The sequence below is a fragment of the Pseudoalteromonas sp. PA2MD11 genome, from assembly GCF_017808125.1.
Lineage (GTDB): Bacteria > Pseudomonadota > Gammaproteobacteria > Enterobacterales > Alteromonadaceae > Pseudoalteromonas > Pseudoalteromonas simplex.
Genome location: NZ_JADKNF010000002.1, coordinates 115,343 through 230,685, shown reverse-complemented (window position 1 = coordinate 230,685; position 115,343 = coordinate 115,343). Strand labels below are relative to the sequence as shown.

At 39.1% G+C, this 115,343-nt stretch carries 106 protein-coding genes and 1 pseudogene (2 of these 107 running past the window's edge); 50 read left to right on the top strand and 57 right to left on the bottom strand.

Translation table 11 applies throughout. The features are described from left to right. The 3 genes from ISP07_RS03725 to ISP07_RS03715 form a co-directional block, all read left to right on the top strand. Nucleotides 1-477, top strand: the 3' portion of a protein-coding gene (locus ISP07_RS03725) for a YeiH family protein (RefSeq protein WP_166340101.1). The gene continues 456 nt to the left of window position 1, outside the view; only the last 477 of its 933 coding nucleotides appear in the window; its start codon lies beyond the left edge, outside the window; its stop codon occupies nt 475-477. Next, entirely contained in the window at nt 474-1,637 is a 1,164-nt protein-coding gene (locus ISP07_RS03720; RefSeq protein ID WP_209326842.1) for an endonuclease/exonuclease/phosphatase family protein, read from the top strand. Before ISP07_RS03725 ends, ISP07_RS03720 begins: the two co-directional genes overlap by 4 nt. 105 nt (nt 1,638-1,742) lie before the next feature. Next, nucleotides 1,743-4,235: a prolyl oligopeptidase family serine peptidase gene (locus tag ISP07_RS03715; RefSeq protein WP_209326841.1), complete on the top strand. Its 2,493-nt coding sequence runs from the start codon at nt 1,743-1,745 to the stop codon at nt 4,233-4,235. Nucleotides 4,236-4,299: 64 nt separating this feature from the next. Here ISP07_RS03715 and rrtA read toward each other — a convergent pair whose 3' ends face one another. Beyond that, on the bottom strand, nt 4,300-4,884 hold the full coding sequence (gene rrtA, locus ISP07_RS03710; RefSeq protein ID WP_209326840.1) for a rhombosortase: 585 nt from the start codon (nt 4,882-4,884) through the stop codon (nt 4,300-4,302). Between the two features lie 85 nt (nt 4,885-4,969). Here rrtA and ggt point away from each other — a divergent pair, with 85 nt between their 5' ends. From ggt to ISP07_RS03695, 3 genes are all read left to right on the top strand, one after another. Beyond that, entirely contained in the window at nt 4,970-6,727 is a 1,758-nt protein-coding gene (gene ggt, locus ISP07_RS03705) for a gamma-glutamyltransferase (RefSeq protein WP_209326839.1), read from the top strand. Nucleotides 6,728-6,901: 174 nt separating this feature from the next. Continuing rightward, nucleotides 6,902-8,596, top strand: a complete 1,695-nt coding sequence (locus ISP07_RS03700) for an NAD-dependent malic enzyme (RefSeq protein ID WP_209326969.1) — start codon at nt 6,902-6,904, stop codon at nt 8,594-8,596. Nucleotides 8,597-8,729: 133 nt separating this feature from the next. Then, nucleotides 8,730-9,446, top strand: coding sequence for an SIMPL domain-containing protein (locus ISP07_RS03695; protein ID WP_209326838.1), 717 nt, complete (start codon nt 8,730-8,732; stop codon nt 9,444-9,446). A gap of 6 nt (nt 9,447-9,452) precedes the next feature. Here the strand turns inward: ISP07_RS03695 and ISP07_RS03690 are convergent, their stop codons facing one another. After that, nucleotides 9,453-10,805, bottom strand: coding sequence for a DUF2254 domain-containing protein (locus ISP07_RS03690; RefSeq protein ID WP_209326837.1), 1,353 nt, complete (start codon nt 10,803-10,805; stop codon nt 9,453-9,455). Nucleotides 10,806-10,924: 119 nt separating this feature from the next. Here ISP07_RS03690 and ISP07_RS03685 point away from each other — a divergent pair, with 119 nt between their 5' ends. The 5 genes from ISP07_RS03685 to ISP07_RS03665 all read left to right on the top strand — a co-directional run bounded on the left by ISP07_RS03685 (nt 10,925) and on the right by ISP07_RS03665 (nt 14,022). Next, on the top strand, nt 10,925-11,299 hold the full coding sequence (locus tag ISP07_RS03685; RefSeq protein ID WP_166340113.1) for an MAPEG family protein: 375 nt from the start codon (nt 10,925-10,927) through the stop codon (nt 11,297-11,299). 1 nt (nt 11,300) lies between these two features. Then, nucleotides 11,301-12,206: a substrate-binding periplasmic protein gene (locus ISP07_RS03680; RefSeq protein ID WP_166340115.1), complete on the top strand. Its 906-nt coding sequence runs from the start codon at nt 11,301-11,303 to the stop codon at nt 12,204-12,206. Then, a complete protein-coding gene (locus ISP07_RS03675; RefSeq protein WP_209326836.1) occupies nt 12,203-12,835 on the top strand; it encodes a sulfotransferase in 633 nt (210 codons plus the stop codon). The genes ISP07_RS03680 and ISP07_RS03675 overlap by 4 nt, the downstream gene beginning before the upstream one ends. Before the next feature lie 45 nt (nt 12,836-12,880). After that, a complete protein-coding gene (locus tag ISP07_RS03670) occupies nt 12,881-13,453 on the top strand; it encodes a tRNA-(ms[2]io[6]A)-hydroxylase (protein ID WP_209326835.1) in 573 nt (190 codons plus the stop codon). A gap of 197 nt (nt 13,454-13,650) precedes the next feature. Then, complete coding sequence (locus ISP07_RS03665; RefSeq protein WP_209326834.1) at nt 13,651-14,022, top strand: hypothetical protein; 372 nt, start codon at nt 13,651-13,653, stop codon at nt 14,020-14,022. Here ISP07_RS03665 and ISP07_RS03660 read toward each other — a convergent pair. Beyond that, nucleotides 14,014-14,721 (bottom strand): metallophosphoesterase, encoded by a 708-nt coding sequence (locus ISP07_RS03660; protein WP_209326833.1) that lies wholly within the window; start codon nt 14,719-14,721, stop codon nt 14,014-14,016. The genes ISP07_RS03665 and ISP07_RS03660 overlap by 9 nt on opposite strands. Before the next feature lie 245 nt (nt 14,722-14,966). Here ISP07_RS03660 and ISP07_RS03655 point away from each other — a divergent pair, with 245 nt between their 5' ends. Then, nucleotides 14,967-16,544 (top strand): ATP-binding cassette domain-containing protein, encoded by a 1,578-nt coding sequence (locus tag ISP07_RS03655; RefSeq protein ID WP_209326832.1) that lies wholly within the window; start codon nt 14,967-14,969, stop codon nt 16,542-16,544. Nucleotides 16,545-17,002: 458 nt separating this feature from the next. Here the strand turns inward: ISP07_RS03655 and ISP07_RS03650 are convergent, their stop codons facing one another. Then, nucleotides 17,003-17,779 carry a hypothetical protein gene (locus ISP07_RS03650; protein WP_228290504.1) on the bottom strand — a complete coding sequence of 259 codons (777 nt, stop codon included), beginning with the start codon at nt 17,777-17,779 and terminating at the stop codon, nt 17,003-17,005. Between the two features lie 97 nt (nt 17,780-17,876). After that, nucleotides 17,877-18,692: a hypothetical protein gene (locus ISP07_RS03645; protein WP_209326831.1), complete on the bottom strand. Its 816-nt coding sequence runs from the start codon at nt 18,690-18,692 to the stop codon at nt 17,877-17,879. Between the two features lie 96 nt (nt 18,693-18,788). Here ISP07_RS03645 and ISP07_RS03640 point away from each other — a divergent pair, with 96 nt between their 5' ends. After that, on the top strand, nt 18,789-19,148 hold the full coding sequence (locus ISP07_RS03640) for a hypothetical protein (RefSeq protein WP_209326830.1): 360 nt from the start codon (nt 18,789-18,791) through the stop codon (nt 19,146-19,148). 99 nt (nt 19,149-19,247) lie between these two features. Further along, nucleotides 19,248-20,426: a HEPN domain-containing protein gene (locus ISP07_RS03635; RefSeq protein WP_209326829.1), complete on the top strand. Its 1,179-nt coding sequence runs from the start codon at nt 19,248-19,250 to the stop codon at nt 20,424-20,426. A 10-nt stretch (nt 20,427-20,436) separates the two neighbouring features. Here the strand turns inward: ISP07_RS03635 and ISP07_RS03630 are convergent, their stop codons facing one another. The 4 genes from ISP07_RS03630 to ISP07_RS03615 form a co-directional block, all read right to left on the bottom strand. After that, nucleotides 20,437-20,823, bottom strand: coding sequence for a hypothetical protein (locus tag ISP07_RS03630; RefSeq protein WP_209326828.1), 387 nt, complete (start codon nt 20,821-20,823; stop codon nt 20,437-20,439). Then, nucleotides 20,816-21,061 (bottom strand): hypothetical protein, encoded by a 246-nt coding sequence (locus tag ISP07_RS03625; RefSeq protein WP_209326827.1) that lies wholly within the window; start codon nt 21,059-21,061, stop codon nt 20,816-20,818. Before ISP07_RS03625 ends, ISP07_RS03630 begins: the two co-directional genes overlap by 8 nt. Continuing rightward, nucleotides 21,054-21,938, bottom strand: a complete 885-nt coding sequence (locus ISP07_RS03620) for a hypothetical protein (RefSeq protein WP_209326826.1) — start codon at nt 21,936-21,938, stop codon at nt 21,054-21,056. The genes ISP07_RS03625 and ISP07_RS03620 overlap by 8 nt, the downstream gene beginning before the upstream one ends. A gap of 187 nt (nt 21,939-22,125) precedes the next feature. Then, nucleotides 22,126-22,953, bottom strand: a complete 828-nt coding sequence (locus tag ISP07_RS03615; RefSeq protein WP_209326825.1) for a hypothetical protein — start codon at nt 22,951-22,953, stop codon at nt 22,126-22,128. A 532-nt stretch (nt 22,954-23,485) separates the two neighbouring features. Between ISP07_RS03615 and ISP07_RS03610 the strand changes: the two genes are divergently transcribed. From ISP07_RS03610 to ISP07_RS03585, 6 genes are all read left to right on the top strand, one after another. Beyond that, nucleotides 23,486-24,073: a hypothetical protein gene (locus tag ISP07_RS03610; protein WP_209326824.1), complete on the top strand. Its 588-nt coding sequence runs from the start codon at nt 23,486-23,488 to the stop codon at nt 24,071-24,073. Between the two features lie 711 nt (nt 24,074-24,784). Then, nucleotides 24,785-25,180, top strand: a complete 396-nt coding sequence (locus ISP07_RS03605; RefSeq protein WP_054553848.1) for a response regulator — start codon at nt 24,785-24,787, stop codon at nt 25,178-25,180. Between the two features lie 7 nt (nt 25,181-25,187). Further along, the gene (locus tag ISP07_RS03600) at nt 25,188-26,081 is read left to right on the top strand and encodes an AAA family ATPase (protein WP_209326823.1); all 894 of its coding nucleotides are present in this window, start codon (nt 25,188-25,190) and stop codon (nt 26,079-26,081) included. Between the two features lie 3 nt (nt 26,082-26,084). After that, on the top strand, nt 26,085-27,044 hold the full coding sequence (locus ISP07_RS03595; RefSeq protein ID WP_209326822.1) for a DUF58 domain-containing protein: 960 nt from the start codon (nt 26,085-26,087) through the stop codon (nt 27,042-27,044). A 2-nt stretch (nt 27,045-27,046) separates the two neighbouring features. Further along, nucleotides 27,047-28,987: a transglutaminaseTgpA domain-containing protein gene (locus tag ISP07_RS03590; protein ID WP_209326821.1), complete on the top strand. Its 1,941-nt coding sequence runs from the start codon at nt 27,047-27,049 to the stop codon at nt 28,985-28,987. An 8-nt stretch (nt 28,988-28,995) separates the two neighbouring features. Continuing rightward, a complete protein-coding gene (locus ISP07_RS03585; RefSeq protein WP_209326820.1) occupies nt 28,996-30,318 on the top strand; it encodes a Na+/H+ antiporter family protein in 1,323 nt (440 codons plus the stop codon). A gap of 41 nt (nt 30,319-30,359) precedes the next feature. On the opposite strand, the gene ISP07_RS03580 is transcribed toward ISP07_RS03585, so the two are convergent. After that, nucleotides 30,360-32,333 (bottom strand): response regulator, encoded by a 1,974-nt coding sequence (locus ISP07_RS03580; RefSeq protein ID WP_209326819.1) that lies wholly within the window; start codon nt 32,331-32,333, stop codon nt 30,360-30,362. 166 nt (nt 32,334-32,499) lie between these two features. On the opposite strand from ISP07_RS03580, the gene ISP07_RS03575 reads away from it, so the two are divergent. Then, nucleotides 32,500-33,405, top strand: coding sequence for a gluconeogenesis factor YvcK family protein (locus ISP07_RS03575; protein WP_209326818.1), 906 nt, complete (start codon nt 32,500-32,502; stop codon nt 33,403-33,405). On the opposite strand, the gene ISP07_RS03570 is transcribed toward ISP07_RS03575, so the two are convergent. Continuing rightward, on the bottom strand, nt 33,370-33,702 hold the full coding sequence (locus ISP07_RS03570) for an Hpt domain-containing protein (RefSeq protein ID WP_209326817.1): 333 nt from the start codon (nt 33,700-33,702) through the stop codon (nt 33,370-33,372). The two genes, ISP07_RS03575 and ISP07_RS03570, sit on opposite strands and share 36 nt — an antisense overlap. Nucleotides 33,703-33,722: 20 nt before the next feature. On the opposite strand from ISP07_RS03570, the gene ISP07_RS03565 reads away from it, so the two are divergent. Further along, nucleotides 33,723-34,757, top strand: a complete 1,035-nt coding sequence (locus ISP07_RS03565; protein WP_209326816.1) for a glycosyltransferase family 4 protein — start codon at nt 33,723-33,725, stop codon at nt 34,755-34,757. On the opposite strand, the gene ISP07_RS03560 is transcribed toward ISP07_RS03565, so the two are convergent. The 14 genes from ISP07_RS03560 to ISP07_RS03495 form a co-directional block, all read right to left on the bottom strand. Then, nucleotides 34,726-36,174, bottom strand: coding sequence for a sigma-54-dependent transcriptional regulator (locus ISP07_RS03560; protein ID WP_209326815.1), 1,449 nt, complete (start codon nt 36,172-36,174; stop codon nt 34,726-34,728). The genes ISP07_RS03565 and ISP07_RS03560 overlap by 32 nt on opposite strands. A gap of 100 nt (nt 36,175-36,274) precedes the next feature. After that, entirely contained in the window at nt 36,275-37,732 is a 1,458-nt protein-coding gene (locus ISP07_RS03555) for a SpoIIE family protein phosphatase (RefSeq protein WP_209326814.1), read from the bottom strand. Nucleotides 37,733-37,739: 7 nt separating this feature from the next. Next, a complete protein-coding gene (locus ISP07_RS03550; RefSeq protein ID WP_199529625.1) occupies nt 37,740-38,444 on the bottom strand; it encodes an AAA family ATPase in 705 nt (234 codons plus the stop codon). Then, on the bottom strand, nt 38,441-40,507 hold the full coding sequence (locus tag ISP07_RS03545) for an SLBB domain-containing protein (protein ID WP_209326813.1): 2,067 nt from the start codon (nt 40,505-40,507) through the stop codon (nt 38,441-38,443). Before ISP07_RS03545 ends, ISP07_RS03550 begins: the two co-directional genes overlap by 4 nt. A gap of 1 nt (nt 40,508) precedes the next feature. Further along, nucleotides 40,509-41,366, bottom strand: coding sequence for an OmpA family protein (locus tag ISP07_RS03540; protein ID WP_209326812.1), 858 nt, complete (start codon nt 41,364-41,366; stop codon nt 40,509-40,511). Nucleotides 41,367-41,374: 8 nt separating this feature from the next. Further along, entirely contained in the window at nt 41,375-41,695 is a 321-nt protein-coding gene (locus tag ISP07_RS03535; RefSeq protein ID WP_209326811.1) for an STAS domain-containing protein, read from the bottom strand. 159 nt (nt 41,696-41,854) lie between these two features. After that, nucleotides 41,855-43,690, bottom strand: a complete 1,836-nt coding sequence (locus ISP07_RS03530) for a sugar transferase (RefSeq protein ID WP_324616095.1) — start codon at nt 43,688-43,690, stop codon at nt 41,855-41,857. A gap of 9 nt (nt 43,691-43,699) precedes the next feature. After that, on the bottom strand, nt 43,700-44,776 hold the full coding sequence (locus tag ISP07_RS03525) for a glycosyltransferase (protein ID WP_138602246.1): 1,077 nt from the start codon (nt 44,774-44,776) through the stop codon (nt 43,700-43,702). Then, the gene (locus tag ISP07_RS03520; RefSeq protein WP_209326810.1) at nt 44,773-46,248 is read right to left on the bottom strand and encodes a GumC family protein; all 1,476 of its coding nucleotides are present in this window, start codon (nt 46,246-46,248) and stop codon (nt 44,773-44,775) included. The genes ISP07_RS03525 and ISP07_RS03520 overlap by 4 nt, the downstream gene beginning before the upstream one ends. A gap of 152 nt (nt 46,249-46,400) precedes the next feature. Beyond that, nucleotides 46,401-47,525, bottom strand: coding sequence for a glycosyltransferase (locus tag ISP07_RS03515; RefSeq protein ID WP_209326809.1), 1,125 nt, complete (start codon nt 47,523-47,525; stop codon nt 46,401-46,403). Next, nucleotides 47,522-48,232, bottom strand: coding sequence for an acyltransferase (locus ISP07_RS03510; RefSeq protein ID WP_209326808.1), 711 nt, complete (start codon nt 48,230-48,232; stop codon nt 47,522-47,524). The genes ISP07_RS03515 and ISP07_RS03510 overlap by 4 nt, the downstream gene beginning before the upstream one ends. Then, nucleotides 48,225-49,589, bottom strand: coding sequence for an O-antigen ligase family protein (locus ISP07_RS03505; protein ID WP_209326807.1), 1,365 nt, complete (start codon nt 49,587-49,589; stop codon nt 48,225-48,227). Before ISP07_RS03505 ends, ISP07_RS03510 begins: the two co-directional genes overlap by 8 nt. Beyond that, the gene (locus ISP07_RS03500) at nt 49,573-50,988 is read right to left on the bottom strand and encodes a lipopolysaccharide biosynthesis protein (protein ID WP_209326806.1); all 1,416 of its coding nucleotides are present in this window, start codon (nt 50,986-50,988) and stop codon (nt 49,573-49,575) included. The genes ISP07_RS03505 and ISP07_RS03500 overlap by 17 nt, the downstream gene beginning before the upstream one ends. A gap of 9 nt (nt 50,989-50,997) precedes the next feature. Next, the gene (locus ISP07_RS03495) at nt 50,998-52,149 is read right to left on the bottom strand and encodes a glycosyltransferase (protein ID WP_209326805.1); all 1,152 of its coding nucleotides are present in this window, start codon (nt 52,147-52,149) and stop codon (nt 50,998-51,000) included. 219 nt (nt 52,150-52,368) lie between these two features. On the opposite strand from ISP07_RS03495, the gene ISP07_RS03490 reads away from it, so the two are divergent. Both ISP07_RS03490 and ISP07_RS03485 read left to right on the top strand, forming a co-directional pair. After that, nucleotides 52,369-53,283: a glycosyltransferase family 2 protein gene (locus ISP07_RS03490; protein WP_138617714.1), complete on the top strand. Its 915-nt coding sequence runs from the start codon at nt 52,369-52,371 to the stop codon at nt 53,281-53,283. Next, nucleotides 53,283-53,687, top strand: coding sequence for a response regulator (locus ISP07_RS03485; RefSeq protein WP_054553824.1), 405 nt, complete (start codon nt 53,283-53,285; stop codon nt 53,685-53,687). Before ISP07_RS03490 ends, ISP07_RS03485 begins: the two co-directional genes overlap by 1 nt. Here the strand turns inward: ISP07_RS03485 and ISP07_RS03480 are convergent. From ISP07_RS03480 to ISP07_RS03465, 4 genes are all read right to left on the bottom strand, one after another. After that, on the bottom strand, nt 53,660-54,571 hold the full coding sequence (locus ISP07_RS03480; protein WP_209326804.1) for an endonuclease/exonuclease/phosphatase family protein: 912 nt from the start codon (nt 54,569-54,571) through the stop codon (nt 53,660-53,662). The genes ISP07_RS03485 and ISP07_RS03480 overlap by 28 nt on opposite strands. A 181-nt stretch (nt 54,572-54,752) precedes the next feature. After that, on the bottom strand, nt 54,753-55,187 hold the full coding sequence (locus ISP07_RS03475) for an acyl-CoA thioesterase (protein ID WP_209326803.1): 435 nt from the start codon (nt 55,185-55,187) through the stop codon (nt 54,753-54,755). A gap of 5 nt (nt 55,188-55,192) precedes the next feature. Next, nucleotides 55,193-56,011, bottom strand: a complete 819-nt coding sequence (locus tag ISP07_RS03470) for a M23 family metallopeptidase (protein WP_209326802.1) — start codon at nt 56,009-56,011, stop codon at nt 55,193-55,195. Then, nucleotides 56,004-56,861 carry a 6-carboxytetrahydropterin synthase gene (locus ISP07_RS03465; protein ID WP_166340153.1) on the bottom strand — a complete coding sequence of 286 codons (858 nt, stop codon included), beginning with the start codon at nt 56,859-56,861 and terminating at the stop codon, nt 56,004-56,006. Before ISP07_RS03465 ends, ISP07_RS03470 begins: the two co-directional genes overlap by 8 nt. Nucleotides 56,862-57,068: 207 nt before the next feature. Between ISP07_RS03465 and fabA the strand changes: the two genes are divergently transcribed. Beyond that, a complete protein-coding gene (fabA, locus tag ISP07_RS03460; protein WP_054553819.1) occupies nt 57,069-57,584 on the top strand; it encodes a bifunctional 3-hydroxydecanoyl-ACP dehydratase/trans-2-decenoyl-ACP isomerase in 516 nt (171 codons plus the stop codon). A 64-nt stretch (nt 57,585-57,648) separates the two neighbouring features. On the opposite strand, the gene rmf is transcribed toward fabA, so the two are convergent. Then, entirely contained in the window at nt 57,649-57,819 is a 171-nt protein-coding gene (gene rmf / locus ISP07_RS03455; RefSeq protein ID WP_036968408.1) for a ribosome modulation factor, read from the bottom strand. Between the two features lie 373 nt (nt 57,820-58,192). Between rmf and ISP07_RS03450 the strand changes: the two genes are divergently transcribed. After that, entirely contained in the window at nt 58,193-58,825 is a 633-nt protein-coding gene (locus ISP07_RS03450; RefSeq protein WP_054553818.1) for a TetR/AcrR family transcriptional regulator, read from the top strand. Between the two features lie 61 nt (nt 58,826-58,886). Next, nucleotides 58,887-59,876, top strand: a complete 990-nt coding sequence (locus ISP07_RS03445) for an MDR family oxidoreductase (RefSeq protein ID WP_209326801.1) — start codon at nt 58,887-58,889, stop codon at nt 59,874-59,876. Nucleotides 59,877-59,923: 47 nt separating this feature from the next. Here ISP07_RS03445 and ISP07_RS03440 read toward each other — a convergent pair whose 3' ends face one another. Continuing rightward, complete coding sequence (locus tag ISP07_RS03440; RefSeq protein WP_054553816.1) at nt 59,924-60,490, bottom strand: hypothetical protein; 567 nt, start codon at nt 60,488-60,490, stop codon at nt 59,924-59,926. A 183-nt stretch (nt 60,491-60,673) separates the two neighbouring features. On the opposite strand from ISP07_RS03440, the gene ISP07_RS03435 reads away from it, so the two are divergent. Beyond that, on the top strand, nt 60,674-61,090 hold the full coding sequence (locus tag ISP07_RS03435) for a VF530 family DNA-binding protein (RefSeq protein WP_063705328.1): 417 nt from the start codon (nt 60,674-60,676) through the stop codon (nt 61,088-61,090). A gap of 246 nt (nt 61,091-61,336) precedes the next feature. Beyond that, entirely contained in the window at nt 61,337-61,867 is a 531-nt protein-coding gene (gene gloA, locus ISP07_RS03430; RefSeq protein ID WP_209326800.1) for a lactoylglutathione lyase, read from the top strand. Nucleotides 61,868-61,976: 109 nt separating this feature from the next. Here gloA and ISP07_RS03425 read toward each other — a convergent pair whose 3' ends face one another. The 11 genes from ISP07_RS03425 to ISP07_RS03375 form a co-directional block, all read right to left on the bottom strand. Further along, nucleotides 61,977-62,354, bottom strand: coding sequence for a hypothetical protein (locus ISP07_RS03425; protein ID WP_209326799.1), 378 nt, complete (start codon nt 62,352-62,354; stop codon nt 61,977-61,979). Between the two features lie 406 nt (nt 62,355-62,760). After that, complete coding sequence (locus ISP07_RS03420) at nt 62,761-63,516, bottom strand: BRO family protein (protein WP_209326798.1); 756 nt, start codon at nt 63,514-63,516, stop codon at nt 62,761-62,763. A 71-nt stretch (nt 63,517-63,587) separates the two neighbouring features. Next, nucleotides 63,588-65,405, bottom strand: a complete 1,818-nt coding sequence (locus ISP07_RS03415) for a protein kinase domain-containing protein (protein WP_209326797.1) — start codon at nt 65,403-65,405, stop codon at nt 63,588-63,590. Nucleotides 65,406-65,460: 55 nt separating this feature from the next. Next, nucleotides 65,461-65,949 carry a hypothetical protein gene (locus ISP07_RS03410; protein WP_209326796.1) on the bottom strand — a complete coding sequence of 163 codons (489 nt, stop codon included), beginning with the start codon at nt 65,947-65,949 and terminating at the stop codon, nt 65,461-65,463. Nucleotides 65,950-66,057: 108 nt separating this feature from the next. Continuing rightward, nucleotides 66,058-66,819, bottom strand: a complete 762-nt coding sequence (locus tag ISP07_RS03405) for an SDR family oxidoreductase (RefSeq protein ID WP_209326795.1) — start codon at nt 66,817-66,819, stop codon at nt 66,058-66,060. Nucleotides 66,820-66,828: 9 nt separating this feature from the next. Next, nucleotides 66,829-67,719, bottom strand: a complete 891-nt coding sequence (gene mmsB, locus ISP07_RS03400; protein WP_209326794.1) for a 3-hydroxyisobutyrate dehydrogenase — start codon at nt 67,717-67,719, stop codon at nt 66,829-66,831. Between the two features lie 17 nt (nt 67,720-67,736). Further along, entirely contained in the window at nt 67,737-68,879 is a 1,143-nt protein-coding gene (locus ISP07_RS03395; protein WP_209326793.1) for an enoyl-CoA hydratase/isomerase family protein, read from the bottom strand. Continuing rightward, on the bottom strand, nt 68,879-69,658 hold the full coding sequence (locus tag ISP07_RS03390; RefSeq protein WP_105180497.1) for an enoyl-CoA hydratase: 780 nt from the start codon (nt 69,656-69,658) through the stop codon (nt 68,879-68,881). Before ISP07_RS03390 ends, ISP07_RS03395 begins: the two co-directional genes overlap by 1 nt. Nucleotides 69,659-69,668: 10 nt before the next feature. Next, nucleotides 69,669-70,826 carry an acyl-CoA dehydrogenase family protein gene (locus ISP07_RS03385; protein WP_209326792.1) on the bottom strand — a complete coding sequence of 386 codons (1,158 nt, stop codon included), beginning with the start codon at nt 70,824-70,826 and terminating at the stop codon, nt 69,669-69,671. 110 nt (nt 70,827-70,936) lie between these two features. Next, nucleotides 70,937-72,427 carry a CoA-acylating methylmalonate-semialdehyde dehydrogenase gene (locus ISP07_RS03380; protein WP_209326791.1) on the bottom strand — a complete coding sequence of 497 codons (1,491 nt, stop codon included), beginning with the start codon at nt 72,425-72,427 and terminating at the stop codon, nt 70,937-70,939. 91 nt (nt 72,428-72,518) lie between these two features. Next, on the bottom strand, nt 72,519-73,700 hold the full coding sequence (locus ISP07_RS03375) for a thiolase family protein (protein ID WP_063705371.1): 1,182 nt from the start codon (nt 73,698-73,700) through the stop codon (nt 72,519-72,521). A 341-nt stretch (nt 73,701-74,041) separates the two neighbouring features. On the opposite strand from ISP07_RS03375, the gene ISP07_RS03370 reads away from it, so the two are divergent. From ISP07_RS03370 to ISP07_RS03330, 9 genes are all read left to right on the top strand, one after another. Further along, a complete protein-coding gene (locus tag ISP07_RS03370; RefSeq protein WP_054553803.1) occupies nt 74,042-74,476 on the top strand; it encodes a MerR family transcriptional regulator in 435 nt (144 codons plus the stop codon). 44 nt (nt 74,477-74,520) lie between these two features. Beyond that, nucleotides 74,521-75,696: an isovaleryl-CoA dehydrogenase gene (locus ISP07_RS03365; RefSeq protein WP_063705375.1), complete on the top strand. Its 1,176-nt coding sequence runs from the start codon at nt 74,521-74,523 to the stop codon at nt 75,694-75,696. 9 nt (nt 75,697-75,705) lie between these two features. Then, nucleotides 75,706-77,313 (top strand): carboxyl transferase domain-containing protein, encoded by a 1,608-nt coding sequence (locus tag ISP07_RS03360; RefSeq protein WP_054561520.1) that lies wholly within the window; start codon nt 75,706-75,708, stop codon nt 77,311-77,313. A gap of 10 nt (nt 77,314-77,323) precedes the next feature. Beyond that, a complete protein-coding gene (locus tag ISP07_RS03355) occupies nt 77,324-78,094 on the top strand; it encodes an enoyl-CoA hydratase/isomerase family protein (protein WP_054553800.1) in 771 nt (256 codons plus the stop codon). A gap of 8 nt (nt 78,095-78,102) precedes the next feature. Further along, on the top strand, nt 78,103-80,067 hold the full coding sequence (locus ISP07_RS03350; RefSeq protein WP_209326790.1) for an acetyl/propionyl/methylcrotonyl-CoA carboxylase subunit alpha: 1,965 nt from the start codon (nt 78,103-78,105) through the stop codon (nt 80,065-80,067). Then, nucleotides 80,067-80,972 (top strand): hydroxymethylglutaryl-CoA lyase, encoded by a 906-nt coding sequence (locus ISP07_RS03345; RefSeq protein ID WP_209326789.1) that lies wholly within the window; start codon nt 80,067-80,069, stop codon nt 80,970-80,972. The genes ISP07_RS03350 and ISP07_RS03345 overlap by 1 nt, the downstream gene beginning before the upstream one ends. 11 nt (nt 80,973-80,983) lie before the next feature. Then, nucleotides 80,984-81,682 (top strand): CoA transferase subunit A, encoded by a 699-nt coding sequence (locus tag ISP07_RS03340; RefSeq protein WP_209326788.1) that lies wholly within the window; start codon nt 80,984-80,986, stop codon nt 81,680-81,682. An 11-nt stretch (nt 81,683-81,693) separates the two neighbouring features. Next, nucleotides 81,694-82,350, top strand: a complete 657-nt coding sequence (locus tag ISP07_RS03335; protein ID WP_062564432.1) for a 3-oxoacid CoA-transferase subunit B — start codon at nt 81,694-81,696, stop codon at nt 82,348-82,350. 388 nt (nt 82,351-82,738) lie between these two features. Then, nucleotides 82,739-83,617 carry a LysR family transcriptional regulator gene (locus tag ISP07_RS03330; protein ID WP_138625467.1) on the top strand — a complete coding sequence of 293 codons (879 nt, stop codon included), beginning with the start codon at nt 82,739-82,741 and terminating at the stop codon, nt 83,615-83,617. Between the two features lie 45 nt (nt 83,618-83,662). Here ISP07_RS03330 and ISP07_RS03325 read toward each other — a convergent pair whose 3' ends face one another. Both ISP07_RS03325 and ISP07_RS03320 read right to left on the bottom strand, forming a co-directional pair. Next, a complete protein-coding gene (locus tag ISP07_RS03325; protein WP_209326787.1) occupies nt 83,663-84,010 on the bottom strand; it encodes a hypothetical protein in 348 nt (115 codons plus the stop codon). Between the two features lie 97 nt (nt 84,011-84,107). After that, on the bottom strand, nt 84,108-84,560 hold the full coding sequence (locus ISP07_RS03320; RefSeq protein WP_209326786.1) for a hypothetical protein: 453 nt from the start codon (nt 84,558-84,560) through the stop codon (nt 84,108-84,110). A gap of 349 nt (nt 84,561-84,909) precedes the next feature. Between ISP07_RS03320 and ISP07_RS03315 the strand changes: the two genes are divergently transcribed. After that, the gene (locus ISP07_RS03315) at nt 84,910-85,332 is read left to right on the top strand and encodes a hypothetical protein (RefSeq protein ID WP_166340183.1); all 423 of its coding nucleotides are present in this window, start codon (nt 84,910-84,912) and stop codon (nt 85,330-85,332) included. Between the two features lie 113 nt (nt 85,333-85,445). Here the strand turns inward: ISP07_RS03315 and ISP07_RS03310 are convergent, their stop codons facing one another. The 4 genes and pseudogenes from ISP07_RS03310 to ISP07_RS03295 form a co-directional block, all read right to left on the bottom strand. After that, nucleotides 85,446-85,868, bottom strand: a complete 423-nt coding sequence (locus ISP07_RS03310) for a hypothetical protein (protein WP_209326785.1) — start codon at nt 85,866-85,868, stop codon at nt 85,446-85,448. A gap of 83 nt (nt 85,869-85,951) precedes the next feature. Then, nucleotides 85,952-86,356 carry a DUF1801 domain-containing protein gene (locus ISP07_RS03305; protein WP_209326784.1) on the bottom strand — a complete coding sequence of 135 codons (405 nt, stop codon included), beginning with the start codon at nt 86,354-86,356 and terminating at the stop codon, nt 85,952-85,954. A 102-nt stretch (nt 86,357-86,458) separates the two neighbouring features. Further along, a complete protein-coding gene (locus ISP07_RS03300) occupies nt 86,459-86,995 on the bottom strand; it encodes a hypothetical protein (RefSeq protein ID WP_209326783.1) in 537 nt (178 codons plus the stop codon). A 107-nt stretch (nt 86,996-87,102) separates the two neighbouring features. Continuing rightward, a pseudogene (locus ISP07_RS03295) lies at nt 87,103-87,526 on the bottom strand (GNAT family N-acetyltransferase). A 436-nt stretch (nt 87,527-87,962) separates the two neighbouring features. Between ISP07_RS03295 and ISP07_RS03290 the strand changes: the two are divergent. Beyond that, the gene (locus ISP07_RS03290; protein WP_054553788.1) at nt 87,963-88,382 is read left to right on the top strand and encodes a hypothetical protein; all 420 of its coding nucleotides are present in this window, start codon (nt 87,963-87,965) and stop codon (nt 88,380-88,382) included. A gap of 66 nt (nt 88,383-88,448) precedes the next feature. Here the strand turns inward: ISP07_RS03290 and ISP07_RS03285 are convergent, their stop codons facing one another. The 4 genes from ISP07_RS03285 to msrA all read right to left on the bottom strand — a co-directional run bounded on the left by ISP07_RS03285 (nt 88,449) and on the right by msrA (nt 93,837). Next, nucleotides 88,449-89,537 (bottom strand): HlyD family secretion protein, encoded by a 1,089-nt coding sequence (locus tag ISP07_RS03285; RefSeq protein WP_209326782.1) that lies wholly within the window; start codon nt 89,535-89,537, stop codon nt 88,449-88,451. 14 nt (nt 89,538-89,551) lie between these two features. Then, nucleotides 89,552-90,880 carry a glycosyltransferase family 2 protein gene (locus ISP07_RS03280; RefSeq protein ID WP_209326781.1) on the bottom strand — a complete coding sequence of 443 codons (1,329 nt, stop codon included), beginning with the start codon at nt 90,878-90,880 and terminating at the stop codon, nt 89,552-89,554. Continuing rightward, on the bottom strand, nt 90,877-92,283 hold the full coding sequence (locus tag ISP07_RS03275; RefSeq protein ID WP_209326780.1) for a hypothetical protein: 1,407 nt from the start codon (nt 92,281-92,283) through the stop codon (nt 90,877-90,879). Before ISP07_RS03275 ends, ISP07_RS03280 begins: the two co-directional genes overlap by 4 nt. Nucleotides 92,284-92,559: 276 nt before the next feature. Further along, nucleotides 92,560-93,837, bottom strand: coding sequence for a peptide-methionine (S)-S-oxide reductase MsrA (gene msrA, locus ISP07_RS03270; protein WP_209326779.1), 1,278 nt, complete (start codon nt 93,835-93,837; stop codon nt 92,560-92,562). A gap of 157 nt (nt 93,838-93,994) precedes the next feature. Between msrA and ISP07_RS03265 the strand changes: the two genes are divergently transcribed. From ISP07_RS03265 to ISP07_RS03245, 5 genes are all read left to right on the top strand, one after another. Continuing rightward, a complete protein-coding gene (locus ISP07_RS03265; protein ID WP_209326778.1) occupies nt 93,995-95,518 on the top strand; it encodes a leucyl aminopeptidase in 1,524 nt (507 codons plus the stop codon). Nucleotides 95,519-95,670: 152 nt separating this feature from the next. Then, nucleotides 95,671-96,339 (top strand): 5-oxoprolinase subunit PxpB, encoded by a 669-nt coding sequence (pxpB, locus tag ISP07_RS03260; RefSeq protein ID WP_209326777.1) that lies wholly within the window; start codon nt 95,671-95,673, stop codon nt 96,337-96,339. Beyond that, the gene (locus ISP07_RS03255) at nt 96,336-97,271 is read left to right on the top strand and encodes a biotin-dependent carboxyltransferase family protein (protein ID WP_054553781.1); all 936 of its coding nucleotides are present in this window, start codon (nt 96,336-96,338) and stop codon (nt 97,269-97,271) included. The genes pxpB and ISP07_RS03255 overlap by 4 nt, the downstream gene beginning before the upstream one ends. 368 nt (nt 97,272-97,639) lie before the next feature. Next, nucleotides 97,640-99,307, top strand: a complete 1,668-nt coding sequence (asnB, locus tag ISP07_RS03250; RefSeq protein WP_209326776.1) for an asparagine synthase B — start codon at nt 97,640-97,642, stop codon at nt 99,305-99,307. A 332-nt stretch (nt 99,308-99,639) separates the two neighbouring features. Beyond that, nucleotides 99,640-101,214 carry a BCCT family transporter gene (locus ISP07_RS03245; protein WP_209326775.1) on the top strand — a complete coding sequence of 525 codons (1,575 nt, stop codon included), beginning with the start codon at nt 99,640-99,642 and terminating at the stop codon, nt 101,212-101,214. 104 nt (nt 101,215-101,318) lie between these two features. Here ISP07_RS03245 and ISP07_RS03240 read toward each other — a convergent pair whose 3' ends face one another. From ISP07_RS03240 to ISP07_RS03220, 5 genes are all read right to left on the bottom strand, one after another. Next, nucleotides 101,319-102,026 carry a 3'-5' exonuclease gene (locus tag ISP07_RS03240; protein WP_209326774.1) on the bottom strand — a complete coding sequence of 236 codons (708 nt, stop codon included), beginning with the start codon at nt 102,024-102,026 and terminating at the stop codon, nt 101,319-101,321. After that, nucleotides 102,026-103,924 carry a DUF294 nucleotidyltransferase-like domain-containing protein gene (locus ISP07_RS03235; protein WP_209326773.1) on the bottom strand — a complete coding sequence of 633 codons (1,899 nt, stop codon included), beginning with the start codon at nt 103,922-103,924 and terminating at the stop codon, nt 102,026-102,028. The genes ISP07_RS03240 and ISP07_RS03235 overlap by 1 nt, the downstream gene beginning before the upstream one ends. 84 nt (nt 103,925-104,008) lie before the next feature. Then, nucleotides 104,009-107,086: an efflux RND transporter permease subunit gene (locus ISP07_RS03230; RefSeq protein ID WP_209326772.1), complete on the bottom strand. Its 3,078-nt coding sequence runs from the start codon at nt 107,084-107,086 to the stop codon at nt 104,009-104,011. A 2-nt stretch (nt 107,087-107,088) separates the two neighbouring features. Beyond that, complete coding sequence (locus ISP07_RS03225; RefSeq protein ID WP_138619466.1) at nt 107,089-108,105, bottom strand: efflux RND transporter periplasmic adaptor subunit; 1,017 nt, start codon at nt 108,103-108,105, stop codon at nt 107,089-107,091. 289 nt (nt 108,106-108,394) lie between these two features. Then, nucleotides 108,395-109,402 carry a rhodanese-related sulfurtransferase gene (locus ISP07_RS03220; protein ID WP_105174083.1) on the bottom strand — a complete coding sequence of 336 codons (1,008 nt, stop codon included), beginning with the start codon at nt 109,400-109,402 and terminating at the stop codon, nt 108,395-108,397. Between the two features lie 199 nt (nt 109,403-109,601). Between ISP07_RS03220 and ISP07_RS03215 the strand changes: the two genes are divergently transcribed. From ISP07_RS03215 to ISP07_RS03195, 5 genes are all read left to right on the top strand, one after another. After that, the gene (locus ISP07_RS03215; RefSeq protein ID WP_209326967.1) at nt 109,602-110,927 is read left to right on the top strand and encodes a DEAD/DEAH box helicase; all 1,326 of its coding nucleotides are present in this window, start codon (nt 109,602-109,604) and stop codon (nt 110,925-110,927) included. A 2-nt stretch (nt 110,928-110,929) separates the two neighbouring features. Then, a complete protein-coding gene (locus ISP07_RS03210) occupies nt 110,930-111,760 on the top strand; it encodes a S1 RNA-binding domain-containing protein (protein ID WP_209326771.1) in 831 nt (276 codons plus the stop codon). Between the two features lie 568 nt (nt 111,761-112,328). Further along, nucleotides 112,329-113,168: a nucleotide-binding protein gene (locus ISP07_RS03205; protein WP_324616091.1), complete on the top strand. Its 840-nt coding sequence runs from the start codon at nt 112,329-112,331 to the stop codon at nt 113,166-113,168. A 105-nt stretch (nt 113,169-113,273) separates the two neighbouring features. Further along, nucleotides 113,274-114,275 carry a hypothetical protein gene (locus ISP07_RS03200; RefSeq protein ID WP_209326770.1) on the top strand — a complete coding sequence of 334 codons (1,002 nt, stop codon included), beginning with the start codon at nt 113,274-113,276 and terminating at the stop codon, nt 114,273-114,275. 431 nt (nt 114,276-114,706) lie between these two features. Further along, a protein-coding gene (locus ISP07_RS03195; RefSeq protein ID WP_209326769.1) for a hypothetical protein crosses the window boundary here: on the top strand, nt 114,707-115,343 show its 5' portion. Its footprint extends 626 nt past the window's final position; 637 of the gene's 1,263 nt are visible here — the first part of the coding sequence; it begins with the start codon at nt 114,707-114,709; the stop codon falls past the right edge of the window.

Genomic DNA, 115,343 nt, shown 5'->3' with positions numbered 1-115,343 from the left:
TTATTCCCAATGATTGGTCATTACTTTGGCCTGACTGAGCAACAATTCGGTGTTTGGGCGGCACTTGCTATTCACGATACCAGCAGTGTAGTGGGGGCTTCCGCCGCTTATGGCGCATCAGCACTTGCTATTGCCACAACCATTAAACTGACCAGAGCGATGTGGATAATCCCTTACACAAGCATCGCGGGTGTGTTTTGGAAATCGGATGAAAAAGCCAGTATCCCATTGTTTATATTTGGCTTTTTAGCGGCGGCGCTAATTAACTCGAGCTTTCCTGAGTATCAAACACTGTGGCATGCACTCAATGTGGGTGCTAAACAAGTGTTAGTAATGACTTTATTTTTGATTGGTAGTGGTTTATCTATTTCAGTCTTAAAACAAGCGGGCATTAAACCTTTTATCATGGCGATGATCTTATGGATCATTGTCAGCAGTATTATTTTACTACTTATAGTAGACGGATTTATTTCATGAAAAACGCTTTATTAACTTCTTCAATAGCACTGGCTGTAGGCTTATTTGCTAATAATGTATCGGCTGCTGATTTACGTGTTGCCACCTTTAATGTGAGTATGGATGCAACTAACTATGCTAAAAAAGGCGAAGCAATAGATAAAGATGCTTTAAGTAAAGCATTAGCGAGCAACCACCAGCAAATTCGTAACATTGCCGAAATTATTCAGCGCGTAAGACCTGATGTAATTTTACTCAATGAGTTTGATTATATTGATGCAGACAAAGGCATTAACGTATTTCGTAAAAACTACCTGCAAGTATCGCAAAATAAGCAAGTTGCAATAGATTACCCGTATTACTTTATTGCACCTGTTAACACTGGTTTACCTACTGAGTTTGACCTAGATAACGATGGTGTAAAGGGGCATTACAAAGGTGACGCACACGGCTTTGGTTTCTTTGAGGGGCATTATGCAATGGCTGTATTGTCGCGCTACCCAATCGATTTGGATAAAGCGCGTACATTACAAACATTTAAATACAAAGATATGCCAAATGCACAAATGCCTGCCGACCCTAAAACAGGTAAAGATTGGTATTCTGCTGAGGAATGGCAAGCAATTCACCTAAGTTCTAAATCATTTTGGGATTTACCTATAGATGTAAAAGGCAAAACGTTTCATTTGCTTGCTTCGCACCCAACGCCGCCAGTTTTTGATGGTGACGAAGACCGCAACGGTAAGCGTAACCACGATGAAGTACGCTTAATTGCGGATTACATCAACAATGCTAACTACATTTACGATGATAAAGGTCAAAAAGGTGGCTTAAAAGCGAAAAGCCGTTTTGTTATTGTTGGTGACTTAAATGCTGCGCCAGAAGGGGGTAAGGCACGCCCGATAACTACTGACCAAATTTTAAAAAATCCATTAGTGAATACCTCTTTTACGCCAACAAGCAAAGGCGCTAAAGAGTCGTATAAAGAAGATTACGCTAAAAACTATACTGCTTATTGGCAGGCGCGTGCTGATTACGTTTTGCCATCAAATTATGGTATTGAAATAAACGATGGTGGCGTTTTTTGGCCACAGAAAAACTCTGAACTGTTCCGTTTAATTAAAGATCGTAACGCATCATCTGATCACCGTATGGTATGGCTTGATATCAGCTTAAAATAAGCTGTTATTAAACGGAAAAGTTTGGCTGTTTATCCTATAAAAATTGCTATTTCATCAGTGCTTCTGCTTAAATAGGGCGAATTATAATAACCCGTAAGAAGCACTATGAAATTCAAAACCACTGCTAATAAAACGTTAGTGGCTCTAGCAGTCGCATCTAGCTTCATGCTAGCAGGTTGTCAATCAACCGCCTCAACGCCTTCTGAAGAACAAGTTACCAATGTAGCGCCAGTTGTTGCTACTCCTGCTGATACAGGTTCAGCTGAAATCACGTTAGAGCAAGCAATGGCTCACCCTGATTGGTTAGGCCGTCAGCCTGAGCGTGCTTTCTGGAATGGTGATTCTAACAGCATCGTTTATGCACAAAAACAACAAGGCAATGAGTTACGCGATTTATACGTTCAAGCGGTAAATAGCCAATCTGCATCACAATTAGCGTTAAACAAACTACACACTGTAGGCGCTAAAAATGCCGTTTATTCTGCAGATAAGAAGCAACAGGCTTATGCATTTGAAGGTAATATCTTCGTTAAAAACCTAAGCACTGGGCAAATTACACAAATCACTCACGATAGCGCAAAGCAATCAAAACCACAGTTTTTAACTGATGGTAGCCTTGCATATCGCCAAGGTAATGCATTTTATAAAGTTGATTTAGCAACGGGTCGTCAAGTTGAATTAGTTAACTTACACCTAGACGATGCACCTAAAGGTGTACAAGAGCCAGATACTTACATCGCAAAAGAGCAGCACAAACTAATTGATTACATTGCGCTGACTCACAAAAACAAAAAAGATAGTGAAGAGCGTAAAGCACAAATCAACGAGCAAAACGACAGCATTGCTAATGCACAGTTTTATTTAGGTAAAGGTAAGCGTTTAGCAGATGTACAGCTTTCACCAAATGGCCAAGCACTTGTTGCAGTAACCACAGAAAGCCGTTCATGGCGCGATGAAGGCGATATCATGCCTAATTACATTGCCGATGATGCACGCGTAAAAGCAGAAAAAGTACGCCGTCGTGTTGCTGATGAAAAACCAATCAGCTCAGACGTTGTTTACATCGACCTTAAATCAGGCGAGCAAACAACGCTTGCATTCGATACCTTACCTGGTTTTGATGAAGATGTACTTGCAGCTGTTAAGAAAGAAAACTACGCCCGTGATGGCAAAACTTATAAGTCTGAAAAAGCACCACGTGCCATCAACTTAATGATGGATTGGGGTTGGGACCAAAGTGCAATCCAATGGAACACAGATGGTTCACAAGTGGCACTAATGCTTGAAGCATGGGACAACAAAGACCGTTGGTTAGCCACTGTTGATACACAAAACAACAAACTTGTTTCGCAGCACCGCTTACACGACGATGCATGGGTTAACTATGCATACAACGATTTTGGTTGGTTGAACAACTCAGACACGCTTTACTACTTATCTGAAGAGTCTGGTTACAGCCACATTTATAAAAAGCCACTTAATGGTAAAGCAACGCAGCTAACTAAAGGCCAATTTGTTGTTTCTAACTTAACGTTAACAGCTGATAACTCAGCGATTTACTACAAAGCTAACGTTGAGCACCCAGGTCTTTACGAAATCTATCGTGTAAACCCTGCAACCGGTGAATCTGAGCAAGTAACCAACCTTGATGGTATGACTGATTACCAGTTAAGCCCAGATGAAAGCAAACTATTGCTAACTCACTCAAAAATTATGTCGCCGCCTGAGCTTTATGTTGCTGATGCAAAAGCAAACACCCAAGCAACTCAGTTAACGCACACGGTTTCTGATGAGTTCTTAGCGAAGAAACTAATTGCACCTAAGATTGTTGCTGTCCCTTCAAGCCACACTGATCAGCCAATTTACGCAAAAGTATATTACCCAGCTGATTATAAAGAAGGCGAAACAGGTAAAAACCGTAAAGCAGTTATCTTTAACCACGGTGCTGGTTACCTACAAAACTCACACATGGGTTGGTCTGGTTACTTCCGCGAGTTTATGTTCCACTCACTACTGGCTTCAGAAGGCTACGTAGTAATGGACATGGACTACCGTGCATCGAAAGGTTATGGCCGTGATTGGCGTACAGCTATTTATCGTCAAATGGGTACACCTGAAATCCAAGATTTAGCAGATGGCGTAAGCTGGATGGCAGACAACGCAAACGTTGATACGCAAGCTGTAGGCACTTATGGTGGTTCTTATGGTGGTTTCATGACGTTTATGGCGCTATTCACGCAACCTGATTTATTCAAAGCAGGTGCTGCACTTCGCCCGGTAACTGATTGGGCTCACTACAATGGTCCTTATACGTCTAACATCTTAAACCACCCAGATGTTGACCCAATTGCCTATGAAAAGAGCTCACCAATTTACTTTGCTGAAGGGCTTAAGAGTCGTTTATTAATTAATGCGCCTATGGTTGATGACAATGTATTCTTCCAAGACTCAGTTCGCTTAGTACAACGCTTAATTGAGCTTGAAAAAGAAAACTTTGAAACAGCGATCTTCCCAGTTGAGCCGCATGGTTTTGTACAACCATCAAGCTGGTTAGATGAATACCGCCGTATTCATAAGCTATTTAAAGAAACGCTTTAATCAATAGCGTAAATTAAAAACAGCCACTTTAAGTGGCTGTTTTTGTATGTACTAGGGGCTTAAGTTACTCGCGATCTTTTATTATTTTTATAAAGACAGGCAAAGCGAGTAGAGTGCCGCCAATTGCGCCGATAAAGTGGGCATCAATGGCAACATTAGAGGCGATTAACTGACTCACCGATTCACTCGGGCCTGCTATTTGCTCCCAAATCACTTTAGCCCAGGTGCCCGCAAACAATAACCAGCCTGAAAACATGCCTGCTTGTACATCTTTAACTGCTCCCCAAATGATCACTCCGTGCAGTAGAGCACTTAATCCGGTGTAAATTTGGATATCTGGGCAAAATAGCCACACACCTAAGCCACACCACAGTGCAAGAATGGCAATATTAAACGCATAGCGAGCAGAGCTTGTATGTTCAGCGTGTAGAGCCCAAATCAATAAAATTCCGGCACAATTTAAGCCTAAGTGGGGCCAATTCGCGTGCACGAATTGACTAGTGAAAATGCGCCAAAATTCACCATTTGCAACTAACTCACGGTTAAATTCGAAATATTCATTTAAGTTAAACGTAGCAAATAAGGAACTTAGTATTACTAAACACAATGGGGGCAGAATATATTCTAGTTTCAGGGGCAGGTTTATCATGTTATTTTTGTTGTATCTGAGATTGTCGCCTATTGTGCACGTTTAATTTTAAGATGCCAAATACACTACGGGATTAAGTTTATTTATGTTATTCAAAACCAAAGCGCTGTTAGCTCTGTCCACCTCATTAATTTATTCAACGGCTATTTTTGCAACCCCTGCAAAAATTGAAACTCGCGAACCTGAAGCTGCAACAGGCTTTGCTCATAAACAGGTTGTTCAAGGCGATAAATACATGGTCGCTGCAGCAAACCCTTATGCAGTAAAAGCCGGGCAAAAAATGCTTGAGCTTGGTGGTTCAGCGGTTGACGCTGCTATTGCAACGCAATTAGTACTGACACTGGTAGAACCGCAATCGTCGGGGATCGGTGGGGGTACATTTATGATGTACTTCGACAACAAAACAAAAAGCCTAACTAGCTTTGATGGCCGTGAAACGGCTCCAAGCAATGTTGACGAAACGTTGTTTTTAGATAAACACGGCAAAGCCGTAAAATGGATTGAAGCCGTGGTGGGTGGCCGTTCTGTTGGTGTACCGGGCATTTTAGATGCCTTTGCCACTGCCCATAAACGTTATGGCAAGTTAGAGTGGCAAACTTTGTTTGCCCCTGCCATTGAATTGGCTGATAAAGGCTTTATTGTGTCGCCACGTTTACATCAATTATTGGCTAAAGAGTTAAACCCAGGGGTTACTAAGCTACCTGTTATTCGTGACTACTTCTTCCCTGATGGTAAACCGCTTGCTGTAGGTACGGTTAAAAAGAACCCTGAACTTGCCGCGCTTTATAAAGATATAGCGAAACAGGGCATTGATGCTTTCTATAAAGGTGAAAACGCTAAAGAGCTTGTGCATGCAGTGCAAAACTCAGTTGTTGCACCGGGTACATTAACGGTTGAAGACTTAGCCAATTACAAAAGCAAAGAGCGCGCACCTGTGTGTGTTGATTATCGCCAGTACGAAGTGTGCTCAATGGCACCACCTAGTAGCGGTGGTGTAGCTGTGTTACAGATTTTAGCCTTACTTGAACATAAAGATATGGCTAAACTTAAACCAAACTCTGTTCAAGCTCTGCATTACTTTACCCAAGCATCACGTTTAGCGTTTGCTGATCGCAACGTGTATATGGGCGACCCTGATTTTATGGCAATCCCGACACAAGGATTACTCGATAAAAACTACATTGCTGGTCGCGCAAAACTTATTTCTGAAAAAGATACTCACGCAGAAGCAGGCACACCGCCAAACTCAGTTGCATACGCGCAAGATGATGCATACGAGCTGCCATCAACGACCCATGTTTCGATTGTCGATAGCCAAGGTAACGCTGTGTCGATGACAAGTTCTATCGAAATGGCGTTTGGTTCAACAGTAATGGTGAACGGGTATATTTTAAACAATCAACTAACCGACTTTGCTTTATCGCCTACCAAAAATGGTAAGCCATTGGCTAATCGTGTTGAAGCAGGTAAACGTCCGCGTAGTTCTATGTCGCCAGTCATGGTGTTTAACAAAGACGGCAGCTTACGTTTAGTGGTTGGTTCGCCGGGTGGTAGCCGTATTATTGATTATGTAGCTCAAGTGGTTGTAGGTGTGCTTGATTGGAACCTAGATGCGCAAACAGCCATTAACTTACCGCGCATTACTAATCGTAACAACTACACAAGCCTCGAAAAGGGCACTGAGCTTGCCAACGCTGAAGCTGATTTTGTTAACCGCGGACACACAGTTCGTATCCTAGATTTAAACTCTGGTTTACATGCTGTTGAAGTTAAAAACGGTAAACTTTATGGCGCAGCCGATCCGCGCCGCGAAGGCATCGCTTTAAGTGATAAAAGCCACTAAAAACAAGCTCAGCAGCCTTAAAGCTGCTGAGTTTTCATGTATACTATCTGCAATGCCATTTAAGGCATAAAATTCATTTTCTTCAATGGTCTGACAAGGTGAATTGTCATTGCAATTTCGCCTTCAAGAGTAATAATGTCAGGTCATAATTATGACGCATCAAAGCTTGGAAATATGACTACAAATACCGATCCAAATTATCTTTATATTCCTTATTCAGGCCCAGGTCTGATTGAAACGCCACTATTAAATAAAGGCAGTGCTTTTTCACAAAAAGAAAGGGAAAATTTCAACTTAGCCGGATTACTGCCACCGCGTTATGAAACGATCGAAGAACAAGTTGAGCGTTGTTACCAACAGTATTCAAGCTTTAGCGATAACTTAAACAAGCACATTTACCTACGTGCTATTCAAGATAACAACGAAACACTTTACTACCGTTTAGTGCGTGATCATCTTGAAGAAATGATGCCAATTATCTACACACCAACGGTAGGTGATGCTTGTGAAAAGTTCTCAGACATCTACCGCAGTGCCCGTGGTCTATTTATTTCTTATGAAGATCGTTTCCAAATTGATGATATTTTACGTAACGCGACTAAAGGCAAAGTAAAAGTTATCGTTGTGACTGACGGTGAGCGTATTCTTGGTCTAGGTGACCAAGGTATTGGTGGTATGGGTATTCCAATTGGTAAATTATCACTTTACACAGCATGTGGTGGTATTAGCCCAGCTTATACGCTACCAGTGATGATTGATGTTGGTACGAACAACGAAAAACTACTTAACGACCCTATGTACATGGGTGCTCGCCATAAACGTATTTCGCAAGAAGAATATGACGAATTTTTAGATCTATTCATTAAAGCAGTTAAACGTCGTTGGCCAAGTGTTTTACTTCAGTTTGAAGACTTTGCACAACCAAATGCCATGCCATTACTAAAACGCTACCGCGATGAAATCTGTAGCTTTAACGATGACATTCAAGGTACTGCTGCAGTTACTGTAGGTTCTTTACTCGCTGCATGTCGTGTTAAAGGGGCGAAACTTTCTGAGCAAAAAGTTGTGTTTGTTGGTGCAGGCTCTGCAGGCTGTGGTATTGCTGAGCAAATCATTAGCACTATGGTTGCTGAAGGCATTAGCGATGAGCAAGCGCGTTCGCAAATTTTCATGGTTGACCGTTTTGGTCTGCTTACTGAAGGTATGGAAGGCTTACGTGATTTCCAACAAGCACTTTGCCAATCTAAAGATGGCTTAAGTGAGTGGACTTACAGCGGTGAGTACGCATCACTTCTAGATGTAATGCACTGTGCGCAACCAGACATTCTAATTGGTGTATCTGGCCAGCCTGGTTTATTCACTGAACAGGTTATTCGTGCAATGCACGCATCTTGCCCACAACCGATTATCTTCCCGCTAAGTAATCCGTCTAAGCAAGTTGAAGCACTTCCTGCTGATGTAATCGAATGGACAGACGGTCAAGCGATTGTTGCTTCTGGTAGTCCATTTGATCCGGTTGAGTATAACGGCCAAACATTCCCAATCCCACAATGTAACAACAGTTATATTTTCCCGGGTATTGGTTTAGGTGTTATTGCTGCTAAAGCAACGCGCATCACAGATGCAATGTTAATTGTATCAAGTGAAACACTGGCTGAGTCTTCACCACGTGCAAACACTGGTAAAGGCAGCTTATTACCAGCACTCACTGAAATCCAAGCGTTAAGTAAACGTATTGCATTTGCGGTTGCGAAAAAAGCGATGGAAGAAGGTGTGGCACTTGAGCTGAGCGATGAAGCGCTATGGGCAGCAATCGAGAAAAACTACTGGCTTCCAGAGTATCGCAACTACAAGCGCCGTAGTATCTAAGCTATAACGCTTTTAGTGAATGAAAAAACAGGCTTTTTATGCCTGTTTTTTTATATCTGTAAAATGGCTTGTTCATATTCAATTAACCCTTTAAGGTGATAATGAACGGAGTTTTAAATTAAGGAACAGTATTATGCGTAAGTTAGTTTTTACCGCTATGGCAGCAGCACTTAGTTTTAATGTGTTAGCACAAGCAACACCTGATGCGCCACATATTTATATACAAGGTAATGCAACGGTTAAAGCAATTCCTGATAACGTTAAACTGACAGTAGGTATTGTTGAAGTAGATAAAGATTTAATTGCCGCGAAAAACAAAGCCGATGCAACCATGGCGAAAGCGATTAAGCTCGCTAAAAACCAAGGCGTAGAAGAAAAGGGCATTTATGCGTCTAATATCTCGATTAATCGCCAAACAGAATATAACCGTGAAACGGGTAAGCAAGAGTTTGTAGGTTATAGAGTAAGGCGTAGCCTGTCTGTAACTTTAAGTGATATAAAAAAATACCCAATTATGCTTCAGCAACTAGTGAATTCGGGCATTAATGAAATTAATCAAACGCAATTTGTATCAAGCAAGTACGAAGAGCTACAAAAGCAAGCGCAAAAGCTAGCCATTAAAGATGCCCGTGCTGCGGCGAAAGAATTTGCCAATGACTATGGGGTAGAGCTTAAAGGTCTTTATACAGCTTCAAGTAGCCCACTTGATACAGGTAGCCAACCTTATATGCGTGCCAGCAAAATGGTTATGGCAGAAGCTGCACCAGATAACTATGTACCTGATGCATACAATGGTGGTGAGCTTACGATTACCGCAAGCAGCTATGCGGTTTATTTAATCGAAAACTAAGTTAACTTATTGATTGCTGGTAAACCTTGCCAGCAATTTTTCACCTTGTTGCTCTGAAATACGAGCAATCGCTTTTAGCATATTAGTGATCTGCTCACGGTCGTACTCATTACTAATATGCTTATCTATATCTTCAATAATTGCCCCTAAATAAACAAATAGGCTATCAGTTGCTTTATCGTTATCAGATGCTCTAAACAATATGTTTTTAAATGCCTCAAGCACGTTAACCATGACATAAGCGTCATTTTTTGCGTAGTTACGAATTGGTGTGAAGTTATCATGCAGCAGCTCATCGAATGATGTTTCGTGAATAAACAGGTGCGGTTGATTGTTCTCGCAACGTTTAAGCGAGTAATTCACATCGTAAATGTCTAAGCGGAATATCAGTAATATGCTCAACATATCTATGGCTTTTACCGCAGTACCGGGATCGTTAATACCCGGGCTCATAGCTTTAACAGCGATTTCTGAAATTTGTGTCATACCGTAGCGGTAATGGTCACTAATATATTCTTCGATATAAAAGATAAAGCAGTCTAGTAATTGTTCTACCAGTTCAGGTTTGTCAGATAAGTCAGTATCACACTTTAAAAAAGGGTATCCCTTTACTGTAAAGAAGCCTTGTTTAACCGAAATATAAATTTTAATACCGTGCTGTTGGCACAAGGCGCACAATTTATCGCTATGTGCCCCTTTAAAGTAACCTTCTGTTTTACTTTTAACACTATGCCAGTCATCAAACTCAGGAAAATGCTCAACAGGATTTTGTTGTTGCATGTCAATTATGCATTTAAGCTCGCCTTTGGTATTTTTAAACAAGTCGTTTAGTACATTATCGACTTGAATTGCTTTTGAAATTGAGTGAATAAAAAACACAAAAAAACCAAGCGAAATTAAACCAAACACCAATGAAAAGAAGATACCAAGCGATGGAATACCCATATCTCCATCACCAATGGTGCGTATGTTTATCAGCATTAATATGGTGTAGATAATACTACCAAGATAAAACCCCAGTACTAATTGGTGCGACTTACGGGTAATAAGGCCCGGCAACACACGCGGCGAAAGACTGGCGCTAGCACTATTCAGCACCACCATAACCATAGAAAAACTAAAAACCGTTAATGATATAATGCTGCCGGCAAGCGTGCTGAGGATGGTACGGGCATTCTCTTCGCTATCGACCAATAACACACCAATCAGCTTTTTAAATTCCATTGATAATGACGAGTACTCGACCGCAGTAGTAAGTAATCCAAAAACTAAAAACACCACAGAGAGCATTGATGGGTAAAATCCGATACTACTGATCATTTCACGGTAGTTATCGGCGATTTTTCTAGGCGTAAACATGCACTTCCTTAAGAACTGTTAGACATTAAATATCATACTGAGCTAACCTAACTACTTACTTAACAGCCTAGCAATAAATTATGCTAAGCGTCTAACTTTAAATAAAAATTGGAAAAACTGTGATTGTTTCAACGTTTGCTGCCATCTTGGCCATTTTATACATTCAACTTAGCTTTCGTGTGATCAAACTACGTAGAGCAAAACGCATTTCACTTGGTGACGGGGGAGATAAAAGCCTACAAGCAGCTATACGAACTCATGCAAATTTCATTGAATATGTGCCTTTTTCGTTGATCCTGCTATTTTTATTAGAGTATCAAGGCCTCCCAAGCCATTATTGCTATATTTTAGGGGCAATGCTGGTTGCTGGTCGTTTTTGTCATAGTTACGCACTTGCTGATAATCTGATGAAATTACGTGTATTAGGTATGATGCTTACTTTCATTACTATTTTGATTAGCGCTGTGATGTTATTAGTTACACAGGTTTTCTGATATGCTAAAAATTGTTTTTCCATGTTTGTTGTTCTTATTTTCAACTTGTTTATTTGCCAATGTAAAAACAATTAATGCCAAGAAAAATCGCGTAACACCACCAACCACTTTGCATGTTGTTTATCCTAAAACAATGGATAGCTTAGACGAAGAAGTACTTTATCCTTTAATACTTCTTCGTACAGCTTTAAAAAGAAGTGGTTATAAGTTTACCTTATCACCCGCACCTGAATTATTAAGCCAAAATCGTGTTTTAAAAGAAATTGAAACGACTGGATCTATCAATGTTACTTGGAGCATGACAAACCAAGAGCGTGAAGACACTTTGCTCCCTCTACGAGTTCCTATATTTAAAGGCTTATTTGGTTGGCGATTAATGTTTACTACAGAAGATAAGTTACCGAGGTTGAAACAGCTAAAATCTCTTGATGATTTAAAATCGATTAACTTAGTTCAGGGTACAGATTGGCCAGATACACGAATTCTAACAAGTAACGGTTTAACAGTGGCAACGGCAATGGACTTTGAATCATTGTTTGTAATGTTAGATAGAGGAAGGGGGGATTTATTTCCTCGTTCAGTATTAGAGATCCAAGATGAACTTGCGTATTTTAAAGAAGGAATGCCGTTGGTCGTTCTGCCGCATCTAATGCTCAAATACAAAAGCCCAATCTATTTCTTTTTTAATAAACATAATACTAATATTGCTAAAGCCGTTTCTCAGGGGATTAAGGTTATGCAGCAAAGTGGTGAATTTGACGAATTATTTTTTAAGTACAACGGGAACTTTATAAAAAACGCCCACCTACACGACAAAATTGTTATAGAATTGCATAATTATGATTTACCAAGGTTAACCCCAGTCAACGACAAATCGCTGTGGTTAGCATTTGATCAGGTGCCATGAGCTCTAAAATTTTTATAATCGGTTTACCACGAACCGGCACAACTAGTATCTGTAACAGCTTTTTACAACTCGGTTATAAAACCGCCCACACAGCCTATACCCAACAAGCAATTACAAGTGCAGATGTTATTGCTGATACTCCAGTTTTTAGTGAATACGCCTTGCTTGATGAGCACTTTGCAAATAGCCGTTTTATCAACCTCGAGCGCGATTTAACTAAATGGTTGCCATCTATAAGGCAGTTATTAGCACGCATGCACACTAATTTAATGCGCCCTGATGGTGGTTTTAATAGCCATTTAAAGCGCTGTTATCTCGATGTGTTTGGTCAGTATAGCTTGGCAGAGTTAGAATCTGATGAATATCTAACTGCGTGTTATAACCGCCACCAAAAGCAAGTGGCAGACTACTTTAAAGGGCGTACAAACCAGTTATTAACGCTTAATGTAGCAGACTCAAACAGCCCGCAATTACTTCAGCAGTTTTTAAACACTCAGCAGCCAATTAGCTTTAAACAGCTGAATATGGGTGGCAAAGTCACAGCGTGGAATGACATAAAACACCCAGATAAAGTATCATCTACCCGAAGTGGTAAAATTGATAAATCTCTTGGTTATAATCACACGTAAAATACGTTAAAATCGCCGCAATTATAAGTTTAGTTGTTCCTTATCATGTTTGAATTGAAATACCATACACCATTTGAATGGACAGAAGGTGTCTTAGCTGACTTCGATACCTTTTTACAAGATCATGCTGCAGCAGAGAAAAAAGCTTCTGGTATGGCTATGTCTATGCTTTCTCATTACCCAGACCGTCGTAAGCTTGTTAGAGCCATGACAGACCTAGCGCTGGAAGAAATGATCCACTTTAAGCAAGTTTTAAAGCTATTAATGGAACGTGATGTGTCACTTGGTAATGACCAAAAAGATCCTTACATCAAACAAATTCGTGCGGTATTTAGAAATGGCCGTGATGAATTTTTAATGGACCGCTTATTAGTGGCAGGCGTAATTGAAGCACGCGGACACGAACGCTTTTCGCTTGTTGCAGAAGCTTTACCACCGGGTAAAGAAAAAGAGTTTTATGTCGCGATTGCAAAATCAGAAGAAAAACATAAAAACTTATTCGTTGAACTAGCCTACGAGTATTTCGATAAGCAAGAGGTTGATGCACGCCTCGAAGAAATCCTCATCGCAGAAGCAGAAATTTGTAAAAACATTCCATTTACAGCAGCGCTTCACTAGCTGTAGAGCTTGTGTATTAGGCCTTTTGGCTTAATACACAAATTATAGGTTCTGGTCTAAAGCAGTAAATTAGGGACTAAAAACAATAATTAAGTATCTTGAGAATAGTTTCGACAATCCTAATTGATTAAATAAACAGCATACATTCATCTTTCTCTCCTATAGTTAAATTAGTACCTAACTGAGAGGAATAGAGCATGAAATGGATGATGACTCTTACGACGTTGTCGTTAATAGGGATTGTATTCACCGGTAATTCTATTTATACCGAAGTGAAGCTCTTTCGTTCAAACGATAAGCCCACCGAAATAACTGCTAGTATGTATCGCTCGCTTATTTGGCATAGTGATATTTATAAAGACGATGAATTTCTACATACCGCACAAAGCTACTTTAGCGATGGCAAAATTGATACGCGTGAATACAGTAAACTAACTAGCCTGGCAAGCAAAACTGCTGGCCCAATCATCTATATTCAAGAAACAGATGAGCAGTTGTGGCATGCAAGACTAACCTACAAAAAATACCTTGAAGAGCAAACGGTCGAACGACTGGCAAGTTTACATTGAGGAAAACTGCTTTATCAGCGTGCTAAGCTCAATAATGGTGGGCTTACCGCTGAGATAATTGGTATCAAGATGGTAACTATTGCCAAGCCAATAGGGCTTTTGGGTCGTGTTATGGCCATGCACAGAAAAATCGATACTTGGATTTATTAGCGCTTTTTTCTCTTTGGTTAAGCTCCTATCCCAAAGCAAAGTGCCAATCGCTTGTTGTATATCTTGAGTAGGATTTTGCCAATCCCAATCCGCATGTGTTGTATGTGATAAACCAACTTTAACTTTGCCGTATTCAACATAGTAAGAAAGCGGGCATTGAAGTAGCTGCTTACAGACAAATGCGAGCTCTTCATCGGTTGCATCTAAATGCCAACGGCCGCCATTCTCAACCCACAATCGGTAGTAACTTTTATCGCCTGCAAGTAAAGACTCAAGCAACATATGCTCGTGGTTACCAAGGCACATATGTACACCAAGCTCTTTAAAACGCGCAAGTAACGCAATGCTGTGCTCACCCCGATCAATCACATCACCCAGTGAAATCAAAATATCTTCGCTTGGGTTAAAATTAACAGAGCAAAGCGCCTGTTCAAATTTAGTTAAATCTGCATCTAAATCGCCAATAACAAATATACGTTTCCTTTCATTAATTTGCATCTTAACTTGAATGGGGTTTTGTGAGGCAAGTGGGCTTTTAACTAAATTCAAAATACATTCCTTTAAGCAGCTAATAATTTAAGACTATCATAACTCTTTGCTATTTGAGCACTGGGTGGTTATTATCAAGCCTCACTTTTTAGGAGTTACTGCCAACATGAACAACTAAACCTGTTATCCAATTTCATTTTTATCTTTTTGGACCAACAGGGTTAGTAGGCGTTGCTCACTATCACTTTTAATATGTTACTTCTCGTGTGATCAAACGCTTATGCCCCTGTAATACAGGAGGCACTATGCCACAACTTCAAGCTTTTAATTTAAGTTATCAACATGACAATGGCGATGTTGTATTTAACGACCTTTCATTTTCACTTACTGCTAAAGTCACCGCGTTAGTTGGTAAGAACGGCTGCGGTAAATCTATATTAGCGTCAATACTTGCTAAGCTAAATGAGCCAAGCTTTGGCACGGTTGTTTGTAATTCAGCCCTTGGCTTTTATAAGCAAATGGACGATGTAAATCAGGCTGATAACCTAACAATTGCAGAGGCAATTGGCTTAGAGTCTGTGTTTAATGCCCTTGATGCTATAAACCAAGGGCAAGTTACTGAGCAAAATTTAACTTTGCTTGAAGGCAATTGGGACTTACCAGAGCGCTTTAATGCCGAACTTGTAAGGCTTGGCGTAAACAATAAAACCCCTTACTCACTAAGCAAACATTTAAGTGGCGGTCAGCTTAGCCAATTAAAACTTTGGGCATTATTTAACTGCATAAAGCCCGATATTTTAATACTGGATGAGCCATCAAACCACCTAGATGCAAAAGGTAAAATCTGGCTTATAAAGCAAATACACAACTTTAAAGGGCAATTATTATTAATAAGTCACGATCAAGAATTATTAGAGCAGGCCCATGAAGTTTGGGAGCTAACAACCCTAGGTTTAACACAATATGGTACCTGTTTTTCTGAGTACCAAACACAAAAACAGCAGCAAGTTGCTGCACTTGAAAATAAATTAAATCACGTTGTTATACAGCAAAACAAACTCAAGGCAGCAGAGCAACTACAAAAGCAAAAAACACAAAAACGAGCTGGCCAAGGCGCAGCGCTGAGAAAATCAGGCAGCCAGCCTAAAGTGTTGATGGATGCTAAAAAAGATAAAGCCAGCGCTAATTTATCATCACAAAGTAAAAATAACGCTAAGCGAGAAGGTGAGCTCACTCGTAATAAACATGAGCTTTCTAGCCAGCTTGAACAAACTAAAGCGCAGCAATTTTATTTGGCGCAATCAGATGAAGCTAAGCACCAAAAAACACTTAGCCTGGAGAACGTTGTATTAGCACACGGAACACAAAAGCCGCTTAATTTTCAGGTGTTCAGTGATGATAAAATTAATTTAATGGGAGCCAATGGCACTGGTAAATCAACCTTACTTAAAACCCTGAACAACGACATACCAGTAAAAGCAGGGCAGTTACATTGCAATCAAGCACTCTATTATTTGGACCAACATTTTACATTAATAAACAACGAGCTAACCCTGCTCGAAAACGTGATGACTTACTGTAAAAACCTAGATGAGAGCACCGCGCGTACTCTACTTGCCAGTATTGCCTTTAGAAAAGACGCTGTTTTTAAACATGCCGCACTTTTAAGTGGTGGAGAGAAAATGAAGCTCGCCATGTGCATCGTCAGTAATATTGAAAGCACCGCACTTTTGTTACTCGATGAGCCCGATAATCATCTCGACCTAGAATCAAAACAGCTCTTGGCTCAGTCATTACAGGGCTTTAAAGGCGGGTTTATACTCGTAAGCCATGATAAATACTTTGTAGAAAGTATCGGCTGTAATAAGCAAATTGGTTTATAAAATAGTCATTTACAAATAAGCGTGCTAGGGTGGTTGTAGGTACTTTATACCAATCCGCAATAATACTTAATCATTTTGAGGGATTAAACCTGTCGCTATCTGCGTTAAAAATTTCTGATTTAGAACAACTAAATAACGAAATTTTTGCCTTGCTATCAACGAGGTTTTATTGCCTCAAAATAGACTACTTAATTAAGCGAATTGGTATTACAAGGAATGACTATGAATTTTACAGCCGCTTACCGCGTTTTTACTGCTTTATTCATGCTGATTATAACCATAGGTTTAAGCATGACGCTCAATGATTTTACCTCGGTGATCTACGTATTCGTGCCGTTATTACTGATGCTGGGTACGTCATTTATGCCGTTTTTTAAACAGCGAAAACTGCGTTTAATACTTTTTGCAGCCCCAATTATTATTCTTTACTGCTTTGGTTTTTATCCTTGGCTTACAAATTACCAAGAAGTCGCTGTTTCATCATCCACCTCAACCCTCGATTTTATTATCATCCCAGTTTGGGCAACCTTATACGGCGCGGGTTTTGTAGTGCTGCATGAAATTGGGCTAGGTGTTGCTAGGGCGTTTAATTGGGGGAAGTGAATTTCCGAAATGGTTTCTTCATTTAACCACTCTGATTCGTATTCGGGCACAACTTTATCTGCCGCTTCACTACCAAAACGATCAGTTATGAAGTTGCGTAAATTGCCCATAAGGCGTGTGAGGGTGTTTGATGTGCGTAGCGATATACTGTCCATATAACCGGCAGCAAATTCAAAGGTAAGGGTGTCGGCGTTCTCATCCTGGTTAAATTGCCAGGCTAAACCATCAACAGCAGGAGGCTTGTCACCTAAGTAACCAATGTGGGCAAGTTTGTATCCGTTTTCGACTTTTTCTAATTTAACTGAGCGGTTAGGGTAGCGCTTATCTTCAACGGCTTGAGCAAACTCACTGCTTACTTCATCTGCTTTAGCGTAAAGTACGCCGTCTTCGGCTTTTAGTTCACTGGCCCAACCCCATGCAGGTGAATCCATTTTAGGGTGGCCGATTACAAGCGGTGCGGTTTTAGGTGTGAAGTTAGTAACAACGCTATTTAAATCAGCGTTACTAAAAGTTTGGGTATTACCTTTGCTGTCAGTTTGGGTACCAGCTTTAAAAACTTCAAACCAATCGAACTGAGTATTTTGCTTGCTTTGTGTGTCATGTTCTAAGTGCCAAAAACGATTAATTGGCACTTAGTTTATGAGTTGATGCATATGGGTGCTGCTGGAAAAGGGTTTACATGTATGGTTCTGACTATATTGAAAATTATAGCTTCATAATTTAACTCAATTAAAGGTTTTCCTTAATGTTGTTTCGCCTTATTTTTTTATAAAATGTTTTCCTTGCTGCTGAGAGATACTCTAGTATTTCATAAACGTTCGCAGTACCTTGGAATTTAAATAACTCACGATAAACATGAAGGTATGATTCAACCATATTTAGAAAAATATCTCTATTATTGATTGCTCGTGTTGGCTTGAATCCTTCAATCTCAAATTTTGATAAGTAGGGTCCGTTGTATGCATCAATCACATATTTATCGAAAGTGAGAGATTCCTTCTCCAACTCTTCAACTAAGTCATCAACTACTGAGTTGGGAATATTGAAATCGGCATTATTTATTGTGGAATTTACAAAAATTTTCCTGTAAGCCAATTGCGCTGAAATTTCAATTTTGAATGTGCCTCTTTTTAGCATTTCATCCTTGTTGTCTATTTCTTTTATGTATTCACTGAAATAAGTAAAGTGTGAAAAATAACTATTTGCTACGTTATTGTGTTCAACTAAACGATTACTTTTCGCTTTTTGTTTAGATGAATGAAAACGATTGAACATCACTCCAAAAGTTAAAGGTACTGTGAGTGATGCGATTGGAAATGCGTAGTACTTTGCAAAATCGTTTAAAGCAACAAAGCTTACTTCAAACTCTTTGTCAAAACTATAAACACCAGATTCGAAAAGATTCCACGTTACAGCAATGAACAGCACTAAAATTGCTAAGAGTGGGTATCCTATCCAACGAATAAATGCTTTATTTTCATGAAGGCCAATGTCTTCCTCTACAGGCATGTGCTTAATAAACCATTGCTTTATAATTTCAGGCACTTTGATTTCATCCTTTAAACTTATTAAGTTTCATACTATATTCAAAAAGCTACAAACAACCAAGGAACGGTTATTAAAATTAATATCCCACGAAAAGTGCTCTATGGTGTTGCTGCTCCAGCATTAATTGTATACATAGCACTTAATATTCACGTTTATGTCACCAACGACAGCAAATATTACTCAGAGAATCCAGATGAAGCTTTATCTGAGTTTTACATAGCATTGGCAGACCAGTTAAAAAACAATCCAAACTCTGAGTTCATAAATAAGTTGACTGACTCTTGTAAGGATAAAATTATAGATGATGAAGAGTTCATGGCTTTGGCAAAAATTCAAATCAAACAGAAAGAGCTCATTACGGTCAGTTACAAAGAGAAAATTGTGTTTGATGATGCTAAATCAAAACTCATTGAATCGTGGGAAAAGTACCAGAAGGAGAACTTGATACTTTAAGTTAGATTCAAACCATGTTTAAAACACGTTTAAATTCGACTGTAAGCGTTTAAACAGGCTCTAGCTATTCAACTATCCTTAAATTCAATTGAGAGAGATATGAGTTCTTATATAGATAAATTAGCAGGACTATGTGAAAACAACAAAACACTTAAAGTTTGCCAAGTTCAAAAAATAATTGAGTTGCACCCTTTTTTTGATGGCCAATCGATGAGTATAAGATTTATTAATAGCCCTAACTCAGCATTTAGACTTTCATCTTTGGAATTGAGTTACTCATTCTTGAATAACTACTCATCTAAAGGCTTTGATTTTGCAATCGATTTACTTAAATCTATATTAGACATTAAAGAGGTAAACTTTAAACAAATAGCCGTCATATGTGGTGTGGAGGTAAGTGATGAGATTGTTATTAACGATAAGCTTTCTTTAAAGCCATTTTTTGAACTTACAAAAGCAGGTGGAATTAAACATTTGATGAATGAGATAAACTCAGCAAGAGAAAATCCACATCCCATAATCGGGGTTTCTCCCTATAAGTTAGATGACCATAAATTTCCTTTTCTGAAAAGGTCTGCTTTAGTGTATGAATACGGAGGTTTTGATACTAACTGTGAGAATACAAAAGAAAATATCTTAGAAGTCTCAAATATTGAAAGACATTTAGAAGAAATTATATATTTTTTACCCGTTATTGTACCAGGCTGTTGTCCATTCATAGAGGTGACGGACCTTGTGGTGGAACATCCAGGGTTAAACCAATTACATTCTGGGTTCGGAACTTCGATTAAATCTCCCCCTATAATCCCAACAGAACAATCTACTACAACAATCACCTCAGATAGTTTTGACCTACCGATACTGGTAAATTTCATGGCTCTTCAAGGAAGGTTAAAGGATAAATTAAATTTAGCTTTAAAACACTATGTAGAGTCTCTTTGGGTTTTCGATTCAGACCGACAGGTTTTAGGCTGTGCAATTGCTTTAGAATGCATGTTACTAAATAGAAATAGCGAACGTAAAACAAGGACTCTTTCAAATAAAGCTGCAAATTTACTTGCAACATCTACGCGGAAGAAAAAATACTATAGGGAATTATTTAAAGGATTTTATAACTTGAGATCAGAAATTGTACATGCTGGAAAGGCCAATTACAGCAGGGAAATAACTTTAAATTCTTCTACAGTTATCAGCGGAATTGACTCGTTGACAGAAGTCAAAAGCTTAATACCTTTGATTATTAAGGCTTTAATTTACCGGAATCAAAGCAAAAGCTGAAATAGCTTTTTTATTGTTGTCTGACTGTATTGTTTGCTTTTCTTTTAGCTATTAAAGCAGGCACGTTAGCGCGGGCTTTCATTAACTTAGTTAGCTCGCTTTTGAAATCATTAATATCCAAACCATATTGCTTAGCATCTTTTAGGTTTTTCTTTGCTATGGCTATTTTGTCATCTAATTTTGCTTCTATTCTTAATTGTTCGGCACTCTTAACTTTTTTCTTCGCTAGCCACCAATCAATCCCAAAAACAATTAAATTACATATAAAAGGTGAACTTGTGGAATAGGCTAGTTTGGCAGAATCGTCAACTACGTGTGCTTGAATCATTGCTATAGCGACCATATTCAACCCAGTCGCACAACTAATGAGCATCGGGTTGTTAAAAAACTTACTCATTAGTTTTACCTTCAACACTCAGAAGAGCGTTTACAAGTTCTTCATCGTTTTCTAAATTTATGCGCTTAAAAGTTATATGGTCGCCATCAATGATTTCTACATCAATGAACTTTGGAGGAAAGAATTTTGCGGTAATAATTTTTGCAACTGTCGGTATTACAGACACCCAAATATATGGCAAACATAAAATAATGCCTACCATAATTATTAATTGAATGTATGCTTCAGTCTCACTCATTATCTGGTACTAATTTATCTTCTTTTGCTGCTCTATGCCTTTCAACTTTTATTACCTCACGAGTAATTGAAGGAGAAGTGCCAGTCTTAAACTTTGTTGTTGTTTTTAATTTTACAACGAACAAATCACCTTTGGAAACACGTTTATTCTCTTCAATAAGACTTAAAAAAGTTTCATCTTTCATTTTAACGCTAATTACTTCACCGGTGGTTAACTCTGCTGTCCAACCAGTAGAACCACTAAAATTAACTTTAACAAAACGAACTTCTGTACTTTCTGTTTCTTCTTTAATTTCTTCTATTATTTCTCTTGAAGGGGTCTTAAAATCCTTAACTTGCTCTTCTTCATATAATGACACTTCACCATCCTTTTCATCTTTGATGACAAGCTTTGCATTAGAAGCTCCATCTAGAGGCGCTTTTATAACTTTTTCTAAGTCTTTTCTAAATGTTCTATCGACTATAAGTCTTGCAACATTACTATCGGCCTCAACTTCAGAACCATCTTTTAAAATTAGTTTAGATGTTCCATTTCCTAAGTCGATACGTGAAGCAACAGGTCTAGACTGAATCTCCCCAAGTACTTCTAAAAGTGTTTTAACTCCTAATGGAGCAGCAGCAAAGCCTAATAAACTGAGAGGGTTTATACCGGTACTATTTAGCCAGGTCACAAATTCAATCACAAATGAACCTTGATTATTCGCACGCACATCAAGGTCAATACTTGAATCATCACCATTTATAACTTTATCAGCATGCTTTAAAACACTAGCTGTATTAACTATTGCATTCCCTAAAAGCTCAGCATCAATAGTATGGTCTTTAGTCTCACTTGTATCATAGGATATTTTGAAAACTTGTTTGATTTTATCGTTCATATTATTTCTTATTTTTTATAGAGGGAGGAGAGTACTTCTTAAATCTTAGTTTAGAAGTAAAAAGCCTAGATGAGTTTTGAAGTTTTATCGAAAAGTGCTGTTTCATATAACATTAGATCCATCTAAATTGATTTTTTATATTTTAAACACAATAGCTTGTAAACGACTAGATATTTAATTTAAAAAGCTACATTCCTTTCATTGCATTTAAAAATGAACTGAATGAATCCTCAAGTATTGCTGAGTTTAAATTTTCTGACTCAGTAAGTTCCGTTTCATCAATCTCAAGACCTAGTTCTTTTCTGACTGAGATAATATATGGCGTTGTTAGATACGAAATTTGGTTGTGCTTTTCCATACATAAATTAACAAAGCTCAGAAAGTCTGTTTTTTCTGATGCCTTTAATCGATCTAACTCTAAAATCTCAGAATTGTTTAATTCTTCTTTAGCCTCTAAATAGTTAATGCGATCATTGCAAATAATTAAAGGGGTCCTGTGCTGTTGTAATTCCAATGAAGCACAATTAAAAGCTGTCATTAATTCAACAGTAGCTTTACAGGTTTCAACTGAACCAACGACCTTAACTTTAGAGATAGATTTCACTTCTTTCTCAATTATGGAAGTAAATTCGCTCTCCGTTAAAGAAAGCTTACATAAGTTAGCTAGACTATTTGTTAAAACAGTAAAAGACTCTATTGCATCTGTGTAAATTTTAATTTTTAAATCTAAATGCTTATCTACAGTAGCAACTAAAAGTTGATTTTCTCTTCTTATGTCTTCTAGCTTTTCTGCATGTTCAGCTTTGATCTTCTCAAGTATCTGTGCGTTCTCATGCTTAATCTTTTCAACGATGTCAGTAATTTCACCAACATCTTGTTTTGTAGCAAGATTTTTGCTTTTTTGATCTATGTATCCTTTAAAAAAAATTCTTGCAAAAAAGAGTATTGCTGCAACAGTTATAGATGAAAATAAAGCAGCATTTAAAAATTCCGTAACAAATTCCTTTATTATCATCTTAAATTTTAGTCCTTTGTAAAACTCTCTATAAACGGCCAAGAAATGTGAAGCGGCCTGATTCGATATCGTCTACCTCAACCTCAACAAAGAAGCTTGAATAAGCAGTGTTGTAGATGGTGACTTTGAGATATTACATTAAAGATTAATGTTTATTCAATCGGACTGCGATAAAGGGCGCATTAGTTTATTTCTCTTAATATCTTGAGGTAAGGGTAGGGAATGACCGTCGAGGTAAACTAAATAAACTTACTTTTCATTGTAATGTAAATTGGTTGTACGATCGCCACCGTTTCAAAGTGAAAACAAACATTACTTAGATAAAGCGCGTAATTGAAAACACGGTGAAGAAATAACTAAACTACAGGATAAATATTGCTATCAGAGACATGCTCAAAGTTAGTATAAGAAACCTAATGCCTAGCTTAAATTAAGTGGATAAACAGATAGTTTGAGTAGACTTTGATTTGGAAATTACATTAAGTTAAATTTACAGTTAACTATAAGGAAGAACAGAACACTAAGGATAGTTTTGAATAAATTCATAATTTATCTATTTTTATTGCCCCTCGCTATTATCTCATTTGGTGCTTCAGCAAACGCAGGACTACCTATGATTATGCTTGCAGTGCCTGTGTATTCGATCTCTTTGTTACCAATAATTGCTATTGAAGCAATATACCTTCAAAAAAGTTTAGATTTAACCAAAGGACTATCGGTAAAAACAGCATTTGTTTCAAACTTAGTATCTACAATTGTTGGGGTTCCTTTAACTTGGGTTATTCTTGTTTTAATACAAATGCTGACGGGTGGTGGCGCAGCGTATGGCATAGATACATTTGTCGGTAAAATGTTAGCAGTAACGTGGCAAGCTCCTTGGTTAATCCCTTATGAATCTGACTTACATTGGATGATTTTATTTGCGGGGTTATTCCTACTTATTCCTTTTTATTTTGTATCATGGTGGTCAGAATTTTTAGTTTCAAAGAAAATGCTTGCAGATACAGGGCTTAGTAAAAATGACATTAAGCTTAAAGTAATGAATGCAAACCTAATCACATATAGTTTGTTGGCGTTTTGGCCAATTGGCTGGTACGTAGTTGGCTACGTATTAAAGTAACAGGCAATTCATGAAAGTCTAAAATTAATAAATCATTTTTATATTCAGAATATTGTAAATTCTTACAGAGAAGTTGATCACTCATTTTGATTAAGTCATTACCAATGATATTCAGCGTCTAACTTACTTAAACCAAATTGTACAGCTATCCAATTTGAACTTGTAGGGCATCTACATGGCTTTCGATATAACAAATAGTTTGTTGTAGAACCAGTCATAGTTAATGAACTTAAAGCCATAACGGTTACGGGCAGTGAAAACAAAATTGATTTTATATTTTTGGGGAGCCGTACAAGTAACACATATCAAATCTAGGTTTGTAAAAATTCACCGTTTTGGACTTATTGGAATGAAGTAAGTTTGGTTGAAAATTTACAAAGTAAAAATGAGAATTGCATAGAAAGCTATAAATTCGTGAAAACCCAAATTAAGCAAAAAAGGGTTAAAAAACCTTAAAATCTAACGACCAATGAACCTGATTATAAAGATAAATACAGTATTTAACATAATATAAATTATAGGTAGTTATGTATCTATACATAGCTATACCTATTCTCTGCGCATGTTAAGTCCAATACTAGACGGTATCGGACATTAAGGTGGTGTTTTATCATATTATTCATTTTATTAGTGCTTGTTTCTTGAGCTTAGTTATCTCATGACTTATATTAAAACTATCAACTTGAGATGTAACGATAAGATGTAAACGATATGGAATTTGTGAAGCCGTTAGAACCTATTCTGATAATCGATGATATGCAAGATATCCGCGACTATCTAAATCAAATTTTAACTGGTCTTGGTTTTGACGATATTTTAGAAAGTCGAGATTTTGAATCAGCTAAAACCGTTATTGAAGAAAAGTCGCCTAACGTAATCTTTCTTGATATTGAACTACCTAACACTGACGGTACAGAAATTCTTGAATACTTAAATGACCGCCATCCTCATACTCATGTTGTTATGTGCTCTGGCCATAATAGTCTTGAGAATGTGCAAAACACCTGGGAATTAGGTGCAAAAGGTTTTATCGCCAAACCATTCAACGCAAAAAAAGTCGACTCAGTTATGAAACGTCTAGAATTGATGGAAACCATAACAAATTAAGTAGTTTATGAATTCGACAATCCAACTCATTATCGATGACCTATCAACGGTCATTTTTGGTAAACAACAACAAATCAAGCTCGCCTTAACGTGTTTATTTAGTGAAGGCCACCTGTTAATTGAAGATTTACCAGGTATGGGCAAAACCACGTTATCTCACGCACTTGCTGCGGTTCTTGGCTTGTCATATCAACGTATTCAATTCACTAGCGATTTATTACCCTCTGATATTCTAGGCACTAATATCTTTGATGCTAAAGAACATAGTTTTTCATTTCATCAAGGCCCAGTATTTAGCCAAGTTGTATTAGGTGATGAAATTAATCGTGCCGGTCCTAAAACACAAAGTGCACTGTTAGAAGCAATGGAAGAAAAACAAGTGACGGTCGATTCGGTTAAACATGCCCTACCATCACCATTTTTTGTAATTGCTACACAAAATCCTGTGCATCAATCTGGCACTTATCCGTTACCAGAGTCGCAATTAGACCGCTTTTTTATGCGTATTAGTTTAGGTTTTCCTGATAAACACGCTGAGAAAAACCTCATTCTAGGCTTAAACAACCGAAATTATGACGACTTACCTGTGCGCATTAATCCTGAGCAACTAGCTGTAATTCAAAAAGAAATTAATAAAGTAACGATAAGCAACGCGGTGGTAGATTATATTCTTGAGCTCGTTGCGTTTACTCGCCAAGATAACCATTTTGTAAACCCATTATCACCAAGAGCTAGCATTGCGCTTGCCCGCGCTGCAAAGTCATGGGCGTATATTGAAGGCCGTGATTTTGTAATGCCTGAAGATGTACAAGCGGTTTTTCCTAGTGTGACTGATCACAGACTTGGCTTAAACGCTGTTGACAGTGGCTATGCACTTAAACATGTGCCTGTAAGCTTATAAAACATGTTTAAGCACCCTGCTTTTGTTAATCAATTTCGTCAGTCCGTTTTTAATAAGTTATTAAAAAACAAGCATAAAACCAACGAAATTGAGCTGCAACATAAAACGATTTATGTATTACCCTCAAAACTTGGTGGGCAGTTTTTACTAATTGCCTTACTGAACTTTGTGATGGGCATTAACTATCAAAATAACCTGATTTTAGCCATGGCCTATTTAATGGTGGTTGTTTTAGTATTTGCGATACTCACCGGCTATAAAAATGTGCGAAGTTTGTCGGTTAAATACCTATCAGTAAATGAAAGTTATGCGCCCAATGTCCCCGTTGCGCGTTTTCAAATTCACGCACAATCACACTGTGAACTTATAAAACTGATTAATGACAACCTTGAATCCGAAACTGTGTCACTGCAAAGCAAAGAGAAAAAGACCGTTGAAATAGCACTTAAATGCAGTGAACGTGGTGCTTATGGCTTTGATAGAATTAAAATCATTAGCCACTTTCCATTTGGTTTAGTGTCTGTGTGGAGTTACATTGAACCAACCGAAACCGTGTATGTTTACCCACAACCTATCACCGCTGAAAAGCTTGATACTCAGCTCCATGACAATGACGAACGCGACGGTGATAACGCTCAAGTTAAAGCCGGTAATGATGACTTTTATCAACTTACCCCTTTTGTACAAGGTACAGCACTTAATAAGGTATCGTGGAAACACTTCGCTAAAACTCAACAACTATTAACGAAAGAATTTACCAGTGATGCATCACAGGAATTAGCACTTAATTTCAATATGTTGAGTGGCAATAATGAGCACAGATTAAGCCAGTTATGTTTTTTGGTTAATCAATTAACCGACCAACACATGGCGTTTTCGTTAACCTTACCCAATAAACACATTGCAAAAGGCCAAGGGATCAATCATCAAACAACCTGCCTACAAGCTTTAGCGGAGTTTTAATTATGAATACGCCGCTTATAAATACTGTTTTATCACTGCTGTTTATTGTTACCAGTGGCTTTTTGTTTACTGAAGTAGCGACTCCATTCTTAGCCATATTGGCAGGCCTGAGTTTTTTAAACCTGTTTTTAGGTAAGTTTTATAAAAAACTAAATGGATTGGTGGCGAATATTTTGGCTGCGGTTTGCTTAGTTGCCTTATTTGTTCTGGTTGGTGTGGGCGATACCGTAAAGTTATTTGTCTCGATGATGCTACTTGCTAGTAGCTTTAAATTGCTTCAAGCGAAAGCCGTTAAACAGTATCAAACCGTGTGTTTACTGGTGTTTTTTAACCTTTCAACGGTGTATTTGTTCCATCAAGGCTTGTTCGAAACCTTGGTGGTGAGTGTACTTTATATTGTTAACTTCGCGGTACTTGGCTATTTAACTAGCCCACAAAGCTTTAAGGCTGCTAACAAACAAAGTTTTAAAACTATATTATTGGCCTTACCCATAGCAGCATTTTTGATTTTATTTTTACCTAAGCTACCCGCATTTTGGCAGCTACCGGGGCCAAAACTTGCTAAAACGGGGTTATCAGAGCAGGTTAACCCCTTTTCGATTGCGAAATTAGCTGAGTCAGATGACTTAGTTTTTCGGGTAGAACAACAGCCAGAGCAAGCTTTACAAGCACCCTTTTACTGGCGCAGCCTTATTCATGATGAGTTTAATGGCAGTGAATGGTTAATATCGGACATTTTGAAATCGCAACAATATAACCCAATTCGCCGTACAATTACTCAAAGTAATGGTGTTAATTATCAGGTTATTGCAGAGCCTTCATCTTTAAATTGGCTTTTTGCAGTTGGCTTTGCGCAAAGTGATAATTCTGATGTGCACTCAACCTACAATGGTTTGTTAAAACGCAAAGGTAACTTAAACAAAAACATTAAATACGCGGTAACGAGTAGCCAAGCCTCGCTGAGCCTAAATGAATTTGAAAAACGCTTATACACCCGCTTACCGAAAGCAACTAATCCACAAACAACAGCTTTGGCAAAAGAGCTGGCTGCTGAGCATAAAAATGCCCAAGGTTACTTTAATTCGCTACTTGATTACTTTAATCAGCAGCAGTTTGCTTACACATTAACACCTACACCCATGTATGGTGATAATACGTTAGACCAGTTTGTGTTTGATACCAAACGTGGCTTTTGTGGCCACTATGCCAGCACCGCTGCATTTATGTTTCGTGTTGCCGGTTACCCTGCCCGTGTTGTGTCGGGTTATTTAGGCGGAGAACAAACTAAAGCTGCAACACTTAACATTTATCAATACGATGCACATGCTTGGGTCGAAGTGTTCTTTGATGAAAAGTGGCATATATTTGATGCTACCGCTGTTGTTGCCCCGGAGCGTTTAAACGGTTCGTTATCACAACTGGGGGATTTAAACGAAAGCTTTAACGACAATCTTAACTTTGGCCTAAAGCGCTGGAGTCATTTTAAAGCAATAAACTGGCTTAGAATTCATCTTGAAGAGCTCGACTATAAATGGACTAACTGGGTGCTTACGTTTGACCAAGAATCACAACAAAGTCTATTTGATTCACTGTTTGGTAATAAGTCAGCATGGCTTACGCCTTTAATTGTGTTAGGTACATTATTACTGAGCTTTACTGGCTATTTCTTATATAACAAACGCCCTATTCGAAGTAGAGAGCCGCTGGTTGATGACATCACTAAGCTATACCTGTGGGCAAAAAAGCAAGGCATTGAGCCAGTTGATACCAACACGCCACTGCAAAATATTGCTTTAATTAAACAGCAAAAGCCTAGAACAGAGGCATATTTAAGTGAGTTTGAGCAAATAATCATCGAAGTACGTTATCAACAGCAATCATATAACCAAAATCGCAAAAACCGCGTACGAGTTCTGTTAAACTCTCTCAAAACAGCCAAATAGAGAACAATATGAATGCAGTAATTGTCGGCGTTATGTTGATGCTGATCCTGACACTTTGTCGAATTAATGTCATTGTGGCGATGACGGTAAGCGCAATTGTTGCGGGTTTGACCGCAGGCCTTGGTTTATCACAAACCGTAAATGCATTTAATGATGGCTTATCGGGCGGCGCTGAAATAGCACTGAGCTATGCGATGTTAGGTGCATTTGCGGTGGCTATTTCTAAGTCGGGTTTAACACGTATTTTAGCGTCTAAGTTACTAAAGCAAGTAAACGACAATAGCCATAAAGGCGAAACGACACTTAGTTATCTTATATTGAGCATTATTTTGTTGTGTGCGATCTCGTCGCAAAATTTGATACCCGTACATATTGCTTTTATACCAATTCTAATACCGCCCCTACTTGTTGTTTTTAACAAGTTACGCCTTGATAGACGTGCCATTGCGTGTATCTTAACCTTCGGCTTAGCCACCTCTTATATGGTGCTACCTTATGGTTTTGGTGGCATTTACTTATACTCGATACTACACAAGAACCTCACTGAAAATGGCTTAGAGATTGTTAATACTCAAGTGCCGATGGCAATGATCATTCCAGCCATTGGGATGTTATTTGGTTTATTGGTTGCGGTGTTTATATCTTATCGAAAACGCCGTAGTTACGAGTCTCACAGCCTAACAGAGCAACAGCAAGAGGTTGTCATTGAACAGCCTAAAAAGGTTTTAGCAGTGGGAATTACCGCCGTACTTTGTTCATTAGTAGCACAAAATATTAGTGGCTCTATGATCCTAGGTGGTCTTGTTGGGGTAGCTATATTTACCTTATTCGGTGTTGTAAAACTTGAACAAAACGGCGATGTATTTAGTAAAGGCATTGCTATGATGGCGATGATTGGCTTTATTATGATTTCGGCGCAAGGTTTTGCTTCAGTGATGAAAGCAACGGGAGATGTCGCTTCATTAGTTAGCTCTGCCGCAGGAATGATTGAGGGTAACAAACCCCTTGCTGCTGCGTTAATTTTACTCGTTGGTCTATTAATCACCATGGGCATTGGTAGCTCGTTTTCGACGGTGCCAATTATAGCCACCTTGTTTGTACCACTTTGTATAGAACTAAACTTTTCGGTCATGGCGACAGCTGCATTGGTTGGTACTGCTGGTGCGCTAGGTGATGCTGGCTCCCCTGCCTCTGATTCAACACTTGGCCCAACATCGGGCCTAAATGCAGATGGTCAACACGACCATATTTGGGACTCTGTCGTGCCTACTTTTATCCATTTTAATATTCCACTACTGATTGCTGGCTGGGTTGCGGCAATGGTGTTGTAAAATTAGTATTGTTTATTTTAAAGCCCCAATTTGGGGCTTTTTTATTGGCTGAATAAAATACGTAAAGCATGATTTAAATCATGGAATCTGATTGGTTTAGTAAGCACTTTGTCCATTCCTGCTTCTAAGCAAGCGCTCTTATCTTGTTTAGAAGCATTTGCAGTTAATGCCACAATAGGTATGGTGAGGTTTAGTTTCTCGCGCATGTACTTAGTTGCACTTATTCCATCCATAACCGGCATCATCATATCCATAAGAACCAAATCAAAAGTACTTGCTTGCACTTTTTCAATTGCCTGCTGGCCGTTATCTGCAAGTGTTACATGATGGTTAAGTTTTTCTAGGAATGTCTTAATTAACACCTGATTCGTTTTATTATCTTCTGTTACTAAAATAGAAATCGGCTCAAGTGACTGTTCTTGTTCCTGTGTGTGAGTGGCCTCTTTTACCAAGGTAAAGGGTATCACTATCGTAAATTTAGAGCCTACGTTAGGCTCACTAACAACAGTGATAGTTCCTTTCATAAGATCGACCAGACTTTTTGTAATACTAAGCCCAAGACCTATCCCTTCAGCTTGCCTGTTTACGCCATCATCATGTTGTTTGAAAGCGTCATAGATTGTCTCAAGTTGAGACTGAGACATACCTTGCCCTGTATCTGAGATCTCAAAAATAAGTTCTTTTTCGGTACTATCAACTTTAAAATTAACAGTACCAACTTTAGTAAATTTAATCGCATTATCTAAAATATTAAATAGGATCTGTCCAACGCGAGCACTATCTATATCGATAGTTTTGGGTAATTCCGTTTTTATTTCAGATGAAAAAATAACGCCCCTGCTTTGGCTTGTTTCTAAGAATTGAGAAGCGATATTTTTAACCAATGTGTAAATGTCTGTCGCTTTGACATCAAGTTGCAGTGAGCCACTTTCGATTTTTGAAAAATCTAAAACATCGCTTATCAGATCTAGAAGAAGGTCTGCACTAGTATTAGCGTAATTTAACCACCTACTCTGTTTTTCATTTAACTCAGAGTCAGCGAGTAGTTCTAACATGCCAACAATGGCGTTCATTGGGGTTCTTATTTCATGCGACATAACAGTTAAAAATTGCGATTTTGCAAGACTGGCTTCTTCAGCCTTGTTTTTCGCTAGATTAAGTGCATACTCTCTATCTTTATTTACTGTTATATCTTTTGCAATCCCCATATAGCCTTTGAAATGGCCATTTGCATCATATTGCGGTTTACCACTAAAAGACACCCAAGCTTGAGGTGATGAATTTATCTCAAATTCAAAATCTATAAATTCATTTTGTTCTGACAATAAGTGTTTAAATTGAGACCACTTTTTTAACTGTGTTTGTTCATGTTCAGTTATTACATCGTCAAATGTTTTATTCAGGAAATGCCTTTTGTATAGATTGTTTGCTTCGTTTGAGGTTAATACGTTTATAAACAGATTATTTTCTGTGGTTTTCCAAAACCATTCACTGGCAAAGTCATTAAATAGATTTGAAAGCTCAGCTAAGCGGCTTAATAGCGAAGTCGAATGAAATTTTTGCCTGTTAAGCCTCGTTTGATGTTCTAATTGATGTGCAACTTGTTGAAGTAAAATTTGTAATGGCATTGATTCAAGTTCGTTAAAACAAGCTCCTGGTTCAATAGATAAAAATACCAGGCATTGAGCTTTACCAAATCCTGTTTTTACTTGAAAGACTAAAGCACTCTCTACATTGCTTGGGGTTCTAAACATGCTGCTATTGTTAATCTCAACCCATAACATTGAGTCATCAATCAATGCATCAATAAACAATGTTTCTTCAAAATCGAAATACTTCATAGTACGCATTTCGACTGATGCTTTATTGTTTTCAATATTAATTAAACAAAGCTCATTAAAACTAAAATAAGGATTCAGTAAAACTTGAAGTTCTTTCTTAACAGTTTGATTTTCTGTTATTCCATTAAACTGTCTTAGCACAATTGGTAATTGCTCTAAGTTAATACCCGCCATGGCTTTTCCTATCAAAAATTGCATCGCATAATGCAAATATAGAAAAAAGAATTAGATTCATCCATATATTTTTTAAAAAATTATCGATATTTCATCATATTAGCTAAATCTTAAAAATGGTATGCCTTATGCTTTTAATTGGTATGAACTAATTAGGGTGAATCAAATGAAAATTGTATGTATTGGTGGTGGCCACGGCTTATCTCATATGCTTAGTGCAATTAGACCACATTGCGCAGAACTCACTGCAATTGTCGCAACAACTGATAATGGTGGTAGTACAGGAAAACTAAGAAATAGTCAGGGGGGCGTTGCTTTAGGTGATATAAGACGTTGTTGCCTACAACTTGCCGATGATGACTCATTAGTACATAAAGTATTTCACCATCGCTTTGAAGGTGGTGAGTTAGATGGTCATAGTTTAGGTAATTTAACACTGCTAGGGTTATCACAACAAACTAACTCTGCGACTCAGGCAATTGCTTGGTTCAATGCGATGTTGGGCAATTCTGAAACCATTTTGCCAATGTCTGATGAGCCAACCGATTTATTAGCTGTTTTACCAAACGGTGAAAAAATTATTGGTGAATGCCAGATAGACTCGCTAACTCAGTTACCTGAATATGTCACTCTATCTCAAAATGTAAATGCGGCTCCAGGTGCTGTTAAAGCAATACATAATGCTGACTTAATTTTAATTGGTCCTGGTAGCCTAATAACCAGTGTTATGCCTGCTATGCTTGTAGAAGATATCGCTCAAGCAATTAACATGACTTCAGCGTGTCGAGTGTTTATAGAAAATATTGCAAAAGAAACAAGCGTAATTAAATCGTTAGATTTAAAACCCGTTGATTGGCTTGAAAGTATGCTGGGATATTCATTTTGTGATTTAAGTATTTCACACGACGCACTTAGCGAAATTGTTTCACATTTTGATGATGTGATTAAAACACCAAATCAGCAACATGATATTGAACAACTTAGTACAGTTTTTGGTGAGATACTTAAAATGCCATTAATTTTGGAGGCTGATAAATCAAGCCGAACTGATCAAGCTATTTCCATGCTTTAGTGTTAGTGAAAATTGATCTTGCAGTGTTTCGACTAAATCATGCAATTCACGATCGAATTGTTCAGCTTTGGCTTTGTGCTCAATTTGTTCAGCAATAGAACCTACAGAAAGCGCGCCATAGCTTCGGCTACTGCTTTTCAGACTATGTGCATTTAAAGAAATAGTTGCTTGTTTTGTTGTATCAGCAATATCGTTAACAATTTGTGTGGATTCAGTGAGGTAAACTTGTAGTAGCTGTTTTGCTAGGTCTTCACCAACATCCTGTTGCAATTGTGCAAATGTAGCAGTATCTATCATGTTTTTTCCTTGGAGTAGATATGAAGTACAGTGTTATTTTATTTGTAGATTCAAGCATCATTGGCGGCATCGAAAGCCATATCATCGCCCTATGCAATTTGCTTGAACAATATAATATTAAAAGCTCAGTTTTGTTTTATCAAGATCATAATAACATCGCATTTTACAATCGTTTAGATAATGCAAATATTGACTATCAATTTGCGGGCGGAAGTTTTTATGGTTTTTATAAAATTATCAAATGGTTACCATCTAGTTCGTTACTTCATACTCATGGTTATAAAGCAAGTATATTAGGCAAGCTCGCTTGCTTAATGCAAAATCGCCGTTGTATATCTACTTATCATGCCGGTGAGCAAGGTCAGGGACTCGTTTATTTATATAACAGGCTTGATAAGCTTTTAAGCTACTTTTCATTTAATTTTGCCGTTTCAGATATTCTTTCAAAACAGATTTACAAAGCAGAACTACTGGAAAACTTTATCAGTTTGAATAATAAATCTAAGCACTCAATAAACATTGAGATAGAGCCAATTAACATTGGCTTTGTTGGCCGCCTATCTTACGAGAAAGCCCCTGATATATTTATTGAAACAGCTAAACAGTTTTCATCTGAATATCTTAATTTTCATATGTTTGGTGATGGACCAATGGCAAGTGAATTAGATTTAACAGCATTAACTTATCATGGACAATGTGAGCCAGAACAAATATGGCCACATTTAGATGTATTGGTTGTTTGTTCAAGGGCTGAAGGTTTACCTATGGTTGTTCTTGAAGCAATGTCTAATGGTGTACTAGTGATTTCTGCACCTGTTGGCCAACTTGTGAAAATCATTGAGCATTTAAAAAATGGCTTACTAATGACTGATTCAAGCACTGATGCATTAGTAAACCAATTAAATTACTTACGATCACTCAGTGCTGAGCAAAAGCGCAACATGCTCAAAAATGCTAAGCAATTAGTTGAGCAACGTTTTTCAGGTAAACAGCAATTTGAACAATTAAATAAGGTTTATATCGCTAGCTTACCTGCATTTCCTCCCAACTCTTGATTTTTCTGTAAAGTGTTGAAGGACTCACATCTAACAAGGCCGCTGCTTTTGGAATATTGTTATTACATGCATCGATAGACTGTTCTATATAGCGTTTTTCAACTAACCAAAGGGGTTCTATATCTGACTGAGAAAACTCTGCTGGTTTTTCATCAATTGAAATTATTTCTGAAGATATAGGCGTACTATCCTCAAATTGTGTTTTAACCCTATGACTTGGTTCAGAAGCTGCCGTTTCGACTGACTGATTTTGGCTATGAGGTAAAGCAGGGATCATATTTGTTTCTATATAATCCTCATTGTGAAGTACGAGAATATTTCTAATTGTATTTTCTAGCTGTCGAACATTACCCGGCCAACTGTATTTTAAAAACATGTTTTTAACAGCATCAGACATGCCCCTGTAACTACGCCCTTCCTCTTTACTAATTTTTTTGAATAAGGCATCTGCTATCTCAATAACGTCTCTGCCACGTTGATTAAGAGGTGGTAAAGTGACAGGAATAACATGTAAACGATAATATAGATCCTCGCGGAAACGCCCTTCTTTAACCTCAAGCAAAGGATCACGATTTGTTGCACATACAAAGCGTACATCAACTTTAACCTCTTTTTCACTCCCTACTTGCTGATAACAACCAGTTTGAATAAAGCGCAAGAGTTTACTCTGAAGATTAATATCCATTTCGCAGAGCTCATCTAAAAATAAAGTTCCTCCATCAGCTTGGCCGGCAGCCCCTTCACGGTTTGCAATGGCCCCTGTAAATGCGCCTTTTAAATGTCCAAAAATCTCACTTTCAATTAAATCTTTAGGTATTGCGGCACAATTCAAAGCAACAAAGGGTTTATTTGCACGCGGAGATGCTAGGTGCACTGCACGGGCACATAATTCTTTTCCTGTACCACTTTCACCAGTAATAAAAACGGTTGCTTTGCTTGCTGAGGCAGATTTAATAATTTGGTATACAGATTGCATTTCAGCAGAACTGCCAATCAAATCAAAGTACTGTCCATTCTCATAGGTACTTTTGTATGTTTTTACGGTTTGCTTTAAGTCTTTTAGTTTTAATCCGTTATTTACAGTGATCCGAAAACGATCCGCTTCAATGGGTTTTTCTAAAAAGTCACTCGCACCTAATTTAATTGCTTTAATGGCCATTTCTTTTGTTGCATGGCCTGTTAAGACAATTACCTGCGGAGAGTTATCAGCATTTAATGATGATAAAATATCAAGGCCATTCATATCCGGCAGCATGACATCTAATATGATCAGGTCTGGTTGAAATTCTTCTAAAGCAGCTATCGCCTGCTCGCCGGTGTAAGCGATGCGCGTATTTACACCCGTGGGTATTAAGTATGACTGGTACATTAAAGCCAGTGACTCAGTATCTTCAACAATGAGAATTTTAGGTGGCATTGGTATGTCCTTATTTTAATAGCTGTTGAGATAAAGTGATTATGATACAAAACCTTACTAATAGCTTAGTGTGAAATCGCTCAGTTTGTAAACTCAAACTTTAGTGTTTGTTGATCACAATGAGTGATGCATCATCAACTTCTTCAGATAACTTCACTTGACTGGCTTGCCATAAACCATATGCAAAATCTTCATTGTAGAGTTTGTTTGCGTTTAATTTCGATACTATTTGATCCACTTCATCTAAGTGCTGGTTATCTAACCAACCATCTGTAAAGATTAATATGTGCTCAACCTCAGCTAGTTCATATTGGTAATGCTTAAATTGATGTTGATCATTAAGGCCAAGCAAAGGATCTGTCCCAACTAGCTGCTCTAAACGGCCTTGTTTATTAATAACACAAGGCGCAGGATGGCCCGCATTGAACCAATGTAAACGGTTATCTTCGATATAAATTATCAACAAGGTTACTAAGCTTGATTTACATAAGCGCTGCTCAGAAAGGGCTCTATTCAACATAGGTAGTACGGTCTTTAAAGGGATCTCTGTTGCTAAACAACCATTTAAAAAACCTTTAATAGCAAAGCTCTCTTTTAAAGCGACTAGACCATGTCCCATCATATCGCCAATTACCACGGCGTTGCTATGCTGGTGGGGATACAAACAAAAATCTCCCCCCATTTGGCTTATAATTGAGCCAAAATTATAAGCGTTATACGTTTCTAGCTCACGTTTGGTTGGCGCTCTGTCCTCATTAACAAAGTACTTTAAAGCAGAGAACCGATGAACAATTCTTTCAATACTTTGCAGTAATCTAGTTTTGGTAACAGGTTTAACTAGATAATCATCAACGCCGAGCATATTAATTCTTTTGATCAACTCTTCACTGTCATCCCCCGTGAGCATAACAACTGATAAATTAATTTTTAGATTTGACTGGTTTAGTCGTTTTAGTAGCGGCTCACTCGTACCATTTTTAAGCTTGTGGTCTAACAGTAAAATCGTCGCACCTGAGGTCAGGATCTCTTGCCAACCTGATTCAATGTCTTCGCAACAAATTACTTGAAAATGTTCGGATAAATAGGCTTTAAGCAGAGCCAATTGTGACTTATCATCATCAATGTATATCAATGTTGGCCGCTTATCGATATTGTTTAAACAGAAAGAAAATGTATTAAATTGATGATGAGTATTATAGCTAGCATTAGGAAAATAATGCTTGATAAGCGCAACACCCATCCCCCCTTCAACAAGCTCACCGCTGTCTATTTCCCAATTTGATGAGTGATTATTAAAAATATCATAACTTTTAAATGAATCTTTAAATTCAATTCGTAACTGCTGGTTTGATACTTTAAATATACTAAATAACAAAGGCTTATCATTTTTCTTTGTGTGGCGTAGTAAATTAGTTAAATACTCGGTTGCGACAAGGCCTGCAGCATCAATGTCTTGGTGCTTGACACTAATTGCAGTAAGGATATGTTTTAAAACATGCCGTATCTCACTCACTATCGGCCAATCTAGCGTATAACTCTTTTGATAAAGGCAGTCCATTTGTCTCTCAATATGCAGTAAACAACCAACGTTGTTTAATTATTTTATTTATTAGGTAATTAGAAAGTTTAGGCCATTTATGTTGGCGCGTTTTAAGTGACTCAATCAAACGTGTACCCAGTGGAGCAAAGTTATGCTGTGCGACTACAATTTTAATCTCAGTCAATCCTGCTTGCTCTAGATTTGTAATGCCATGGCACAGTGCTTCTTCATCATTTAAACCTAATGAAACAGTCAAAAATGTCATGTCAGTACATAAGCTTAGCGCATGTAATGGTACATTGCCTCGATTACACTTAAGTGCTGGGCTCATATCAATAAACACATAGTCATATTCTTGTTTTATTCGTTCAATTGCATCGTTTAGGATTGATTTGTTTTTAACTGATTCCAGCTCATTTAGATGCTGCATAGTTAAAATATCAACGTGATCTGTGCTAATAATATTCAATTGACAACTTATATCACTAAAGCACCATGGCCCAACGTCAGTACTTTGGTTCTGATCAAGTTTAAAAGGCGAAATTGGGTTCAAATCAATGATCAAAACTTTTTTTGATTGATTGCATAGTCTTGTTGCAACGCTAGTACATAAGGAAGTTGACCCCTCACTTCCTGTTAAAGATATAAAACAAATACAGCGAGCTTTAAGGTTATCAATTTCATTACAAACTGCTTCAAGCTCTTGGTACTGAGAAGGTATTAATTTCATAGGCCCACCACTAAAGCGATTACTGTTATGAAGTCGAGAAAGTTAGATTTAAATTGGCTAATTAAATCCTGACCTTTATCTGGCACATAAAGCGTATCGCCGGCACGTAACACAGGGATATACGCTGAATTCGGATTCTTAACAAACTCTTCTAAATCAAATACACGAGACTGCTCTTTACAACATGAATGATTAACTACCACAATTTTGTCTATGAGTGCAGAGCTTGATGGACCGCCTGCTTCTGCTAGTACGTCAAGTACCGTCATAGTGTCATCAAAACTGTAACGACCAGGCTTTTCAACAGCCCCCATAATACGCACTACTTGCTCTTTAGGGGTACGTAACCAATCTTTATCTTTTTCAGGAATGTAGATGGTATCGCCTGGTAAAACGTGTGGAAACAGTGTTTCATCGCCTGTTTCAAAATAAAGTGCGAGGTTTAACTTACTAACCTTTGCAGTGTTTCCATTACGATGGGTAATACGAATATTACGTAAATCTGCATTATCTGTAGGACCATCAGCCGCGGCTAAAATATCAATAAAATGCATATTGGTATTAAATGCATAGCGGCCTGGAGAACCAACTTGCCCCATTATATAAATAGATTTACTTGATTCTTGGCGGATCCATTGCGATTTATTATCAGCAGGATCAACTGGCAGTTCCTCAACAATGATAGTGTCGCCAGCAATCAAGTTGGGTAATTCATAGTTTCCTGCATCATTAATTGTATACTGCTCTAAATCGAAACGTTTAGTGACTTCACCGTTACGAACGATCTTTATATCATTGATATTTGCGCCTTTAGTTGGCCCGCCTGCATGCGCAAGTAAATCTGTGAAATCCATTTCGGGACTCCATTCATAACGGCCCGGTGATTGGATTGCGCCGATAATTTTAATTGCGCGTTTTGGTGGCACTTTCAACCAACTTTTTTCATTTTGGTCAGTCTTTTCTGGAACAAAAATCACATCTCCTGGGTTTAAGTTAGGCACTTTTACAGTCACAATTCCTTCACTGTAGCCTTGCAGATCGAATAAAATACTTTCGCCCGATGGCGTTAAAATCTTAATCTGGCGAGTTTCTGCAAAGCGAGTCGGCCCGCCGGCATTCGCAAGAATATCTAAAAAGCTGGTACTATCGCCGGCCTCATAAGCGCCCGGCTTTTGTACTTCACCCATGATGTAGACGGTACGTGATGTAGTGTTTACATCATCAACCATGATAGGCACGTAAATCGTAGAACCCGCTTTTAGTGCAGGCATTGTATCGTTGTTAGGTTTATCCAAATACGCTTTTAGATCAAACACAACAGGTGTTTTGTCTACGATAACGCGAATTTTGGTTACATCTGCGTAGCGAGTTACACCTTCAGCTCGCATCAATGCATCTAATACACTCATATTTTCTTTGAATGCAAAACTACCTGGATTGTGAACTTCACCAAGTAAGGTGATTGCACTGTTATCGCTGGCATCACCGGATGCACTTAATGTTTGCGCATCAAAATCGATTTGTACATTGCCTAATAGTGGTGATACAGGTACGAATACTGTGTCGGCACTTTGTAATTGGGGTAATAAGTCAATGTTGCCTGAATCTAAATAGGCTTTGTAATTGAATTCTATTACATCGTTACCGCGACGAATTTGTAGTCTGTCTAGCTGTGCCCCTGGTTTCAAGCCACCTGCACGTGCAATGACCATTTGGATATTACCATCACGGGGAATACTGACTTGAGATGGGTCGTTCACATAACCCATAACATTAATAAAAATATCTCTAGAACGAATTTCGACATAAAAATCGTCCATCGCAACATAGACTTCGCTTAATGCAGTACGTAGTTGCTGTTCAATTTCAGCAAGTTCAGCGCCAGTTACTTTAAACTTACCAAGCTCAGGTAAAGTGATGGTGCCATCTTTGGCAACTTCAAATGGTTCATTGAACTCTACTTCACCCGGTAAGTATAAATATATTTTGTTTCCGACTTGAACTTGCTCTGCAACAGCGAGTGTTGAGAACATAAGTAAGCATATTAAAATTAACTGTTTCATATTATTGCCCCTTAGGACCATTTAAAACTTTGGTCCAACTGGATAATGCATGTACTTTTTTGTTCGTATCTTTGTCAGTAATATCAATAACTATCGCTTCTACACGTCTATCTGAGTGGCGTTTAGCATTTGAGTCGGGCTCATTGCTATAAGGTGATAAACTACCTTGTGTGAGCGTTGTAATCGTAGCTAAATTAACCCCGTAAATTCCTAACCAGTGTTTAACCGTCTCTGCACGTTTCAATGCTAATTCATAGTTATTAGTTTGTTGCCCGCTAATATCTGTATGCCCTACTAGTAATAGATTGATTTTATCTACTTGTTTTATTAAGTCAGCCGCCTGTGATAAGCGAGAGATGTATTTAGGTGTTACTTGAAAGTCATTAAAAGAGAATTGATTGTCACTATTTAGCAGCTCAGTGATTTGCTCTTTCAATGATGCAGTCATCACCTGCTCATTTTCCGTTGGGCCAGCACATTGCGTCATCGCATTAACTGTTTCAAAGTGTTTTGATAACTGGTTTAGGCCGTGGTAATGGATCAAAAGATCATGCTCTGCGTCTTCCCACATTTGGGCTGCGATTAAACGACGTATACGATTTTCATAAATTTGAGCTTTAAGCAATTGAGCGGGCATACATTGTTTGATGCCTTGAGCTTTCAACAAATCTAATTTCAAAACGTGATGTTCAAACTCACTCAAAACCACTGTTTCTTGTGTATCGTAAATAAGCTCATTTTGTTCATCGGTTAATGGGTAATTTTGGTATTTTTCGGCCCAGCCTCCTTGTCCTTCATCAGGCCAAGAAGCACATCCGCCAATTATAATCAGTAAAACTGTTATTAGTATGTGCTTCATAACTCACCTCACGCGATGTCAGCTTGCTCAATGAATGGGATGGTTTTATCTACTCTTAGTAAACTCATTAATTTATGTGGTTGACCTGAAACGTTCAGTAAAGAAAGCTTTTGGCCTTTTTTCTCAATTCGTTTATATAAAAATACCATGGCACCAATACCTGAGGAGTCGATGAAGGTGGTGTCACTAAAATCCAGAACCACATTTAATTGTTCACTCGTGGCTACCGTTTCGAACTGATCTTTGAAGCTATCGACTGCTAAACCAGAGAAATCATTTGGTAAGGTGATGAATGTGGTACTTGCATCAGATTTAGCTGTATTAGTCATGATTTTCTACCTTTAAGATGGTTTGGTTAATCTTACTGTTACAACTTAAATGCCAGAATATAAGGTATTGATAATTTTAATTTTTTTATTTACTTTGTGCATAATGCAATTAATTTATAGGAATTAATTTGCATTATGCAACTGATTTTGACCATAAAACTATTGGCCTTTTCCTGTAAAAACAACCATTAGCGTTTTGATAATTATTGAGCATTCTAATTTTAGCCATGCTAATGGCGTAGACATACTAAGTGAATAGGCATAATCCCAACCAATTTTACTGCGAGCATCTTCTATTGATTCGTCGTAGCCATTCATTACTTGGGCAAGACCCGAAATACCAGGTTTTACGCCATAAGTTCGTTGACAAAAATAGGGGATATTTTTTTCTAACTTTGCATAGAAAACTGGACGCTCTGGTCTTGGACCAATTAATGACATATCCCCTTTAAGAACGTTTATTAATTGCGGTAACTCATCAATACGCGTTTTTCTCATAAATCTGCCAATAGGAGTAATTCGTGGATCATCCTTACTCGCCCATACGGCACCTGATTTTAATTCAGCATCAACAACCATAGAGCGAAACTTATATACATTAAATAATTTGACAAAGTCATCTGAGCTTTCACCGACACGAAGTTGGCTAAAAATAATCGGGCCTTTAGAAGTCAATTTAATTGCGATAGCGGCAAATAAACAAATGGGCCAAACGAGAGCGATTGCAACTAACGCACCGATAACATCACAGCCACGCTTTATAACCTTCACAAGCGACTTACCAGATATCTCATAAGAAGAGCGATTCACATTGTTATCCCTCACACGTCGCCAAGGAGCATTAAAGTACCCTAGCTCGTAGCGTATAATTCCATATAAAGACAGAAAATAACTGTTTAAAATATAGTTCATTTTATCTAAAACAGGTACGCGTATTTTAATATTAAATACACTCTTTAACAGCTCAACACCGTGTAAGCTTAAAATGCCTATGGCTAAAAACACTGCCCATGTGGTTTTCATGAATGCAGCTTCGAATAAAATACACAAGTAGATACACGCTAAGATAATCGGCATCACACCGCGTAGTACTTTATGCGAAAAAAAGTTTAAACTCGTCCAACCAAGCTGAGGCTTTAGAAGCTGTTTTAGAGACTTAATTTGTTGCCAATTCCCTGCTCCAAGGCGGATACGACGTTTGTAGTCTTCTTGTTGTAAATCGCATTCACGCTCATAAATAACAACGTCTTCATCTAATACTGCCTTACCACCTTGTGCAAGCGCATTCATAGATAAAATAAAGTCATCATTAATAGTGTTATCATCAAGCTCTATTGCAGATGTTGAACGCATCGCAAACATGGCACCAGGCACACCAATTACTGCACCTAGCTCGGACTCAGATAGTTTTACCTGATTTTGATACTTCCAATATGCTTTTTGTGCATCTGGAGCCCTATCATCAAGTGTGTACACTCCCGTAGAAATTGCAACTTTTGGATTACTAAATTTATCGGCGACCTTATTTAAAGCATCAATGCTCAATAGCGCGCTCACGTCAGTGAACAATAAAATATCATTTTGAAATTTAGCTAACCCCATTAATGTATTTAATCCATGCACTTTACCTTTGTTCTCTTCCCTGACATGGAAAAAACATTGCACACCATGGCTCAGTAAAACACGTTGAGCCTCATAAGCTCTGTTCACCGTCGCATCTGTGCAACCATCAAAATAGACATGTATGCTGTAATGATCATTGTCATATAACAATGAGGCTAAGTTATGTAACTTTTCTGCTATGTGGTCTTGTTCGTTATACGCGCACATTAAAATACCAATATTTGGCTGATAGGTTTTAGGGTCAGCCTTGCTATTTTTGTGTTTAGATTTGTGACTTTTTGCAGCCCAATTAACCATGATTGGATATCCAACATGGTGGTAAATTGCAACGAATACTAATACTAAAAATACGATACTGAAGATTGTCATCATAGCCTCCCATCACGCTAACGCTGTGTATAAATTGTCATATTGACTGCTCATGGTCCGTGCATCAGCAACAGCAATAGCATGATGACGAATAGGATTTCCGTTTGGTAATTGCAAAGTACGTAATATCGCAGGGGCAATTAGCTTGTAGTTATTTGCTGCAATCAATTCCCCCTCTTTATCAGTTACAACTTCGTGAATACCACCTACATCAGATGCGACAATAGGTACTCCACATGCCATCGCTTCAATGATAGACAGGGGCAGACCTTCTCGTTTCGAGTATAGACACATAACATCGATGCTAGAGTAAAAAACTCTCATGTCGTGTATATTTCCTAAGAAATGTACTCGCGATTTTAAATCATAGCTTTCAACAGCTTTGTGGAGTAAATCTCTCTGGTCACCATCGCCTGCAAATACAAGGTGATAATTCTCAGGCAAATAAATGAGAGCATGTATTAAGTCTTTATGCCCTTTACCTTCAATTAGTCGTGCTGCACACCCGATCAACTGAACATTTTCTGGTAAGTTTAACTGCTGGCGTGCACATGATTTATCTATTGCTTTAAATTGCTCGCAATCAATACCATTTAAAATTGTCTGTTGAGGTATGATTGACGTTTTTGATTGAAACTCATTGGCTACGATGTTTGCATCTGCTACCCAATGAATATGTGTTAATAAGTTAAGAGCTCTGGTGAAAAAACGTTGCTTAATATTGTTTAAATACCAAGCATCATGAATAGTCGAAACATGGCGAATACGCTTAGTTGTTAATGAACACACAATACCAGCGTACAGTAATGGACCTATATGATGACTATGAATAATATCTATTTGCTGCTCTTTTATAAGCGCCTTTAATTTTTTTATAACCGAACCTTTAAAGCCAGGTGCTTTATTTAAACAAAAAACACTGCTTTTATAATTGCTAAGTTCCGGCCATTGTTTGATTGCTGACTCCTTATCACCTTCTAACGAGACGATGATGGTTGTTTGGCTATATTGACTATTCTTTAGTAGCGTAATTGCCATTTTTTCTAGGCCGCCAACTTCTAAATGCTGTACTAAGTGCATTACCTTCATAAAGGCTCTCCTTCAATATGCTTGTTAGATGCACTGCTGTTTATAATTGGCAGGACAGTCACTACGTGTGCATTACTAAGCTTTTCAATAGTTTGAATATCTTTCAGATGGCTGTCGCAAAGTGAAGCAACAAATACACTTGCTCCACCTGTAAACATTCCAAGCACGACTCCAATCACGATTGTCATGACTAAAGAGGTATTGATTGGCTGCGTTGGGCTATAGGCGCGTTCAATTGTTTTTACTTTGTCTGGGCCTTCATATTTAACAAGTTTTCCTGTTACTTTTGCCATTTCGTATCGGCTTAACATATCTTTGTACAACGACTGTTTAACTTCGTAATCTCGTTCTAATTTTCTTAGCTGCTTTTCTACATCGCTGGTAATTAATAATCTCTCGCTTACCTCTTTTACCTGTTCTTCTAGCATTGCAAATTCTTGTTCTTGCTGAAGCAGGCTATTTTTAGCTTCTTCTAAGGCAAGCAGCTGTGAAACCAACACACTGGATTCTTTATTTTCACCCGAAGGCAAGGTATTAACCATTTGCCAAAGTTGATCTAGATTCGAGGTATCTAATTCTTCGCTTGATTCAAGTAATGACTGCTGACGCCCTTTTAAGTTTTTTAAAGTACGTGTTTTTTCAATAACTTTACTGTGCTTATCTGTATAACGAGTACGCAGTAGACTTAATTCAGATTCTGTACGAATAATTTTTTCTTCTAACTTCCCTAGGATTGGATTAGCTTGCCCTACTTTATTTTTTAGTGCATTGAGCTTTGCTTTAGCACCAGAAAGAGCAATTAACTTCTGCTGTTTTTCCGTTAATAATTTATCGAATGTTTCGCGGTTGCTATGTAAAACCGTTGGTAATGTATTGCTATTTTGGCTTTTAAATTTAGCAAGAGATTCTTCAGATACTTCTAACTCTTGGCGTAACCCTTCTAGTTGCTGAAAGAAAAATTGCTCTGACGTATCTAAAGAGGCTTTAGTTGGCGCAAGTAAGCGTTCAATAAATTTCTCTACCACTTTTTCAAGTACAGGTTTCATTTGACTTTGGTCGTGCCATATAAAGTTTATACGCACTAATTCATCGCCGATTAATGACAAAGACAGAGCTTTAGAGAGCTTTTGATGAATTTCTTCAACTTGCTTATGGTTAGCATCTTGTGCGATTAAGTTAGTTTCCTTAGCGACAGCGATAAGTACTTTCCTGCTAATAACTAGTGTTCTTAGTGCTGCCATACGATCTGATAACTGAAATGAAAAAGACAGATCATCTAAATACGGATTTAAAAGTGCAGACTCTTCAATCAAAATGGTTGCGTGGTTGGTATATTCTTTTTGAGCAGTTAAGCCCATGAGAATAACGACAATAGGCACAATGCAAAATGGAATTATAAAAAGCTTAATGCGCGTATAAAGCGCATAAAGCCCTAAATATATTAATCGTTTGATTTGCTCTTTAACTAACATGGATTTACCTATTGCTTTGCAATTTGCAAAAAATTACAGTTATATTTGCATTTTGAAAAAATAAACTGCAATAATTTCAATTAGTTACTCTGTTGCAGATCTCGTTCCAAAAATAAAAAAAGCTGCGTTAATGCAGCTTTTAATAAATGAAGTTAACCAAGCCCTAGCTCATCACTTATTTGTAGCGCCTTAACTTGCCAACTATGATTTTTTGCGTAATCAGCTTGAGTTTGTCGCCAATTAAGCTTTTGCTCATCGCTGATGCTAATGGCATAGTCCACACGCTCAATGAAGGCATTCATAGAGTCTGCGATCAGCACAGCCTCTTGATAGGGTCTCACTGCAGCAAAATTAGTTGAAACAATGGGGGTTCCAGTCGCTAGATACTCCTTAAGTTTAAGCGGATCGCATGCTCTAATTTGCGCGTTATCAACAAATGGGAGAATCGAGACATGCCAATGTTGAGAAAAAGTAGCAAGTTTATGGTGCTCTACTGCGGGTACATGGGACACATTGTTAAGGGATAATAATGAATCAAAGTTTTCAATAATGTTACCAATTAACATTATTTGGTATTGAGGCCGTTCAAGTGCCAGTTTTTGCAAAAGTTCTTTGTCGAGCCACGCATTTAAAGAACCATAAAAGCCAATAACCGGTTTATTGATATTACTAAGTTCAACTGCCTTCTGCTTTTTATTATTAAATAAATCAAAGTCAACACCATGAGATAACAGCTTAACTTTATGCTTTGGCATTTTGCTAGAAAGAAATTCACTTACTACATAAATGAGGTCGGCTTTAAGAATAAGCTCTCTCTCTAGTGGTTCAACCATTAAATGATCAACACCCGCTAAAGCCGAAAAGTCATCGCCACAATAATAAACAATCTTGTCTATGGGACGTAAATTAATAAGGTATATGGCAGTAGGAACACTGACCCAATAGATAATTGGTTCATTATCAACAAAAGACTTTTTATTAAAAATCCATTTATTAAATGCTTTTACAAGCTTATTGTCATGCCAAGGTAAAATCGGCAAGGTATGATCTTTAAGTTTGCTGTGCTTGTCTGCAGATTCTTCAGTATGCCCCTTTTTCAACACTAACGATTTTAGTTTGTAAAAAACTCTTTTTACATCAAGCAACTTTATTGTTGGCTTTCGCATACCGATTGAATTTATCCATACAATATCATGGCTTTTCGCTAATTCTTTAAAGATATGTTGAGTACTGCTTGGATGGCTTTGCCAATCTTCACCAAAAACGATAAATTTCATGACTCTGACTCCAGCTTCTTAACAACTTTCGCAGGGTTTCCTGCCACAATCGTATTTGCAGGTACATCTTTTGTAACAACACTACTTGCTGCAACTATTGCGCCCTTTCCTACTGTTACGCTAGCAAGGATCGTAGCCCCCGTTCCAACCCAAGCCCCTTGCTCTATAATGATGTCTCCGACTTGCGAATCATCATCAGGCTCACCTAAAGCGCGCCTTTGCGAGTTTAAAGGGTGGCCTGGAAAACCAGCTAAAAAAACCCGTCCAGCAAGCCTAACATCATCTTGCAGAACAATTTTACCAGCCACAGAGAATGAGTTTTGCCAACCAATATCGACATTATTACCAATGATAAGTTGCGATTTGTTTAACCCATGACTACGACCACAAAAAGTGCTAATACCACTAATACGAGAATTATCTTGGCACGTTATATCTAGCTGCCCTAAAATTTGTGGCATACCAGAATAAAGATATAAATTGCGTTTTGAACCTTTAATTTGGCTTTTAAAAATTGGCGTAAAATAGAAGATACGTAATAGTTCACTGAAAATTGTTTTAACAAGTAAATGCAGTTTATATAGGCATGCATGGAAACCTGGTATTACAAACATTTGCGGATTGCGAATGAGTTTTGCAATTTGAAAAAGTGACTTTGCAAAAGGACTGTCACTTGATTTTAACCACTGTTTTAAATTCTCAGTCATAATGCCTTTCCTTTTGTTTATCTATAACAAGCTTTTCAAGAGCAATAGTTAACGCCAAGATGATGTATATAGGCCAAGTAAAAGCTTGAGTTAAAAAGGTTCCTGACACCATAAAGCCTATCAGCCCGCCTTTAAGTGCTTTCGCATTCACTGCTATTTTTTCATCGTTAAGCTGTTTATTTATCAAGAAAACACGGTTTAAACTTCGGTAAATACATGTGATCAGGGCAATGAATATGAACATCCCAACAATGCCTGTTTCGCCAAGTACTTGAAACCATGTACTGTGTACTGCATGATTCTTGCCATCCCAATGTGGACTATAGAAAAAATAATTCGCGACAAAATTATTCACACCTACCCCAGTCATTGGATTAGACAGCGCCATGTTAATTGCCGCATGCCAAGCATAGATACGGCCCATTGCAGACTCATCGACACCATCTTCATGAGCTCCACCACTTTGTCTATCTGATATCCCTGCAAAAACAATCATCGCGAGCATTCCGACAGCACCTATACAACCAACAATGATTGGATTTTTAATTTTTTGATAGATAAAAAAGCTTAATACTGCTGCAATCCCCAGTAATCCCCCACGACTTTGAGTAGCAATAACGCCACTAATCGCAACTATTAGACAGATGAGTGCTATAAAACGTCTTATTTTATGGGCGCTACTATCAAAAACTTCAGCAGCAAGAAAAGACACTGGGAACATCATGACAAGTGATAAATCATTCGGGTCACCGAGTTGTGAGCGAAGTTCTCGCGAAATAGTCACACGAGTTCCTTCAACAAGACCGATCCCATTCATTTTATTACTTAAGGCTACAAGCGCGATGGCTGAGCCTGAAATCATAATACCAATGCGGATAACATTAAAATGTTGTAGAGAAGTCATCCACCATGAAATTGCAAACACCATTATGAGCACTTTAATCAACACACCTGACCAATACTCAAGCGCTAAACCACGGTTAGCCGCACTGAATACGCAAATAGTTAACCAAATAAACCAAGCAAAAAATATAAGGTGATTTGTATGCCAATGAGGCTTTAATTTCTGCGAAATAAATAGATGCCATGCAATCCCTAAAAGAGATGCTAATGCCAAGAGCTTAGGAATTTTTAATGGCATCAAAACAGGAAATGCTTCGTGTAGCCTAAAATAACTAAAAAGAATAAATAAGATAATAAATGCAACACTGACTTTCACTGCTGTAAACGCTGCAAAAGGAAGTAGTAATAAAGCAAAAACGGCGATAGGACCTAGTATCGAGTAAGTCGAAATAACCAGTACGGTGACAACAATACCATTTATTACAAGTTGATTTTGCTTATAGTAATTGAGCATATTTACGCTCCTCTACCGTTTTTTTGATAACTCGTAAAATGATGCTCTTGTACTGATTAATAAATACAAAAATGTACGCTAACAGGACACCTAATTGTAGAATTAAATTGCCAGGCATAAACGAAATACCCGCTATGATCAATAAAGCAAGCCAACTAGTAGCAAGTGAAGATAGTTTAAAAGTTAGCGGAACAAACTGTTGGCTAGTTAAGTAAAAACATAACAGTTTAAAGCTCTGCATAATAATTAAAGATAAAATCGCTCCTTCTACAGCAAACATTGGCACCAGAAGATATAAAAGGCTCAGACCGACTAATGCAGTTAAAAAATTAATAATGGGTACCCAGATCCCATTCTTATGCGTATAACAACCAATATTCAAAATATCGCTATGGTGCCTAATAGCAACCACAACAATTAACAATACTAACCAGTGCTCGTTGCCGTGGTAATTATCAGGTAACACTAAATTTAAAGTGATTGGAGCAAGAACAGACATCACTACGCAAAGCGCTAAACCAACATTCAAACAGAGAATGGCTTTACTTTCGTATTCAGATTTATTGTTTTTAACTAGGCTAAAACGTTTAGCAAACCACCAAAGGCGTATAGGCTCAAACGTAAACGAAGTTAATACTGCAAACTGCGCCGCCACGTAGTAATTCGCTAACAATGTCTCATCAAAGTTTGCAACTATAAACCAATTTTCAGCGCCGTTTCCGGCATAAATAAATAAACTAGAGATAACAATAGAAATGATAAAAACAGTCTGTTTCCCTTGTATTCGCCAAGAAAACTCTGAATAACTTACATTAATAACCTTTAAAATATCAAAATAGCTAATACATACAATAAGTAAACTACTCACTACCCCCGACACCATAACTCCAGTAATACTGAAACCTAAAAATAGTAAGGTAATCGTTAATGTTGTTTGGACTAAAGCATGAGAAATGCATAAATAACAATATGTTCTCGCATTATTAGTCAAGCGATAATAAATGTACGGAATACCAATTAGCGCCGATAATGCAAGATTAACAATTAATAGCCTTAAATCTAGAGGATCAACTTTGGCCGGTAACTGATGTGCTATTTGCTCAGAAAAAATCAAAGAACAACCTGCAAAGAGTAAACTAAATATAAAGGTTGTAATTACCGCGTCACGAAACAGAGCAAGTTTTTCAGTATGAGTATTGTACTGTTGTTTAAGTAAAAGCTCTGGTAAGCCTATTGATAAAATAAGCGAACACAGCGCAGAAACAGTTACAAGAAAATTTAACTGTCCAAACTCTACTTGACTTAGGAATCGTGTGCTAATTGGTAGCAATAAAAAGCCTAGTCCTTTTACTGATAATACTGCGACGGCAAAATAACCTATTTGTTTTAGATTACTCATAACTGTTCCTTACAAAGCTTCAACCCACTTTGATAGTTGTTTAGCCTGTTTAAATGCATTGTAGTGCTGATTAACATGTTGTTTTGCATTTTGGCCGAGTAAATAGCGTTTATGAGGTGACAACTCATGAAATTTATAAAGCATCTTGCTAATACCAGAGATACTGCTAGGCATACATTTCATGCCAACATTAGGCGTAACAATTTCATTCGCACCCATTAAAGTGGTTGTTAAAACAGGTAAACCACATGCCATTGCCTCTTTTAGAACCAGTGGCCCTGTATCTCGGTCACCATTTTTAGCAACACAAAATGGGGCAATCAAAGCTGAATAATTCACTAGGTTTTCACTTACCCAAGCATGAGGTTTTTCACCTAGAAACCTGACTGACTTTCTTACGCCAAGCTCTTCAGCCATATACATTAGGTCGTTGATCATTGGACCGTCGCCAACGATATCTAAAGTAATACCAAATTCTTTAGGCATATGTTTAAGAGCTGGTAATAAGAATTGAAGCCCTTTCTTTTCGACTAGCCTACCTATAAAAATTAACCTTACAGATTCACTTAATGATGAAGGTGTTTGGTTAAATTTTGTAGTATCGATACCGCAGTGAAGTAATTTCACGTTACTTTTTTCGCATTTTTTAAACTGCATAGCCATTTCTTCACACACAGCGACAGAGAAATCACATAAAGCTAATTTCGAGTTTAAATCGGCACTATTTACATAAACATCATGGCCATGCCCTATCGAAGAGACAGTGATATTTGCCATTTTCGCAGCAACAATGCCATATGCTAAAGGGCCATGCATAAAATGGCAGTGCAAATGATCTATTTTGGCAACTTTAAGGTACTGAGCAATTTTGTAGCCATAGCCAATAAGAGATTGTGTAGATATCGAGCGAAACTGGATTGCAGTATTTATTGCTTTACTGAGTTTCACAACATTAAACATTGCGGGAAGTATTTTTTTAAAGTCAGGCTTTTCAATCTCTTTGACTTCTATTGCACTTGATAAATTAATCAACACAGAGGTTTTTTCAAAAGTGAATACCGTCACTTTATGTCCAGCATCTAGAAGTGCATTAATTTCTGTGACAACAAATGTTTCTGATGCAACTGGGAAACTCGGAACTAAGATAGCGATGTGTTTCATAAAATGCTCCTACTAAAATATATGTAGAAACAAGGGCAATAACCATACCTGCTTTTTATGGGGTACTTTTCTCAATTTGAGACGTCAAATCTATAAATAATTGCAAAATGCAACGCACAAAAAGAAAAATTAGAGAATTATAGCCAATATCGAGCTAATAAAAGTGGCTTCTAAATTGCGTACTACAAGAATAATATGTTTAAGTTTTGGAGTAATCTTATGTCTACTCAAGTTAGTGTAATCATCCCTAATTACAATTGTCTCAAGTATTTAGAGACATGCATAAACAGTATTTACCAACAAAATGATGTTAATTTTGAAATTATTATTGTTGATGATGGGTCTACTGACGGAAGCATAGACTACTTACAACAACTCGCTAAAACAAATAAAGAAGTACGTTTATTTACACAAAATAGGAAAGGTGTCGTGGCAGCAAGAAACTTGGCCATCACACAAGCAAATTCAGAGTATGTTGCATTTTTGGATGCAGACGATTACTGGTCAAAAGATAAACTAGCTAAACAGTTAGCCTTTCATAACGAGCATCCAGAGTGCGTACTAAGTTTTACAGACTACATGCACTTTAATGAAAAAAATGAAGACATAATCAGCTGTTTTGACTACTGGCCTGAATTCGACAGCAATAGAACGAACACAGAATTTCATTTGCTGAAAAATCCAATAAGTCAAATGATAACAACTAACATTGTTGGCACTTCATCTGTAATGGTTAAACGTGCCGCTTTGATTGACGTAGGCGGATTTGATCACAAATTAACAAGCGCAACAGATCTGGATTGTTGGTTAAAAATAGCTAAGCAAGGTGATGTAGCTTACAGCTCTTTGTGCGCAATGCACTACTTGATGCGAGCAAACTCAATAACTGCTAATAGAGAAAATCGATTAGCCGCAATGGTTGAAATTATACGCAGGAATCAATACGGGGTTACAAAAGGAGAATTAAAGAAAATAAAAGCACGTTTAAGTGAGTGTTATGGTGAGTTTTATAGAGAATTAGGTAATTACTCGAAAGCACTATCCTATTCAAATAAGGCATTTTGGCTATTTCCTCATAAGCGAAATTTTAAACATGTTCTTTATGATCTAAAACACTTATTGGGTGCAAGCTAATGAAAGAAACTGTATTAATAATTGATGATGATGAGGCAATTTTACGCTCATTAAAACGACTGCTAATTAGTAACTATTCTGTAGTTTGTTACAGTGATCCCTATGCAGCTATTGAATATGCGAAACAAAATGCGCTTGACCTGGTAATTTGTGATCTATTAATGCCTTCTTTGAGTGGTTTAGCTGTACTTGAGAAAATTAAGGCAGTAAAACCTTACAGTTCGCGTATGTTATTAACTGGCTATGCAGAGATGGAAGCATCTAAGCATGCAGTCAAAGATAAAGTCGCAACAATGATTACGGCAAAGCCTTGGGATAATTTTGAATTAAGTATGTTAGTAGAGATATTGATAGAAAATAGTAAATTAAGACAACTTCACTGTTTAGATAGTTTAACTTCATAGGTAAGCGACCTGTGGTCGCTACCTTTAACGAAACTAGTTTTAATATTAGTTAGCCTAATTTTCTCACTTGCAATGCAATGGTCAATAGGAAGACCTAAAACTGGTAAGCCATTAAATTGAATTTTAGAAGGCCAAGTTATATAAAATCCACTACGATCAAAGCAATTATTATCAGCTTCAATAAAATAGCGCGACCATGGAACCGTGTTAAAATCCCCTGCAATTAACCAAATCTCTCCTAAAGTTTTAATTTCGTTTTGCACTTTACTTAAAACAGAGTTGCGTTGCGTCCATAGAGTTCTATCTCTTGGTGATGGAGGATGAAAAACAAGGCCATTTAACATAATGTTATTATGCAAAAAACTAAGTTTTACATAGCCTAGTTTTGGGTTATCAAAGCGTTTAATTTGTTTTTGGATAATCGGAAGTTTTGAGATAACGATTATACCAAAAGGCGCGCCTTCAACTTCAGCATAACCAAACAAATGATATTCTGTGTTGAGATTATCAAGAACATGACGCTGTGTATCATTAAATTCTAATAACACCAGGATATCATTTTTCTCTTCTATCATTTGGTTATAGATAATCTGTTGTAAGTTAGGGTTACTATATTGTAGATTTATTTGTGTAACCTTAATATCACCGACCTCCCTCTGATTAGATGAGTAAGGTTTAAAGTGCACTAAAGTCAAAATTGTACTTAAAACTAGTAAGCTTGATGCCATCTTTTTACTGTAAAAATAGCATAACCCTACAGGTAAAAAGCTAACTAAAATTAACTGACCTCTTAGCGCTGCGATTAAATCCAGCATATAAGAATCTAATTGATTAAAAGCTAAAAATAAAAGAACGCCATAAAGAACCAGAATTAGTAAACGCATAGCCACCCTCCCTCTGATTACTTATAGTCCTATTTCTTAATCTTTGCTGAGATAATATTTACACAAAATTAGTATGATGTGTTCTTTTGTGTGTAAAAATAAATACCCGCAGGTACTTATTTTTTAAGTTTAATACCAATTCGCTTAATTAAGTTTTATTGCGAATTGGTATAGCCGTGCTTTATTCGAAACCGTTGATCATTTTATCGCAAACAACCGGTGTTGGCCTGTGATTATCATCAACAGCTACAAACATGAAACTACCAGAAATAGCTAAATGCTTATCGTCTTTGTGCATTGTTTCTAAAAAGATTTCAACGTCTACTTTAAGGCTGGTGTTTCCTACATGCACCACTTTAGAAATTAGCTCTGCAAATGTACCAGCTGGAATGGCTTCTTTAAAATCTACACGGTCAGACGAAATAGTTACAAGTGGCTTACGACAAAAACGTGTAGCAGCGATAAACGCGACCTCATCCATCCAAGCCAACGCATCACCGCCAAATAAAGTATTGTGGTGATTGGTGCGGCCAGGAAAAACAGTTTTTGTTACCGACGTTGTTGAGTCAGCAATACGCTTTGCAATAATAGCGTCACGATCGATTGGTTGTGTCATAGTCTCTACTTTTTATTAGCTAATGTGTCTTGCATCATTAGCGCAGGGTCAAGGCGTTCATTTTTCCAATTAAAACGCCAGTCTAAATGAGGGCCAGTTACGCGGCCGGTCGCACCGATCTCGGCAATTTTATCGCCACGCTTAATTTCATCCCCTACTTTTACATCTAATTTGCTTAAATGAATATAAGTAGAGGTAACACCATGGCCGTGGTCAAGGATCAAGGTTCCACCAGAGTAATATAAGTCAGCATCAGCAAAAACAACTGTGCCGCTTACTGGTGCATACACTGGGCTACCTGTTTTATTGGCAATGTCTAAACCAAAGTGCGGGCGGCGAGGTTCACCATTAAAGTAACGCTGGCTACCATAAACACCTGAAATGCGCCCCTTTGCCGGCTTATAAACAGGATCTAAAAAGTACCGTAAGTCAGAATTGACTTGCCTCGCTTTACGTACAGCAACAGCTTCACGGCTAATACGCTCAGACACTTCTTTAGGTGGCGAAACATATTTTTTTGCTACACCGGTGATTTTATCAATTTTGTAATCACGCTTAGTGATCACAATTGCTTGTTCGTGGCTTACACCAGCACTATCAACCCAAGAAAGGCTATGATTTGTCTTCGCATCACGACCAAAGCCAAACACAAACTCACCATTTGTTGAAAGCTTAAGAGGCTCACCATTGAAGCTAACACTTTTAGCGCCATCAATTTGGCCTGTTACTAAACCGCCTTGAGTTAAATGTCCTTTTAATTCGACAGCACTTGCAGTAAAAGAAAATAATCCTGCAAATGCAGCTATTAGTAATCCTTTACGCATAACTGATTGACCCCTTAGCAACCCCTTCGTAAGCTGTAATTTTAACTTCTGAATCAGGGTATTGGTTTTTAACTTGTGAACTTAAGTAGTCTGCAATGCACTCAACCGTAGTATCACAAGGTAAAATATCGCAACGAGATTTATCAATCGCCATTTCAAAATAGCCCTGCTGTGATGTGTAAGCAAAGCACACATCGTTCTCTTGTGCAGTTACATGCTTAAGGTCTGATTTATTGATTTCATCTTCAGCTGTTGCTAGATAAATGTCTTCCCATTTATCTGCCCACTCTTTTTGTAAGCGAGGCATAGCCATACCATCAAGGCTAATACCAATTTGTGAGCGATGGCCATGAATAATACGCTGACAATTACCATCGTGCTTTTTAAGACCATGGCTGTAATGATAATAAAAACTTTGGCTATGCTCTGGGTATAAATTAAGTTCAATCTTTTCAATGTTGCTAGGTAGCTCAGGCATAATTGTTTTAATTAAAAACTCGGTTACCGACTTTTCATCAATAACATCAGCATCGATTAAACAATATGCTTGGTTAGGAGCGCTCATAGCTAAGTGATAATTATCACCAAAATGACAATCTAGCACGCTGTGCTCAGCATGCTGTGTTAGTGAACCGTTTAGTGTGGCAGGCACAGCAAGTTTATGGTCGATACAGTTATCAATAATGCCCTTGATTTGCTTTTTAACTAAGCCAAAATCAAGCACCATCGACTCATCATTTAATTGACCGTGCAGAGTTAAATCCACAATCCAGCTCTCGCCAACTGCGCCGCGTTTATTACACAAGTAAGAAAAATCAATCACTGTCAGTGAGTTTACAAAAAGGATCATAAATTTCCTTTAGACTGGTTAAAGAATCACAGCAATTATAATGATTTTTACTTCACAATGCGCGGTTTTATCTCCCTTTATCAGCGACAGTTTAATTAAATGGTCATAAAACAAGCGAAAAATAGCAAATAATTAACTGCTCCGAGTTGTTTAGCGTACAAGTGTACGCTAAAGTACGGGGCAATTTCTAAGCGATGAATGAGAGTTATGGAACCTAAAAACAGCTATACAAAAGAAGAATTGGTCCTTTGCGGTCAAGGTGAAATGTTCGGTGAAGGCAACTGTCGTTTACCAAGTGACAACATGTTAATGATGGACCGCATTATCTCTATCACTGCTGATGGTGGTGAGCACGGTAAAGGCCAAATCGTTGCAGAACTAGATATCAACCCTGATCTTTGGTTCTTCGACTGTCACTTTAAAGGTGACCCAGTAATGCCTGGTTGTCTTGGTCTTGATGCTATGTGGCAATTAGTAGGTTTCTTCCTTGGTTGGTCTGGTGGTCCAGGTCTTGGTCGTGCACTTGGTGTAGGTGAAGTTAAATTCACAGGTCAAATCTTACCGACAGCTAAAAAAGTAACTTATCGCTTAGACATGAAGCGTGTTATTAAACGTAAATTATTCATGGGTATGGCTGATGGTACTGTAGAAGTAGATGGCCGCGTAATCTATGAAGCAAAAGATCTTAAAGTAGGTCTTTTCCAAGATACATCTGCATTCTAATATTAATTTGTAGATACAAAAAAGCCCCAAAGCGGGGCTTTTTTGCGTAAATAAGGTGCCTATTTTAAGTTTTAAACATATTTCGGTTTTCAATGGCTTCTCGCCAGCCGCCTAACCATTCTGATTTAGGGTCTATTTGTTGATAAGGGCATTGTTCTTTGGAACGGCCTGCCAAGCCTGCTTTATAACCTTGAGAATGAGCTCTTTCTAAACGATCTCTTTTCTGTCTCTTCATAGGTAATATCCTCACCTTTTATATTTATAGATATGTAGCGAAATTGACATCTACATTTAATGAATAGTTAATAAAACTGTTAAATTCAAATAGCAAAAAGCAATTAAATAAATTGACAATAACTAACGTGCTGATGCTCAAATGAATTAACATTTTAAATGACTAGGTGGTCGTACCTCTTTAACTAAAACCATCTATTAATACACTTAAATTCAGCTAAAAACGATACAGCTCTTTTAGCTTCAATATTTGTGACCTAGCCTATTTCTACAAAGTTCCCAATTAAATTGTAATCATGACAAATTTGTGATGATTACAATTTAGTCTATTTATTACTTGCATATTAAAAACCGATCGGTCTAATATGGTGCTCATGGAAACAAATAACTCTGTGCCGAGCCGTCGTGGCAGGCCACCAAAAATAGCGCGTTCAAATGCAGATACGCGTGCCCTACTAATTAATACAGGGTTAGCCGTATTAACTGAAAAAGGCTTTAGCGCAACCGGCATTGATTTAATCTTAAAATCAGCACAAGTACCTAAGGGCTCTTTTTATCATTACTTTAAAAGTAAAAATGATTTCGGCTTGGCACTCATAGATGCTTACGACAGCTATTTTCAGGCAAAGTTAAAACGCCACCTAGCAAACGATGCAACAACCCCTCTTGAAAGGATTGTACTGTTTGCTAATGACGCTAAACAAGGCATGGCAAAGTTTGAGTTTAATCGCGGCTGCTTAATTGGTAATTTAAACCAAGAGCTCAGCTACCTTAATGAAGCAATGATTGCACGTATTAAGCAGGCTTACACCAGCTGGCAAGCTCTAATTGAACACTGTTTGATAGACGCAAAGCAGCAAAAACAAATACCTCAATCATCAGATTGTAAAATGCTTGCTGAGTTCTTCTGGATTGGCTGGGAAGGCGCAGTGATGCGCTCTAAACTTGATAAATCAAGTGAACCGCTTACCCTTTATACAGCACAATTTTTACGCTTAATTTTATAAAGCCGTTTTAATACGGTTTTATTTTAACCATTAAAAGACGATCGGTCTAAAAGGAGTCAACATGACAACATCAGTAAAATCGGTAGTTATCAACAAAGATGATCAAGGCTATCGTGCCGAATACACAGACTTTCCTGTAGAGAGCATCCACCAGCACGATGTAAATATTGATGTTGACTACAGCACTTTGAATTACAAAGATGCTTTAGCGATTACGGGTAAAGGCCCTGTGGTAAGAACATTTCCAATGATCCCAGGTATTGACCTTGCAGGTACAGTGACTGAGTCTAAAAGCGATGAATTTAAAGTAGGTGATAAAGTCTTGTTAAATGGCTTTGGTGTTGGGGAAAAATACCTCGGTGGTTTAAGTGCAAAAGCATCTATGAGTGCAGATTGGCTTATCCCCCTTCCCGCTAATTTAACACCAAAACAAGCAATGCAAATTGGTACTGCGGGGTATACCGCAATGCTTAGTATTATCGCTTTAGAAAAACAAGGGATCACACCTCAAAGCGGTGAAATTCTGGTCACTGGAGCCAATGGCGGCGTGGGCAGTTTTGCTATCTATTTACTTAATAAGCTTGGCTTTGATGTAGTTGCCACAACAGGCCGCATGAACGATGCAGATCATCTTGAAAAATTAGGCGCAAAACGTGTTTTATCTCGCGATGAATTCTCAGCACCTGGTAAACCACTGGCAAAAGAGCAATTCGCTGGTGCAATTGATTCTGTGGGTAGCCACACCCTTGCAAATGTGTGTGCATCGATTAAATACGGTGGTGTTGTAACAGCCTGTGGTTTAGCACAAGGTATGGACTTTCCGGCAACGGTAGCGCCGTTTATCCTTCGTGGCATTAGCCTAATGGGTATTGATAGTGTAATGCGCCCGAAAGCTGACCGAATTGAAGCATGGCAACGTTTAAGTGAGTTAGTTGAGGCGCAGTACCTAGATACTATTTCACAAGAAGTCCCGCTTTCTGACGCCGTTGCAAATGCAGAAGCCCTATTAAAAGGTGAAATACGCGGCCGTGTAGTAGTTAATTGTAAGTAATAGATTTAAAGGCTCTAAACACCTTAGAGCCTTTTAAAAAAAAGAATTTAAACACCAAACGCCGCAAGCTTTTCGTTTAGCTCTTCCTTTGAAATTAATTGCATATCGTACTGTTTTTTAACTTTACGAATATTATCAAAATTATCCAATTTAAGCTGAGCTCTAGCTAATTTATCCTGCATCTCTTTTTCTGTTAATACATCCAGTTTCACAGCTTTCTCTAGCTTTTCTTTTTCTTCATCAAACTCACGTTGAAAAATTGCTTTTTCTTGTAGAATTATCTGATCTTTTAATTTTTTCTCAATTTCTACTGCTTCTTTCTCAAGCTCTATTTTTTTCTCTAAAAGAGGCTCTATTCTGTCGAGTGTATCTTTTAGAACAGCTTCAACATTTTCACCCTTATTATCGACTAAATTAGATACATACTTTTTACCAATGTCTTGGTAAGCAATATTTAGTTGCCCGTTAATTGAAGTAATTTCAGAATTAATCGCTGAAAGCTTTGATTTTTCTTTCGACGCAGTAGAGATATCACTGGTTAGTTTAGAGGTTGATTCACTAATATTTGTTCCAATTGTATTAGCTTGTGTTTTGATCTTATCAAAAAGTCCCATTTATAGATTCCTTAATCAATTTAATAAATTAGCCTCATGCCAATTCAAGCGCATAGATTACCCATATAAGGTAAACATGTAAACTTTTAAAATGGTTCGTATATCAAATTGATAAGCGGTATCTAAATTAGATCTTTCAAATTATAATTAACTAATTACGTAAACAATAAACAAGAGCATGATATGAGTAATAAAGAAATTTTCAGCAATAACCCGCTACAAGGTGTTGGTATTGAGCAAGTCGTAACAGAGCTTGTCGAACAATATGGCTGGGAATTACTCCACGCCTATATGCGGTTGAACTGCTTTAAGAATAATCCAGATGTTAAATCTGCGGTTAAGTTTTTACGTAAAACCCAATGGGCTCAAGAAAAAGTCGAGAACTTTTATTTGTATCGTCTTAAAAACTTACCACGCCCAGACAATGTCAACTACGAATTACCGCCACGCGATCGCGTGATCCCTGCTGATCAAAAACCAGGTGAACCGTGTGAGTTAAGTTTTACCGACGCCAAACGCATTCACGCTAAAAAAGAAGCTAAACAACTTGCTCGAGCTAGAAAACAACGTTCAAGTGCGAGTAATCCTTGGGGTAATTGATTTTTAAGCTTTGAGCTGTAAGATGAAATAAGCCGCCTGTTTGGGCGGTTTTTTATTTGAGTTAGAAAGTTAGAAAGTTAGAAAGTTAGAAAGTTAGAAAGTTAGAAAGTTAGAAAGTTAGAAAGTTAGAAAGTTAAGACTTGAAGGGCTATTTAAAGACGTCAATATTATTTTTATTAATTTAAGGGTAACATGGTTATGTTAGACTGAACTAATCATCATTAATGTCATTAAAAAAGGATGTGTATGTCTAACTACAACGAATCACCTGAACAAATCGCAACCGCTACGCAAGGTTATGTAATGCAACAGACAATGTTGCGCATTAAAGATCCAAAGCCTTCTTTAGATTTCTATCAAAATGTTTTAGGTATGAAGTTACTTGGTAAATATGACTTCCCTAAAATGGAGTTTACGCTGTACTTTTTAGGTTATGAGCAAGACATGCCAACAGGCAGCGATAAAGAAAAAGCACAGTGGGTATTTCGCCGCCCTGCTCTTATCGAGCTTACACATAATTGGGGCACAGAAAATGACGACAGCTTTACAGGTTACCATAGTGGTAATGATGAACCAAAAGGCTTTGGTCATATCGGTATTACCGTGCCAGACGTGTACGCAGCATGCGAACGCTTTGCAAAATACGATGTTGAGTTTGTAAAAAAACCAGACGATGGCTCTATGAAAGGCCTAGCCTTTATCAAAGACCCAGATGGTTATTGGATAGAGATACTTTCTGCTGAAGGGATCACTGAGATCATTGAAGAGCATAAGTAAGACTGCCCCTTTAATAACCTGCTATCTAGCAGGTTTTTTATTTTCATTCAAAGGTATCACTTATACATATGAGCTTGCTTTAAGATAAAAAATTCTACGATGTGAAAATTTAGTTTGCATAAAAATAGACTGCAAAAAGCAATGGAAGGTACAAAATAGAACTTACGCCTGCCAGCAACCGCATTTTATAACAGCCGAGCATTTCAGTAGCATAATCAAGCTTAGGTGACCAAAATAAAGGCAGCAAAGACCAAACTATAGCAACGCATAACCATCCATTCCAAAATAGAGGTGTTAAATAAACTCTATCTGAGATAAATCCATAAAATCCGAACAAACCCACAGACATAAAGAGCGCATTCGTCATTTCTTCAAACTTAACAATCATAGGACTGTCATCTTTACCTGATAGATATCCATATATCTTGAAAGGAAATGGCACGACAGTAATAGCGAGCAAAATAATAAAGGATATTAGCCAGAACATATATTAACTCCATTTAATAATTTCTATTCCAATAATTATTATTTGCTCTTCGTCTAGCTTTTCAAGCCATCTGATAAAAGCCTAATAACACTCACCTTCACAATTACATACTTGTCTAAACAATTCCCATAATTACTACAACAAAAAGTACTAGTAGCCAATAATGTTGAACTTGATGGTTATTTCTCTTTTTATCTGAGGGCTTAATTCTCTAGAAGCAGGATTTTTATTAGGTATAGAGTGAAAATGCAAAAGTTCAGCTTTTTCAACTGGTATGATTGTCCCAATAACATGGTTAGAATTTACATAATCACCACAGCAGGTTTAAATCCCCCTCTATTGGCCGTAGGGGCCGTAATAACATAAATCTAAGGAAAGAATCTGCACCAAGTTTACATATTAAAAATTAAACTATTACTTTTGCTTCTTTTGACGCATTAATAAGTACATGATTAGGAAATGTAATTTCTTCTTTACCATTAGATATTATTTTTTTAGAAGGTTCCCCACATTCAGCACATATCTTTATACACCAACCTAAGATAAGCTGTTCTTTCGAAGAACATAAACTGTTTTTATTGCAAAACTCTTTAACTGTTTCAAAACTGTTGGAATCCAAACTTTTTAAACTTATAGATTCTAATTTAGAACCTAAAGCATCCAATCTCTGTTCATGCAATAAAAACTGCTCTTTTGTTTTACGTTCTAATTCTTCTCGCTGCTCAATTTCCATAAGTAATGTCTGTGCAAGCCTTTTCACATCAGAATCTTTACTTACGATTGGAGCGGGGTATTCCCCATATTTTGTAAGAGCTGGTACGACTTCATGAAAAAGCCATCTTTGAAATTTTTTCCCTGCTTGACTTGAGTCACTTGAGAGAACTCGATACAAGCCAGGTTGGGTGACATATACCTCTAAATCATCATTTGATGAATTGGGAATCATTATATATTCGTCATCATCTAAAATTTTAACTTGTGCTTTTAATACATTAACTAATGATTTTGCAATGTGAAGCTCATTTAACTTCCTGTTTTCTTTAGTTAATATAACAAGTATATCTTTCAGTGAAAGATACAAAATATCACCTTTATTAAAAGTCCTTATATCACTTGAACCAGACTCACCTTTATAACAAACCATTACTAAATTATCTTTCACACAAACTCTCAACCTACGACTACTAGTGTTCCTAATCTATAAGTTTTTAATTTGAATGTACATACTATAGTTCAACTTACCCGCTTTGGATCTCTTGGATAAAACTCATCGGGCTGTTTAGTACACAAATCAAATTCACGAGTATTCTTGTAAGGTAGCTTCATAAATCCTGCTACACCCACATCTGTGATATTAACCGCGTATTGCATGAGCTTACTTAATAAACGTTTAAATTCTGGTTCTTTACTGGCATCTAGCAGACGATAGTAATGGTGTATTTTCATCCTATCAGGTAAGGCTTCGAAAATGATACAGCCCGTGTGGTGAATTTGGTTAAGTTCAAATACGCACTTTATGACCTTTTTCGGGAGCTGTAATTGCTCATCAGGGTCTTTACCATCTTCAAAGTACGAATGCGGTCTGGTTACGTCTGAGGCTTGTACATCCATTACTTCATAATCAAGCTCAGGTAAATGTTCAAATTTAAACGCACCTGTGCCATCGCGCTCGAGCTGAATGGTTTTACGCGCATCAAACAAGCAACATTTAAAGAGACCTTTTTGTTCAATCCCCTGTGCTAACATCACCGTGTTGTTAATCGCATCGGTAAACGCAGTGCCAAGCGTTTCATCATGCAAAATAAGTGACGATTCAACAAACAGTGAGTTTTCTTTCCAATGAAAACTAAGGCCCCCTACTACTGGGTATTTTGCTAATCGGCTAATAGAGGCCAAGAATGCTTTTTCGGTGTCGCCGGTATCAAATAAAAACTCTTTGTAGTATCTGTCGAGCTGGGCATCATTTACATCAAGTAATTGTTGATTATGGTCGGCTTGTCTTAAAAATTGCTTACGTGAGCTATAAACCACTGTATCTGGGTGCTCATCAAACTCACTAAACCAATAAGGAATATAAGGGCGAATGACTTTACGGGGCAGTTCAGGTAGGTAAGCTTTAGCCATTGTAGGCATGTTTCGCATAAAATAATCACCAGCGCCATCTCTGGTTGCCTTATCTTTTGAAAGCATACCGTCAATAACCCGGGCAAGCTCCATAGGTAAATTTAGACTTGTAGCCGGAATAACAGCAGCACCAAACCGGCAAGATTGTGCAGATGCAAGTGCATAAAGAGTTGAGGCAACACCTTGCTCATCAAAACGTGGCGATGACTGCCCGCCCGACATTTGTTCATCACCAATAAAATACACATCCCCCATACGTGCATTGGTACTACTGATATCTGCAGACATGAGATCCATAAAGTTGCTGGCAACCGGATTCCCCTCTGCGTCTATTTGTGCATAAACAGAGCTGCCCCAGTCTACCAACGACAACTTATTGGTTTGTTCATCAAAAACAATGTTAGAGGGTTTAATATCGCCATGCACAATTGGCTGTGGGCTTAAGCCATTTTTGTGTTCACGTAAATCTAAAAGAACATTACGTAGCCTAAGTGCTAGCGCCATAACTTTTGCTGCACTGAAACACCCCTGTTTGATGGAGATCTTTTCTAAGTCTTCACCTAGAGCGCGCTCCATCATTAAAATGCCTTGCTTTTTAATGCGCTCAAAGGCATAAAATTTAGGCACGAGCGGGTTTTTAACTTGCGAGAGCATGTAGGCTTCGTCTTCTAGACGATCACGTACACTTTGTGCAAGGGTTATACGTGAAAACTTAAATACCCAAGGTAAGTCTTCATCATCGACACCGGCAAAAACAAATCCAAACGCACCAGAGCCAATTAATTCAACGTCACTGTAACCAAGCAAAGTAAGCTGTTTAATACAAATGTTAAGCCATTGGCGGTGCTTTTTAGCATCATGGTGAGACAGTAAATAAACAGACTGTTCTTCATTGATATAAAAATTGCGGATTTGTTTGGGATTCACTGCATCTCTCAAAGTTAAGCGGCTTTTAACCGCTTAATTATTGAATGCTAAACAGTTAATTACAAGGCTTTTGCTCTTCGATGATCCAGCCTTGATTTTTCAGAACCAGTTCTGATACTGCAAAGGTTAAGCAAAAAAAGATAACCAACTCTAATAAGGTAAGAATATCAGCGGCAAAACACCAGCCTAAAACCCCTGCAAATAAAAATGGGATTGCTTTTAAATACCAAGCAATTTGTCGGGTTTTACCATATGTGAGTTGATAACTGTGAACTAGCTCACCCTCACACTCTAATGTAATGGTAGAAGAAAACTTCCTGAATAAAGTCACTGAAATTGTTAATTGGCAGGCTTTACCATCAACATTAAACTCATGAACAGATTTAGTTTTAAAGTTACGTGATTCTGCTATTAATTCACTGTCTACTTTCAGAACTTCTTTACCTGAGTAAGCAGAACCCCAGTATTGAATTAAATGTTCACCCAGCTTGAAGTTGGCTTTAATTCCCTTGCTCATTGATACTGTAATGCCATCCGTGTTCATAACAAATCTCCTTATCATTATGAATTTAAAATACTTTAAAAATAAAAAAACGGCAAGCTAGGCTTACCGTTTTGGTACTTTCAATGGGTAAAGGGTTACCATTTCAAACTAAAGGCGGATACCGCCATCAATTTCAACAACACGACCTGTAAAGAAGTCATTCTCTACAATGTATTGTGCTGTTTGGGCAATTTCTTCTGCTTCACCAAAACGACCCACTGGCGTTACCGCCATCATGCGTTGTTTTGCTTCTGCTTTCATTGCATCTGTCATCGCTGTGCGAATAACACCTGGTGCGATTGCACCAACACGGATACCAAAGCGACCTAATTCTTTCGCCCAACCTGTTGTCATCGCAACAACACCGGCTTTAGACGCAGCATAGTTTGTTTGGCCAATGTTACCAGCACGGGCAACACTCGACATATTAACAATAACGCCGCCTTTGCCAGACTCAATCATGTGGCTCGCAGCTTCACGACCTGCTAAGAATACTCCGGTTAGGTTCACATCAATCACAGATTGAAATTGAGCCAACGACATTTTATCAACTACTTTGCCTTCTTTTGCTTTGATAAACATACCATCGCGTAAGATACCTGCGTTATTAATTAACACACCGATATGGCCAAAGTCATTGTTGATAGTATTAAACGTTGCTACCACGGCGTCTTCGTCAGTCACATTAGCAGCATACGCCATAACTTTTGTGCCATATTTAGCAAGCGCTGATACTGCAGTATCAAGTACGTCTTGTTGCATATCGATAAGAGCGATGTTCGCGCCAAGGGATGCAAATTTCTCGGCCATCGCAAAGCCTAAACCTTGCGCACCACCGGTAATTACGATGTTGTTGTTTTTAATTTCCACAACAATCTCCTACTTCGAGAATAATTTAAAAATAGCGCTAAAATCATCACTACCCGCACCTTGATGCTGAAGCATAGTGTATAGATTCTTCGCCATTGACCCCATTGGGGTAGATGAATTACTTTGCTGAGCCGCTTCCATAGCAAGACCTAAGTCTTTCGCCATTAAATCAACCATAAAGCCCGGTTTATAATCATTACTTGCTGGTGCTGTTTCCATTACACCAGGGCATGGGTTGTAAAGCTCAAGTGTCCAGTTACGACCAGAGCTTGCGCTCATGATGTCACTTAACACTTTTGGATCGAGCCCATTGTTGATGCCCATTTGTAGTGCTTCGCTAGTACCTGCCATTAAAATGCTTAGCAGCATGTTGTTACAGATTTTTGCGACTTGGCCTGCGCCAATATCACCAGCATGAAAGATGTTTTTACCCATATCCACTAAAGCCAGTTTGGCTTTTTCAAAGTGGCTTTTCTCACCACCGACGATAAAGGTTAAAGTGCCTGCTGTTGCACCTGCAACACCACCTGATACCGGCGCATCAACAAAATCAATGCCTTTTTGAGCAAGCTCACTACCCACTTGACGCGCTGATTCTGCATCAATGGTTGAGCAGTCAATCACTAAGGTTTTGCTATCAAGTAAGTTAATAAGACCCGTTTCACCTAAGTAAAGCGATTTAACGTGTTTGCTTGCCGGTAGCATACTGATAAAAATATCAGCACCAATGGCACACTCAGCTGCATCGGTAGCAGCAATTGCACCTTTATCGGCAAGCTCACTGACCGCTACTTTATTTAAGTCAAACACACGAACTGTATGACCTGCATTGACAAGGTTTGCCGCCATTGGGCCACCCATGTTGCCTAAACCAATAAATCCTATTGTTAATTTAGCCATTTGTTTACCCCTTGAACTTAAGATGACGTTAATGAGTTTAGTGGGTGAGATTGCTCATCCCAGCGTGCTGTAAAGAAGCTATCTACAACTGCTTCGTCGATATCGCTGAGCGATTTAAACTGCCAGTTAGGTGCACCGTCTTTGTCGATTAGTAGCGCACGAACGCCTTCTTGGAACTCACCTACTTCGCCACAGCGTACTGACATACCCAGCTCCATTTTAAAGCACTGTGCTAATGTCATCTCTTTTGAATTAGCTAATTGACGTTCAACCAGCGCACAACTAAGCGGACAACCATGCGCTAATGACTTTTGCGCACGGGTAAGCCATTTATCTTCGGTTTCTAAGCTTTGGATGTAGTCAACTTTGCCCTGCAGTGAGTCAAATTCAGCCAGCTTTTGAATAACCTCAAGGTTATCTTTTACGTTACCTTTAGGGACACGACCTGAAATATTATCAATAGAGATTAGAATGTTAGTCAGCTTTTCGTGATTTAATGAGGCTGTTTTTCCCCACTTTTCAGCTGTGATAGCCGTTAAAATAGCGTCATATTTATCTGCTGTTGCATAGTGATCAGCAAGATTAACAAACAATGCATCTTCAGCATTGATAGACGCAGCAGTTAAACCTAAGAATAGGCCCACTTGCTCAGGCATTTTATGTAAGAAATAACTACCGCCAACATCTGGGTATAAACCAATGGTTAGCTCAGGCATTGCGATACGCGATGTTTCGGTTACCACACGGTGACTTGCCCCAGCCATTAAGCCAAGGCCGCCACCCATGACTATGCCATTTCCCCAAAGTAATATTGGCTTTTCATAGCAGTGAATTAGGTAGTCTAATTTGTACTCATGGGTAAAAAAGTCTTCAATGTAGTTAGCAGGCTCACCTGTGCTCATTGCTTTATGTAGGCTTACTACATCGCCACCAGCACAAAATGCTTTTTCGCCAGCCCCTTTTAGAATAACCATGGCAACTGCGTCATCGTCAGCCCATTTTCTAAGCTGCGGCTCAAGCAATTGGATCATGTCGTAATTTAAGGCATTTAACGACTTAGGCGCATTGAGTGTCGCAATTGCAATGAGGCCGCTTTCGGCCTCTGCAGTTTCAAACACCACAGGCGCATCTTGATGATTTAGTAGTGTTACGTTAGTCATTAGCCATTTACCCAATTAGCTTTACGCTTTTCTAAGAACGCATTCACGCCTTCTTTTTGGTCTTGCGTATCAAATAATTGTACAAATAACTCACGCTCTAATGGCAATGCATGAGCCATAGGTTGTGTGCGACCTTTTTGAATAAGCTCTTTACATGCAGTCACAGCAACCGGGCTTTGTTCGCCAACTTGGTTAGCAAGTTTCATTGCCGCAGCTAAACTTTCGCCAGTGCCAACCACTTCTTCAACAAGGCCAATTTCACGTGCTTTGTCTGCTTTTAAGCGCTCACCACATAAAATCATGCGTTTTGCCCAGCCTTCACCAACAAGCCATGCAAGGTTTTGCGTACCGCCAGCACAAGGCAGTAAGCCAACTTTCGCTTCAGGTAGTGCCATTTGAGCTTGCTCTTCAGCAATACGAATATCACACGCAAGAGCCACTTCAAGACCACCGCCCATGGCATAACCATTAATAGCCGCGATTGATACACCACGGAAATTGGTTAACGCTTCAAATGCATCACCAAACACTTTTGACATAGTGGCAGCAACGCCTTTGTCACCGCTGGCAAACACGTTTAAATCAGCACCTGCGCTAAAGAACTTTTCACCTTGGCCTGTAATCACTAATGCATAGACATTTTTGTTGGCATTTAGCTCAGTTACAGTGTCTTTAAGCGCGGTTAATGTATCTTGTGTCCAGGTATTCGCTGGCGGGTTATTCATGGTTAAAACCGCTACGTTACCTTCAATATTTAAATCAATCGATGGATTAGACATAGGTTGCTCCTTATAGAATGTCGCCAGCTGACTCAGCTAAGATACGACGTGCGATAATCACACGCATGATTTCGTTTGTGCCTTCGAGAATTTGATGCACACGGACGTCTCTGAAATGACGCTCTAATGGATATTCTTTGATGTAACCGTAACCACCGTGAATTTGTAGTGCGTCGTCACAGACTTTAAAACCAACATCTGTAGCAAAACGTTTTGCCATCGCGCAGTAAGTTGTTTTTTCGCTGTCACCAGTATCTAGTTTAAATGCGGCTAAGCGCACCATTTGACGAGCAGCAACAAGCTCGGTGTTCATATCAGCAATCTTAAATTGCAGTGCTTGGAAAGCAGCTAATGGCTTACCAAATTGCTCACGTTCTTTTAGGTATTCACGCGCAGTATTAAGAGCAGCTTGTGCTGTACCTAATGAACAGGTTGCAATATTAATACGACCACCGTCTAAGCCTTGCATTGCAAACTTAAAGCCTTCGCCTTCTTGACCTAGTAAGTTAGCCGCAGGAATTCTGACACCTTCAAAGCTAATTAAACGTGTCGGCTGTGCATTCCAGCCCATTTTTTCTTCTGCTTTACCGTATTCAATGCCTGCAGCATCTGCAGGCACAACAAATGCAGAAATACCGGCAGCGCCTTCACCACCAGTGCGCGCCATAACTACAAGTAAATCAGTTTCACCGGCTCCCGAAATAAACATTTTAGAGCCTGAGATCACATACTCATCGCCCTCTTTTACCGCTTTAGTTTTTAGTGATGCTGCATCAGAGCCAGAACCTGGCTCTGTTAAACAGTAAGAAGCAAGTAACTCACCCATTACTAATTGTTCACAGTACTGGGCTTTAACGTCATCAGTACCAAAGCTTGCAATCATCCAGGTTGCCATATTATGAATGGTCAACATAGCAGTCGTTGCTGTACAACCCATGGCAAGCTGTTCAAAGATAATGCTTGAATCTAGGCGAGATAAACCTAAGCCGCCCGCTTCTTCAGGGGTATATAAACCACAAAAGCCTAGCTCACCGGCTGCCTTAATGGTGTCTTTCGGGAAAATGTGTTCTTGGTCCCACTTAGCTGCATGTGGAGCAAGTTCAGACTCTGCAAACTGACGAGCTGTTTCAGCAAATGCTTGCTGATCTTCGGTTAAATTAAAGTCCATAGTAGACCTCTATTTTGTTGTCTTATTCTTGTGTGAATAACGATTGTTGTCGTTTAAATGTGTGTTCTTTGAGCGAGCGTGTGCTCGCTCAGCAGTAAATTAATTACGGCTTATTTAAGGTTGATACTCATGTTCGGACCTGAGGCGATATCATCCTCGAACCAACGTGAAGTAATTGTTTTCGTTTCTGTGTAAAAACGAATACCTTGCTTACCATAGGTGTGTTGATCACCGTAGAATGAGCCTTTCCAACCTGTGAAAGAGAAAAACGGGAGTGGCACAGGAATTGGCACGTTGATACCAACTTGACCTACTTCGATTTCATGTTGGAATTTACGTGCAGCAGCGCCGCTTGATGTGAATAACGAAGTACCGTTACCGTACGGCGAGTTATTGATAAGCTCAATCGCCTCTTCAAGAGTATCTACAAACATACAAGCCAGTACTGGACCAAAGATCTCTTCTTTGTATAAATCCATCTCGGTGGTAACATCAGTAAATAACGTTGGACCAACCCAGTTACCTTGCTCGTAACCTTCAACAGTAAAGTCGGAGCCATCAATTAAACAAGTCGCACCTTGTTCTTTACCACTTGCGATAAGTGATAAAATACGATCTTTAGCTGCTTTTGATGTTTGTGGGCCGTAAGCCGCGTTGGCATCATCCCATACACCTGGGCGTACGTTTTCAAAGCCTGCTTTAATTTCATCAACCCAGTCTTTTGCTTGACCAACGAATACAGCAACCGAAATACCCATACAGCGCTGACCCGCAGCGCCTACAGACGCACCTACTAGGTTGTTTACAACATGCGATTTACTGGCATCTGGCATAATAACCATGTGGTTTTTTGCACCTACACAAGCTTGCACGCGTTTAAGGTTTGCTGTGCCTTTTGAATAGATGTATTCACCTACACCACACGAACCAACAAATGAAATAGCGCGTATTGCTGGGTCTTCTAATAAACGGTCAACTTGTGGTTTTGTACCGTGAACAACTTGTAACACCCCTTTTGGCGCGCCCGCTTCAACAAATAGTTCAGCTAAACGCATCGGTGTTAGTGGATCTTGCTCTGATGGTTTGAGAATAAAGGTGTTACCACACACAATAGCCAGTGGGAACATCCATAATGGGATCATCGCAGGGAAGTTAAATGGCGTAATACCCGCACATACACCTAGTGGCTGCATGTAAGAGTAAGTATCGATTTTACGCGCTACGTTTTCCATTGTTTCGCCCATCATTAGTGATGGTGCATTGGCTGCTTGCTCAACCACTTCAATACCACGCCAAACATCGCCTTTGGCGTCTTCAAAAGTTTTACCCAGCTCATGACAAATAATCGTCGCAAGCTCGTCATGGTTTTCTTTTAGTAATGCAGCGTATTTCATCATAATGCGCGCACGCTCAGAAATTGGCACTTCTTTCCATGTTTTAAATGTTTCCTTTGCAGAGGCAATGGCTGCATCCATTTCAGCATCCGTTGCACACGGAACTTGCGCTAACACTTCTTGGTTTGCAGGATTGATAACATCAATCAACTGCGTTGAACTTGATTGGGTAAATTCGCCGTTGATAAATAAAGGTACTTGGTGCATGAGGCACTCCTCCCCAGTGGGTATAAAGAGGCCGCAACATGATAGTTTTTAAAATACGTTGCGGCTGTGAGAGATTAAAATTCTAAAGCGATTAAATAGCTTCGATTGCCATAGCAACAGCTTCTCCACCACCGATACACAGTGAGGCAACACCTTTGCTAAGACCACGATTCTTTAATGCATGAATTAAGGTAACTAAGATACGCGCGCCGCTTGCACCAATTGGGTGACCAAGTGCACAAGCACCGCCGTTTACGTTTACTTTGCTTTCATCAAGTTTTAACTCGTTAATTGCAAGCATAGTCACCATCGCAAACGCTTCGTTGATTTCCCATAAATCAACATCATTCACAGACCAACCTGCTTTTTCTAAAAGCGATTGCATCGCGCCAACCGGTGCTAAAGTAAATTCGCTTGGAGCCTGAGAATGTGTGCTGTGAGCAACGATACGGCAAAGTGGCGTTAAACCTTGTGCTTTAGCATCTGATTCACGCATTAACACTAGCGCTGCTGCACCATCAGAAATTGATGACGAGTTTGCAGCTGTAATCGTGCCATCTTTTTTGAATGCAGGACGTAAACCTGGGATTTTATCAGGGCGTGCATTGCCTGGTTGCTCATCAATCGCAACGGTCACATCACCTTTACGTGTAGAAATAGTGTGCGCTGCAATTTCATTATCAAATGCGCCTGTCTCAATCGCGCTGTTTGCTTTAGTCAGTGAGCTAAGTGCAAAGTTATCCATTTGTTCACGACCAATTGAATATTGATCGGCAGTGTCTTGTGCAAAACAACCCATTGCTTTGTTGTCGTAAGCATCTTCAAGGCCATCACACATCATGTGATCTTTTACTTCGCCATGACCCATACGCATACCTGAACGTGCATTCGGTAACATATAAGGCGCATTACTCATGCTTTCCATACCACCCGCAACAGCGGTATTGATAGAGCCTGATTTAATTAAGTCATGAGCAAACATTGCAGCTTTTAAGCCTGAGCCACAAACTTTGTTGATTGTTGTTGCGCCAGTACCTTGATTAAGGCCCGCTTTTAACATTGCTTGGCGAGCAGGTGCTTGACCAAGACCAGCTGGTAATACACAGCCCATGATCACTTCGTCAATCTTATCGGCAGATAAACCGGCTTGCTCTAAGCTACTTTTAATAGCTGTAGCACCTAAATCAGTTGCGTGTGCACCACTTAGTGCGCCCATAAAACCACCCATAGGGGTACGTTTTGCGGCAACAATAACAACGGCTTCAGTAGTCATAATTGGCTCCATGTAAGTGGTTATCATCATGTGTTCAAATCATGTGTAACCAAACAGTTAATTTGTTATAGTTTAATTTCGATTTAATTCAGCATACATAATATTTACGTTTACGCCAACGTAAATCTAAAATCAACATTTTTGCGGCCGGTAAAACTGTAAACTTATCTGTATTTTGATGTATTAAAAATCGAACATCTGCTTACAAGGCTAGATAAATAAAGCTTTTCAACAAATTCAACCAGTTATCTTTATAAGTCTAAAGTATAACTCCCAAATCGCCCTTTACCTTTACGTAAACTTCACTTATATTGGTGTTATTCGAATGAGGTAAATAAATCATGAAACAAGACAATCAAACAAACTTTGAAAGCGCAGCAGTTGAACCTGCTAGCAATGAGCAAACGTTTAGTATCAGCGAACTAGCAAAAGAATTTGATATTACAACCCGCTCTATCCGCTTTTATGAAGACCAAGGCCTGATCTCACCTGATCGCAATGGTCAAACCCGTATTTATTCAAAACGCGACAAAGTAAGACTAAAACTTATTCTACGCGGTAAACGCTTAGGTTTTACCTTGGCCGAAACGGGCCGTTTGTTTGAACTGTACGACGCAGATAAATCAAGCGCTAAACAGCTAGTGACTATGCTTGACCTTATCGCAGAAAAAAAAGCGGACCTAAGCCAACAGATGGACGACATTAAAGTTGTACTGATGGAATTGGTTACAGCAGAACGCCGCTGTCGTGAAACCCTTAATAATTTAGACGAATAACCTGACAACAATCTCGTCAACAGACTCTCACAGGAACACACATTATGAGCACTATTTCACTATACAAAGAAATGAACTTCGGACTTGGCGAAACAGCAGACATGATCCGCGATCACGTTAATAGCTTTGCGAGCCAAGAAATTGCCCCACTTGCAGAACAAACCGATATAGACAATGCCTTCCCTAATCAACTTTGGCCACAGCTTGGCGAAATGGGATTATTAGGTATGACAGTACCTGAAGAATTTGGCGGTGCGGGCCTTGGTTACCTTGAGCATGTAATCGCAATGGAAGAAATTAGCCGTGCAAGCGCATCGATTGGTTTAAGTTATGGTGCTCATTCAAACCTATGTGTTAACCAAATCAACCGTAATGGGTCACAGGCTCAAAAAGAAAAATACCTGCCTAAGCTTATCAGCGGTGAGCACATTGGTGCCCTTGCGATGAGTGAGCCAAATGCAGGTTCTGACGTTGTATCAATGAAATTAAAAGCTGAGAAAAAAGGCGATGTGTTTGTACTTAACGGTAACAAGATGTGGATCACTAATGGTCCAGATGCCGATACCTTTGTTATCTATGCAAAAACAGATTTAAATGCTGGCCCTAAAGGGATCACAGCCTTCATCGTTGAACGAAACACACCAGGATTTTCTACTGCACAGAAGCTAGACAAACTTGGTATGCGTGGCTCTAACACCTGTGAATTAGTGTTCGAGAACTGCGAAGTACCAGCAGAAAACATTCTAGGTAACTTAAACGAAGGTGTAAAAGTACTTATGAGTGGCCTTGATTATGAGCGTGTTGTTTTAGCCGCAGGCCCGCTTGGCATTATGCAAGCATGTATGGACATTGTGGTTCCTTATATTCATGAGCGTAAACAATTTGATAGCCCGATTGGTCAGTTCCAGCTTATTCAAGGCAAAATCGCTGATATGTACACGCAAATGAATGCAGCTCGTTCATACGTTTACACGGTAGCTCGTGCATGTGACCGCGGTGAAACAACACGTAAAGATGCTGCTGGTGCGATTTTATATGCCGCAGAGCTGGCGACTAAAATGGCCCTTGATGCTATCCAAATCTTAGGTGGTAATGGTTATATCAACGAATACGCGACAGGTCGTTTATTGCGTGATGCTAAACTATATGAAATTGGCGCAGGTACCTCTGAAATCCGCCGCATGCTAATTGGTCGCGAATTATTCACTGAAAGCCGATAGGACCTTGTTATGACGATTTTAAAATCGAGTGTAAATCCACACGATCCGCAATTTTTGCAAAATCACGACAACATGGCCGCTCTCGTAAGTGATTTACGTGAAAAAGTAGCGGATATCCGTTTAGGTGGTGGCCCTGCCCTGATTGAGCGCCACCAAGGCCGTGGTAAGTTGTTTGTTCGTGACCGTATTGAAACGCTACTTGATGAAGGCTCGCCATTTTTAGAGATTTCTCAATTTGCTGCCTTTGGCGTATATGAACAAGCTATTCCTTGTGCCGGTGTTGTGGCTGGGATTGGTCGTGTGAAAGGCGTTGAATGTATGATCATCGCCAATGATGCAACCGTAAAAGGCGGCACATACTTTCCACTAACAGTGAAAAAACACCTGCGTGCCCAAGATATCGCAGAGCGTTGTCATTTACCGTGTATTTATTTAGTTGATTCAGGCGGTGCAAACCTGCCTGAACAAGATGATGTATTTCCAGATAAATTACACTTTGGCCGTATTTTCTATAATCAGGCACGTATGTCTGGTAAAGGCATTCCACAAATTGCGGTCGTAATGGGTTTATGTACTGCAGGTGGTGCTTATGTACCAGCGATGGCTGATGAAAGTATTATCGTAAAAGAGCAAGGCACTATTTTCTTAGCAGGCCCGCCACTGGTTAAAGCGGCTACAGGTGAAGAAGTGAGTGCTGAAGAGCTCGGTGGTGCTGATGTTCACTGTAAAACATCAGGTGTTGCCGATCACTATGCTGAAAACGATGCCCACGCACTTTCGATTGCTCGCCAATGTATTGAACGAATTAATTATCAGCGCCCTACTGCCCCGTTACTTGATGATGTTAAACCGCCGCGTTACGACATTAACGAAATTTACGGTATTGTGGGTACCGACCTTAAAAAGCCATTTGATGTACGTGAAGTAATTGCCCGTGTTGTTGATGATTCATCATTTGATGAATTTAAACGCTACTTTGGCGAAACCTTAGTAACCGGCTTTGCAAAAATCTTTGGTCACCCTGTCGGTATTGTTGCCAACAACGGTATTTTATTTAGTGAATCTGCGCAAAAAGGCGCGCACTTCATTCAGCTATGTGCACAACGCAAAATTCCTTTGGTGTTTTTACAAAACATTACTGGCTTTATGGTTGGTAAGAAATACGAAGCGGAAGGCATCGCCAAACATGGGGCGAAAATGGTAACCGCTGTGTCATGTGCTGATGTACCAAAATTCACCGTATTAATTGGTGGCTCGTATGGTGCAGGTAACTACGGTATGTGTGGCCGTGCATTCGAACCAACCATGATGTGGATGTGGCCAAACGCCCGTATCTCTGTAATGGGTGGTGAACAAGCTGCTGGCGTTCTAGCACAAGTTAAACAAGACGGTTTAGCCCGTAAAGGCGAAAGCATGACTGATGAGCAAGTCAGTGAGTTTAAAAAGCCAATTATCGAGCAATACGAAAAACAAGGTCATCCATATTACGCCAGTGCCCGCCTTTGGGATGATGGCATTATCGATCCTGCTGATACCCGCAATGTATTGGGGCTTGCCTTAAGTGCAGCTAAAAATGCACCAGAGCGCGATTCGCAGTTCGGCGTATTTAGAATGTAATGGAGGCCTTATGTCAGTAACACTCGAAATAACAAAATCAAATGTGGCTGTGCTGGTACTAAGTCGCCCTGAAAAACACAATGCATTTAACGAAGAAGTCATTAGTGAGCTGATCCGTTTAATTGAACACGCAAACAGTTGCGATGTCCGCGCACTGGTTTTAAAAACCGAAGGTAAGCACTTCTCTGCTGGCGCTGATTTAAACTGGATGAAGTCGATGGCTGGCAATGACTTTGCAGAAAACTTAGCGGACTCTATGCAGCTAGCAAAGCTTATGAAAGTCCTTGCTACAAGCCCGCATCCAACAATTTGTGCCGTACAAGGTGCTGCATTTGGCGGTGCGTTAGGCTTGATTGCGTGTTGTGATATCGCTATTTGCCAAGACGATGCACAGTTTTGCCTAAGTGAAGTAAAGCTTGGTCTTATTCCTGCGGTTATCAGCCCTTATGTCATTAAAGCCATTGGTGAGCGCGCTGCACGTCGTTATTTTTTAACGGCAGAGATTTTTGACGCGCATACAGCTAAGCAACTGGGTTTAATTCACCAGATCACCGGCGATTTACAAACAGCGCTCGATAAACACTTACAAAACCTTGTGAACAATGGCCCTATTGCTGTTAAAGCAGCGAAGCAGCTAATCAATGATGTCGCTGGCAACGTAATAGATGATGCGCTGATTGAGTTAACCGCTGAGCGCATTGCGCGCATTCGTGTATCTGAAGAAGGCCAAGAAGGCCTAACTGCATTTTTTGAAAAACGTGCCCCTAACTGGCAGAAATAGGAACCATTATGACAACAAAATCATTGAAAAAAATTCTCGTTGCCAACCGTGGTGAAATTGCCTGCCGAGTTATGCGTACAGCAAAACAAATGGGCTTAACAACGGTTGCAGTGTATTCAGATGCTGATAAATATGCCCAGCACGTAAAGCTTGCTGATGAGGCGTACCATATTGGTCCTGCGCCAAGTAAAGACTCATACTTAGTGGCAGACAAAATCATCGATGTGGCAAAACAAGCAAGTGTTGATTGTATTCACCCGGGTTATGGTTTTTTATCAGAGAACTCTGACTTTGCGCTTGCGTGTGAGAAAAATGATATTGCCTTTATTGGCCCACCAGCATCTAGCATTGAAGCCATGGGCTCAAAAACCCGCGCTAAAGAAATTATGCACCAAGCGAATGTACCTTTAGTGCCTGGTTACTATGGTGATAATCAAGATACTGAGTTCTTACAAGCCGAAGCTGAAAAAATTGGTTACCCGGTACTGATTAAAGCGGCCTTTGGTGGCGGTGGTAAAGGTATGCGAGTTGTTGAACGCGCAAAAGATTTTATCAGTGCTCTTGAAGGCGCAAAACGTGAAGCAAAAGCCGGATTTGGTAACGATTTAGTGCTGTTAGAGCGCTATGTCACCAAACCTCGCCATGTTGAAGTACAAGTTTTTGCCGATAGTCATGGTAACTGTGTGTACTTAGGCGACCGTGACTGCTCTTTGCAGCGTCGTCACCAAAAAGTAATTGAAGAAGCCCCTGCTCCGGGTTTATCTGATGCACTTCGTAAAGAAATGGGTGAAGCAGCAGTACGTTGTGCCCAAGCGATTAACTATCGCGGTGCTGGTACGGTTGAGTTTTTATTATGCGGTGATGAATTCTTCTTTATGGAAATGAACACCCGTTTACAAGTAGAGCACCCAGTAACAGAAATGGTAACCGGTGTTGATTTGGTTAATTGGCAAATCAATATTGCGGCAGGTGAAGCATTACCACTTAGCCAAGCAGATATTCAGCTACAAGGTCACAGCTTTGAAGCGCGTATTTATGCAGAAGATCCAAGTAATGACTTTATTCCGTGTTCTGGCCACATTGACGCCCTATTCACACCGAACGAATCTGAATTTGTACGTATAGATACAGGGATTGCAGCGGGTGATGAAATTAGTCCGTTCTACGATCCTATGATTGCTAAATTAATTGTGCATGACGATAACCGTGAGGCAGCGCTTGGGCGTTTATCAAAAGCACTAGAGCAATTCCACCTAGCAGGTTTTAGCTGTAACGTTAATTTCTTATTTAACCTTGCTAACAACCCTACTTTTCAAGCAGGTGCACCCGATACGCACTTTATTGAAGACCAAGGTGAGCGCCTTGTTGCTAAAAACGAGCAACAGTCTGTTATTGCGACCGTTGTGGCAGCCTATGCTTATGCACATCAACTAAAAGGTGAAAGCAGCAGCCCATGGCAACAATTAACTGGCTTTATGCTAAACAGTGACGCTAAAACAACGATTCCGTTTGTTGATTTAAACGTTCATGCTGTTAAGACCTCAGATGGCTTTAAAATTAGCTTAGATGGGGTTGACTATACAACCTCTGGCATTGTTGAAAATGGCCTTGCAAACCTAGTTGTTAATGGCGAAAAAGTCGTGGCTCATATCAATCAAACAGACTCTCACATCACAGTGATGTACAAAGCACAGCAAACGGTGCTAGAGCTGATTGATAAACACTATATTAGTGAACACGAAAGTGATGCATTGCCACTCGCTGCACCACTCAATGGTACTGTTGTTAAACATTTAGTTGAGGTGGGTAGTACTGTCGCTAAAGGTGATGCGGTTGTCATCATCGAAGCGATGAAAATGGAATACACGCTTAATGCCCCGCATGATGGTGTATTAACGAGCTATTGCTTTGCTGAAGGTGAACTGGTGAGTCATGGTGATATGCTCGCGATTGTTGAAGAGCCGGAGGCGTAATGGCACAGTTTCCTGATTTTGTTCGCATTGTAGAAGTTGGCGCCAGAGACGGTTTGCAAAATGAAGCCGCCGTTAATACCCAAGATAAAGTCGCTCTTATCAACGCCCTTGCAGATGCAGGCCTTAAGGATATTGAAGCAGGCGCCTTTGTGTCACCTAAATGGGTGCCACAAATGGCTGATTCTAGCGATGTAATTAGCGCGTTAAATTTGCCTAATGTTAACTTAAGCGCCCTCACTCCGAATTTACGGGGGGCAGAGGCAGCAAAACAAGTCGGCATACAAGAATTTGCTATCTTTACAGCAGCAAGTGAAGCATTTTGTCAAAAGAACATTAACTGCTCTATTGATGAAAGTATTGATCGCTTTAAAGATGTTATGGCTTTTGCCAAGGCGAATAACATTCGTGTTAGAGGCTATGTTAGCTGCGTCATGGGTTGTCCATATCAAGGTGATGTCGACTACAATGATGTATTAAAAGTATCAGAGCGATTATTAGAGCTTGGTTGTTACGAAATTAGCCTTGGCGACACCATAGGTGTTGGTACGGCGAGAAAAGTCGATGAGTTATTAGATTTACTCTTGCAACATATTGATAAATCAAAACTCGCTGTACATTTTCACGACACCTACGGGCAAGCGCTCACAAATATTTACACCGCCCTAAGACGCGGTATAGCAACGGTTGACAGTGCCGTTGCAGGCCTAGGTGGTTGCCCTTATGCCAAAGGTGCGTCAGGAAATGTTGCCACTGAAGATGTAGTTTACTTACTGCAAGGACTTGGCATAGAGCATGGAATTGATTTAGAAAGACTGGCGAAAGCTGGTTGGGCTATTTGCAGTGCATTAAATAAACAACCTGTCAGCAAGGTATCACTTGCTCTAAAGAACACTCAGAATAATTAAGGAGTAGGCTCATGGCCGGTTTCGATAAAGTGGTTTCAAGTTATGAAGCTGCAATGGAAGGTTTAAAAGATGGCGATACTATTATCGCTGGTGGCTTTGGCTTGTGTGGTATTCCTGAGGGACTTATCAGTGAAATTAAGCGTAAACAGACTAAAAATCTAACCGTTGTTTCAAACAACTGCGGTGTTGATGATTTCGGCTTAGGTATTTTACTTCACGATAAGCAAATTAAAAAAATCATCGCGTCTTATGTAGGTGAAAATGCGCTTTTCGAAAAACAACTACTCGATGGCGAAATTGATGTTGTTCTAACACCACAAGGTACACTCGCTGAGAAGATGCGTGCCGGTGGTGCGGGTATTCCTGCGTTTTATACAGCTACAGGTTATGGCACACCGGTTGCTGAAGGCAAAGAAGTCAAAGAGTTTTATGGTCGCCCGTATATCTTAGAAGAATCAATTACTGGCGAGTTTGCTATTGTTAAAGCATGGAAAGCCGACCGCTACGGTAACCTTGTATTTCGCCATACAGCAATGAACTTCAACCCGATGGCCGCGACAGCAGGTAAAATTACCGTTGCTGAAGTAGAAGAGATTGTTGAGCCAGGTGAACTTGAGCCAAGCCAAATTCATACCCCAGGTATTTATGTTAATCGCGTGATCAAAGGTGACTTTGAAAAACGCATTGAACGTGTAACAACTCGCGATTAAGGAGCAATAAAATGGCATTATCACGTGAACAAGTTGCAATGCGTGTTGCACAAGAACTACAAGATGGCTATTACGTAAACCTAGGTATTGGTATCCCTACTCTGGTTGCTAACTATGTACCTGAAGGTATTGAAGTTATGCTGCAGTCGGAAAATGGCTTATTAGGTATGGGTGCGTACCCAACCAAAGACCAAGTTGATGCAGATATGATCAACGCGGGTAAAGAAACCGTGACAGCAGCCACAGGTGCAGCAATATTTAATAGTGCAGATAGTTTTGCCATGATACGGGGTGGTCATGTAGACTTAACAGTATTAGGTGCATTTGAAGTTGACCAGAACGGTAACATCGCATCGTGGATGATCCCAAAAAAGCTAATTAAAGGCATGGGTGGCGCGATGGACCTCGTTGCTGGCGCGAAGAATATTATTGTTACGATGACTCATGCAAGCAAGCATGGCGACTCTAAGTTATTAGAAAGTTGCACTTTACCGCTAACTGGGGTTAACTGTGTAAAGAAAATCGTAACTGATTTAGCCGTACTAGAAGTTAAAGACGGCGCATTTCATCTAATCGAACGCGCTCCAGGCGTGTCAGTAGATGAAATAATTAGCAAAACGGCAGGCAAATTGCTTGTTGAAGGTGATGTTCCAGAGATGGTTTTTTAGACCACTCACATCCCATGTACCGACCTCATTCCCAGTGCCAATGGCGCTGAGTTACCCAAAATCCCTCGCAAGAGGGATTTTTTTTATCTAAAGTCAGCCCTTCGCCGCACCATCTTGTCACATAAATAGTATAAAATGCCCTGCTTTAGTGAATTGGCAGTATCTAATACTGAGACTATGACGAAATAGCTAAAACTGCTAAGATCACTTATTTGCTAAACATTTGCCTAAACATAGATTAAACGAGCGATTCAAGGCTGTTTTTTATACAATATGGCAAGAGTTAGCTATATTCATTCTTTACTCTCTATTTTTTTACATTTTGGGATAATAATTGCTTAGCAGTTAATTAACTAACAAGCGCTTTTGAGACTTACTGAAATTAACTATGCAAACACCTATTCGTGGCCTACGCTCATTTTGTTTTGCTGCACGCACCCTTAGCTTTAAAGATGCAGCAAACCAACTTTACCTTACACCGTCTGCCGTAAGTCATCAGATCAAACAATTAGAAGAACAATTGGGTATTGAACTATTTGAACGTCAAACCCGTTCAATTCGTCTGACAGCTGCAGGCAAGAATTTTTATGACTCTGTATCGCCGCTTATTAAAGCGCTAGAAAAAACCATCAACGAGTTTAGTCAGTTACAAGAAAATGTGACTATTAGTATTACGCTACCTGAGTTTTTCGCTAGTGAACTTTTAATGCCAAAACTAAGCGAATGGACAAGCGATCATCCAAATACAAACTTACAGCTTAATACCTTAAAAACGCGTAAAGAGCTGACTAAACAAAGTGACTTGTCGATTGTATTGTCTTCGTCAAAACCGCATGAAGGCGTTGTTCATGAGCTGTTTTCACTCTCGTACACACCAGCTTGCAACAAAGAAAACTGGCAAGCATGGCAAGAAAACCCGTTTCAGGCTTTAAATGAAGTTCCACTCATTCTTCATAAAGCACGCCCTTGGGCTTGGCACCAATGGGCAGAGCATGCTGGCGTTGAAGACTTTGCACCAAAGCAAATTATTCAGGTTGATAGTATGTTTGGTGTGGCACGTGCGGCGCAACAGGGTATGGGTATTGCCCTAATCCCCTTGCCTATTAGTCAAACTTGGTTTGATGAGCAATGGCTATTTAATTTCACAGATATGCCGTTAAAAACGAAAGATAAATATTACTTAGTGCAACACGATCCTAGTGAAACTAATGCACAATTAGAGCTATTTATAAAATGGATGCTTGATACTTTCAAACATCTAAAATAATAGATAAATGACCCTCAATTTTGTTGAGGGTCTTTTATTGCTAATTTAACTTTTCGACTTGGTTACTAAAATACTCACTTTGTTTTCACCAAATTCAAAAGAAGCCTGTTTACCATATTCCACAACAAAAGAAGGTGTAAAATAGCTGCCAGCGAGTGTGATTGATGTTTCTACAGCTGCCGTATTATTTTGTTGTGGTATCACTGTAACTTCATAGCTAAACCCCTCACCTATAGAGATGGTCGCAGGTTGTTTTTCTTCCACCAGCATTACTGGCGATGCTAGTAGCTCATTCGCTTTATAAACAGATGTTTCAACTTGAAAACTGTCAGCTGCGAAACAGCTCGTTGATACTAGCAATGCTCCAGCTATTAAACCTAACTGTTTGTTCATATTTAATTCCTTATCTCAATTATAGGCCTAATCAGCCATTTATATCAGTTTCTACGTTTATTCGATACAAGAAACTTCAGAATATTAACTATCTCTATCAAAGCTCTCGATAATACACATCAATGGTATGTGATATAGCTTCATAGCTGTTATTTTCTTGTTTAAAACACGCTTCTCTAAGTTCCTTCTCTTCGTAGTTTTTACCTGCCACGACGACTTGATCGAGAGTTTGTGATTTTGCACAGAATTGATTTGATGAAATTGTTTCTACTTTGACTGATTCAGCTTTTGAACGCGGTAATGAACTAGGCTTTGGATTTTGCTTCATGCCTTCAAGTAACTGAGCCTTAGTAACAGGCACAGTATCTGAACCTATGCCTGGAATATGCAATGTTTGTCTAATCGTATAGCTTTTACTTAATAATGGCGTAAACAAAGATACATCATTGCTCAAATAAGCCTGTTCAAAATTAAGGTAAACAGCAACTTTATCTTCAGCTGCATTGGCAACGAATGGGCATAGTAATACACACGCAAGTTTAAGCTTCATAGTCTTTTTTATTTTTTACCGATTTAACAACTATATACCACCTTAAAGTACCGATTTAGCCATTAATAAACAACTATTTGTTTAATTTACGTACTCTGCCCCTTTATAGTTCTTTATCGTAAACTTTAGCTATTTAAACACCGTGTCTACTTTATCGGAGTCAGATCAGACGGCTGACGGCTGACGGCTGACGGCTGACGGCTTAAAACTAATTCACTACATTAGACTAAAGTCTATAGGTTAAATTTCTTCATCTATTAGGTCATTTTTTATCGTTTGTTGAATTTGCAGTGTTCAATTAAAGTTCATTTGTCGGCGATTGATACCGACTCAAATAGAGGAAATGATTATGTTTAGTACACTTATGAAACGCGTTGCAGTTAGCTCATTATTAACTTGTTCAGCTATGGCAGTGGCTGATCAAAGTGACTACAAATTAATGGTTATTGACCAATCTACACAAGCAACTGTAGAAACAAACCGCCAATACGAACTAGCATTTAACCAATGCGCATTAAGTGTTCAAGCAAAGAATTTTACAGAAGCTGAAACACTTTGCTCTAAAGCAATCAGCTTACTAAGCAAGAGCAAGGTACCTGCTTATAAACGTCGTGAATTAACCTCATTTGCATTAAGCAACCGCGGTGTAGCTCGAATCATGTCTGAAAACGACACTGCTGCATTGTCTGACTTTTACGAAGCAGTACAAATTTCAGGTAACGAGTTAGTAGAGCACAACTTAACGCGTGCGAAAAAGAACTTAGCATTATAAGTTCTCACAGAATTGTGTTGTCACAAAACCCAGCTTCGGCTGGGTTTTGTCGTTTAGGTACTTTGAATGCCTCCCAACACTTAAATAGCTTGTTTTATAGAAGGCTTTCAAATTCAACATTGCTTTATAAAACCCAAAACAAAACAAACGCCAACATAAAACCAAACAACGCTTGCAACTATTTGCCAAATATCTAAACCTGAGGTTGTAATAAATGTTGGAATAGCAATTAAACCCCGTAAAGTACAAATTCCCGCAATAGTTACTAAAGCAGGTTTGAGAAAAGGAACTTTTCGGATTAAGCCCGCCGCTGAAAAACCAAACACAGTACAAGCAAACATTAGGCTCGCTACTATCAGTGTGCCAATGGGGGCAAGCAAAGTTCCGTGTATTGAAGATTCAATAATTTGTTGAGGAGCCCTAGCAAAAACATACCAACTAGGCCCGCCAAATATACAGAGTACGTGCCAGATAGCAGAAAAAAACGCAATAACACCTGCACTAATTAATAATTTTGATTGAATACTAAGGCGCAATATTGACTCCGTTTTACTGTAATCTTAGGCCATATTAAAGCAAATCGACTATATTCCACTTCAAACCTTTCTGATCCGAAATTTCACATCCCCAAAAGAGGTAACCCCTTTCGCTGCTTATACGTTAAAGCTAACATCAAATAAGACTTTATCATTACTTTTGGTAACGATGTTGATAAACAAAGAACTTTAGCTCTATTCCCTTGAAAATGAAGCTTTTCGCCATATAGTTCACGAAATGTATCTACCAATTTAATTTGGCAGTTGAAAAACAGATAGTAATTGTTAGGTGACTTTGACTTCCAGTCGATTCGAAAAGGGCTGCCTGTTTTTACACTGTAGCTAGGCTCTCCCCATTTTAGTGTCTCGTCAACTTCACCTAGGCCCAATTCAGAAGCAATTTGAAAAACTAGCTCTCGAATCTCGAAGAGCTTAGCTCTGGCATTTTCAGGGTATTTATCAAATGTGTTTTTTACTTCCTTGTTCATTTGAGTCTCCGGTTATTCATTTTATTCAGTTAAATAAAATGTATGGTTTGGAAAATCGATGAAGCAGTGCTGCCATACAATAAGCCTACTTGTATTTTAGACTCATTCACCACTTGCTTCAGATAATGCCTGTTTGTAACTTAAATCAAAGTTTTTGAGTAACTGATTCAGGTAGTTCAGATTTATCTGGTTAGGTTTAAAGCTTTGCCCCTTTTCAATATTTGCTATGTGTTGTTTTAGTTTTGCTTTGTCTTTATTCCAAAAAGCGATGTTTCCTAGTACAAAGTCATTCCAATACATTTTTGAACCACTTAGCTTTTCATTGGGATGCAATACTTTTTTAGCGTGAAAAACCGCTTGTTGATAGTCACCCGCTAACCCTTCCATTTGAGCTAAATGCCAAGTTAATGAGCTTTCATTTGAGTTATTATGAGAGATATAACGTTTTATCAGAATGGCAGCTTCAGCATGGCAACCTGATTTTTCTAACAATCTAAAACCGGCATCGTACGTCTGATCAAATTGTTGGTATGTTAGGCTCAAATCGTCTTTTAACCTTTCTTCAAGCTCAACTTTACAGTCAGCGAAGCATACATTTGATAAAATTAAAAACCCGATTGATGAGAGTCCTGTTTTCATAATTCTGTCCTTAAATTTGCTAATGCCTGTATAAGACAACACTGCAATCAAACGCAAGTTCACCACAAACTGAAAGTATTTGATTCCATGTAACCTTTAAATTGTCGTTATTTCTCTAGCTCATGATAAACATTTGGATTCCAAATTTGCATAAACATCTCTGGATTATCAATTGGTTGAAAACCATATTGCGCGTACAAACCATGCGCATCTTTTGTTGCCAATACCATACGTCTCAAACCTTGAAGCTCGGGGTGAGATACTATGCTCTCAACAAGCCACTTGCTCAAACCTTTACCTCGATGGCTTTCTACTATGAATAAATGCAAATGTTGCTTTATCTGTTATAAGGCGGGCAAAACCTACTTGAGAATCATAGCTGTCATAGACTCCAAAACAAAAAGAGTTTGAAATGGCCGTTTCTAGCGTCTGCTTTGGTATTCCGGACGCCCAGTAGCTTTTTGAAATAAAACCGTAAATTACTTCAAAATCGAGATCAGTTTTATTTGTGCTAATTCTATATCCTTGCACCAGTATTCCTTCTTACGGTTTATCATGATAATTATGAATTTATTGCTAGTCTGCGTACCACAATAAACTCTTGTTATTTAAGATGTTTAGTTTTAACAAAGTTACTAACCAATTGCTACTGTCCAAACATTAAGACTGTGCCCCTTTGACCTAAATATATTTTAAACCACAATTTACGGACCCAAATAACATTTCTATATAAGAGACAGCATTAAATTTATCAGCACTCAACTCAGCTAATTTGTAACTTTCAATACAGGAATAACACAACTTCACCTCCTCTACATCACAGTAAAACTCCGAATCCTGAGTAATTACTCTATAGATTAAATTTCTTCATCTATCAGTTTTAATTTAATCGTTTGTTTAGCTTATGGGAATATTTTAAAGTTCACTCGTTGGTAAGAAACACCAACTTATTCAGAGGAAAACTATCATGTTAAAAACACTTGTAACCACTATTGCACTTAGCTCTTTATTAACTTGCTCAGCGATGGCAGTAGCCAAACAAGCTGATTATAAACTGATGGTTATTGAGCAAGCTCAAACGAACGATAATGCAACTAGCCAATACGAAACTGCCTTCAACCGCTGTGCATTAAGCGTTAAAGAAAAGAATTTTTCAGAAGCGGAAAGCCTGTGTACACAAGCAATTTCTCTTCTAAGTACAAGTAAGGTACCAGGTTACAAACGCCGCGAATTAACTTCGTTTGCACTTAGTAACCGAGGTGTTGCCCGCATCATGTCTGAAAAAGATACTGCTGCACTTTCTGACTTTTATGAAGCGGTGCAAATTTCAAAAAATGAACTTGTTAATCACAACTTAAGTCGCGCAAAACAAAACCTAGCGCTGTAACAGTTCCCCCAACCAAATTGTTGTCGAAAGCCCGGTTCTTGTGTGTTCTGACCGGGCTTTTTTTATTTAATGTTTGGCAAATAAATCTGACATCCCCTTCATTGTGATGCGATCAAATTGAATTTCTACAGGTAATCCTTCTATATGGTATTCTGCTGGAATATCTACTTGCAAAATAAGTTTTAAAGCGGCTTTTTCGCCTTCGAATGGACCTGAAAGCTGCGGGGGTATCTTACTTGTAAGCTCTGTATATTCATTAATTACAGCATCAAATTTTTTACCATTTGGAAGTTTTACAGTCGCTTTTTGACCTATTTTTGAATACTCCAAAAATTTTGGTGCAAGATAAGCATGAACTCTTAGTTCTCTGCCGGTATCTACTGAAAATAATGGTGAGTTTTGATCTACAAACTGACCATCTTGCACAAAGATATCGTTAATATTTCCCGAAAACGGAGTTTTAACAACAAGGTTTTGTTGCAGTGCAGACAACTTTGCAAATTCAATTGAAAGATCTTGATAGCGTTGCCCCTTTAATCCATACAAGCGTTCCATTTCTTGCCGCTCTTTCTCACGCAAAATATCAACTTTTGTCTGTTCGTAACTTAATTGAGCACTGTTAAAAGCAGCTATTGCGCTTGCTAAATCAGAAACGGGGACTATTCCGCGGCTTTTATAATCTTTATACGTATTAAGTAATTCTTGCTGCCTTTCAACGCCTTCTTTTGCGACTCGCTTTCTTTGTTCTAGCTGCGTCATAATTGTTTTGCTAAATGGTATCTGTTGTTGAGTTAGATTTAATATTTGTCGGTCAACTTCTTGATACTGCCCTGTCAATTCAGGGTTATATAATGTGAGCAATATTTCATCTTTCATCACAGAATCACCAAGGTTAACGTCAACAAATTCAATAGTTCCTTTACTTGGAGCTTTAATCAGAAGCGGTTCAGTTGTAATGATACCAACAGCTTCAACCTTAAGTTGTGGCACTAAATAAATCCATGCGACAATACAAATAGGGCTCAATGCAATCAGAATTAAAAAATACCAGCGTAATTTATGTGATGTTCTTTTTGCTCCAGCATATGGAACTTTAATTCCTTTTTCTTCGTTCGGATTGTTGACCTTTGTAGTGCTATTAAAATGCAATTTCATATTATTCCCTTAATCTAAAATTTTTGACCACGTTTAAGCACCCACCAAGGTGCCATACTAGACTCTTCATGCGACCGCCGGAATACTTCATTAACCAGCGCAAAGCAACATACTAGGCGCATTATAAATGCATAGATGGGATAGAGAGGTAACCAGAGGAATAGTGTGAAATCTTGCTTAGGCCTTTCTGAAACACTAACTAAAACTAACAGATAAAAATAACCGATAGTTAGAAGGTATAAGGCATAAATGACAAATATTAATGCTAGTGAGAATTGCCAAGGATAAATAATAGCAACCCCAACAAAATACACAAAAATGACAAATGGCAACATAACGTTTTGCAAGTAACCATAAAAAAGTGTAAACAAAAAATTCTTCCAGCCTAAAAGCTTAGGTGAAAAAGCTGGCCAATGTTTACGCAAATACAAAAACAGCAAGTCCCCGTCCCAACGTAATCTTTGCAAGACAAGCTCTTTAAATGATTGAGGTGCGTCAGTATGTGCAATCGACGCAGTCGCGTAAGGTATTTTTAAATTAGGGTAGCGTTTAAAATACTGTTTGATACGAACTGTTAGATCTAAATCTTCTGCAGTATGAGTATCCCAACCTCCTATTTGTTTTAAGAAATCACGTCTAAATGCACCAAATGCACCTGAAATGTTGTTAATTAAATTACATTGGGCTAAGCCAGTTTTACCACCCTGCATCGATATTAAGTATTCGATTGCTTGCATTCTAGTCCATAAAGATTTATTCACATTACGAACTCTTAAAGCACCTCCCACAGCAGGTACATTAGGGTCTTCAAATAACCTGACTAAATTTGCCATCATATCATTGTCAAATGAAGTATCCGCATCAACATTGACGATAATTTCACCTTTAGCATAGGATAAGCCTGCGTTTAAGGTTGAAACACGCCCTCCCCGCTGCCATTTTGGCAATAAAACAATCTCACGATTTTCGCGTTTAAATAACTGCTTACATTCTTTAGCTACATGGTAAGTGTGGTTATTTTGAACAGCACCATCTATTACAGCAATAATTTCAATTTTACCTGGGTAAGTTTGTTCAACGAGTGACTGAATGGTTTCTTTAACTGCATCCCCTTCTGCATAACAAGTAATAACACAGCTAACTTTTGGTAAATAAAGTAATTTAGTATTGTTTATACGTGTCTTTTCTTTAGTCCATTTAATTATGCCAAACGTGATTATTAAAAATAGCGGCAACTCATAGATAAGGTATAAAGGAATAAATTTTACTAGAACTAATACATTACTTTGTACATAAAACATAATTTGTTCAGTAATATGTATTAAAGTGCTTAGTGTACTCATAAAACACTCTCCTGCTGAGCTGCAAATTGTTGCTCAAGCCAAACACCTATTTCATCTGGCATTTCTTTTGATGGAAGTGGAATGCCTTTAATCGAAAGTGAGAAATCGCTATTTTTATTGAGTAAAGAAATCCCTTTTAATTTTTGATAAACAAATGATAAATGTTCAATTGTTGTATTAGGTAACATTAAAAGTAACGTATGCTCTCCTGCTAAACAGCAGATATCCGTGGTCCTGATACTCTCGTTAATTCTGCTCTCAAATTCGTCTATTAATTGAATAGCACGTGCTTCACCATTTTCTGCAATAAATTGCGCGAGGTTTTTTAACTCTATCTTAACTATTGAGTGTGTTTGCTGGTGCCTTACGGCAAGTTGGTTTTGCCACTTAACCACCCATTCGAAATGTGAATAGTTAATAGAGTCAGTGCTGGTTAAATTAAAATTGTCAAAACGCTCACCAAGTCTAATTAAACTTTTACCTTCCATTGATATGTTGTAACTATGAATGTTCTGTACTATTAACTCATCAACTTGATTACTGGTCTGACAGTGGAAGCATTTAGCAATAACGTCAGCATCTACAAAGCTAGTATGGCATTGGTTACATTTCAGGTTTTCTATTGGGCGATCATAGTCAACGCCAATGTGTCTCAATTTTGTATGGCAATTAGGACAGCTTAGCCCGATACCCTCTTTAAATTTAGATTCGCCATTTACATGACCACAGTTAAAACAGTGCAAACTAGATACGCTGGCAATATCAATACTTTGACAACTTGGGCATGAATCAACATAATTTAAGTGCCCTGATTGGCAGTGTCTACAGTAGCGAACACGGTCGATTAACTTATCTGTCTGTAAGAGTTTTCTTCTATGGATACTCGACAACCATGACATTGCATCTTTAGTGTTAACCCCGAAACACTCTAAAAGCGGATAATAATAAACACTATTAATGCTTAAATCATGAACAGGTAACAAGCTATTACCTTTATAAATCCACATAAAAGACAAAAGCTTAGTTAAAGCTGAGTCGACTAAATTAAGACTTAGATTTAAACTAGTTGCGCGCGTTATTACGGAGTTATAAAAATCATCACTTTGTTTATTAAAAAGACCATTTGCAAGAGCTTCTGATAAATAACAAGGCGTATTTACCAAAATACAGCTTTGCCATAACAGTTCGTGCTTACGGATTTTCTTGAGCGCCTCGCCTTGGTTTACAATGTTGTCAGCAAAAACAATAAGTGGAAAATGAGATTGAGCTTCAAAAGCGGAAAAAAAGTGCTCTACGTCGTTAAATACTGTGAATTCGTGTCCGTAAACTAAAAAATCAATATCCTTAAGCTCACCAATCCAAATTTTTTGTAACGAAATATCATTTAATTGCTGTTTATTCATTTACCCTCCATGAAATGAACTATTGTATTCATACCGCATTTTAAACTGTTTTTATATAAGGTACGATCAGACTTTTCATATAACTGGTAATTTATGGTTTAAATTAACTAGTCAATAGCTTATAAAAATAAGAAGGTATGATTGAAATCTATATTTAAAATAATATTTTATTGTTATTAAATGAAATATAAACTTTATGTTAATAAAGAATTTTATGAGGTAACTTTGAATATAAAAGCCAGCTCTTAAAGCTGGCTATAAATAAGTTCTAACTTCTTAAGTTTCATCTCTTGGCACAAACTCAAGCACTGTTGCATTAATGCAGTACCTGTCTTTACCTCTTGGCCCCTCACCAGGGAACAAATGACCTAAATGAATACCCGAGCTTTTTGATTTAAGCTCAATACGCTGCATGCCATAACTGTTGTCTTCATGCATAGTTACACTGTCTTTTACTGGATGTGTAAAAGAAAGCCAGCCAGTGCCTGAGTTAAATCTATCTCGGGTATCAAAAAGCGGCGCTCCACTTAGCTTATCAATAAAAATACCGTCGGGTGTATTTTTAAAGATATCGTACTGCTTACAAAATGGGCTATCAGTTCGGGCATGAAACGCCACTCTAAAAGCTTCACTGTCACCTAGCTTAAATGCACCTAAGGCTTTGTAAAACTCACCTTTACTAACATAACCTTGGCGACCATAAACCTCTTCGCCATTTTCTATAAATAATAACGTGGGTGTTGCCCAAGTCGGCGTTTTAATCGTTAAGCCATCAAGTTGATCAGCATGACGGAAAGTCATAGGTATCGAACCCATGTACTCATTAGCGACCTCTTTTTTAAACTTTTCACAGTATGGGCAATAACCTTTTGCATCTATCACTACAATTTGCTTGCCTGCCAATAAGGCTGTGTTATCAACCTGCTGTTTTTCTACTGGTGTGAATACAACGCCCGTTGAATGATCAGGACAATAGCCATTCGGGTTTTTCTTTAAATAGTCTTGGTGATAATCCTCAGCAGCATAAAATGCATCAAGGGGTTTTATCACAGTCACAATCTTGCCGTAGCCTGCTGCGGTTAATTTGCTTTGGTATTCATCTTTAAGTTTATTGGCAATCTCGAGTTGCTCATTATTACTTACCAAAATAGTTGAGCGATATTGAGTACCAATATCATTCCCTTGGCGATTTAGCTGAGTTGGATCATGATTTTCAAAATAATGCTTTAAAAGTGATTGTGTTGTTAACTCGTTGCTGTTGTATGTCACTTTAACAACTTCTGCATAATTGTTTTTATCAAAGCGTCGCGAGCTACGTGTTATGTTCTTGTAGGTCGCTTTAAACCCATGCCCATCAGCATAGCCAGATACCGCATCCAATACACCATCAAGTGCTTCGTATCGTTTTTCTGCTCCCCAAAAGCAACCCGAACCAAGCACAATGGTTTCAATATGCCCTGTTGCGTTATCTGGCATTGTTTCAGCTTTAATTAGGCTGGTGGTAAAAATGGCACTGCAAGTGAATAGTGTCAGTAACATCGACTTAATTGTCATACTAATTTCCTCTTAAAAGCCTGTATTTAAGACAGACCGCGCATAGGTATTAATAATTTCAACTTAAACGCATGCAAACAGCGATTCACCGCTAACAATTTAACTCTTAACCTTATTTACGGTAAAACACAGCTTTTTAACATTGGGATATTAAAAAATGAAAATTGCACACAGCTTATCTGCTATTGCATTAGGATTAACACTTGCTACGCAAGTGAATGCCGCAGAGTTCACTTTTGCAAAATCAATTAAACCGAACGACAACACCCTAGTTTTATTTTTAGATACAGATAGCCAAGTTGCTAACTTTAATTATTTAAAGCCAGAAACCCAAACTCACCTAAATAAAGTCATTGAATTTAGCGACTTTAAAGCAGGTTATGGCAAAACCTTAGAAGTTATCGCACCAAACGGTAGCGACCATCAACGCATCTTACTTGTTGGCTTAGGAGAGCAGCCAAAACTAGATGCAGCAAAAATGTCAAAACTAGGTGGTAACGTTCACGCTAAATTGCAGTCGGCTAAACAAGCAAATGTTAGCCTTGATTTTTCAGAGCTTAAAGACAGCGCAATCAATGCTAAATATGCAGCAGAATTTGCACACGGCGCAAATTTACGTGACCACCGTTTTGAGCAATACAAAAAAGAACAAGACAGCCACGTTGTTAACTACACATTAGATGTTGAAAATTTAGACCAAGCGGTCAAAACCCATAAATTACTACAAAGCATTGAAAAAGGTGTATTTTTAGCACGTGACTTAACGTCTGAAGTTGCAACAGAAATGACACCGGTTGATTTTGCTAAAGCGGCAAAAGAGCTTAAAAAGTTAGGTGTTAAAATTACAGTTTTAGAACCTAAGCAAATTAAAAAGCTTGGCATGGGTGCACTTGAAGCAGTTGGTCGTGGTAGCGAAGAAGGTGCACGTTTAGTGGTTGCTCATTATCAAGGTAATAAAAACACCCCTATCGCGTTAGTGGGTAAAGGTATTACCTTTGATTCAGGTGGCTACAGCCTTAAAACAGGTGCTTCAATTGCCCGCATGAAATCAGACATGGCAGGGGCAGCTGCAGTACTGGGTACTGTTAAAGCAATGGCACTGGCTAAAGCCGACACAAACGTTGTTGCTGTAATGGGCATGGCTGCCAATATGGTATCGCAATTTGCTGTTGCGCCTGGCGATGTTGTAAGAACAGCCGAAGGTTTAAGTGTTGAAATTGTTAATACAGATGCTGAAGGTCGCTTAGTACTGAGTGATGCAATGTGGTATGCCCGTGACAAATACAAACCAAGTATTATGGTTGATGTTGCGACCCTAACCGGGTCTAAAATTCGTGCTGTAGGTAATGAATACGCGGCGGTTTTCTCTGATGATGATACTCTTGTTGAGCAACTAACTATTGCGGGTAAGCAAGTAAATGAAAACCTATGGCGTTTACCTCTAGGTTATGAAGATGCATTAAAGTCAGACATTGCTGATCTTAAAAACATCGGTTCACATGGCCCAGGTGCTACTACAGCAGCGAGTTTCTTACAAAACTTTGCCGGTGACACACGTTGGGTTCACATTGATATTGCAGGTAACGCGCTAAACTCTAAAGCAAAAGATGAACTAGCTGAAGGCGGTACAGGCTATGGCGTACGTTTACTGTCTAATTGGTTACTAAATAACGCACAGTAATTAGACACTGCACTTTATCAAGTGGTTATAAACTATTATAGCCACTTGATTGTCTTGAGTTTTTCTAATTAACACTAAAGACACATTTACATCATCAACAAACAGCCTATATGCTAATAAGCATTAAGGGATAATAATAAGATTGATACGCAATGACGACGACCAAAAGTACACCTAAAATTATGGCGCTCACTACGCATAGCATCTTTTTTGATGCCTATGAAACACCAAGCGACATACTCACTACGCAAAAGAAAATATGGGCATTAGCACAATATTGCCAAAGCAGTGATGACTTTGTTGATGTAGTCCCTGCCAATAATAATTTAACACTTTACCTGAAAGAGCCCGCTCAACTTGCTAGTTGGCTGCCACGATTACTTGAACAATGGCACGAACTTAAAGCTACTGACTTTAACTCACGTCATCATAAACTTGCGACTCGTTATGGTGGTGAATATGGGCCCGATATAGCACATGTTGCTAAACATCATAATCTGTCTGTTGATGATGTTGCTCAAATGCACAGCAGTGCCAAATACCACGTGCTTTTTTTAGGCTTTAAACCCGGTTTTGCTTATTTAGATGGTTTAAAGCCACAACTTTTCACACCTCGACATGCTGAACCAAGACTCTCTGTTCCAAAAGGTTCTGTTGCTATTGGCGGCAATCAAACCGGTATTTACCCTGAAAGCTCCCCTGGAGGCTGGCAAATTATTGGTCATACAGATTTTCGTCTATTTGATATCAATGCAGCCTCGCCTTGTGCTATCGAACCCGGTGATACTTTAGAGTTTGTTATTCAGGAGGTGTTAAAATGATCACTATCATCAAACCTGGTATGCAAATGTCTATACAAGATCAAGGCCGCACAGGATCTCGCCATTTAGGCATTGGACAATCAGGGTGCATTGACCCTTATGCTCAAGTTATTACAAACCGTTTAGTCGGCAACGACGACAACAACCCCGTCATTGAAATCACTTTGGGCCTGGCCGAAATTAAATTCGATAACGATTACTACATTGCACTGCACGGCACAGATATGAAAGCCACAGTGAATGGCAATGCTGTTGAACCAGGCTGGAGCTTTTACATAAAAAAAGGTGATGTATTAAAGTTTAATGCGGCGCGTCATGGTTTTAGAAGTTACCTTGCGATTGGCGGCGAGTGGCATTTACCTGAGCCAATTTTAGATTCTTACTCAACAGATATATTAGCAGGTTTTGGTGGCTTGACCGGTCAAGCATTACAGGCTGGCGATAGTTTTGATATAACGCCAAGGTACAATACCAAAATTGGCTTAGGCGCTATGCTACCACCTAAAAGTACACAAATTCGTATTCATGCCGCACCACATGCAGCACTGTTACCAAAAGACACCATCGTTAACTTTATAAATCATTCTTGGCATGTATCGCCTAATAGTAACCGCATGGGCACACGGCTATTAAGTGATGAGTGTGATATCAGCCATGATGTTTCGCTACCATCAATGGCTGTCGCTCCTGGCTGTATTCAGCTTCCGCCAAATGGTGAACCCATAGTGCTATTAAACGATGCGCAAACAACGGGTGGTTACCCATTGCTCGGTACCGTGATCGAAGCCGATCTTCGTCACTTTGCACAATTAAAACCCGGTGATTTCCTTCACTTTAAGTTTGTTACACTTAAAGAAGCCCATGCAGCACAAGAAAAACTCACTGCGCACTTAAATCAACTTGCGATAGCACTAAACTATATTAATAAATAGCGTTAATTTATTGGTGTTTAAAAAGCGAGCAAAGAAAGTCTTTGCTCGCATTGCTTTAAAGCTTGTCTATACATTTAAAAAGGTAAAAACCCTACGCATTCCTTTGCACCAAAGCTGTGCAGAAAATTTAGTAACAAACGCCTTTATTCCAGACTCATTATCATCCAATTTGTGCAAATCAAGCATTTAAACCGCTCACCCTTTAACCACTTACCCCATACTGGTGCAAAGAGGTTAGCGCAGGTGCATATTTTATTCTCAATTAATTAAAAAACCTGTGTGACTTAGGTAATTATTTCTGTTAAAACAAACATTCGCAGTTATATAAATTCTGTTAACTGCGCACATATTTGGAATGAGGAGTCACTATGTGTTCAATTTTTGGGGTATTAGATATTAAATCTGATCCCGCTCAATTGCGTAGCCAAGCAATTGAGATGTCAAAACTATTAAGGCACCGCGGGCCAGATTGGTCTGGCGTGTATTCATCAGATAAAGCTATTTTAGTGCACGAACGTCTAGCGATTGTTGGCGTATCGAGTGGTGCACAGCCTTTGTACAACCCTGAGCGTACAAATATTCTTGCTGTTAACGGTGAAATTTATAACCACAAAGAGCTCGCTGCCAGCTTAGAAACTGATTTTACTTTTCAAACTCAGTCTGACTGTGAAGTTATTTTGGCTTTATATAAGCAAAAAGGCCCTGAGTTTTTAGACGATTTAAATGGTATTTTCGCGTTTTTTTTATACGACGAAGAGCAAGATGCCTACTTAATTGGTCGTGACCATATCGGGATTATTCCGCTTTATACAGGTCATGATGAACATGGTAACTTTTATGTTGCCTCAGAATTAAAAGCATTATCGCCAATTTGTAAACATATTGAAGAATTCCCTCCGGGTCATTTCTTGTGGAGCAAAGATGGTCAACTTCGTAAGTATTACAGCCGCGATTGGCAAAGCTATGACGCAGTAAAAGACAACGAAGCTAAATCAAGTGATGTTAAAGAAGGCTTAGAAGCTGCTGTTAAGCGTCAATTGATGTGTGACGTACCATACGGTGTTCTATTATCAGGCGGTTTAGATTCATCTGTTATCTCTGCTATCACACAGCGTTTTGCTGCAAAACGTATCGAAGATAATGACGAGTCTGATGCTTGGTGGCCAAAACTGCATTCATTCTCTGTGGGTCTTGAGGGTTCACCCGATTTAGCAGCTGCACAAAAAGTAGCTGATATGATTGGTACGGTTCACCACCCTATTCACTTCACCATTCAAGAAGGTATTGATGCCCTACGTGAAGTGATTTATCACATCGAAACGTACGATGTAACAACTATTCGTGCCTCAACGCCGATGTACTTAATGGCGCGCCAAATTAAAGCCATGGGTATTAAAATGGTGTTGTCGGGCGAAGGAGCTGATGAGCTATTTGGTGGTTACCTTTATTTCCACAAAGCACCAAATGCCCAAGAGTTCCATGAAGAGCTTAACCGTAAAGTCTCTAAACTACACATGTTCGATTGCTTGCGTGCGAATAAATCAATGGCTGCATGGGGCGTTGAAGCGCGTGTGCCATTTTTAGATAAAGAATTTGTAGACGTAGCAATGCGTATCAACCCTGAAGCGAAAATGTGTAAAGACGGTAAAATCGAAAAACACATTATTCGTGAAGCGTTCGACGGCTACCTGCCAGACGACGTGCTTTGGCGCCAAAAAGAACAGTTCTCTGATGGCGTAGGCTATAACTGGATTGATACGTTAAAAGAGTATGTGAACGAACAAGTTAGCGATCAAGACCTTGCTAATGCTAAATACAAATACCCGATCAATACGCCTGATTCTAAAGAAGCGTATTTCTATCGTAGTATTTTCGAAGAGCACTTCCCTGGCGATGCCGCCGCGAAATGTGTTCCGCATGGCAAATCTGTTGCTTGTTCTACTCCTGAAGCACTCGCTTGGGATGCATCTTTCCAAAACAATGCTGACCCTTCAGGTCGTGCTGCTGGCGTTCATAACGACGCTTACAAAAAGTAGTAACTTTGTGCTGCAAGCCCTGTGTTTGCAGCACTTTCCTCTCAATTGAAATAATTTGCTTTGAAATAATACTGTCATCAAATTATTCCTTTCGCCGCCTAATTTGTTCACAATTCCAACAAAAAGCGTAAAAAACTGCATTTATTCGGCTGTTTAGGGACAAAACCATTTACATTTTTTTTCGAGCTCCTACACTAAAGACTAAACTTTGGTACAAATTTAATTAGTCTACAAACTATTTTTGGGTTTGATACGTAAAAATAGTAATAGCCAAGCTAGTGCCAACCGGCCGTTTAGCTCTCTGCTAAATATAATCACAACAAGAGGTATTCATGAGCGAACATCATGACAAGTACAGTATCGACAATACCGACTACACTGTCGGACAGGACAATGTACAAAAATGGGGTTTTGATGTGCACAACCCTGTATTTGGCATTAGTGCTGGATTAATTGCCCTATTCTTAGTGGCAACACTTATTTCAGATGCTGAAACAGCAAAAACAACTCTGAATGGAATTAAAAACGACATTATTAATAATTTTGATGGCTTTTTTATGTGGTCAGCAAACTTATTCGTATTGTTTTGCTTAGCGTTAATTGTTTCACCATACGGTAATATCCGCCTTGGTGGTAAAGAAGCACGTCCAACTCATTCGCGTATTTCTTGGCTTGCAATGTTATTTGCTGCAGGTATGGGTATAGGTTTAATGTTTTGGGGCGTCGCAGAACCTGTCGCCTACTTTACAGGTTGGTACGAAACACCACTTGGTGTTGAAGCAAACACGCCGGAAGCTGCCAAACTGGCAATGGGTGCAACTATGTTCCACTGGGGTTTACACCCTTGGGCAATTTACGCGGTTGTTTCGCTTTCACTCGCATTCTTTTGCTATAACAAAGGTTTGCCGTTATCTATTCGTTCAATTTTTTATCCTATTTTAGGTGACAAAGCGTGGGGCTGGCCTGGCCACCTTATTGATATTCTAGCTGTACTTGCCACTCTATTTGGCCTTGCAACATCTCTTGGTTTAGGTGCACAACAAGCCGCTGCTGGTATTAATCACGTATTTGGTACTGATAGCGGAATTGGCTTAGAAATAGGCGTTATTATTGGTGTGACGTTACTAGCTGTTATTTCTGTTGTTCGCGGTATCGACGGCGGTGTAAAACTGCTTAGTAACGTAAACATGCTTATCGCTTTTGTATTACTCGTATTTGTTGCACTTGTTGGGTTTTCTGCAGCATTTGGCAACCTTCCTAATACAGTAATGGGTTATGTTGAAAACATTATTCCACTGAGTAATCCTCATGGTCGTGAAGATGAAACATGGATGCATGGCTGGACTGTATTCTACTGGGCTTGGTGGATTTCATGGTCACCGTTCGTAGGTATGTTCATTGCACGCGTATCTGAAGGCCGCACAATCCGTGAGTTCTTAATTGCTGTATTACTAGTTCCTACTGTTGTGACTATCTTCTGGATGTCAATTTATGGTGGTATCGCTATTGAACAAGTGATTGATAAAGTAGGTGTACTTGGTGAAAAAGGCTTAACTGATGTACCACTAGCTATGTTCCAAATGTTTGAAGCCCTGCCAATGTCGCAAGTGCTTTCATTCATTGCAATTGTGCTAGTGCTCGTGTTCTTTATTACGTCATCTGACTCAGGTTCATTGGTAATCGACTCAATCACCGCTGGTGGTAAAGTTGACGCGCCAGTGCCACAACGTATTTTCTGGGCTACAATCGAGGGTGCGATTGCAGCTGCACTTGTTTGGATTGGTGGCACACAAGCAATCGAGGCCTTACAAGCCGGCGCCGTATCTACGGGCTTGCCGTTTACCTTTGTATTGTTATTAATGTGCGTGAGTTTAATTCTTGGTTTGAGAACAGAGCCAAGAAGCTAAGCACTAAACTTTAAATAATATAAAACGCCGCATTTTGCGGCGTTTTTTTATTGATAAGCTTTGCTCAAATTCAAATACCCCACATAAAGTCGGTGCTAAGCACGCTATATGAGTAATTCGCTCAGCGGCGTATCTGGGCGGTAATGGTAAGCTATTTGCGCTTGTAGCAGCTCTGCAGTGGCTGTAGCATCATTGAGCGCATTGTGGTTTTGATACGCTGGTAACGAATAACGAATGCGAGAGTCTGCTAAGCGCACAGAATCAATCTTAGAATTAAACAATCGCCCGAGTAACCCCTGCTTTGCTTTAAGTGCGCGCGTTTCCAGATCTAGCGTGTCTATAACGGCAAATTCAAGCCCTTCGCCTAAACGGGCTTGCAACGCTTGATATAAAAAGTGCCGTTCAATGGGAGCAAAATGCACCACAATCACTTTGCCTTTTAATGCTGCTAACAAAGGCGCCATAATCGTTGAAAAATCAGGTGCATCGCTCACTTCTGAGTGAGTTATACCATGAATAACAATCGACTCTTCAGCAAGCTTGCGCCTTGGTTGAACAATCCAATGTTGGCTATCTTTACAAAAAATACGCTTGGTATTAAATGGAATTAAACCAACACTGACTATATCGTCATTTTGATAATTTAGACCGGTTGTTTCAAAATCAAGTGCTACTAAGGGAATATCACTAATTGGTGTGCTTAAATCACAAATAGCTGATCCATAAAACGCTTTGATTAACGGCTGTTTGCTCTGTTCTAATAACTCTTGATACCGAGTCGGCCAATCAAGTTTTGCGCCTTGTTTTGCCATTACTTCATCCCTGAGTTAGCAGAGTATCTGAATTTTAGGAAATTCTGCGCTTTATCTAAAATGGCAAACGCCTCTTTAAGATTGCGCTGCTCAAAAGGAGAAAGTAAATGAGGCTCTAAGTCGTTATCTGGCGCTTCATCAAGCTTTTCTATTTGCCACGCTTGGTGTCTTATTCTGATCATGGCAATGTATTCTAAGGCGTCTCGTAAATCTTGTGCTTTGCCTTCAGGGAGTAGTTTAGCTTCGATAATATCTTCTAAACGCTCGAATGAATTTTGTTTACGACTGCCTATCGCTAATGCATGCACGCGTATTACATCAGATAACGGCGCAGTACCGCGGCGTTTTAAGTTCATAGAGCGCTTGTGTTGGCCATTATGCTCTAACACAAAATCTTTAAAGAAACCTAAAGGCGGCGTTCTATTACGCGCATTCGCAGCAAGGTTCGCCAAGAAACGTTTATTCTTACGCCCTTCTGTTGCGATAAAACGCTTAAGTTCATCAGCCCATTTGTTTTTACCGTACACACCGTCTAAATCAAAAAAGATCGAGCTGTGTAATAAAGCCTGCGGTTTAGGTTCGGCCATCCAATCTGCAAATTGTTCTTGCCACTGCTCGCGAGTTAAACGCCATTTTTTGAATGACGCCATAATTTCACCTTCACAGTACTTATAGCCACACTCAGCTAAACCATCGCAAACAAAGTCAGCCAAGTTTTGAAAGTATTCGTCTTGTAATTCTTCGTTAAAACTATTATCGAGGATAATGGCGTTATCTTGGTCGGTCACAATTAATTGCTCATCACGAGCCATTGAACCTAAAGCGATAAAGCAATAAGGAACTGGCGGCGGGCCAAACTTTTCTTCAGCTAAATCAAGTAAACGTTGTTTGAAGGTTCGGCCTATAACAGCCATTGCAGTACCAATCATGTGAGAGTTAGCGTCTTCGTTAACCATGCGTACAAAGACATTAGGCAGCTGCCTTGCATAGTGAGCTAGATCTTCAACCGATTGCTGAGCTAATATGCCGCGTACTAACAATAAGCTACTTTGCGACTCGTAGCGTAGAATATCCGATAAAGAAATAACGCCAATCGGCTTTTTCTTAACAACTACAGGCAGGTGGTGAATATTATCTCTGAGCATTGCAAGCACGGCTTCAAACACATACGCATTGCTATCAAGCAATACTAAGTCTTTTTGCATTATTTGCGCAGCTGGCGCTTCGTAACTTAACCCTTCAGCAATTACACTGGTACGTAAGTCACGGTCGGTAATTATGCCAACAACTTGGCCGTCGTCATCATCAGGATCATCACTGATTGGTTTATCGGCATCAGTAACCAGCACAGACGATACCGACTCTTGCGTCATTAATTGCGCAACCATTTGCACAGAGGCATCTTTTGCCACAGTGACAACATCACGATGAAGAAGCGACTTAACCTTGGCTGTTGTTAAATCGTTGCTGTCTGCTTGTTCAACAATTGCCTGATGAAGGCGCACATTACCATCGGCTTCAAAAAAGTCAGCAAATGTTTCGTATTCGTCGCAGTATTGATTAAACAACTCAACATTAATGCAATAAACTAAGGTATCTTCAAGCGCCTTTGCCGGAAAGCGCACTTTGCGGTTCATCAGAAGGCCCATTTGCCCAAAAATGCCGCCGATAGTTAAACGGTTGTATAAATCACCATCACGACGATATATCTCTACTGCACCTGTTCGAATAACAAATAAATCAGCGATATCCTCGCCATAATTTAGTATTTCAGTGCCTGCGCGAAAATAAGCGATTTCTACTTGTGATGCGAGTTTATTTACCGCCTCTTCAGGAAGATCATCAAAGGGAGCGTGATCAGAAAGAAATTGGGCGATATCGACGTGTTCGGCTTGCATACGCGTACCTAGTTTTAAACATTTGATTTAATTGTGAGGGTAATTGGCTATTTTTTCAAAGAAAAAATAGCCAATTAAGTTGGATTAAGCCTTTTCTAACTCTTCAGCCAGAAGTTTCGACTCATCACCTCTTGGTTTAGTAAAGCGAGCTAAACCAAGGTAAATAACTGGCGTTAAATAGAGAGTAAATAACACCGCCAGTGCTAAACCGCCAAATACTACCCAACCAATGGCGTTACGAGCTTCAGCCCCTGCTCCGGTAGATAAAATAAGAGGTAATGCACCCAATAAAGTTGAAACCAGTGTCATCGCTATTGGGCGAAGACGAACCAATGCGGCCTCTTCTACCGCCACTCTAACCGAGCGGCCTTGGTCACGTAATTGGTCAGCAAATTCCACCAGCAAGATGGCATTTTTAGCAATTAGACCAATCAGCATCACTAAACCAATTTGCGAGTAAATGTTTAATGATGTACCCGTTAGATATAACGCTAAAATTGCTGATGTAATACCAAACGGTACAGTGATCATCACAACAATCGCACTATTCACACTTTCAAATTGCGCTGCCAATACCAGAAGAACAATTAAAAAAGCCAGAACATAGGTTACTAATACTTCATTAGCGGTTTCTTCAAAGGTTAATGCCTCACCTTTAAACGCCAAGCTGATTCCAGATGGCAGAGATTGCTCTGAAATATCACGGATTTTTGTTACCAGCTCAGCAATAGTTACGCCTTCTGGCATTTCCATACTCAGTTCAATAGCACGGCGCTGCGCATGGCGTTCAAGCTCAGCGGCAACACCTTCTTCAGTAATTGTTGCCACACTGCTTAATGGCACTAGCTGACCATTGCGGCCACCAACATACAAGTTAGCTAAATCGCTCGGGTTTGTGATGGTTTGGTTTTGTGCTTGCAACATAATCGGGATTGATTGGTCACCAATGTTTAAATCGGCAATATCATCACCATTGATTGCAGCACGTAACGTTACTGAGATATCACTGAGCGATACACCGAGCTCTTCAGCACGACGTCTATCAATATTAACGCGTAATTGTGGCTGTGACGGCTGATATGAAATACGTACAGGGGCCACTTCTGGCACTGCTTTTTCTATTTCAGCAGAGAAGTCTTGCGCAGCTTTAAATATCTCGAGGTAGTCTTGGCCCAATAAGGCAAGCTCAATACCACCGCCTTGACCACGCAAGTTCAAGCTATTTGAACCACCAGGGTAACCAGCCGCACCAGGAATATTCCCTAAGGGCTCACGGATTTTATTGATAATTTCTTGCTGACTAAAATGACGTTCGTTCCAATGTTTTAGCGGCACAGTAATAAATACAATATTTGGATCCCATTGCCCAACCACAGTGTAAATAGACTCAATATCACCACTTTCAACATACGGCAGTAAGATATCTTCCATTTGCACCGCTTGTCTGTCCATAAAGTTCAAGCCTACACCATCAGGGCCACGGGCGAAAATACGAATTTTACCGCGATCTTCTGTTGGTAATAGCTCGTTATCTAAATTGAAATACAGTGCCCCAGAGCCAGCAGCAACCAACAAACATGCAAAGAAGGTAAGCCATGCATGTTCAAGTACACCATGTATTGTACGCTTATATACAGCGGCTAACACATGGCCAACTTTTGCAAATGGATGAAAACCGCCCTGCTTTAATTTCAGTTTTGATGTCAGCGCAGGGACCAAAGACAGCGCTACAAAGCTTGATATGATCACAGCGCCAGCTAATACCCCACCAAACTCTCTAAATAGTCGCCCAGCTGTTGATGGTAAAAACGCAATAGGCACAAACACCGCAGCTAATACGGCGGTTGTTGCCACAACAGCAAAGAATACTTCACGGGTACCAACCACTGCAGCTGCACGGCGACCAAGACCTAAGCCCCGCTGACGTTGTATGTTCTCACTTACCACAATGGCATCATCTACTATTAGGCCAGTAGCTAACACGAGTGCAAGCAAGGTAAGAATATTAATTGAGAAACCAAGCGCCCAAATAAGTGCTAAAGAGCCTATTAATGCAACAGGTATCGCAAATGCAGGAACCAGCGTTGCGCGCCATGAACCAATAAATACCCACAGTGTGATCACCACTAACAACACGGTTAGTAACAAGGAGTTAATCACTTCATCAACTGAGCTTCTGATAAACTGAGCATCGTCAGATGTTAAAGTAAATTCCATTTCAGGAAAACGCACTCGCATACGCTCAATTAACGTTAGAACTTCATCAGAAATTTCAATGGTATTAGATTGCGCCTGACGAATAATTTCCATGCCAATCACAGGTGTGCCATTAAGCCTTACGAACGAACGCGGATCAGCTGGGCCAAAGTAAACAGCTGCAACATCGCCAATACGGGTATCGTCGCGAACGATGATATCGGCTACTTGTTCAGCAGAAATTGACGTTGCATCAGCACGAACGATCACCTGTTGATCGCTTGATTTTAAACTACCCGCAGGTACATCAAAGGGAGCCTGACGAAGTACGTTGGCAATATCTGGTACCGTAAGGTTAAAGCTGCTCAGCTTAAGTGGGTCGATACGCACTCTAAGCACCCGTTCGCGGTCACCATTTAAGCGAACATCAGCAACACCAGGAATGGTTAAAAACTGCGGGGCTAAGTCAACATCAACACGCTCTGTCAACGCCTCAAGGGATAAGCTATCACTTGATACCGTTAACGATACAACCGCTTCAGCATCGTTATCGGCTTTAATAATTGATACCCGTTCAACTTCTTCGGGTAATTCTCGCTGCACACGGGCCACCGATTCTCGCGTTTCGTTTGCAGCATCATCTAAATTAACACCAGGGCGAAACTCAACCACGATACGGGCGTTGTTTTCTTCACTTTGCGCACGAATCGACTTTACACCACTTACCCTAGCAACCGCCCCTTCGAGCTTGCTAGTTACTTCGGTATCTACGGTCTCCGGTGAACCACCAGGAAAAGACGCTGATACAGTAATACGTGGTCTATCGACATCAGGAAGCTCACGTACTTCAACCCCTGCTATTGCAGCAATACCGGCGATAATAATGAGTAAGTTAAGTACCACAATTAAAACAGGACGACGTATCGCCATTGATGGTAAGTCTTCCATCATAGGTTGCTGTTTCATCATTACTCCTTGGCTAGCTGCACTTCATTGATGAAATTAAGCTCTTGATTAGGTCTTAGGCGCTGAACGCCTTCTGTCACCAATAAGTCACCTTCGTTTAAGCCACCAGAGACTAGTAAACGCCCTGCTAAACGCTGCTCAATTTTAACATCAACGCGTGTGGCTTTTTTATCGACACTCTTCCATACGTAAGGGCCTGCTGCCCCCCACATCATGGCTGCTTCGGGTACTACAGCAAGCTCTTCACCTAGAATATTTATGTGCACACGAAAGCTCATACCCGGCATAAATTGCTGAGCATTATTGTCAAGTTTGGCTTTTGTTCTGAGTGTGCGGGTTTGCGCATTGATACGCGAATCAAGCTCTGCCACCTTAGCCGTGTAAGCTTTATCGCCTAACCAAGGCACTACTTCGACCGAAGATTTTTGTTTAAGCACTGAGATAGCGGCTTCTGGGGCATTAAAATTGATATAAAGCTCAGAAATATCATCGATAGTGGCAATGGCTGTTTGGGTTGTGATCCTATCGCCTACTTCGACGTCAGTTAAACCCATAACACCACTGAACGGAGCACGAACTTCGCGGTCTTCACGCTCTGTTTTCGCTTGCATTAACTGGACTTTTGCAAGCTCATAAAGTGTTTTCGCATCATCTAAATCACTTTGTGGCACCGCACCACGGGCGTGGCTTTCTTCAAGCCTTTTCATGGTGCGCTCAGCATCTTTTAAGGTAATTTCAGCTTCGATCAACGCTGCTTTTTGTCTACGTGAATCAAGCTCTAACAGTAAGTCACCTTTGGCAACGTTATCGCCTGGTTTAAAGTAAACAGCGGTGACTCTGTCCCCAACTGCTGGGTAAAGAGTGACTGAGTGAATCGCTTCTGCATTACCCACTGCTTTTATCTGTTGTTTAGACTTTTCAACAGACACTGATTCTACAACTACATTAGCCGCCTCAGCGACGGAAACACAACTAATACAGGCAATTAAAGTCCATGTATGTAATTTGCCAATTGTCAAAATTTCACCTAAATAAGAATCGTTTTAATTGTTACGAAGTGTAACAGCTTTGTGATCAATAAAAAGCTGACTTCGTTTAATAAACAATTAGCCAAGGTGAAATAAACGCATACATCGCCTGTGTTTTCTAATTAGAAACGACAATGTGATGAATCGACTTCTTTTAATTGTGCTTCGCTTGCAATGGTTACCTCTACACAATCAGATTGATTAGTTATTTGTTCCTTTTGAATAGGCATAAAAAACCCCAGACTATGCTGGGGTTTCTATCAATTCATAAAGCTAAGAATTACTGTTGGCGCTGCGCTTCTTTTTGCGCTTTTTTGGCTTCTTTACGCTTACGTAGAACTTCTTGCGCTTCGTTACCGATGTGCCCTTCGCCACGCGCTTGTGCTAACTCGATTTGCTTTTGACGCTCAGCAAAACGTGCGCGTTGCTCTTCTGTTAGGCTGTCGTGACAGTGATGACACGATACACCCTCCATGTATTCAGGCTTTTGCTTTTCTTCTTCAGTAATAGGCATACGACATGCGTGACATTGGTCGTAAGAGCCTTTTTGTAAATCGTGATTTACCGCTACACGGTTATCAAATACAAAACACTCACCTTCCCACATGGTTTCTTCTTTTGGTACTTCTTCTAAGTACTTAAGAATACCGCCTTCAAGGTGGAATACTTCGTCAAAGCCTTGCTCTTTCATATACGCAGTTGATTTTTCACAGCGAATACCACCGGTACAGAACATAGCGACTTTCTTGTGCTTTGCTGGGTCTAGGTTTTCTTTCGCCCATGCTGGGAATTCACGGAATGTCTTCGTGTTTGGATCAACGGCATTTTGGAAAGTACCGATCTCAATTTCGTAATCGTTACGCGTATCGATAAGAATCACTTCAGGATCTGAAATTAATGCATTCCAATCAGCTGGTTTTACATATGTACCCACTACTTCACGTGGGTCGATACCTTCAACACCCATAGTTACGATTTCTTTTTTCAGTTTTACCTTAGTACGGTAGAACGGGCATTCGTCATCGTATGACTCTTTAGTCACAATGTTGTCTAGGTTTGGTTGTGCATCTAACCATGCAAGTAGGTTGTCGATACCTTCACGTTTAGCAGAAACAGTACCGTTGATACCTTCAGCCGCAAGTAACAAAGTACCGCGTACTTCATTGTCTTCCATTACTTTTAGTAGGGGTTGGCGAATCGCTTCAAAATCAGGAAGGGCTACAAATTTGTAAAGTGCGCAAACAACAAAGTGCTCGCTAGTTACATTGTCTTTATGAACAGCAGTCATGGTTTTACCTTTTGCTTTAAATGCCCATGAGGGGCGTTAACCGAATCGCAAATCCGGCGCATTGAGGGCGCGTATTTTACGCGAATTAGTGATAATTGCAAAAACTGATGCGAAATAGCTGTGTTTTTACTGTCTCCTAGTGAGGCAAGTGCGTTATAATGGACAAGATTTACAAATTTTGCTCATCGGAGATTACGCATTGCATTTTACTGAACTTGGGATTGATACACGCCTCGAAAAACAACTTGCGCATCAAGGCATCACCCAGCCCACTGACATTCAAGCTCACGCGGTACCAACAGCTATCGCAGGCCATGATATTTTTGCACAGTCAAAAACAGGATCGGGCAAAACGCTGGCGTTTTTATTACCTGCTGTACAGCGTGTAATGAAACAAAAAGCACTCAGTAAACGCGACCCTCGCGTTTTAATCGTTGCGCCTACCCGCGAATTAGCAACCCAAGTGTACAGCCAATTAAGGCTATTAATTGCCGGCACAAACATTAGTGCTGTAAAAGTACTGGGTGGTGAAAACTTTAATGACCAAATTAAAGCACTTCGTAAAGACCCGCACTTTGTAGTGGGCACACCGGGCCGTATTGCTGATCACTTAAGTCAACGCTCGTTACAACTTTCAGGCTTAGAGCTGTTAATTTTTGACGAAGCGGACCGTATTTTAGATTTAGGCTTTACCGATCAAGTTAAAATGATCAACGAGCTTGCTGATCACCGTTTACGCCAAACGTTATTGTTTTCAGCAACCCTTGACCATGCACAAGTTGATGCCCTGTCACGTAACCTTTTACGTTCACCAAAACAAATATTGTTAAGTGCCTCTAACGAGCAACATAGTGACATTACACAGCAACTTTATTTAGCTGATCACTTAGATCACAAAGAAGCCCTACTTGAGCACTTTGTAAAACAAGACAATGTTGGTCAATGCATTATTTTCACCGCAACACGTGCCGACACTCAGCGTTTAAGCCAACTGTTAAATGATAAAGGCTTTAAAGCGCAAGCGCTTGCGGGTGACTTAACACAGGCTAAGCGCCTAGAAATTATGGACGCCTTCAGCCGTGAAAACTTTAAAATCTTAATCACCACCGATGTTGCATCACGTGGTCTTGATTTATTAAGCGTGACTCACGTTATTAACTTTGACCTACCAAAACATGCTGAAGAGTATGTGCACCGTATTGGTAGAACTGGTCGCGCAGGCTTTAAAGGAACTGCTATTTCGTTAGTAGGCCCGAAAGATTGGCCAAGCTACAAAGCAATTAAAGCATTTTTAAATGATGAATTAAGCTTTTTCACCGTAGACGGGCTTGTTGGTAAATTTAAAGGTCTGCGTGAGAAAAAACCAAACACAGTTTGGAAAAAAGCAGAGAAAAAAGTGGCTGCTAAACCTGCAAAACCAAAACGCAAAGCAGCCCCTAAAAAGCCTAAAGCCCCTATTCAAGCACCAATTGATGTAGATGGTTTTGCTCCAATGCGCCGCAAGAAAAAGCCAGAACAGGAATAACAATGAGTATTTTAGGAACCACACAAACCCTTTTCGTTAACGAAATGTCTAACGAAGGTGCTTATTTAGATGGCCGTGATTTAGGCGAAGTATTCTTACCAAGCAAAGAAATTGATTACGAACTAGAAGCTGGCGACAGCGTGCAAGTATTCATTTACTTAGATCACGCAGGTCACCCAACCGGTACCACAAAAAAACCTTTAGCTGAAGTGGGCGAATATGCCCTACTACGTGTTAAAGCCATCAACAGCACTGGTGCGTTTTTGGATTGGGGCCTCGAAAAAGACGTACTAGCGCCATACAACGAACAAAAGCCAAAAATGAAAGACGGCTTTTCGTATCTTGTACGCTTATATCTCGATAACGCCAGCCAACGTATTTGTGCATCGAGCAACTTTAATAAATTTTTATCGAAAGAAGCACCAACTTACTCAGTAATGGAAGAAGTTGACTTAATCGTTGCCGGTAAAACAGACCTTGGCTACAAAGTACTCGTGAACGAAGCCCACATTGGTGTGGTTTATTACAACACGGTATTTAAAAAGCTATTTGTTGGCCAGCGCTTAAAAGGCTTTATTCAAAAAGTACGTGAAGACGGTAAAATCGACGTACTCCTTGAAAAGCCAGGTATGGGTAAAGTAAACGACTTAGGCGAAAAAATATTAGCTAAATTAAAAGCCGAAGGCGGCGTACTTCACCTAGGTGACAAGTCAGACCCAGAAGCAATTACAAAGACTTTCTCAACCAGTAAAGCAAACTACAAAAAAGCCATTGGTGGTTTGTTTAAGCAAGGTTTAATTGAGATTGAAGCAACGTCGATTAGATTGAAGTAAGTTGCGAGTTGCGAGTTGCGAGTTGCGAGTTGCGAGTTGCGAGTTGCGAGTTGCGAGTTGCGAGTTGCGAGTTGCGAGTCAACAAGATATTGAAGTATTTGAAAGAGTAAAGTGAACGCTTTACTCTTTTTTTATTCTTATTGGTTTTGTTAGCTTAAGCATTTTGATGCCATACATCTCAAACGCTATTTTGAGTATTTTCATTTAGAAGTGAAAGTCGGTATTGTTCCATAAGCAGCCTTTCCGGATTAACTCATTTCTGGCCCAAGATGAGTTAACGTAATTGCTCTAAAGGTCTGATTTGAGCGACAACCATACATTGAGGTTCGCTTAAAATAAGAGCTTATTGATTTCCAAACAGTGTAGTTAGATCCCATATTCAAGAAATTGAGTGGCGAGCGCATTTTCTTTTTTCTGAATATCTTTAGTGCCAATATAAATATTATAGTTGGCAATGCATTACGTTATTTGTTAAAAAAGATCTATTAATACATGAACGTCACATCGCCAGAAAGATGCGCCATGGGCGCACTATAAAACGTTAAGTGTCAAAGGAGTTTCAGTACAAGTGTTTTATCAAGTCTTAATTGAAATACCAGAGAAAAGTGGGAACTATAAACAACTATTCGAGCTAGATAAGACTGACGCAGTGGAAATTGAAAACGACGTTATTATTCCTTATCTAAAGGGAGATAGGTTTCAATTCGATGGATATTTTTTAAATGCTGATGAAGTTAAGCGAATCGTTGTAAAAGAGACCGAGAGAACTACAGAAGAATTATCGAAATATGAGAATAAAAATATGTCTCCAGGGATTATTATGTATATTTCTCGAGAGGATATTGTAAGTTACGACAACCACGCTAAAGACATAACAAAACAAGTATTTTCTAGTGCGAAAGAGAGAATAAATACCAATCAAGTCGAAATCAACACTAAGGATACTGTGGAAATTGAACTTGATGTCACCAAGGTATTTATCGTACATGGTCATGATGACCTAGCAAAAACCGAAACTGCAAGATTTGTAGAGAAAATGGGTTTTGAACCAATTGTTTTGCATGAACAGGCCAGCTCAGGAAATACAATAATCGAAAAGATCGAAAAATATTCGAATGTTGGTTTTGGAGTGGTGTTGTATACGCCTTGTGACTTGGGCGCGAAAGCATCTGAAGAACCAGAGTTGAAATCTAGGGCTCGTCAAAATGTAGTTTTTGAACATGGCTTCTTGAATGGCAAGCTCGGGCGTCACAACGTATGTGCATTGGTTAAAGGTGACGTCGAAACCCCAAACGATATATCTGGGGTTGTTTATGTCCCAATGGATGCTCATGGAGCATGGAAGATAGCACTTGCCAAAGAAATGCGTAATTCTGGCTATGATGTTGATATGAATAAAGTAGTGTAAACATTTAACAAGCGCGTCAATTGAAACTTTTTCCGCTGGCGCTCCAAACCAGACCATTACGCGGACGTTAGCTTTCAATCTGTTTATCGTTCACCGTAGGAAATTATGACTGAAGAAGTATTAGGATATTTAGATCACAATATATTAGATTCGATTCGTAAAGGTGATTCTTATGATATTAGAGGGCTACTTGATAAAAACCAAATAACTCCGGTTTACTCTAGGGAAAGTCTGAAAGAGATAAAAAGGTCAGTAGGATCAGAAAATGAATTTTTAACAATTCTCAAAGAGTTAAGTGCAAAGTATATCGAGCCTATTTACGAAAATAATTTACCTACTGGAAAGGCTAAGGTTAATGATAGTGACGTTTTTTTCGTTTGGAATTGGTTTCTGGAAAATGACGAGCCAATACCTGAATATGGTTACGGATTAAGCTCAATGCTAGAAAAATTCTATGGTGGAAGGCGTGATGAAACCTACGCAGAGATTTTCTCTAAGGGAGATGCAGAGTTAAAGAAAATATTGGATGATGCAATAAAAGGACTTGATTCTCATGAATGTTTTACCGATGAAATGAAAAAGGCTATGAATTTTCTGCCTAAAATGTTAGCAGAACAACATCAATACATCAGTAAAAAAATGGATACACTTGAGCAATCACCTGTTAAAGCGTTTGAGAATGCAACAGGTTTGGGTGCTAAGGTATTAAACAACATCAATCCCCCACAAGTTGTCCAAAAAATATTTAAGGCAGTTCAGGGCTCAATGCCAAATGTAGAATTAGACATCGATATCTTCTTTGGTGTGAAGTGTCAGCCTTTTGAGGCTAATTCTGATAGAGTAAAAACTTTATCTGAAAAAGTTAATGGGCTTTATCATCAGTTAAATTTTTTAGGTTATTACCGAGATACTGATATGAAGAATACAAGGGGGTTTGTTCGTTCTTCTAGTGACATGACACATGCAGGAATTGCCTCGTTTTGTCATTTACTCTTGTGTCGTGATGAAGGGTTAGTAAAGAAAGCAGCTGCCGCATACGAATATGCAGGAGTTAGAACTCAGATCATACACTTTCAATCTAACAAGACCTCGAAGTCGGATTCGTAAAAGCTGGCTCGGTTCCGCTTCGCTTCACTTTTTAGCCAACAATCACTTATCTCTAAGGCGGCGTTGGCCCAAAATGAGTTGATGTAATTACTCTATAGGTCGGCTTTGAGCTGTCAGGTACAGTCTGATTCACTAATGATATTGGCTCTACTCCATAATCCGATATTCCACTAACTTTTATGTTGATGATGACATAAATAACTGTATGAGCATATAGTTCTATTATTGTACTCCCATATTCAAGAAAATGAGCGATGAGTGCATTTTCTTTTTCTGAATACCTTCAGTGTCAATAAAAAATATTATAGTTGGCAATGAATTACGTTATTTGTTAAAAATAGATTTATTAATACATGAGCGTGACATCGGCAGAAAGATGTGCGACGTGCACACTATAAAATTGTTAGTTGCTTCTGAAAAGGATTTAAAAATTGAACGATATGACGAGAATTGCAAACATATCGAAGGACAAATTATTGGACTTCTATATGTCGTTGAGCGTTGACGAACTGAACGCTGTCCTAGCTAGAAGCAGCGGTCAGGAGATAAATAGACTGCTGTCACATCTCAGCGAGCAACATTTAAGAAATACCTTCAGCTCATTATCACCAGATGCATTAGAAGCTATATTTAGCCGGATCCCTAAGAATCGGATTAACAAATATTTGCTTCTAGCTTCCGAAGATAATATCAAAAAAATATTCTCAAGGATCTCAGAAGACACAAAACTAAAAATACTAATTTCAGTTTCTAGCTCTTTAAGAAATAAGTTATTGAATACGCTGCCTGTAAAGATCAAGGAGCAATGGAAAGATCTTGTCGATGAAGAAGATCTAATAAACAAAGAGTTTGATATAATTACATCAAGAAGAATTGAGAATTCTATTGAAAAAGATGCGCTAGAAAGAATCAGAGAAATTGAACAGCAAGCTAGTTTTCGACAAGAGCAATATGATGCAAGAATTAGCCAGTCCGAGCAGAAATTAGCTCATATACAACAACTGATAGTCGAATCAGAGAAGAGGCTTCATGACCAACAAGCTAGGGCAAAGCAAGAGGAAGTGACGT

Coding starts and splice junctions, on each gene's coding strand:
- ISP07_RS03470 (WP_209326802.1), bottom strand. CDS start 56,011: ATGCGTAAAGGATTACTAATAGCTGCATTTGCAGGATTATTTTCTTTT.
- ISP07_RS03440 (WP_054553816.1), bottom strand. CDS start 60,490: ATGGGACTTTTTGATAAGATCAAAACACAAGCTAATACAATTGGAACA.
- ISP07_RS03255 (WP_054553781.1), top strand. CDS start 96,336: ATGATCACTATCATCAAACCTGGTATGCAAATGTCTATACAAGATCAA.
- ISP07_RS03580 (WP_209326819.1), bottom strand. CDS start 32,333: ATGGCGGGTATTAACTTAGAGCAATTACCAATTGTGCTAAGACAGTTT.
- ISP07_RS03465 (WP_166340153.1), bottom strand. CDS start 56,861: ATGATCCTTTTTGTAAACTCACTGACAGTGATTGATTTTTCTTACTTG.
- ISP07_RS03230 (WP_209326772.1), bottom strand. CDS start 107,086: ATGAAACAGCAACCTATGATGGAAGACTTACCATCAATGGCGATACGT.
- ggt (WP_209326839.1), top strand. CDS start 4,970: ATGTTATTCAAAACCAAAGCGCTGTTAGCTCTGTCCACCTCATTAATT.
- ISP07_RS03425 (WP_209326799.1), bottom strand. CDS start 62,354: ATGTTCTGGCTAATATCCTTTATTATTTTGCTCGCTATTACTGTCGTG.
- ISP07_RS03410 (WP_209326796.1), bottom strand. CDS start 65,949: ATGAACACGGATGGCATTACAGTATCAATGAGCAAGGGAATTAAAGCC.
- ISP07_RS03695 (WP_209326838.1), top strand. CDS start 8,730: ATGCGTAAGTTAGTTTTTACCGCTATGGCAGCAGCACTTAGTTTTAAT.
- ISP07_RS03635 (WP_209326829.1), top strand. CDS start 19,248: ATGAGTTCTTATATAGATAAATTAGCAGGACTATGTGAAAACAACAAA.
- ISP07_RS03395 (WP_209326793.1), bottom strand. CDS start 68,879: ATGACTAACGTAACACTACTAAATCATCAAGATGCGCCTGTGGTGTTT.
- ISP07_RS03595 (WP_209326822.1), top strand. CDS start 26,085: ATGTTTAAGCACCCTGCTTTTGTTAATCAATTTCGTCAGTCCGTTTTT.
- ISP07_RS03520 (WP_209326810.1), bottom strand. CDS start 46,248: ATGTTAGTTAAAGAGCAAATCAAACGATTAATATATTTAGGGCTTTAT.
- ISP07_RS03675 (WP_209326836.1), top strand. CDS start 12,203: ATGAGCTCTAAAATTTTTATAATCGGTTTACCACGAACCGGCACAACT.
- msrA (WP_209326779.1), bottom strand. CDS start 93,837: ATGACAATTAAGTCGATGTTACTGACACTATTCACTTGCAGTGCCATT.
- mmsB (WP_209326794.1), bottom strand. CDS start 67,719: ATGGCTAAATTAACAATAGGATTTATTGGTTTAGGCAACATGGGTGGC.
- ISP07_RS03380 (WP_209326791.1), bottom strand. CDS start 72,427: ATGCACCAAGTACCTTTATTTATCAACGGCGAATTTACCCAATCAAGT.
- ISP07_RS03355 (WP_054553800.1), top strand. CDS start 77,324: ATGTCAGTAACACTCGAAATAACAAAATCAAATGTGGCTGTGCTGGTA.
- ISP07_RS03575 (WP_209326818.1), top strand. CDS start 32,500: ATGAAAATTGTATGTATTGGTGGTGGCCACGGCTTATCTCATATGCTT.
- pxpB (WP_209326777.1), top strand. CDS start 95,671: ATGACGACGACCAAAAGTACACCTAAAATTATGGCGCTCACTACGCAT.
- ISP07_RS03365 (WP_063705375.1), top strand. CDS start 74,521: ATGAGCACTATTTCACTATACAAAGAAATGAACTTCGGACTTGGCGAA.
- ISP07_RS03375 (WP_063705371.1), bottom strand. CDS start 73,700: ATGACTACTGAAGCCGTTGTTATTGTTGCCGCAAAACGTACCCCTATG.
- ISP07_RS03505 (WP_209326807.1), bottom strand. CDS start 49,589: ATGCTCAATTACTATAAGCAAAATCAACTTGTAATAAATGGTATTGTT.
- ISP07_RS03210 (WP_209326771.1), top strand. CDS start 110,930: ATGAGTATTTTAGGAACCACACAAACCCTTTTCGTTAACGAAATGTCT.
- ISP07_RS03570 (WP_209326817.1), bottom strand. CDS start 33,702: ATGATAGATACTGCTACATTTGCACAATTGCAACAGGATGTTGGTGAA.
- ISP07_RS03360 (WP_054561520.1), top strand. CDS start 75,706: ATGACGATTTTAAAATCGAGTGTAAATCCACACGATCCGCAATTTTTG.
- ISP07_RS03315 (WP_166340183.1), top strand. CDS start 84,910: ATGTTTAGTACACTTATGAAACGCGTTGCAGTTAGCTCATTATTAACT.
- ISP07_RS03545 (WP_209326813.1), bottom strand. CDS start 40,507: ATGAAACAGTTAATTTTAATATGCTTACTTATGTTCTCAACACTCGCT.
- ISP07_RS03490 (WP_138617714.1), top strand. CDS start 52,369: ATGTCTACTCAAGTTAGTGTAATCATCCCTAATTACAATTGTCTCAAG.
- ISP07_RS03525 (WP_138602246.1), bottom strand. CDS start 44,776: ATGAAGGTAATGCACTTAGTACAGCATTTAGAAGTTGGCGGCCTAGAA.
- ISP07_RS03700 (WP_209326969.1), top strand. CDS start 6,902: ATGACTACAAATACCGATCCAAATTATCTTTATATTCCTTATTCAGGC.
- ISP07_RS03305 (WP_209326784.1), bottom strand. CDS start 86,356: ATGAACAAGGAAGTAAAAAACACATTTGATAAATACCCTGAAAATGCC.
- ISP07_RS03565 (WP_209326816.1), top strand. CDS start 33,723: ATGAAGTACAGTGTTATTTTATTTGTAGATTCAAGCATCATTGGCGGC.
- ISP07_RS03280 (WP_209326781.1), bottom strand. CDS start 90,880: ATGAGTACACTAAGCACTTTAATACATATTACTGAACAAATTATGTTT.
- ISP07_RS03345 (WP_209326789.1), top strand. CDS start 80,067: ATGGCACAGTTTCCTGATTTTGTTCGCATTGTAGAAGTTGGCGCCAGA.
- ISP07_RS03600 (WP_209326823.1), top strand. CDS start 25,188: ATGAATTCGACAATCCAACTCATTATCGATGACCTATCAACGGTCATT.
- ISP07_RS03200 (WP_209326770.1), top strand. CDS start 113,274: ATGACTGAAGAAGTATTAGGATATTTAGATCACAATATATTAGATTCG.
- ISP07_RS03515 (WP_209326809.1), bottom strand. CDS start 47,525: ATGAAATTTATCGTTTTTGGTGAAGATTGGCAAAGCCATCCAAGCAGT.
- ISP07_RS03275 (WP_209326780.1), bottom strand. CDS start 92,283: ATGAATAAACAGCAATTAAATGATATTTCGTTACAAAAAATTTGGATT.
- ISP07_RS03495 (WP_209326805.1), bottom strand. CDS start 52,149: ATGAAACACATCGCTATCTTAGTTCCGAGTTTCCCAGTTGCATCAGAA.
- ISP07_RS03620 (WP_209326826.1), bottom strand. CDS start 21,938: ATGAACGATAAAATCAAACAAGTTTTCAAAATATCCTATGATACAAGT.
- ISP07_RS03480 (WP_209326804.1), bottom strand. CDS start 54,571: ATGCGTTTACTAATTCTGGTTCTTTATGGCGTTCTTTTATTTTTAGCT.
- ISP07_RS03240 (WP_209326774.1), bottom strand. CDS start 102,026: ATGGCAAAACAAGGCGCAAAACTTGATTGGCCGACTCGGTATCAAGAG.
- ISP07_RS03720 (WP_209326842.1), top strand. CDS start 474: ATGAAAAACGCTTTATTAACTTCTTCAATAGCACTGGCTGTAGGCTTA.
- ISP07_RS03630 (WP_209326828.1), bottom strand. CDS start 20,823: ATGAGTAAGTTTTTTAACAACCCGATGCTCATTAGTTGTGCGACTGGG.
- ISP07_RS03340 (WP_209326788.1), top strand. CDS start 80,984: ATGGCCGGTTTCGATAAAGTGGTTTCAAGTTATGAAGCTGCAATGGAA.
- ISP07_RS03300 (WP_209326783.1), bottom strand. CDS start 86,995: ATGAAAACAGGACTCTCATCAATCGGGTTTTTAATTTTATCAAATGTA.
- ISP07_RS03560 (WP_209326815.1), bottom strand. CDS start 36,174: ATGCCACCTAAAATTCTCATTGTTGAAGATACTGAGTCACTGGCTTTA.
- ISP07_RS03500 (WP_209326806.1), bottom strand. CDS start 50,988: ATGAGTAATCTAAAACAAATAGGTTATTTTGCCGTCGCAGTATTATCA.
- ISP07_RS03390 (WP_105180497.1), bottom strand. CDS start 69,658: ATGTCTAATCCATCGATTGATTTAAATATTGAAGGTAACGTAGCGGTT.
- ISP07_RS03715 (WP_209326841.1), top strand. CDS start 1,743: ATGAAATTCAAAACCACTGCTAATAAAACGTTAGTGGCTCTAGCAGTC.
- ISP07_RS03655 (WP_209326832.1), top strand. CDS start 14,967: ATGCCACAACTTCAAGCTTTTAATTTAAGTTATCAACATGACAATGGC.
- ISP07_RS03335 (WP_062564432.1), top strand. CDS start 81,694: ATGGCATTATCACGTGAACAAGTTGCAATGCGTGTTGCACAAGAACTA.
- ISP07_RS03285 (WP_209326782.1), bottom strand. CDS start 89,537: ATGAAATTGCATTTTAATAGCACTACAAAGGTCAACAATCCGAACGAA.
- ISP07_RS03530 (WP_324616095.1), bottom strand. CDS start 43,690: ATGATGACAATCTTCAGTATCGTATTTTTAGTATTAGTATTCGTTGCA.
- asnB (WP_209326776.1), top strand. CDS start 97,640: ATGTGTTCAATTTTTGGGGTATTAGATATTAAATCTGATCCCGCTCAA.
- ISP07_RS03385 (WP_209326792.1), bottom strand. CDS start 70,826: ATGGACTTTAATTTAACCGAAGATCAGCAAGCATTTGCTGAAACAGCT.
- rrtA (WP_209326840.1), bottom strand. CDS start 4,884: ATGATAAACCTGCCCCTGAAACTAGAATATATTCTGCCCCCATTGTGT.
- ISP07_RS03690 (WP_209326837.1), bottom strand. CDS start 10,805: ATGTTTACGCCTAGAAAAATCGCCGATAACTACCGTGAAATGATCAGT.
- ISP07_RS03245 (WP_209326775.1), top strand. CDS start 99,640: ATGAGCGAACATCATGACAAGTACAGTATCGACAATACCGACTACACT.
- ISP07_RS03540 (WP_209326812.1), bottom strand. CDS start 41,366: ATGAAGCACATACTAATAACAGTTTTACTGATTATAATTGGCGGATGT.
- ISP07_RS03435 (WP_063705328.1), top strand. CDS start 60,674: ATGAGTAATAAAGAAATTTTCAGCAATAACCCGCTACAAGGTGTTGGT.
- ISP07_RS03450 (WP_054553818.1), top strand. CDS start 58,193: ATGGAAACAAATAACTCTGTGCCGAGCCGTCGTGGCAGGCCACCAAAA.
- gloA (WP_209326800.1), top strand. CDS start 61,337: ATGTCTAACTACAACGAATCACCTGAACAAATCGCAACCGCTACGCAA.
- ISP07_RS03330 (WP_138625467.1), top strand. CDS start 82,739: ATGCAAACACCTATTCGTGGCCTACGCTCATTTTGTTTTGCTGCACGC.
- ISP07_RS03350 (WP_209326790.1), top strand. CDS start 78,103: ATGACAACAAAATCATTGAAAAAAATTCTCGTTGCCAACCGTGGTGAA.
- fabA (WP_054553819.1), top strand. CDS start 57,069: ATGGAACCTAAAAACAGCTATACAAAAGAAGAATTGGTCCTTTGCGGT.
- ISP07_RS03320 (WP_209326786.1), bottom strand. CDS start 84,560: ATGAAGCTTAAACTTGCGTGTGTATTACTATGCCCATTCGTTGCCAAT.
- ISP07_RS03475 (WP_209326803.1), bottom strand. CDS start 55,187: ATGACACAACCAATCGATCGTGACGCTATTATTGCAAAGCGTATTGCT.
- ISP07_RS03680 (WP_166340115.1), top strand. CDS start 11,301: ATGCTAAAAATTGTTTTTCCATGTTTGTTGTTCTTATTTTCAACTTGT.
- rmf (WP_036968408.1), bottom strand. CDS start 57,819: ATGAAGAGACAGAAAAGAGATCGTTTAGAAAGAGCTCATTCTCAAGGT.
- ISP07_RS03290 (WP_054553788.1), top strand. CDS start 87,963: ATGTTAAAAACACTTGTAACCACTATTGCACTTAGCTCTTTATTAACT.
- ISP07_RS03670 (WP_209326835.1), top strand. CDS start 12,881: ATGTTTGAATTGAAATACCATACACCATTTGAATGGACAGAAGGTGTC.
- ISP07_RS03535 (WP_209326811.1), bottom strand. CDS start 41,695: ATGACTAATACAGCTAAATCTGATGCAAGTACCACATTCATCACCTTA.
- ISP07_RS03445 (WP_209326801.1), top strand. CDS start 58,887: ATGACAACATCAGTAAAATCGGTAGTTATCAACAAAGATGATCAAGGC.
- ISP07_RS03370 (WP_054553803.1), top strand. CDS start 74,042: ATGAAACAAGACAATCAAACAAACTTTGAAAGCGCAGCAGTTGAACCT.
- ISP07_RS03615 (WP_209326825.1), bottom strand. CDS start 22,953: ATGATAATAAAGGAATTTGTTACGGAATTTTTAAATGCTGCTTTATTT.
- ISP07_RS03665 (WP_209326834.1), top strand. CDS start 13,651: ATGAAATGGATGATGACTCTTACGACGTTGTCGTTAATAGGGATTGTA.
- ISP07_RS03325 (WP_209326787.1), bottom strand. CDS start 84,010: ATGAACAAACAGTTAGGTTTAATAGCTGGAGCATTGCTAGTATCAACG.
- ISP07_RS03235 (WP_209326773.1), bottom strand. CDS start 103,924: ATGCAAGCCGAACACGTCGATATCGCCCAATTTCTTTCTGATCACGCT.
- ISP07_RS03605 (WP_054553848.1), top strand. CDS start 24,785: ATGGAATTTGTGAAGCCGTTAGAACCTATTCTGATAATCGATGATATG.
- ISP07_RS03220 (WP_105174083.1), bottom strand. CDS start 109,402: ATGACTGCTGTTCATAAAGACAATGTAACTAGCGAGCACTTTGTTGTT.
- ISP07_RS03550 (WP_199529625.1), bottom strand. CDS start 38,444: ATGAAATTAATACCTTCTCAGTACCAAGAGCTTGAAGCAGTTTGTAAT.
- ISP07_RS03265 (WP_209326778.1), top strand. CDS start 93,995: ATGAAAATTGCACACAGCTTATCTGCTATTGCATTAGGATTAACACTT.
- ISP07_RS03625 (WP_209326827.1), bottom strand. CDS start 21,061: ATGAGTGAGACTGAAGCATACATTCAATTAATAATTATGGTAGGCATT.
- ISP07_RS03555 (WP_209326814.1), bottom strand. CDS start 37,732: ATGGACTGCCTTTATCAAAAGAGTTATACGCTAGATTGGCCGATAGTG.
- ISP07_RS03585 (WP_209326820.1), top strand. CDS start 28,996: ATGAATGCAGTAATTGTCGGCGTTATGTTGATGCTGATCCTGACACTT.
- ISP07_RS03510 (WP_209326808.1), bottom strand. CDS start 48,232: ATGACTGAGAATTTAAAACAGTGGTTAAAATCAAGTGACAGTCCTTTT.
- ISP07_RS03590 (WP_209326821.1), top strand. CDS start 27,047: ATGAATACGCCGCTTATAAATACTGTTTTATCACTGCTGTTTATTGTT.
- ISP07_RS03485 (WP_054553824.1), top strand. CDS start 53,283: ATGAAAGAAACTGTATTAATAATTGATGATGATGAGGCAATTTTACGC.